Source organism: Actinomadura sp. NPDC023710 (assembly GCF_040639875.1).
Lineage (GTDB): Bacteria > Actinomycetota > Actinomycetes > Streptosporangiales > Streptosporangiaceae > Spirillospora > Spirillospora citrea.
The window spans coordinates 1-109,273 of the sequence record NZ_JBFAGB010000034.1; the positions used below are offsets into that span (position 1 = coordinate 1).

General features: G+C 73.4%; 99 protein-coding genes. 41 read left to right on the forward strand and 58 right to left on the reverse strand.

Going from position 1 to position 109,273, the window contains the following annotated elements:
* The 4 genes from glpK to AB0H37_RS32350 all read right to left on the reverse strand — a co-directional run.
* Positions 1 to 1,301: glycerol kinase GlpK (glpK, locus tag AB0H37_RS32335; RefSeq protein ID WP_360616700.1), on the reverse strand; the 1,301-nt coding region annotated here is incomplete at its 3' end.
* A gap of 34 nt (positions 1,302 to 1,335) precedes the next feature.
* The gene (locus tag AB0H37_RS32340) at positions 1,336 to 2,178 is read right to left on the reverse strand and encodes an MIP/aquaporin family protein (protein ID WP_329091044.1); all 843 of its coding nucleotides are present in this window, start codon (positions 2,176 to 2,178) and stop codon (positions 1,336 to 1,338) included.
* Positions 2,179 to 2,261: 83 nt separating this feature from the next.
* On the reverse strand, positions 2,262 to 3,941 hold the full coding sequence (locus AB0H37_RS32345) for a thiamine pyrophosphate-binding protein (protein ID WP_360616701.1): 1,680 nt from the start codon (positions 3,939 to 3,941) through the stop codon (positions 2,262 to 2,264).
* On the reverse strand, positions 3,938 to 4,711 hold the full coding sequence (locus tag AB0H37_RS32350; protein ID WP_329091048.1) for a cyclase family protein: 774 nt from the start codon (positions 4,709 to 4,711) through the stop codon (positions 3,938 to 3,940). Before AB0H37_RS32350 ends, AB0H37_RS32345 begins: the two co-directional genes overlap by 4 nt.
* A gap of 218 nt (positions 4,712 to 4,929) precedes the next feature.
* Here AB0H37_RS32350 and AB0H37_RS32355 point away from each other — a divergent pair, with 218 nt between their 5' ends.
* Both AB0H37_RS32355 and AB0H37_RS32360 read left to right on the forward strand, forming a co-directional pair.
* Positions 4,930 to 6,069 carry a serine hydrolase domain-containing protein gene (locus AB0H37_RS32355; protein ID WP_179834778.1) on the forward strand — a complete coding sequence of 380 codons (1,140 nt, stop codon included), beginning with the start codon at positions 4,930 to 4,932 and terminating at the stop codon, positions 6,067 to 6,069.
* An 87-nt stretch (positions 6,070 to 6,156) separates the two neighbouring features.
* The gene (locus AB0H37_RS32360; protein ID WP_360616702.1) at positions 6,157 to 7,002 is read left to right on the forward strand and encodes a siderophore-interacting protein; all 846 of its coding nucleotides are present in this window, start codon (positions 6,157 to 6,159) and stop codon (positions 7,000 to 7,002) included.
* 30 nt (positions 7,003 to 7,032) lie between these two features.
* Here the strand turns inward: AB0H37_RS32360 and AB0H37_RS32365 are convergent, their stop codons facing one another.
* Positions 7,033 to 8,409 (reverse strand): AarF/ABC1/UbiB kinase family protein, encoded by a 1,377-nt coding sequence (locus AB0H37_RS32365; protein ID WP_360616703.1) that lies wholly within the window; start codon positions 8,407 to 8,409, stop codon positions 7,033 to 7,035.
* A gap of 82 nt (positions 8,410 to 8,491) precedes the next feature.
* Complete coding sequence (locus AB0H37_RS32370) at positions 8,492 to 9,142, reverse strand: QsdR family transcriptional regulator (protein ID WP_360616704.1); 651 nt, start codon at positions 9,140 to 9,142, stop codon at positions 8,492 to 8,494.
* A gap of 90 nt (positions 9,143 to 9,232) precedes the next feature.
* On the opposite strand from AB0H37_RS32370, the gene AB0H37_RS32375 reads away from it, so the two are divergent.
* Together AB0H37_RS32375 and cphA are read left to right on the forward strand one after the other, a co-directional pair.
* Positions 9,233 to 10,066: a cyanophycinase gene (locus AB0H37_RS32375; RefSeq protein WP_179834775.1), complete on the forward strand. Its 834-nt coding sequence runs from the start codon at positions 9,233 to 9,235 to the stop codon at positions 10,064 to 10,066.
* Between the two features lie 2 nt (positions 10,067 to 10,068).
* Positions 10,069 to 12,708, forward strand: coding sequence for a cyanophycin synthetase (cphA, locus tag AB0H37_RS32380; protein WP_329091060.1), 2,640 nt, complete (start codon positions 10,069 to 10,071; stop codon positions 12,706 to 12,708).
* On the opposite strand, the gene AB0H37_RS32385 is transcribed toward cphA, so the two are convergent.
* The 12 genes from AB0H37_RS32385 to AB0H37_RS32440 form a co-directional block, all read right to left on the reverse strand.
* Positions 12,705 to 13,490 carry a phosphatase PAP2 family protein gene (locus AB0H37_RS32385; RefSeq protein WP_329091062.1) on the reverse strand — a complete coding sequence of 262 codons (786 nt, stop codon included), beginning with the start codon at positions 13,488 to 13,490 and terminating at the stop codon, positions 12,705 to 12,707. The two genes, cphA and AB0H37_RS32385, sit on opposite strands and share 4 nt — an antisense overlap.
* A 273-nt stretch (positions 13,491 to 13,763) precedes the next feature.
* Positions 13,764 to 14,921 carry a 4-hydroxybenzoate 3-monooxygenase gene (locus AB0H37_RS32390; RefSeq protein WP_360616705.1) on the reverse strand — a complete coding sequence of 386 codons (1,158 nt, stop codon included), beginning with the start codon at positions 14,919 to 14,921 and terminating at the stop codon, positions 13,764 to 13,766.
* A gap of 54 nt (positions 14,922 to 14,975) precedes the next feature.
* A complete protein-coding gene (locus tag AB0H37_RS32395; protein ID WP_229810675.1) occupies positions 14,976 to 15,803 on the reverse strand; it encodes an IclR family transcriptional regulator in 828 nt (275 codons plus the stop codon).
* 22 nt (positions 15,804 to 15,825) lie between these two features.
* A complete protein-coding gene (gene pcaC, locus AB0H37_RS32400) occupies positions 15,826 to 16,215 on the reverse strand; it encodes a 4-carboxymuconolactone decarboxylase (RefSeq protein WP_218935151.1) in 390 nt (129 codons plus the stop codon).
* On the reverse strand, positions 16,212 to 16,985 hold the full coding sequence (gene pcaD, locus AB0H37_RS32405) for a 3-oxoadipate enol-lactonase (RefSeq protein WP_360616706.1): 774 nt from the start codon (positions 16,983 to 16,985) through the stop codon (positions 16,212 to 16,214). Before pcaD ends, pcaC begins: the two co-directional genes overlap by 4 nt.
* Positions 16,982 to 18,202, reverse strand: a complete 1,221-nt coding sequence (pcaB, locus tag AB0H37_RS32410) for a 3-carboxy-cis,cis-muconate cycloisomerase (RefSeq protein ID WP_360616707.1) — start codon at positions 18,200 to 18,202, stop codon at positions 16,982 to 16,984. Before pcaB ends, pcaD begins: the two co-directional genes overlap by 4 nt.
* A complete protein-coding gene (gene pcaG / locus AB0H37_RS32415) occupies positions 18,192 to 18,755 on the reverse strand; it encodes a protocatechuate 3,4-dioxygenase subunit alpha (protein WP_329091072.1) in 564 nt (187 codons plus the stop codon). Before pcaG ends, pcaB begins: the two co-directional genes overlap by 11 nt.
* Positions 18,755 to 19,420: a protocatechuate 3,4-dioxygenase subunit beta gene (pcaH, locus tag AB0H37_RS32420; RefSeq protein ID WP_360616708.1), complete on the reverse strand. Its 666-nt coding sequence runs from the start codon at positions 19,418 to 19,420 to the stop codon at positions 18,755 to 18,757. Before pcaH ends, pcaG begins: the two co-directional genes overlap by 1 nt.
* Positions 19,417 to 19,755, reverse strand: a complete 339-nt coding sequence (locus AB0H37_RS32425) for a hypothetical protein (protein WP_360616709.1) — start codon at positions 19,753 to 19,755, stop codon at positions 19,417 to 19,419. The genes pcaH and AB0H37_RS32425 overlap by 4 nt, the downstream gene beginning before the upstream one ends.
* A 121-nt stretch (positions 19,756 to 19,876) precedes the next feature.
* Entirely contained in the window at positions 19,877 to 20,863 is a 987-nt protein-coding gene (locus tag AB0H37_RS32430; RefSeq protein ID WP_179834769.1) for a sigma-70 family RNA polymerase sigma factor, read from the reverse strand.
* Positions 20,864 to 20,974: 111 nt separating this feature from the next.
* A complete protein-coding gene (locus AB0H37_RS32435; protein ID WP_329091079.1) occupies positions 20,975 to 22,060 on the reverse strand; it encodes a zinc-dependent alcohol dehydrogenase family protein in 1,086 nt (361 codons plus the stop codon).
* Entirely contained in the window at positions 22,060 to 22,557 is a 498-nt protein-coding gene (locus tag AB0H37_RS32440; RefSeq protein ID WP_179834767.1) for an XdhC family protein, read from the reverse strand. Before AB0H37_RS32440 ends, AB0H37_RS32435 begins: the two co-directional genes overlap by 1 nt.
* A gap of 157 nt (positions 22,558 to 22,714) precedes the next feature.
* On the opposite strand from AB0H37_RS32440, the gene AB0H37_RS32445 reads away from it, so the two are divergent.
* From AB0H37_RS32445 to AB0H37_RS32455, 3 genes are read left to right on the forward strand one after another with little or no spacing between them, the layout of a single operon-like run.
* The gene (locus AB0H37_RS32445; protein WP_179834766.1) at positions 22,715 to 23,269 is read left to right on the forward strand and encodes a universal stress protein; all 555 of its coding nucleotides are present in this window, start codon (positions 22,715 to 22,717) and stop codon (positions 23,267 to 23,269) included.
* A gap of 28 nt (positions 23,270 to 23,297) precedes the next feature.
* A complete protein-coding gene (locus AB0H37_RS32450; protein WP_360616710.1) occupies positions 23,298 to 23,939 on the forward strand; it encodes a nucleoside monophosphate kinase in 642 nt (213 codons plus the stop codon).
* Positions 23,936 to 24,793 (forward strand): pyridoxal-phosphate dependent enzyme, encoded by an 858-nt coding sequence (locus tag AB0H37_RS32455; protein WP_360616711.1) that lies wholly within the window; start codon positions 23,936 to 23,938, stop codon positions 24,791 to 24,793. The genes AB0H37_RS32450 and AB0H37_RS32455 overlap by 4 nt, the downstream gene beginning before the upstream one ends.
* A 56-nt stretch (positions 24,794 to 24,849) precedes the next feature.
* Here AB0H37_RS32455 and AB0H37_RS32460 read toward each other — a convergent pair whose 3' ends face one another.
* The 4 genes from AB0H37_RS32460 to AB0H37_RS32475 form a co-directional block, all read right to left on the reverse strand.
* The gene (locus tag AB0H37_RS32460) at positions 24,850 to 25,923 is read right to left on the reverse strand and encodes an acyl-CoA dehydrogenase family protein (protein ID WP_360616712.1); all 1,074 of its coding nucleotides are present in this window, start codon (positions 25,921 to 25,923) and stop codon (positions 24,850 to 24,852) included.
* Entirely contained in the window at positions 25,920 to 27,113 is a 1,194-nt protein-coding gene (locus tag AB0H37_RS32465; protein ID WP_360616713.1) for an acyl-CoA dehydrogenase family protein, read from the reverse strand. The genes AB0H37_RS32460 and AB0H37_RS32465 overlap by 4 nt, the downstream gene beginning before the upstream one ends.
* 157 nt (positions 27,114 to 27,270) lie before the next feature.
* Positions 27,271 to 27,687: a nuclear transport factor 2 family protein gene (locus AB0H37_RS32470; RefSeq protein WP_329091089.1), complete on the reverse strand. Its 417-nt coding sequence runs from the start codon at positions 27,685 to 27,687 to the stop codon at positions 27,271 to 27,273.
* Positions 27,684 to 28,082, reverse strand: coding sequence for a nuclear transport factor 2 family protein (locus AB0H37_RS32475; protein ID WP_179834760.1), 399 nt, complete (start codon positions 28,080 to 28,082; stop codon positions 27,684 to 27,686). The genes AB0H37_RS32470 and AB0H37_RS32475 overlap by 4 nt, the downstream gene beginning before the upstream one ends.
* A gap of 81 nt (positions 28,083 to 28,163) precedes the next feature.
* Between AB0H37_RS32475 and AB0H37_RS32480 the strand changes: the two genes are divergently transcribed.
* Positions 28,164 to 28,757, forward strand: a complete 594-nt coding sequence (locus AB0H37_RS32480) for a TetR/AcrR family transcriptional regulator (RefSeq protein WP_179834759.1) — start codon at positions 28,164 to 28,166, stop codon at positions 28,755 to 28,757.
* On the opposite strand, the gene AB0H37_RS32485 is transcribed toward AB0H37_RS32480, so the two are convergent.
* A complete protein-coding gene (locus tag AB0H37_RS32485; RefSeq protein WP_360616714.1) occupies positions 28,754 to 30,781 on the reverse strand; it encodes an AAA family ATPase in 2,028 nt (675 codons plus the stop codon). The two genes, AB0H37_RS32480 and AB0H37_RS32485, sit on opposite strands and share 4 nt — an antisense overlap.
* A gap of 154 nt (positions 30,782 to 30,935) precedes the next feature.
* On the opposite strand from AB0H37_RS32485, the gene AB0H37_RS32490 reads away from it, so the two are divergent.
* Both AB0H37_RS32490 and AB0H37_RS32495 read left to right on the forward strand, forming a co-directional pair.
* A complete protein-coding gene (locus AB0H37_RS32490; protein WP_329091095.1) occupies positions 30,936 to 31,739 on the forward strand; it encodes an SDR family NAD(P)-dependent oxidoreductase in 804 nt (267 codons plus the stop codon).
* 105 nt (positions 31,740 to 31,844) lie between these two features.
* A complete protein-coding gene (locus AB0H37_RS32495; protein WP_360616715.1) occupies positions 31,845 to 32,690 on the forward strand; it encodes an ATP-binding cassette domain-containing protein in 846 nt (281 codons plus the stop codon).
* On the opposite strand, the gene AB0H37_RS32500 is transcribed toward AB0H37_RS32495, so the two are convergent.
* The 5 genes from AB0H37_RS32500 to AB0H37_RS32520 are packed head-to-tail and all read right to left on the reverse strand — an operon-like array spanning position 32,623 to position 40,489.
* On the reverse strand, positions 32,623 to 35,838 hold the full coding sequence (locus AB0H37_RS32500; protein ID WP_360616716.1) for a carboxyl transferase domain-containing protein: 3,216 nt from the start codon (positions 35,836 to 35,838) through the stop codon (positions 32,623 to 32,625). The two genes, AB0H37_RS32495 and AB0H37_RS32500, sit on opposite strands and share 68 nt — an antisense overlap.
* A gap of 34 nt (positions 35,839 to 35,872) precedes the next feature.
* Positions 35,873 to 37,252 carry a GH1 family beta-glucosidase gene (locus AB0H37_RS32505; RefSeq protein WP_360616717.1) on the reverse strand — a complete coding sequence of 460 codons (1,380 nt, stop codon included), beginning with the start codon at positions 37,250 to 37,252 and terminating at the stop codon, positions 35,873 to 35,875.
* A gap of 28 nt (positions 37,253 to 37,280) precedes the next feature.
* Positions 37,281 to 38,159 carry a carbohydrate ABC transporter permease gene (locus AB0H37_RS32510; RefSeq protein ID WP_179834754.1) on the reverse strand — a complete coding sequence of 293 codons (879 nt, stop codon included), beginning with the start codon at positions 38,157 to 38,159 and terminating at the stop codon, positions 37,281 to 37,283.
* On the reverse strand, positions 38,152 to 39,174 hold the full coding sequence (locus AB0H37_RS32515; RefSeq protein WP_360616718.1) for a sugar ABC transporter permease: 1,023 nt from the start codon (positions 39,172 to 39,174) through the stop codon (positions 38,152 to 38,154). The genes AB0H37_RS32510 and AB0H37_RS32515 overlap by 8 nt, the downstream gene beginning before the upstream one ends.
* 4 nt (positions 39,175 to 39,178) lie before the next feature.
* A complete protein-coding gene (locus AB0H37_RS32520) occupies positions 39,179 to 40,489 on the reverse strand; it encodes a sugar ABC transporter substrate-binding protein (protein ID WP_360616719.1) in 1,311 nt (436 codons plus the stop codon).
* Between the two features lie 156 nt (positions 40,490 to 40,645).
* Between AB0H37_RS32520 and AB0H37_RS32525 the strand changes: the two genes are divergently transcribed.
* Both AB0H37_RS32525 and AB0H37_RS32530 read left to right on the forward strand, forming a co-directional pair.
* On the forward strand, positions 40,646 to 41,878 hold the full coding sequence (locus tag AB0H37_RS32525; protein ID WP_329091108.1) for an ROK family transcriptional regulator: 1,233 nt from the start codon (positions 40,646 to 40,648) through the stop codon (positions 41,876 to 41,878).
* Positions 41,879 to 41,903: 25 nt separating this feature from the next.
* Positions 41,904 to 42,488, forward strand: coding sequence for a TetR family transcriptional regulator (locus AB0H37_RS32530; protein WP_360616720.1), 585 nt, complete (start codon positions 41,904 to 41,906; stop codon positions 42,486 to 42,488).
* Positions 42,489 to 42,491: 3 nt separating this feature from the next.
* Here AB0H37_RS32530 and AB0H37_RS32535 read toward each other — a convergent pair whose 3' ends face one another.
* Entirely contained in the window at positions 42,492 to 43,925 is a 1,434-nt protein-coding gene (locus AB0H37_RS32535; RefSeq protein ID WP_360616721.1) for an aldehyde dehydrogenase family protein, read from the reverse strand.
* A 162-nt stretch (positions 43,926 to 44,087) separates the two neighbouring features.
* On the opposite strand from AB0H37_RS32535, the gene AB0H37_RS32540 reads away from it, so the two are divergent.
* The gene (locus AB0H37_RS32540) at positions 44,088 to 45,269 is read left to right on the forward strand and encodes an acyl-CoA dehydrogenase family protein (RefSeq protein WP_179834749.1); all 1,182 of its coding nucleotides are present in this window, start codon (positions 44,088 to 44,090) and stop codon (positions 45,267 to 45,269) included.
* A 40-nt stretch (positions 45,270 to 45,309) separates the two neighbouring features.
* Here AB0H37_RS32540 and AB0H37_RS32545 read toward each other — a convergent pair whose 3' ends face one another.
* From AB0H37_RS32545 to AB0H37_RS32555, 3 genes are all read right to left on the reverse strand, one after another.
* A complete protein-coding gene (locus AB0H37_RS32545; RefSeq protein ID WP_179834748.1) occupies positions 45,310 to 46,101 on the reverse strand; it encodes an enoyl-CoA hydratase/isomerase family protein in 792 nt (263 codons plus the stop codon).
* Positions 46,098 to 47,063 carry an alpha/beta hydrolase gene (locus AB0H37_RS32550; protein ID WP_360616722.1) on the reverse strand — a complete coding sequence of 322 codons (966 nt, stop codon included), beginning with the start codon at positions 47,061 to 47,063 and terminating at the stop codon, positions 46,098 to 46,100. Before AB0H37_RS32550 ends, AB0H37_RS32545 begins: the two co-directional genes overlap by 4 nt.
* 93 nt (positions 47,064 to 47,156) lie before the next feature.
* A complete protein-coding gene (locus tag AB0H37_RS32555) occupies positions 47,157 to 47,906 on the reverse strand; it encodes a gamma-glutamyl-gamma-aminobutyrate hydrolase family protein (protein WP_329091118.1) in 750 nt (249 codons plus the stop codon).
* 613 nt (positions 47,907 to 48,519) lie between these two features.
* Here AB0H37_RS32555 and AB0H37_RS32560 point away from each other — a divergent pair.
* Positions 48,520 to 49,575, forward strand: coding sequence for a globin domain-containing protein (locus AB0H37_RS32560; protein ID WP_360616723.1), 1,056 nt, complete (start codon positions 48,520 to 48,522; stop codon positions 49,573 to 49,575).
* Positions 49,576 to 49,581: 6 nt separating this feature from the next.
* On the opposite strand, the gene AB0H37_RS32565 is transcribed toward AB0H37_RS32560, so the two are convergent.
* Positions 49,582 to 50,388 carry a helix-turn-helix transcriptional regulator gene (locus tag AB0H37_RS32565; protein ID WP_329091123.1) on the reverse strand — a complete coding sequence of 269 codons (807 nt, stop codon included), beginning with the start codon at positions 50,386 to 50,388 and terminating at the stop codon, positions 49,582 to 49,584.
* A 117-nt stretch (positions 50,389 to 50,505) separates the two neighbouring features.
* Between AB0H37_RS32565 and AB0H37_RS32570 the strand changes: the two genes are divergently transcribed.
* Positions 50,506 to 50,910, forward strand: coding sequence for a PaaI family thioesterase (locus AB0H37_RS32570; RefSeq protein ID WP_329091124.1), 405 nt, complete (start codon positions 50,506 to 50,508; stop codon positions 50,908 to 50,910).
* 25 nt (positions 50,911 to 50,935) lie between these two features.
* Here the strand turns inward: AB0H37_RS32570 and AB0H37_RS32575 are convergent, their stop codons facing one another.
* Both AB0H37_RS32575 and thyX read right to left on the reverse strand, forming a co-directional pair.
* Positions 50,936 to 51,658 (reverse strand): dienelactone hydrolase family protein, encoded by a 723-nt coding sequence (locus AB0H37_RS32575; RefSeq protein ID WP_360616724.1) that lies wholly within the window; start codon positions 51,656 to 51,658, stop codon positions 50,936 to 50,938.
* Between the two features lie 60 nt (positions 51,659 to 51,718).
* Entirely contained in the window at positions 51,719 to 52,516 is a 798-nt protein-coding gene (gene thyX / locus AB0H37_RS32580; RefSeq protein WP_179834741.1) for an FAD-dependent thymidylate synthase, read from the reverse strand.
* A gap of 161 nt (positions 52,517 to 52,677) precedes the next feature.
* Here thyX and AB0H37_RS32585 point away from each other — a divergent pair, with 161 nt between their 5' ends.
* The 3 genes from AB0H37_RS32585 (at position 52,678) to AB0H37_RS32595 (ending at position 57,259) form a co-directional block, all read left to right on the forward strand.
* Positions 52,678 to 54,789 carry a molybdopterin-dependent oxidoreductase gene (locus tag AB0H37_RS32585; protein WP_360616725.1) on the forward strand — a complete coding sequence of 704 codons (2,112 nt, stop codon included), beginning with the start codon at positions 52,678 to 52,680 and terminating at the stop codon, positions 54,787 to 54,789.
* A 519-nt stretch (positions 54,790 to 55,308) separates the two neighbouring features.
* Positions 55,309 to 55,827, forward strand: a complete 519-nt coding sequence (locus AB0H37_RS32590) for a DinB family protein (RefSeq protein ID WP_360616726.1) — start codon at positions 55,309 to 55,311, stop codon at positions 55,825 to 55,827.
* A 178-nt stretch (positions 55,828 to 56,005) separates the two neighbouring features.
* A complete protein-coding gene (locus AB0H37_RS32595; RefSeq protein WP_360616727.1) occupies positions 56,006 to 57,259 on the forward strand; it encodes a DUF1266 domain-containing protein in 1,254 nt (417 codons plus the stop codon).
* 9 nt (positions 57,260 to 57,268) lie between these two features.
* Here AB0H37_RS32595 and add read toward each other — a convergent pair whose 3' ends face one another.
* Entirely contained in the window at positions 57,269 to 58,291 is a 1,023-nt protein-coding gene (add, locus tag AB0H37_RS32600) for an adenosine deaminase (protein ID WP_329091135.1), read from the reverse strand.
* Between the two features lie 99 nt (positions 58,292 to 58,390).
* Here add and AB0H37_RS32605 point away from each other — a divergent pair, with 99 nt between their 5' ends.
* Complete coding sequence (locus AB0H37_RS32605; RefSeq protein WP_360616728.1) at positions 58,391 to 59,365, forward strand: YafY family protein; 975 nt, start codon at positions 58,391 to 58,393, stop codon at positions 59,363 to 59,365.
* A gap of 59 nt (positions 59,366 to 59,424) precedes the next feature.
* Here the strand turns inward: AB0H37_RS32605 and AB0H37_RS32610 are convergent, their stop codons facing one another.
* The 3 genes from AB0H37_RS32610 to AB0H37_RS32620 form a co-directional block, all read right to left on the reverse strand.
* The gene (locus AB0H37_RS32610; RefSeq protein ID WP_360616729.1) at positions 59,425 to 60,342 is read right to left on the reverse strand and encodes an SDR family oxidoreductase; all 918 of its coding nucleotides are present in this window, start codon (positions 60,340 to 60,342) and stop codon (positions 59,425 to 59,427) included.
* A 69-nt stretch (positions 60,343 to 60,411) separates the two neighbouring features.
* Positions 60,412 to 60,558 carry a GPGG-motif small membrane protein gene (locus AB0H37_RS32615; RefSeq protein ID WP_165959128.1) on the reverse strand — a complete coding sequence of 49 codons (147 nt, stop codon included), beginning with the start codon at positions 60,556 to 60,558 and terminating at the stop codon, positions 60,412 to 60,414.
* Positions 60,559 to 60,822: 264 nt separating this feature from the next.
* A complete protein-coding gene (locus AB0H37_RS32620) occupies positions 60,823 to 62,985 on the reverse strand; it encodes an anthranilate synthase component I (protein ID WP_360616730.1) in 2,163 nt (720 codons plus the stop codon).
* 535 nt (positions 62,986 to 63,520) lie between these two features.
* Between AB0H37_RS32620 and AB0H37_RS32625 the strand changes: the two genes are divergently transcribed.
* The 11 genes from AB0H37_RS32625 to AB0H37_RS32675 all read left to right on the forward strand — a co-directional run bounded on the left by AB0H37_RS32625 (position 63,521) and on the right by AB0H37_RS32675 (position 74,651).
* Positions 63,521 to 63,772 carry a DUF3311 domain-containing protein gene (locus AB0H37_RS32625; RefSeq protein WP_329091147.1) on the forward strand — a complete coding sequence of 84 codons (252 nt, stop codon included), beginning with the start codon at positions 63,521 to 63,523 and terminating at the stop codon, positions 63,770 to 63,772.
* A gap of 4 nt (positions 63,773 to 63,776) precedes the next feature.
* Positions 63,777 to 65,387 (forward strand): monocarboxylate uptake permease MctP, encoded by a 1,611-nt coding sequence (mctP, locus tag AB0H37_RS32630; RefSeq protein ID WP_329091149.1) that lies wholly within the window; start codon positions 63,777 to 63,779, stop codon positions 65,385 to 65,387.
* Between the two features lie 278 nt (positions 65,388 to 65,665).
* Complete coding sequence (locus AB0H37_RS32635; protein WP_329091152.1) at positions 65,666 to 66,766, forward strand: hypothetical protein; 1,101 nt, start codon at positions 65,666 to 65,668, stop codon at positions 66,764 to 66,766.
* Positions 66,763 to 67,713: a DUF6772 family protein gene (locus tag AB0H37_RS32640; RefSeq protein ID WP_179834731.1), complete on the forward strand. Its 951-nt coding sequence runs from the start codon at positions 66,763 to 66,765 to the stop codon at positions 67,711 to 67,713. The genes AB0H37_RS32635 and AB0H37_RS32640 overlap by 4 nt, the downstream gene beginning before the upstream one ends.
* Before the next feature lie 14 nt (positions 67,714 to 67,727).
* The gene (locus tag AB0H37_RS32645; protein WP_329091155.1) at positions 67,728 to 68,069 is read left to right on the forward strand and encodes a hypothetical protein; all 342 of its coding nucleotides are present in this window, start codon (positions 67,728 to 67,730) and stop codon (positions 68,067 to 68,069) included.
* A 13-nt stretch (positions 68,070 to 68,082) separates the two neighbouring features.
* Positions 68,083 to 69,597, forward strand: a complete 1,515-nt coding sequence (locus AB0H37_RS32650) for an ABC transporter substrate-binding protein (RefSeq protein ID WP_329091157.1) — start codon at positions 68,083 to 68,085, stop codon at positions 69,595 to 69,597.
* Positions 69,594 to 70,655: a LacI family DNA-binding transcriptional regulator gene (locus tag AB0H37_RS32655; RefSeq protein ID WP_329091159.1), complete on the forward strand. Its 1,062-nt coding sequence runs from the start codon at positions 69,594 to 69,596 to the stop codon at positions 70,653 to 70,655. The genes AB0H37_RS32650 and AB0H37_RS32655 overlap by 4 nt, the downstream gene beginning before the upstream one ends.
* The gene (locus tag AB0H37_RS32660) at positions 70,655 to 71,581 is read left to right on the forward strand and encodes an ABC transporter permease (protein WP_360616731.1); all 927 of its coding nucleotides are present in this window, start codon (positions 70,655 to 70,657) and stop codon (positions 71,579 to 71,581) included. Before AB0H37_RS32655 ends, AB0H37_RS32660 begins: the two co-directional genes overlap by 1 nt.
* A 49-nt stretch (positions 71,582 to 71,630) precedes the next feature.
* On the forward strand, positions 71,631 to 72,509 hold the full coding sequence (locus AB0H37_RS32665; RefSeq protein WP_360616732.1) for an ABC transporter permease: 879 nt from the start codon (positions 71,631 to 71,633) through the stop codon (positions 72,507 to 72,509).
* A 25-nt stretch (positions 72,510 to 72,534) separates the two neighbouring features.
* Positions 72,535 to 73,569, forward strand: a complete 1,035-nt coding sequence (locus tag AB0H37_RS32670; protein ID WP_360616733.1) for an ABC transporter ATP-binding protein — start codon at positions 72,535 to 72,537, stop codon at positions 73,567 to 73,569.
* Positions 73,566 to 74,651: an oligopeptide/dipeptide ABC transporter ATP-binding protein gene (locus AB0H37_RS32675; protein WP_360616734.1), complete on the forward strand. Its 1,086-nt coding sequence runs from the start codon at positions 73,566 to 73,568 to the stop codon at positions 74,649 to 74,651. Before AB0H37_RS32670 ends, AB0H37_RS32675 begins: the two co-directional genes overlap by 4 nt.
* A 43-nt stretch (positions 74,652 to 74,694) precedes the next feature.
* On the opposite strand, the gene AB0H37_RS32680 is transcribed toward AB0H37_RS32675, so the two are convergent.
* The 3 genes from AB0H37_RS32680 to AB0H37_RS32690 form a co-directional block, all read right to left on the reverse strand.
* On the reverse strand, positions 74,695 to 75,351 hold the full coding sequence (locus AB0H37_RS32680) for a TetR family transcriptional regulator (RefSeq protein ID WP_360616735.1): 657 nt from the start codon (positions 75,349 to 75,351) through the stop codon (positions 74,695 to 74,697).
* A 95-nt stretch (positions 75,352 to 75,446) separates the two neighbouring features.
* Positions 75,447 to 76,040, reverse strand: a complete 594-nt coding sequence (locus AB0H37_RS32685; protein ID WP_329091169.1) for a lytic polysaccharide monooxygenase — start codon at positions 76,038 to 76,040, stop codon at positions 75,447 to 75,449.
* A gap of 249 nt (positions 76,041 to 76,289) precedes the next feature.
* Complete coding sequence (locus AB0H37_RS32690; protein ID WP_360616736.1) at positions 76,290 to 79,181, reverse strand: M36 family metallopeptidase; 2,892 nt, start codon at positions 79,179 to 79,181, stop codon at positions 76,290 to 76,292.
* A 412-nt stretch (positions 79,182 to 79,593) separates the two neighbouring features.
* Between AB0H37_RS32690 and AB0H37_RS32695 the strand changes: the two genes are divergently transcribed.
* Positions 79,594 to 80,316: a hypothetical protein gene (locus AB0H37_RS32695; protein WP_329091172.1), complete on the forward strand. Its 723-nt coding sequence runs from the start codon at positions 79,594 to 79,596 to the stop codon at positions 80,314 to 80,316.
* A 31-nt stretch (positions 80,317 to 80,347) separates the two neighbouring features.
* Here the strand turns inward: AB0H37_RS32695 and AB0H37_RS32700 are convergent, their stop codons facing one another.
* From AB0H37_RS32700 to AB0H37_RS32725, 6 genes are read right to left on the reverse strand one after another with little or no spacing between them, the layout of a single operon-like run.
* Positions 80,348 to 81,220, reverse strand: coding sequence for a class I SAM-dependent methyltransferase (locus AB0H37_RS32700; protein ID WP_360616737.1), 873 nt, complete (start codon positions 81,218 to 81,220; stop codon positions 80,348 to 80,350).
* Positions 81,217 to 82,215, reverse strand: a complete 999-nt coding sequence (gene rfbB / locus AB0H37_RS32705) for a dTDP-glucose 4,6-dehydratase (protein WP_179834717.1) — start codon at positions 82,213 to 82,215, stop codon at positions 81,217 to 81,219. The genes AB0H37_RS32700 and rfbB overlap by 4 nt, the downstream gene beginning before the upstream one ends.
* Positions 82,216 to 82,252: 37 nt before the next feature.
* Positions 82,253 to 83,206: a homocysteine S-methyltransferase family protein gene (locus tag AB0H37_RS32710; protein ID WP_360616738.1), complete on the reverse strand. Its 954-nt coding sequence runs from the start codon at positions 83,204 to 83,206 to the stop codon at positions 82,253 to 82,255.
* Positions 83,207 to 83,225: 19 nt separating this feature from the next.
* Entirely contained in the window at positions 83,226 to 84,344 is a 1,119-nt protein-coding gene (locus tag AB0H37_RS32715; RefSeq protein WP_360616739.1) for an aminotransferase class I/II-fold pyridoxal phosphate-dependent enzyme, read from the reverse strand.
* A gap of 1 nt (position 84,345) precedes the next feature.
* The gene (locus tag AB0H37_RS32720) at positions 84,346 to 85,653 is read right to left on the reverse strand and encodes a cysteine desulfurase (RefSeq protein WP_360616740.1); all 1,308 of its coding nucleotides are present in this window, start codon (positions 85,651 to 85,653) and stop codon (positions 84,346 to 84,348) included.
* On the reverse strand, positions 85,646 to 86,443 hold the full coding sequence (locus AB0H37_RS32725; RefSeq protein WP_329091183.1) for a crotonobetainyl-CoA--carnitine CoA-transferase: 798 nt from the start codon (positions 86,441 to 86,443) through the stop codon (positions 85,646 to 85,648). The genes AB0H37_RS32720 and AB0H37_RS32725 overlap by 8 nt, the downstream gene beginning before the upstream one ends.
* Positions 86,444 to 86,721: 278 nt before the next feature.
* Between AB0H37_RS32725 and AB0H37_RS32730 the strand changes: the two genes are divergently transcribed.
* The 3 genes from AB0H37_RS32730 to AB0H37_RS32740 all read left to right on the forward strand — a co-directional run bounded on the left by AB0H37_RS32730 (position 86,722) and on the right by AB0H37_RS32740 (position 89,350).
* Positions 86,722 to 88,074: a nucleotide sugar dehydrogenase gene (locus tag AB0H37_RS32730; protein WP_360616741.1), complete on the forward strand. Its 1,353-nt coding sequence runs from the start codon at positions 86,722 to 86,724 to the stop codon at positions 88,072 to 88,074.
* 81 nt (positions 88,075 to 88,155) lie between these two features.
* A complete protein-coding gene (locus AB0H37_RS32735) occupies positions 88,156 to 89,064 on the forward strand; it encodes an SUMF1/EgtB/PvdO family nonheme iron enzyme (protein ID WP_329091187.1) in 909 nt (302 codons plus the stop codon).
* 10 nt (positions 89,065 to 89,074) lie between these two features.
* A complete protein-coding gene (locus AB0H37_RS32740) occupies positions 89,075 to 89,350 on the forward strand; it encodes a MoaD/ThiS family protein (protein WP_179834711.1) in 276 nt (91 codons plus the stop codon).
* Positions 89,351 to 89,383: 33 nt separating this feature from the next.
* Here AB0H37_RS32740 and AB0H37_RS32745 read toward each other — a convergent pair whose 3' ends face one another.
* The 3 genes from AB0H37_RS32745 to AB0H37_RS32755 all read right to left on the reverse strand — a co-directional run bounded on the left by AB0H37_RS32745 (position 89,384) and on the right by AB0H37_RS32755 (position 92,601).
* On the reverse strand, positions 89,384 to 90,532 hold the full coding sequence (locus tag AB0H37_RS32745; RefSeq protein ID WP_360616742.1) for a DegT/DnrJ/EryC1/StrS family aminotransferase: 1,149 nt from the start codon (positions 90,530 to 90,532) through the stop codon (positions 89,384 to 89,386).
* Between the two features lie 78 nt (positions 90,533 to 90,610).
* Positions 90,611 to 91,810: a macrolide family glycosyltransferase gene (locus AB0H37_RS32750; protein ID WP_360616743.1), complete on the reverse strand. Its 1,200-nt coding sequence runs from the start codon at positions 91,808 to 91,810 to the stop codon at positions 90,611 to 90,613.
* A 32-nt stretch (positions 91,811 to 91,842) separates the two neighbouring features.
* Positions 91,843 to 92,601, reverse strand: coding sequence for a class I SAM-dependent methyltransferase (locus tag AB0H37_RS32755; RefSeq protein WP_360616744.1), 759 nt, complete (start codon positions 92,599 to 92,601; stop codon positions 91,843 to 91,845).
* A 134-nt stretch (positions 92,602 to 92,735) separates the two neighbouring features.
* Between AB0H37_RS32755 and AB0H37_RS32760 the strand changes: the two genes are divergently transcribed.
* The gene (locus AB0H37_RS32760) at positions 92,736 to 93,740 is read left to right on the forward strand and encodes an ArsR family transcriptional regulator (RefSeq protein ID WP_360616745.1); all 1,005 of its coding nucleotides are present in this window, start codon (positions 92,736 to 92,738) and stop codon (positions 93,738 to 93,740) included.
* 15 nt (positions 93,741 to 93,755) lie between these two features.
* Here AB0H37_RS32760 and AB0H37_RS32765 read toward each other — a convergent pair whose 3' ends face one another.
* Entirely contained in the window at positions 93,756 to 95,450 is a 1,695-nt protein-coding gene (locus tag AB0H37_RS32765; protein ID WP_360616746.1) for an ABC transporter substrate-binding protein, read from the reverse strand.
* A gap of 344 nt (positions 95,451 to 95,794) precedes the next feature.
* On the opposite strand from AB0H37_RS32765, the gene AB0H37_RS32770 reads away from it, so the two are divergent.
* The 3 genes from AB0H37_RS32770 to AB0H37_RS32780 are packed head-to-tail and all read left to right on the forward strand — an operon-like array spanning position 95,795 to position 100,196.
* Entirely contained in the window at positions 95,795 to 97,132 is a 1,338-nt protein-coding gene (locus AB0H37_RS32770; RefSeq protein WP_218935144.1) for an aminotransferase class V-fold PLP-dependent enzyme, read from the forward strand.
* Positions 97,129 to 98,889, forward strand: coding sequence for an ABC transporter substrate-binding protein (locus AB0H37_RS32775; protein ID WP_360616747.1), 1,761 nt, complete (start codon positions 97,129 to 97,131; stop codon positions 98,887 to 98,889). Before AB0H37_RS32770 ends, AB0H37_RS32775 begins: the two co-directional genes overlap by 4 nt.
* Before the next feature lie 38 nt (positions 98,890 to 98,927).
* A complete protein-coding gene (locus AB0H37_RS32780) occupies positions 98,928 to 100,196 on the forward strand; it encodes a DUF885 domain-containing protein (RefSeq protein ID WP_360616748.1) in 1,269 nt (422 codons plus the stop codon).
* A gap of 73 nt (positions 100,197 to 100,269) precedes the next feature.
* Here AB0H37_RS32780 and AB0H37_RS32785 read toward each other — a convergent pair whose 3' ends face one another.
* The 3 genes from AB0H37_RS32785 to AB0H37_RS32795 all read right to left on the reverse strand — a co-directional run bounded on the left by AB0H37_RS32785 (position 100,270) and on the right by AB0H37_RS32795 (position 103,572).
* Positions 100,270 to 101,394: a nucleotide disphospho-sugar-binding domain-containing protein gene (locus tag AB0H37_RS32785; protein ID WP_360616749.1), complete on the reverse strand. Its 1,125-nt coding sequence runs from the start codon at positions 101,392 to 101,394 to the stop codon at positions 100,270 to 100,272.
* Between the two features lie 160 nt (positions 101,395 to 101,554).
* A complete protein-coding gene (locus AB0H37_RS32790; protein WP_360616750.1) occupies positions 101,555 to 102,778 on the reverse strand; it encodes a cytochrome P450 in 1,224 nt (407 codons plus the stop codon).
* Between the two features lie 92 nt (positions 102,779 to 102,870).
* A complete protein-coding gene (locus tag AB0H37_RS32795; protein WP_360616751.1) occupies positions 102,871 to 103,572 on the reverse strand; it encodes a DUF899 family protein in 702 nt (233 codons plus the stop codon).
* A gap of 341 nt (positions 103,573 to 103,913) precedes the next feature.
* On the opposite strand from AB0H37_RS32795, the gene AB0H37_RS32800 reads away from it, so the two are divergent.
* Entirely contained in the window at positions 103,914 to 104,585 is a 672-nt protein-coding gene (locus tag AB0H37_RS32800) for a DNA alkylation repair protein (protein ID WP_179834701.1), read from the forward strand.
* A 26-nt stretch (positions 104,586 to 104,611) separates the two neighbouring features.
* Here AB0H37_RS32800 and AB0H37_RS32805 read toward each other — a convergent pair whose 3' ends face one another.
* The 3 genes from AB0H37_RS32805 to AB0H37_RS32815 are packed head-to-tail and all read right to left on the reverse strand — an operon-like array spanning position 104,612 to position 107,601.
* On the reverse strand, positions 104,612 to 105,268 hold the full coding sequence (locus tag AB0H37_RS32805) for a hypothetical protein (protein ID WP_329091213.1): 657 nt from the start codon (positions 105,266 to 105,268) through the stop codon (positions 104,612 to 104,614).
* A complete protein-coding gene (locus AB0H37_RS32810; protein ID WP_360616752.1) occupies positions 105,255 to 106,307 on the reverse strand; it encodes an NAD-dependent epimerase/dehydratase family protein in 1,053 nt (350 codons plus the stop codon). Before AB0H37_RS32810 ends, AB0H37_RS32805 begins: the two co-directional genes overlap by 14 nt.
* A gap of 55 nt (positions 106,308 to 106,362) precedes the next feature.
* Entirely contained in the window at positions 106,363 to 107,601 is a 1,239-nt protein-coding gene (locus tag AB0H37_RS32815) for a macrolide family glycosyltransferase (RefSeq protein WP_329091217.1), read from the reverse strand.
* 248 nt (positions 107,602 to 107,849) lie between these two features.
* On the opposite strand from AB0H37_RS32815, the gene AB0H37_RS32820 reads away from it, so the two are divergent.
* Together AB0H37_RS32820 and AB0H37_RS32825 are read left to right on the forward strand one after the other, a co-directional pair.
* Entirely contained in the window at positions 107,850 to 108,857 is a 1,008-nt protein-coding gene (locus AB0H37_RS32820) for an ATP-binding cassette domain-containing protein (RefSeq protein ID WP_329091219.1), read from the forward strand.
* A 13-nt stretch (positions 108,858 to 108,870) separates the two neighbouring features.
* The coding region (locus AB0H37_RS32825; protein WP_360616753.1) for an ABC transporter permease at positions 108,871 to 109,273 on the forward strand (403 nt) is incomplete at its 3' end.

Below are 109,273 nucleotides of genomic sequence, written 5' to 3' on the forward strand. Positions count from 1 at the left end.
GGGACGCCGAGGATGTCGGCCTGGAGTTGCATGCACAGTTCGTTGGCGGTGACGCCGCCGTCGACCTTGAGGACGTCCAGGGAGACTCCGGAGTCCTCGCGCATGGCTTCGACGACGTCGCGGGACTGGTAGCAGATGGATTCCAGGGTGGCGCGGGCCAGGTGGGCGTTGGTGTTGAAGCGCGAGAGGCCGACGATGGCGCCGCGGGCGTCCGATCTCCAGTAGGGGGCGAACAGGCCGGAGAAGGCCGGGACGAAGTAGACCCCGCCGTTGTCGTCGACCTGCCGGGCCAGCGACTCGCTCTGCGCCGCGCCGGAGATGATGCCGAGCTGGTCGCGCAGCCACTGCACCGCCGACCCCGTCACCGCGATCGAACCCTCCAGCGCGTAGACGGGCGCGTCGTCGGCGAACTGGTAGCAGACCGTGGTGAGCATCCCCGCCTTGGAGCGGACGAGTTCCTCACCCGTGTTGAGCAGCAGGAAGTTGCCGGTGCCGTAGGTGTTCTTGGCCTCGCCGGGAGAGAAGCACACCTGCCCGACCGTCGCCGCCTGCTGGTCGCCGAGGATGCCGGTGAGCGGGACCTCGCCGCCGAGCGGGCCGTTCGCGCGGGTCGTCCCGTAGGCGTCGGGCGCCGAGGACGGTTTGATCTCCGGCAGCATGGAGCGCGGGATCCCGAAGAACGACAGGAGCTGGTCGTCCCAGGCGAGGGTCTCCAGGTCCATCAGCATGGTGCGGCTGGCGTTGGTCGGGTCGGTGACGTGCACGCCGCCGTCGATCCCGCCGGTGAGGTTCCACAGCACCCAGGTGTCGATGTTGCCGAAGACCGCGTCGCCGTTCTCGGCGGCCTCGCGGACGCCGTCGACGTTCTCCAGGATCCACTGGATCTTCCCGCCGGAGAAGTACGTCGCGGGCGGCAGCCCGGCGCGGTGCCGGATCGTCTCGCCCCGGCCGTCGCGTTCGAGCGCGGACGCGATGCGGTCGGTGCGGGTGTCCTGCCAGACGATCGCGTTGTAGTAGGGGCGCCCGGTGCGCCGGTTCCACACCACGGTCGTCTCGCGCTGGTTGGTGATCCCGAACGCGGCCAGGTCGCTGTGGGACAGGTTCGCCCTGTTCAGCGTGCTCTCGATGACGGAACGGGTGCGCTCCCAGATCTCGGTCGGGTTGTGCTCGACCCAGCCGGCCTGGGGCAGGATCTGCTCGTGTTCGAGCTGGTGGCGGGCGATCTCGTTGCCGCCGTGGTCGAAGATCATGAATCGGGTGCTGGTCGTGCCCTGGTCGAGGGCCCCGACGAAGTCGGCCATGGACTCTTCCTTTCCGCCCGCGGGAACGGGCCCGTCAGGTGACGTCGTATTCAGGCTCCGGCCCCGTGGGCAGGCCGCCCTCCTCCTCTGGAAGGTGGCGCCCGACGAGCACCAGGTACAGGCCGGCGCCGAGCGGGCCGCCGATCAGCGGCGCGACGATCGGCACCCAGAAGTACAGGTCGCCGTACTGGTCCCGCCAGGCGGTGTCGTAACCGGTGATGTACTGGGCGAGCCGCGGCCCGAAGTCGCGGGCCGGGTTGATCGCGTAGCCGGCGTCGGAGCCCCACGCCATCCCGATCGCCACCACCACGATGCCGATGATCAGCGGCGCCAGGTTGGCCAGCGGCGGCGCGTTGCGCAGGTCGGTGAGGGCCAGGACGAGGAAGAGCAGGATGGCGGTGCCGATCACCTGGTCGCGGAACGCGCCCCAGGTGCCGATCGGCAGCGAGCCGTTGCCCGGCAGGGTGGAGAACACGAACTGGGTCTTCAAGGTGTGGCCGGGGTCGAACTTGGCGAGGATCTCGCTGTAGTCCCATCGGACGATCAGCGCGGCCACGAAGGCGCCGAGCGTCTGCGCGAACCAGAACGGCAGGACCTTGCGCCAGGGGAACCCCTTGAACACCGCGAGCGCGAGCGTCACGGCGGGGTTGAGGTGCCCGCCGCTGGTCCGGGCCGCGACGTACACGCCGAGCGTGACGCCGAACCCCCAGGCCCAGGCGATGCTGTCGTGGTCGCCGAGGCTCTGCGGGTCGCCGAGCCCGCTCCCCGCCACGACCTGGGCGACGACGGCGACGCCGAACAGGATAAGGATCAGAGTGCCGGCGAACTCCGCCGACATCTCCTTGGCGAGTTCGGGCAGCCTCGGCCCTCGCGTCATGTCTCCTCCTCGGGCGTGTGAAGCAGGCCACGGCGGCCGTGTTCGTGATCGTTCCCAAGGAGAGCGCGGCTACACAGGGTCAGCTAATGACCACGGAACGCCTCCTCCAGCCACCATGAGGGACAACGGCGGGTGACCTTGGCGTCCACGACCATCGGCCGGTCGCGCGGCCCCGCCAGCCAGCGGGCCACCGCCGCGAGATCGTCCGCCGTCCGGACGGTCGCCGCCGCGCAGCCGAACCCGCGCCCGATCGCGGCCAGGTCCGCGGGCGGGAACGTCACGGCGTCGAGGGGGTGCCCGCCCGGACCGAAGTGGTGCACCTCCGCCCCGTAGGCCTCGTCGTCGTAGACGAGCACGAGCAGGCCGAGCCCGAGCCGGACGGCCGTCTCCAGCTCCGCGACCGACATCAGCGCGCCGCCGTCGCCGAGCGCGGCGACGGTGAGCCGGTCCGGGCGGGCCACGGCCGCGCCGATGGCGGACGCGAGGCCGAGCCCCACCGACTGGAACGCCTGCGTGAACACCAGGCCGTCGTCATCGGGGACGTCCAGGAACATCGCCGGGTAGCCCATGAAGTTGCCGGAGTCGACGGCCACCGTGCGCTCGCGGGGCAGCATCCCGTCCAGGGCGATCGTCAGCGTGCGCGGGTCGATGCGGGGGCCGTCGCCGCCGTCCTCGCCGGGGTGCTCGTCGTAGGGGACGTCCTGCCAGCGGCCCTCGCGGGCGAGCCGCTCCGCCACCTCGGGCGTGCGGTAGCCGATGGCCCGGTGCCCGCGCGCGCCGAGCTCGGCCGAGGCGGCCCGCGCGGTCTCGGCGGCGTCGCCGATCAGGCCGAGGTCGACGGGGCGGTGCGCGCCGAGCGCGTGCGCGTCCACGTCGACCTGCACGACCGCGGCGCCCCGGCCGATGAGGGCGCCGTGCCGCGTCGTCCACATGTTCAGCGAGCAGCCCCAGGCGACGACCAGGTCGGCGCCGCGGATCAGCTCCGCGGCGGCGGGGGTGGCGAAGCCTCCGCTGACGTCCAGGGCGAACGGGTCGCCCGCGAACAGCCCGCGCGCCACCGCCGACGTCGCGGGCAGCGCCCCGCAGCGTCCGGCGAGCTCGGCCAGGGCGTCGCGCGCACCCGACAGGCGCGCGCCGCGCCCCGCGACGAACACCGGCCGCCGCGCCGCCTGGAGCGCGTCGGCGAGGCCGGCGATCGCGGCGGGCGGCGGCACCGGCAGCGCCGGCACTCTCCCCGGCCGGGCGCGGGCGGACGTCCGCGCGGACGAGTCCGGCAGGTCGGCGGCCTGGACGTCCAGCGGCAGGCCGAGCAGCACCGTGCGGCGTTCGGCGACCGCCGTCCGGCACGCGCGCGCCACGTCGGCCAGGGCGGTCTGCGGGGAGTGGACCCGCTCGGGGACGGCGCCCACCGCCGCGGCGATCGCCGCCTGGTCGACGCGGAAGTTGGAGCGGACCGCGGCCGCGGCCACCTCGCCCGCGACCACCAGCAGCGGCGTACGGCTCTTGGCGGCCTCCGCCATGCCCGTGACCGCGTTGGTCAGGCCGGGCCCCTGGTGGACGGTCACGACGCCGAGGCCGCGGCTCACCCGCGCGTACGCGTCGGCCATCGTCACGGCGCCGCCCTCGTGGCGGGCGGCGACGAACCGGGCGCCGTTCGCCGCGAGGGCGTTCGTGACGTGGAAGTTGCCGCTGCCGACGACTCCGAAGACGGCGCCGGCGCCGAACCGCGCGAGGGTCTGCCCCACCGCCTCGGCGACGTTCATCGCTCGATCAGCGCGAGCACCCGGGCCGGGCTCCCCGAGCCGCCGACGATCGGCAGCGGCGAGGCGAGCAGCACGGCGCCGCGGGCCGGGAGCCGGCCGAGGTTCCGCAGCTGGGTGAGCCCGTACTTGCCGGCGCCGAGGAAGTAGGAGTGGCACGGGAAGGGCGGGTCGAAGCCGTGGGCGGCGCCCGCGTCGGTGCCGACGGTCTCGACGCCGAGGCCGAGCAGCGGCGTCTCCTCGGCCAGCCACCGGGCGCACTCGGCCGAGATCCCCGGGGTGTGCGGGCCGTTCTCGTCGGCGTTGAGGAAGGCGTCCTGGTCGGCGGCGCGGGCGTCCCAGCCCGTCCGGTAGAGGAGCCAGCCGCCGTCCGGGAGCGGGCCGTGCGCCCGCTCCCAGTCGCGGACGTGGTCGATCTCCAGCAGGAAGTCGGGGTCGGCGGCTGCGCGCCCGGAGGCGTCCAGCACCACGGCGGGGGCGACGAGCCGGGCGGGCGGGACCTGCGAGACGTCCTCGCCGTCGCGGCCGGTGGCCCAGTGCACCGGGGCGTCGAAGTGGGTGCCGACGTGCTCGCCGGTCTCGATGTCGTTCCAGTACCAGGCGGGTCCGCGGTCGTCGTAGCGGCTGATCTCCCTCAGCCGGAACGGGACGGTGTTGGCGAACGGCTCCGGCAATCGCAGGATCGGGGTCCGTTCCGACAGCGGTGCCGTCAGGTCGACGATCTCCACGGAGCCGTCGGCGACGGCGGCGAGCAGCTGGGCGAGCACGGACATCGTTCCTCCGGCGGCACGGGCGGCTGAGGGGACGCGGGGCCCGTCGAACGTACCGCAGAGGGCCCTGTTCGGAGGGTCACCGGCCCCGGGCCGCGGGCCTTTGTGCCGCAACGCCATGTCCGCCTCCGGATTTCGTCGCCCCGCACCATGGACGCGGCGGCGCGTCGCGATCACCATCGGTGAGGAACCCGGCCGATCCCGCCCCCCACGGAGGTCCGATGCGCCGCAGGCCCTGGACGCTCGCACTCGCCGCAGCCGCCGTCACCGTCGCCCTCGCCGCTCCCCCGGCGAACGCCGCTCCCCCGGCGCCCGCGCCGCCGCCCCCGCCGTCCGTCGGCGTCACCGAGGCCGCGCGCGGCTTCGACCCCCTGCTGCCCTCGTCCGATCCCGTCGCCCTGCGCGAGGCGTACCGGCCGCTCGCGGTCACCTACACCTACGAAGGCCAGAGGCACACCCTCGACGACTACCTCGCCCGTACCGGTACGCAGGGGTTCGTCGTCCTGGACCGAAGCGACGTCGTCTTCGAGCGGTACGTCACCACCAACCGCGACACCCTGTTCCAGTCGTGGTCGATGGCGAAGTCGTTCACCTCGGCCGCGGTCGGCATCGCGCTCGGCGAGGGCTTCATCGACTCGGTCGACGACCCGGTCACCCGGTACGTCCCGGAGCTGGCGGGCTCGGGCTACGACGGCGTCTCCCTGCGGGACCTGCTGCGGATGTCGTCGGGCATCCAGTGGACGGAGACCAACGACGTGCCGTTCGTGCACGTCGCCGCGAGCCTCGGGTATCCGCTGACCGAACTGGCCAAGCAGCGCAAGCGCGGATGGGAGCCGGGGACGAGGTTCGAGTACACGAGCATGAACTCGTTCGTCCTCTCCTGGGTCGTGGCCAAGGCGACCGGGGTCCCGTACCACGCCTACGTCCAGAAGAAGATCTGGGGACCGGCCGGGATGGCCGCCAAGGCGTACCTCGGCAACGACTCCAACGGCAACAACATGGGGTACTGCTGCTACTACGCCACCGACCGCGACTTCGCGCGGTTCGGCCTGCTGTACCTGAACGGCGGCAGGGCGAACGGGCGCCAGGTCGTTCCCGCCTCGTGGGTGACGGAGTCGACGCAGCCGTCCGCCACGTTCAACAGGGGGTACGGCCTGCAGTGGTGGCTCGGCGAGAACGGCGACTTCTCGGCCAACGGCCTCGGCGGCCAGCTCATCTGGGTCTCGCCCCGGTACGGCGTCGTCATCGTGAAGTCGACGCTGGCGACCGTCCTCGCCGGAGAGGAGACCGACGCCGCGTTCGCGGCGATCGCCGCCGAGGTCGCACGGACCCGCACGGCCCGCCTGGCCTCGGCTCACTGATCGCCGGACTCCATCGGGGAACATTCGGGATCCGGCAGTGGTTAGGCTTGCCTAAGCACTGTGATCCGGATCATCTGAGGGGACCCTATGGCGACGGAACCGGCACGCAAGGGACGCAGGCTCCACCGGGGGACGGTGCTGCGCACCGAGCGCCTCACACCGCACATGATCCGCGTGGTCCTCGGCGGTGACGGGCTCTCGGACTTCGGCGCGGGCGAGTTCACCGACCACTACGTGAAGCTGCTGTTCCCGCGGCCGGGCGTCGCCTACCCCGAGCCGTTCGACATGGAGCGGGTGCGCGCCGAGCTGCCGCGCGAGCAGTGGCCCAGCACCCGCACCTACACCGTCCGCGCGTGGGACGCCGGGGCCGGCGAGCTGACGATCGACTTCGTCCACCACGGCGACAAGGGCCTCGCCGGTCCGTGGGCGGCGAGCGCCCGGCCGGGCGAGGAGATCTTCTTCAACGGCCCGGGCGGCGGCTACGCGCCCCGCGCCGACGCCGGATGGCACCTGCTCGCCGGCGACGAGAGCGCCCTGCCCGCGATCGCGGCCTCCCTGGAACGCCTCCCGGACGGCGCCCCCGCCCGCGTGCTGATCGAGGTCGCGGGGCCCGAGGAGGAGCAGGACCTGCGCACGTCCGGCGACGCGGAGGTCGTCTGGCTGCACCGGGGCGGCGGCCAGGTCGGCGACCTGCTGGTCGAGGCCGTCCAGAAGCTCGACTTCCCCGACGGGGAGGTGCACGCCTTCGTGCACGGCGAGGCCAACCTCGTCAAGGCGCTCCGCCGCCACCTGCGCGTCGAGCGCGGCCTTCCCCTGGACCGGCTGTCGATCTCCGGCTACTGGCGGCGCGGCCGCGACGAGGACGGATGGCAGTCCGGAAAGCGCGAATGGAACCAGCGGGTGGAGCAGGAGGAGGCGCAGGCCCTGGCATGACCCGGCCGGGGGCATGACCGCCGGGCGGGCTCAGGCGGTGATCTGCGCCTTGTCGTCGAGGTCGGGATCGGTGTCGGTGTCCGTGTCGGTGTCGGTGGAGAAACCGGGGAGCCAGCGCTCGGCTTCGGCACGGTACTCGCCCTCGGCCTCCAGCTGGCACAGGACGCCCCCGCAGCCGGAGAGGGCGCGGCTGACGGCGAGGTACTGCGGCGGCAGGCGGAACGCGCGGGCGAGTGCGCCGGGCCGCAGGTCGGAGGCCAGACCGAGACCGCGGGCCGTCTGCTCGCGCAGCCATTCGCGGGAGTAGCGGAAGCGCTCCACGGCGAACGGGGCGGCGTGCGGGGCGACGAGCGCGGCGACCTCGTCGGGGTCCACTTCGGCGTCCCCGATCAGGAAGCCCTCCTCGAACAGCGCGTCCACGATGTCGTCGGGGTCGCCGAGGGTGCCGATGCGCAGCAGGCGCCCGATCGACCACTGGAGCTCGGCGGGGACGCGGGCGGCGCCGCCGAAGTCCATGACGCCGAGGCGGCCGTCGTCCAGCAGCCGGAAGTTGCCCGGGTGCGGGTCGATGTGGATCATCTCGCAGCGGGCCGGGCCGGACAGCAGGAAGCGGAACAGCAGCAGGCCGGCGCGGTTCCGGGCCTCCTGGTCGCCCTCGGCGATGACCTTGGCGAGCGGGGTGCCCTCCAGCCACTCGGTGACCAGCACGTTGCCCGACTGGGCGACGACGGCGGGGACGGTGAAGTCCGGGTCGCCGTCGTAGGCGTCATGGAAGGCGGTCTGGGCGCGGGCCTCGTCGACGTAGTCGAGCTCCTTCTCCAGGCGTCGCTTGAGGTCGGCGACGACCGGCTTGACCTCCACGCCCGGGAACAGCGGCGTGACGAGGCGGCTGAGGCGGGAGATCTGGTTGAAGTCGCTCATGAGGGCCTGGGCGGCGCCGGGGTACTGGACCTTGACCGCGACCGCGCGGCCGTCGTGCCAGACGGCCTTGTGGACCTGGCCGATGGACGCGGCGGCGGCCGGGCGGTCGTCGAACTCGGCGAACATCGCACGCCAGTCCTCGCCGAGACCCTCGGCGAGGACGCGGTGCGTCGTCGCGGCGGGCATGGGCGGCGCCGCCTCCTGCAGCCGGGTCAGGCTGGCGCGGAACGGGCCGGCGACCTCCTCGGGCAGCCCCGCCTCGAAGATCGACAGCAGCTGGCCGACCTTCATGGCGCCGCCCTTCAGCTCGCCGAGCACGGCGAACAGCTGCTCGGCGGTGCGGCGCTGGACCTCCAGCGCGACGGCCTCGGCGGGACGGCCGATGGTCCGCTTGCCGAAACCGAGGGCGGTGCGCCCGGCGAAGCCGAGCGGCAGGCTCGCCAGCTTGGCGGTCCGCGTCACCGCGCGGCGGGGGATGTCGCTCACGGCCCCTCTTTCGACGATGAGTCCAATGACTTTCAGCCTCTCACGGGGAGCAATGCCGCGAAACGGTCATGTCCCCACAGATTCAGCGTCCCGCCGCGCCCGGTGATTCCCCGCCGCCCGGGCAGGGCCGCAGCAGCAGCTCGACGACCTCCAGCGCCCGGTCGATCTCCGGCCGGTTCCCGCCCAGGTAATGGGCGTACATGAAGGAGTCGGCGATCCGGACGATGGCCTGCGCGAGCGTCCGGGTCGGCAGCCGGGTGCGCAGCGCGCCGCGGTCGATCTCCGCCTGGAGCTCGCCGGTCAGCAGCTCGGTGGCGCGGTCCTCGATGGTGCCGGGCATGGTGGCCAGCCTGATGAACAGCCGGGGCTCGCGCTCGGTGAACGCCTTCAGCGGCTCGGCGTCCACCACCGCGCGCATGAACCGGTCCAGCAGGGCGAGGATCCGCTCGGTGCCGGCGCCGCCGACGCCGCGCGCGGCGACGCGGTAGGTGCGCTCGGTCATCTCCCCGAGCAGGGCGGCCAGGAGCTGCTCGCGGCTGCCGACCCACCGGTAGAGGGTGGCGCGCCCGACGCCCAGTTCGGCGGCGAGCGCGGACATGTCGATCGGCTCGCCCCGCAGGTAGTGGGCGGACGCGGCGGCCAGCGCGGCGGCACGGCCGCCCTGGTGCGGCCATGGGCGGGCCGCGCCGGACGGCGGCCGCACGGCGTCGTCCGCGGGAACGGGGCCGCTCACCGGCACAGCATGTCACAGCACGACGCACCCCATCCCATGACTTGTCGCGTTCGCGCGACTACAGGCGGTTATCAGGGGTAGCTAGCACGTGTGAACCACAAACACGGAGGCGCCGGACGCAAGGGCCGGCTGCTGATCATCGGCGGTGCGGAGAACCGGATCTGCGGCTCCGGCCCGCTGGAGACGTTCGTCGAGCTGGCGGGCGAGGAGGACGCGCGGATCGTCGTCATCACCACGGCGACGGAGGTGCCCGAGGAGGTCGCCGACGAGTACACCGCGGTGTTCGGACGGCTCGGCGTGTCCTCGGTGCGCGAACTGCGGCTGCTCGGCCGGGCGGCGGCCGACGACGCGGCGACGCAGCGGGCGCTGGAGACCGCGACGGGGGTGCTGTTCAGCGGAGGCGACCAGTCGCGGATCCGCACCCTGGTCGGTTCGAGGACCAACGAGCTGCTCAAGCGCCGGCTCGACCAGGAGGGTCTGGTGATCGCCGGGACGAGCGCGGGCGCCACCGCCATGGGCCACTGGATGATCCTCGGCGGCCGCGGCCACGATGTGGCCGCCTCCACCGTGAAGGTCGGCCCCGGGCTCGCCCTGCTCGACAACGTGCTGATCGACATGCACTTCAACGAGCGGGGGCGGCTGCCGAGGCTGATGAGCGGGATAGCGCTGGACACCCGGCTGCTCGGCGTCGGGATCGACGAGGACACGGCGATCGTGGTCGGCGACGGGCGGTTCGACGTCGTCGGGACGGGCGTCGTCACGGTCGTGGACGCCGGGCAGGCCACGGTCGCCTACGCCGCCTCCGACGACGAGCCGATGGCCATGCTCGACGTGTCGCTGCACCTGCTGCCGGCCGGCTGCGCGTTCCAGATGAACGACCGGCTCCCGGCGATCGGCAACATGCGCGGCCCGGAGGAGGGATAGCGGTGCGACTCGACCATGTGCGCCGCCTCGGCGGCCCGAACATCTACCTGTCCCGCCCGGTCGCGATCGCGCGGCTGGACCTGCAGGGCCTGACCGGCCACGAGACCACCGACCATCCCGGCTTCGCCGAGCGGCTCGTCGACGCCCTGCCCGGACTGGCCGAACACCACTGCTCGGCGGGCCGCCCGGGCGGGCTGCTGGAGGCGATGGCGCGCGGCACCTACTTCGGCCACGTCACCGAGCACGTCACGCTGGAGCTGTCCGGGCTGATCGGGCGGGAGGTGTTCTTCGGCCGCACCGTGCGCGCGGGCGGGCCCGCCGAGTACGACGTGATCCTGGAGTGCCCGCCCGACGAGCCGTCCGCGAGCCCGGTGGTGGAGCGGCTGATCACCCTGGCGGTGCGGATCGTGAACGGGGCGCTCGCCGGGCTCGTCCCGGGCACCTCGGCCGACTTGGCCCGGATCGCCGCCGTCCACGAGGAGGAGCGGCTCGGGGTGAGCACGGCGGCGCTGGCGCGGGCGGCGCGCGAGCGGGGCGTGCCGGTGCGCCGGGTCGGCGGGCTCAACCTGCTGCGCCTGGGGTACGGGCGGTACCGCCGGACGGTGTGGGCGGCGATGACCGACGCCACCTCGGCGATCGGGATGGAGGTCGCGGGCGACAAGCGGCTCGCGCACCGCCTGCTCGCCGACGCCGGCCTGCCCGTGCCGGAGGGGCGCGTCGCGGCGTCCCCGGGCGAGGCGCTGGAGGCGCTGCGCGCCGTCGGGAGCCCGGTGGTCGTCAAGCCGCTGGCGGGCCACCAGGGCGAGGGCGTGCACATCGAGCTGACCACGCCGCCGGAGGTGGTGGCCGCGTTCGCGTCGGCGGCCGGGGACGGCGGCGAGGTCCTCGTCGAGAGCTACATCCCGGGCAAGGACTACCGGGTGCTGGTGGTCGGCGGCCGGGTCGCGGCGGCGGCCGAGCTGACCGCCGCGTGCGTGACCGGCGACGGCACGGCCGCGGTCGCGGCGCTGGTGGAGCGGGTCAACGCCGACCCTGCGCGCGGCCAGGGCCACGACCGGCCGCTGACCCGGCTCGTCCTCGGCCCCGCCGAGCTGGCGCTGCTGGAGCGGCAGGGGCACGGCCCGCGGTCGGTGCCCGCCGACGGGGAGCGGGTGTGGCTGCGCCGCAACGCGAACCTGTCCACCGGCGGCACCAGCCGGGACGTGACCGCGGACGTCCACCCCGCGGTCGCCGCGATGTGCGTGCGGGCCGCCGCGGCCGTCGGCATGGACGTGTGCGGCATCGACCTGCGGCTGCCCGACGCCGCCTCCCCGCCGCCCGCCGAGCGCGGCGCCGCCGGGATCCTGGAGGTCAACGCCGCGCCCGGCCTGCGGATGCACCTGGCGCCGCACCAGGGCGCGGGACGCGACGTCGCCGGCGACATCATCGGCCTGATGTACCCGGAGGGGACGCCCTCGCGGGTGCCGGTCGTGTCGGTCACCGGCACCAACGGCAAGACCACGACCGTCCGGATGATCGCGCACATGCTGGAGCTGGACGGGCGCCGGACCGGCATGACCAGCACCGAGGGCGTGTACGTCGGCGGGCAGCTGGTCCACCGGTCCGACGCGTCCGGGCCGCGCTCGGCGGAGATGGTGCTCGGCGACCGGTCGGTGGAGGCGGCCGTCCTGGAGACCGCGCGGGGCGGCATCGTGCGGCGCGGCCTCGGCTACGACCGCGCCGACGTCGCGGTCGTCACCAACGTCACCCGCGACCACCTCGGCGTCGACGACACCGAGACCGTGGACGACCTGGTCGACATCAAGTCCCTGGTCGCCGAGGAGATCCGGCAGGGCGGCCACGTGGTCCTCAACGCCGAGGACGCGGCGTCGGCGGGCCTCGCCGGGCGGCCGGGGGTCCGCGAGCGCGACCCGGTGCTGCGCTACTTCGCCCTGTCCCCCGACGCCCCCGTCCTCGCCGGGCACCTGCGCCGCGGCGGCGCCGGCTACAGCGTCAGGGACGGGTGGCTGACCGAGGCGCGCGGCGATCGCCGGACACCGATCCTGCCGGCCGCCGAGGTGGCGGGCTCGTTCGGCGGGCACGCCCGCCACGTGATCGCCAACGCGCTCGCCGCGGCGGCCGCCGCCCGCGCCCTCGGCGTGCCGGTGGAGGTGGTGGCGCGGGCGCTGCGCTCGTTCGACCCGCACACGCGCAACCCCGGACGGGGCTGCGTGTACCAGGTCGGCGCCAACCCCGTCCTGGTCGACTACGCCCACAACCCGGCGGCGGTCGGGGCGATGGGCGCGTTCGTCGAGCGGTGCTGGGGCGGCGTCGGGGTCGCGGCGGTCACGCTGCCGGGCGACCGCTCCGACGAGCTGGTGAGCGAGACCGCCCGGGCGCTGGCGGGCTCGTTCGGCCGCGTCGTCGTCTACGAGGACGAGGACCTGCGGGGGCGCCGCTCGGGCGAGATGACCCGGCTGATCGTCCAGGGGCTGCGGGAGGTCCGCCCGGACGTGCGCCACCACCCGGCCGGGGACCTGAAGGGCGCGCTGACCTCCGCGCTGGACATGGCGGCGCCGGGCGAGCCCGTCCTGCTTCTGTACGAGAAGCTGCAGCCGGTGACCGAGCTGCTCGAGACGCTGGGCGCCGAGCCCGCGGGCTAACCCGCGGGCTCGTCCGCCGGCGGCGGGCGCAGCAGCAGGACGGTGACCGACAGCAGCGCCAGCACCACGATCCCGTCCAGCCAGTAGTGGTTGGCGGTGCCGACGACGACCGCGATCGTCGCGATCGGGTGCAGGAGCCACATCCACCGCCACCGCGTCCGGGACGTGACGACCAGCCCGAGCGCGATGACGGCCGCCCAGCCGATGTGCAGGGACGGCATGGCCGCGTACTGGTTGGCGATCGTGTCGGTCTGCGGCGCCCCGTACACCGAGGGCCCGTACCGGGCGGCGGTGTCGATCAGCCCCGCCGCGGGCAGCATGCGCGGAGGCGCCAGCGGCACGAGCAGGTGCAGGACGAGCGCCGCGGCGGTGAGCGCCACGAGCACCCGGCGCACCCACCGGTAGTGGACGGGCCGCCGCAGGTAGATCCAGAGCAGGAACAGCACGGCGGCCGGGAAGTGCACGTAGGCGTAGTAGGAGTTGGCCGCGTGCACGAGGAACTGGCTGTGCAGCAGCCCGTGCTGGACGCCCGCCTCGCCCGGCAGGCCGAGAACGCGCTCCAGGCGCAGGACGCGGTGGGCGTTGTCGAACGCCTCGCTCACCCGCCCGTCCGCCAGCAGCCGACCGAGCTTGTAGGCGGCGAACAGCACGATGATCAGCAGGAGCTCGCGGACGGGCCGCGGCCGGCCGCCGGGGCGTCCCGCGGCCGCGCCGGCCCGTCCCGGCCTGCGCAGTCGTGATAACGCGCCGACCTGGCGGGGCGGCTTGTCGAGGAGGCTCACTGCGCTGTCCTTCGCATCGGGTTCTGCGCCGGTCAGGGCCGGGCGGGGGCGGGCTCGCGGCCGCCGCCGGGCGGGGCGGCGACGTCGAGCAGATGCCGAAGCCTTTCACCTTCCGCGTCCACGTGGGGCACGGCACGCGCCGACGGCCGCCGGGCCGGGGGCCGGCGGCGCCGCCACGCGTCTCACCGTAGACCGAACTTGCCTACGTGGCAAAATGTCAGGGGCTGCTAATTTCGGTGACGTGCATCTCACCCGGGCGCCGCGAGCGCGTGGCTAGGCGAGGGGAAGGCCGGTGTAGTTCTCGGCCAGGGAGGTCTTGGCCGCCTCGGAGGAGGCCACGTAGTCCAGGTGGGAGCGCTGGAGCCGGCGCTCGAAGCCGGTTGCGGCCGGGTCGGTGTGCAGCAGCGCGGTCATCCAGTACGAGAAGTGCTCGGCCCGCCACACCCGCCGCAGGCACGCGTCGGAGTAGCCGTCCAGCAGGGTGTGCGATCCGGAGGCGTACCGTTCGGCGAACGCCCGCGCCAGGACGGTCACGTCGGACACCGCCAGGTTGAGGCCCTTCGCCCCGGTCGGCGGGACGATGTGCCCCGCGTCGCCGGCGAGGAACAGCCGGTCGTGCCGCAGCGGCTCGGCCACGAAGCTGCGCATCGGCGTGATCGACCTGTCGGTGATCGGGCCCTCGCGCAGCTCCCAGCCGTCGTCGGTGGCGAACCGCGCCGCGAGCTCGTCCCAGATCCGGGCGTCGGGCCACGCGGCGATGTCCTCGTCCGGCGGCACCTGGAGGTAGAGGCGGCTGACCTGCGGGGAGCGCAGGCTGTGCAGCGCGAACCCGCGGTCGTGGTGGGCGTAGATCAGCTCGTCGGTGGAGGGCGGGACGTCGGCGAGGATCCCGAGCCAGGCGAACGGGTACTCGCGCTCGAACGTCCGCAGGCCCGGCACTGCGGGGCGGCCGACGCCGTGGAACCCGTCGCAGCCGGCGATGTAGTCGCAGTCCAGGGTGCGGTTCCGGTCACCGTCGCGGAAGGTCACGCTCGGCGCGGAGGCGTCCAGGGCGACGACCTCCGCCTCGAACCGCACGTCGCCGCCGTCGGCCAGCCGCCGGGCGACGAGGTCCTTGACGATCTCGGTCTGGGCGTAGACCGTCACGGTCCGGCCGGTGAGGTCGGTCAGCGGGACCCGGTGCCCGGCACCGCCGAACCGCAGCTCCAGCCCGTGGTGGACCAGGCCCTCCCGGTCCAGCCGCTCGCCCGCGCCGCTCTCGCGCAGGACGTCGGTCGTCCCCTGCTCCAGCATCCCGGCCCGCTGCCGGTGCTCCACATAGTCGCGGTCGCGGCTCTCCAGGACCACCGAGTCGATCCCCTGGAGATGGAGCAGATGCGACAGCAGCAGCCCCGCCGGTCCTCCGCCGATGATCGCGACCTGGGTCCGCATCGATCCTCCTCGTGATGGCTTCGCCCGCCGATGGTCGCGCGCGTCGCCGCAGGTTCAGGCGCCGGCGTTCCGCTCAGCGGAAAACAGGTCGGGGCCTCCGGGCCAGTGCGCCGCCACGTCCCGGGACAGGGCGCGCACCGCGGTCGTCAGCGGCGGCAGCAGCCGCCGCAGGTCGGCGCTGCGGGTGCTCGACACCAGCGACACCGCCGCGACCACGTCGCCCGCGCCGTCGCGCACGGGGGCGCCGACGGACGACGCGCCGAGCGTCATCTCGTCGCGGGTCACCGCGTAGCCGGAACGGCGGACCTGCTCGACGCAGCGCCGCAGCTCGCCGGGGTCGGTGATGGAGCGCGCCGCGTGCCGGGGCAGCTCGCCGGCCAGGACCTTCTCCAGCACCCGCGGCGGCGCGAACGCCAGCAGCACCTTCCCGACGCCGGTGGTGTGCAGCGGCAGGGTCGCGCCGACCTGGGTCACGACCGGCACCGACCGCGTCCCGCGCAGCCGCTCCACGATCAGCACCCGCTCGTCGCGGAGCACGCCGAGCTGGACGTTGTCGTGGGTGGCCTCGTACAGGTCCTCCATGTGCGGGAGGGCCAGCTCTCGCAGCCCGGTGACCGCCGGGGCCTGGCTTCCGATGCGCCACAGCCGGGTGCCGATGCGGTACGTGCCGTCCGGCACCCGCTCCAGGAACCCGCCGCCGACCAGCTCCCCGACGAGGCGGTGGCCGGTCGCCAGCGGCAGGCCGGCGCGGCGGCAGATCTCACTCAGGTTGAGGCGGACGCCGCCCTGCGCGAAGGCGTTCAGGATGGCCATGACCTTGCCCGTCACGCTGACCGGCCGCGCGCGTTCCGCCCTGTCCCCTCTCCTGGGGTCCGCTCCCACGTGGCTCCTCCGCCCGGGCCCGTCACTCCTGTTCGGTGAGTACCCGCTGGGCGACGGCGAACGCCGAGTTCGCGGCGGGCACCCCACAATAGATCGCCGTCTGCAGGAGCACCTCCCCGATCTCGTCGGGGGTCAGTCCGTTGCGGAGCGCGGCGCGCACGTGCATGGCCAGTTCGTCCAGGTGGCCGCCCGCGACCATGGCGGTCAGCGTGATGCAGCTGCGGGTCCTGCGGTCCAGGCCGGGACGGCTCCAGACCTCGCCCCACGCGTAGCGGGTGATCAGGTCCTGGAAGTCGGCGGTGAAGCCGTCCTTGCGTGCCTCGGCGCGGTCGACGTGGGCGTCGCCGAGCACCTCGCGCCGCGTCCTCATGCCCAGCGCGTGCCGTTCCCCGTCGGACATGCGCTCGCTCATCGGCGGGCTCCCTTCCACGTGCGGTCCAGGTGCGCGGTGATCGCCTCGGTGACCTCGGCCGGGCGTTCGGCGTTCGCCAGGTGCCCGGCGCCCTCGACCACCGTCAGCCGGGCGCCGGGGATGCCGGCCGCGAGCCGGTCGGCGTGGCCGCGCGGCGGGGTCGGGCCGTCCTGCGCACCGGCGACCACCAGGGCCGGCGCGCGGATCTCGGCCAGGCGCGCGGTCGCGTCGAACGCGGCCAGGGCGTCGCAGCAGCCGGCGTAGCCCTCGGCGTCGGTGGCGCGGAGCATCGCCACGTAGGGGTCCGCTCCGGTGAAGGACGGCGTGAACCAGCGTCCCGCCGCGCCGTCCGCGACCGGGCCGACCCCCTCGCGGCGGACGAGCGCGGCGCGTTCGCGCCAGGGCCCCGGGTCGCCGAAGCGCGGGGACGTGCAGCACAGGACCAGGCTGGCGACGCGCTCCGGGGCGCGCAGCGCGAGGGCCGTCCCGACCGCGCCTCCGAGCGACACCCCGGCGTAGGCGGCCCGCTCGACGCCGAGGCCGTCGAGCAGGGCGACGACCCCGCCGGCGAGGTCCTCGACGGTGAACGGGCCGCCGGGCACTGGCGTGCCGCCGTGGCCGGGCAGGTCGTAGCGCAGCACGCGCCAGGCACGCGTCAGCGCGGGCATCTGCGGCAGCCACAGGTCCATGGAGGTGCCGAGGGACGGTCCGAGGACGACGACGGGCGCGCCGTCCGGTCCGTCCAGACGGTGGTGCGGTGCGGCGGTCACGCGCGGCTCCTGCGGTACGCGTCGAGGGCCCGGCCGACGAGGGCGGCGGCGGCGCCGGTGCCGGGGTCGTCGCCGAGGAAGTCCAGGAGGTCGTCGAGGTCGGCGCGCATCAGCTCGGTTGACACCTCCAGGCCGTCCAGCAGCTCGGCGGCCGTCTCGGCGGCGCCGCCGGTCAGCCGAAGGCACTCGCGCAGCGGCTGCCACTCGGCGTGCCACTCCCCCGCCGGCCGCTCGTGCGGCGCGGCCTGCGCGGCGAGGATCACCTGGACCTGCGCCGGGACCTGCAGGGCGGCGGACCGGACCAGCGCGGACAGCGCCGGGTTGCGCTTGTGCGGCATCGACGACGAGCCGCCCCGGCCCGCGCCCGCGGCCTCCGCGACCTCGCCGACCTCGCTCTGCGCCAGCAGCCACACATCGGTGGCGATCTTGCCGAGGGCGCCGGCGGTCACCGCCAGCGCCGCCGCGAGACGGGCGACGGGCGTTCGGCGGGTGTGCCACGGCAGGACGGGGCACGCCAGCCCGGTCTCCTCCGCGTAGGCGGCGACGAGGTCGAGGCCCCGGTCGCCGAAGGCGTCCAGCGTCCCGGCGGGGCCGCCGAGCTGGGCGGGCAGCAGGACGGCGGCCAGGCCCTCCCGGGCCTCCAGGCAGCCCATGAGCCAGCCCGCGGCCTTGGCGCCGAACGTCGTCGGCAGCGCCTGCCGGCCGAGCGTGCGGGCGGGCATCGGCGTGTCGCGGTACCGCGCCGCGAGCCCGGCCAGCGCGTCCAGTGCCCGGTCGAGGTGGGCGAGGACGACGCGCCTGGCACGGGCCGCGACGAGCATGGCGCCGGTGTCGGCGATGTCCTGGCTCGTGGCGCCCTTGTGGACGTGCTCGCCCGCGGCGCCCGCGAGCGCGCGCAGATCGGCGACCAGCGGCACGACGGGGTTGCCGGAGCCGCGGGCCCGGCGGGCGATGCCGGGCAGGTCGAACCGGTCCGCGTCGGCGGCGGCGGTGATCGCCTCCGCGGCGGGGGCGGGGACGAGACCGAGCCGGGCCTGCGCGCGGGCGAGCGCCGCCTCCGCGTCGAGCATGGCGGTCAGGTAGGCGAGGTCGCTGGTGGCGGCCTCGGCCTCCGTCCCCGCCCGGACGGGCGACAGCAGTCCCGCGTCCGGCGCCGGGCGGCGCTCCTGCGCCGGCCCGCTCCCGCCGGGCGGCGGCCCGTGCTCGTCAGAAGGCAAGGAACACCGTCTCCCCGTCCCCCTGGAGACGGACGTCGAACCGGTACTCCCGCTCGCCCTCACGTTCGGCGACCAGGGTCGCGCGCCGCTCCTCCGGGACGGCGTCCAGCAGCGGGTCGGCCGCGCGGGCGGCCCCGTCCTCGGGGAAGTACAGCCGGGTGAAGACCGGCTTCAGCAGGCCGCGGGCGAACACCAGCACGGCGATGTAGGGCGCGCTCCCCCCGACCGCGCCGGGCTTGACGGTACTGAACCAGTAGCCGCCGTCGGCGTCGGTGCCGCACCGGCCGAAGCCGGAGAAGCCGTGCCCGGCGCGCACGATGCCGCCGGGGCGGTGCGGGACCTCGCCGTTGCCGTCGGCCTGCCAGATCTCCAGCAGCGCGTCCGGCACCGGCTGTCCCGCGCCGTCCAGGACGCGCCCGCGCACCCGGATCGCGTCGGGCCGCCACGGCGGGACCACCTGCGGGCCCGCCTCGTACGGCAGCGCGTAGCCGAAGAAGGGGCCGACCGTCTGGGAGGGCGTCACGGCCGAGGGCGTGGGGGAAGGCGTGCTCATCAGGCCTCCATCGGGGTGTCGCCGAGGACGATGTCCCACTGGTAGCCGAGCGCCCACTCCGGCGTGGTGGTGTCCATGTCGAACCGGGAGACCAGCTTCTCCCGGTCCCGCTCGTCCGGGATCGACTGGAAGATCGGGTCGTGGGCGAACAGCGGGTCGCCGGGGAAGTACATCTGGGTGACGAGCCGCTGGGTGAACGCGGTCCCGAACACCGAGAAGTGGATGTGGGCGGGCCGCCACGCGTTGTGGTGGTTGCCCCACGGGTAGGCGCCCGGCTTGATCGTGACGAACCGGTAGCGGCCGTCGCCGTCGGTCAGGCAGCGTCCGGCGCCGGTGAAGTTGGGGTCGAGCGGCGCCGGATGGACGTCGCCGAGGTGGTGGTACCGGCCCGACGCGTTGGCCTGCCAGACCTCCACCAGCGCGCCGCGCACCGGGCGGCCCGCGCCGTCGAGCACGCGGCCGGTCACGACGATCCGCTCGCCGAGCGGTTCCCCTGCGTGCTGGGCGGTGAGGTCGTGGTCCCTGCGTCCCAGTTCCTGGTGTCCGAAGACCGGGGAGGTCAGCTCGACGCTGTCCGGCCCCAGCTTCGGCATGAGCAGATCCTGCGACGGGGCGCGGAGCACGGTGCTCTTGTAGCCCGGGTACAGGTACGGCGGGTGCGTCATGCCCTCATCCCTTCCTGGTCGCCTTCCGCGGGAGCGCGCTCGATCGGCCGCGGCTCGGTCGACGCCCGGATCTGGTCGGTGGTGGCGCCCTCTTCCAGCACGTACTCCCGCCCGCCGAACTCGCGGACCTCTCTGGCGTGCGAGGCGCCCGCGAACGTGCCGTCGGACGCGTATCCGCAGGTCGGCCCGGTGGCGATGCCGGCCGTGCCCCGCTCGTGGAGGCCGGAGACGAGGACCGGCGGCGCCCCGCGGGGCCCGAAGCCGCCGGCGGCCGGGGACGATCGGTCACCGATGTCGGCGACGGCGTCCGCCACCGAGGCCACGACCTTGTCCATAAGCCTCCCCTTCCCGATCGGCGGGAGGCCGTCACGGCGTCCCCGCCCGGCCACCACCCTCGCAGCCGGCGCGGCGCGCGCCCCGCCCCCGTTTCCGCCCAGTGGAAGGGCGGGAGCGCGATCAGAGGCTCTCGGCCAGCCCGAACACCGGGAACAGGGTCGTGTCGAAGAACACCGAGACGTGGGCGACGCCGTCGCCGGTGACGCTCAGCACCTGGAGCTGGTACGCGCGGTGTACGCCCTCGTCGTCGCGCTTGTAGAGCCCGAAGGCCGGCTGCCCGTTCGCGGCGGCCGGGACCATCCGGATGTCGCCGGGGGTGGGACCGCACTGGGCCAGGATGAGCCGGACGACGTGGTCGGCGCCGACGAACCACTGCGGGAACGGCGGCATCTCCCAGACGATGTCCTGCTTGAACAACTCGATCAGGCTCGCGATGTCGGCGGACTCGAACGCCTTCGCGTAGCGCTCCAGGAGGTCGCGCTGGCCGGGGTCGGTCGGCTCGACCAGCTCGTCGCGCAGGGGGGCGTTCTCCTCCAGCTGCGCGCGCGCCCGCTGCAGCGCGCTGTTGACCGCGGCGGTGGAGGTGTCGAGGAGCTCGGCGACCTCGGCGGCCCGCCACTTCAGCACGTCCCGCAGGATCAGCACGACCCGCTGCTTGGCGGGCAGGTGCTGCAGGGCCGCCACGAACGCCAGGCGGGTGCTCTCGCGCGCGGTGACGATGGTCGCCGGGTCGGTGGCGTCGGCCCCGAGAACGGCGTCGGGGGCGGGCTCCAGCCACGGCACCTCGTCCGAGGCCACCACGGGCCGCTCCGGCTCCTCGCTCGGCGCCCCGAGACCGGACGGCATGGGCCGGTTGCCGCGCTGGTCGATGGCGGTCAGGCACACGTTCGTGGCGATGCGGTACAGCCACGTGCGCAGCGAGGAGCGGCCCTCGAAGCCGCCGTAGGAGCGCCATGCCCGCAGGTAGGTCTCCTGCACCAGGTCCTCGGCGTCGTGGATGGAGCCGAGCATCCGGTAGCAGTGCGCCAGCAGCTCCCGCCGGTACGGGTCGGCCAGCGACTGGAAGTCACGGTCTGTCTCGATGGTGTCGGGCATGGTGTCGGGCATGGTGGTCGTCACCTCTGCTGGGCGGCATCGCCAGGGCGGCGAGGGCGGCGGGCGCCGTCGCCTCCGACCGTAGACGAGCCCACTGACAGAACACGGTCGTCACCCCTGATCCTACGCCCGCGCCCCGTGGACGCCACCGGCGCCGTCGTCGGGGGGACGCCGGCGCCGAGGTTCGATCACCGTGATCCCGGCCCCGGACATCGCGGCGAGGGCGGCCGGGGCGTCGTCCAGGGTCAGGACGCGCCCCACCAGCAGGTCGGGGCGCAGCGCCCCGGAGCGGACCAGCTCCATCATCGGGCCGTAGGCGTGGGCGGCCATCCCGTGGCTGCCGACGATCTCCAGCTCCCATCCGATCACCCGCTCCATCGGCAGGTCGGCGCGGCCCGCGCCGGGCGGCAGCAGCCCGACCTGGACGTGCCGGCCGCGGCGGCGCAGGGACTCGACCGAGGCGCGGGCGGTGGCCGGGCTGCCGAGCGCGTCCAGCGAGACGTGGGCGCCGCCGTGGGCCGCCTCGCGCACGGCCTCGGCCACGTCGTCGTGGGCCGCGGCGTCGACGACGGCGGACGCGCCGCAGCGGCGCGCCAGCTCCAGCGCCTGCGGCGACACGTCGACCGCCACGACCCGCGCGCCGGCCGCCGCGGCGATCATGACGGCGGACAGCCCGACGCCGCCGCAGCCGTGCACCGCCGCCCACTCGCCCGCGCGGACGCGTCCCTGCGCGAGGACGGCGCGGAACGCGGTGGCGAACCGGCAGCCGAGCGCGGCCGCGGTCGTGCAGGCCATCTCGTCGGGCAGGCGCACCAGGTTCACCTCGGCGGCGTCGATCGCGACGTAGTGGGCGAACGAGCCCCAGTGCGTGAAACCGGGCTGGGTCTGGGCCTCGCAGACCTGCTGGTCGCCCGCCTGGCAGGACGGGCAGCGGCCGCAGGCGCACACGAACGGGACGGTCACCCGGTCGCCGGGCCGCAGGCCGGCGACGCCGGCGCCGGTCTCCTCGACCGTGCCCGCCAGTTCGTGGCCGGGGACGTGCGGGAAGGCGCGGATGTCGGGATCGTGGCCCTGCCAGCCGTGCCAGTCGCTGCGGCACACGCCCGTGGCCTCGACCCGGATCACCGCGCCGCCGGGCGGCACCCGCGGGTCGGGCAGCTCCCGGATCTCCAGCGGCCCGGCGAACGCGTCGTAGGCGACCGCCAGCACTAGAACTCGAAGCCGCCGGGGCGGCCGTTGCGGTCGGCGATCAGGCCGGCGAGGGTCGCCAGGGCGATCTCGGCCGGCGTCCTGGAGCCGATGTTGAGCCCGATCGGGCGGTGCACGCGCGCGATGTCGGCCGCGGGAACGCCGAGTTCGGTGAGGGCCGGGATGTGCGGGGCGGGGTGCCGCGGGTTGCCCATGACGCCGACCCACCGGACGGGCTGCGTCAGCACGTCGCGCAGGACCGGCCCGAGCTCGGGCCGGTGGTGGTCGGTGACGACGACGTCCGCGGTGGCGTCCAGGGGCGGCAGGTCGGACGTGCCGTCGCGGTCCTTGTCGGGGTCGACGAGGAACGTGCGGTAGCCGAGGCCGGCCGCGTAGCGCAGCAGGTGGTCGGCGACGGGGCCGGCGAACACCGCGACCAGCGTCCGCTCCCCCGTCTCGGGCTGGACGTCGCCGTGCGCGACGGCGCAGGAGGAGTCGTGCTCGTGCGGTGCGGCCATACCGGAAGTCTGCCCCGCGCGGCGCCGGAAGGTCCAGCGCCCACGCCCTCGCCGCGGGTTCGTCGCGAACCGGTGCCCCCGGAACCTGGAACTCTCGCGCCGGAACGGGTATGCCTTCTGTCTAGACTGCTGTCACCCGGCGGCCACAGGAGGGACCGTGATCGCGAGACCGGAGGGCGGGCCCCGCGTCGTGGTGGGGGTGGACGACTCCGCGGGTGCGCGCTGCGCCCTCTCCTGGGCGATCGGCGAGGCGCGGCTGCGCCGGCTGCCGCTGCTGGTCGCGCACGCCGCGCCGCTGCCCCCGCACGTGTCGGCCGCGGGCCAGCTCGGCTGCGGCATCACCGAGGCGCTGCGCGGTTCCGGGGCCGAGCTCATCGCCCGGTTGCTGGCGGAGGTGTGCGGGGGCCCGCCCGAGGGCGTGGAGATGACCGCGCTGGCGCTCGTCGGGGAGCCGGGCGCGACGCTGGTGCGGCTGGCGGGCGACGACGACATCCTGGTCGTCGGCCGCGGCACGCGGGGCCCGTTCTCGCGGCTGCTGCGTCCGTCGGTGCGGCTGCACTGCGCCCGCAGGGCCCGCGCGACGCTCGTGTGCGTCCGCCCGCCCGCGTTCGACACGCTGCTGGAGAACCTGATGGTGCGGGACGAGTCGCCCGAGAGCGCTCCCGACTCCCGGTTCCGGAGGCTGGGCCGCCGCCTGCGCCTCCCCCTCTGACGGGGACGGCGCGCATAGGCTCTCCCTCATGCGCAAGTACGTCATCATCGGCGCTGTCGGAAGCGGCAAGAGCACGCACTCCGAGTTGCTCGCGCGCGATCTGGACATCGTCCACATCAGCGTCGGCGACATCTTCCGCTGGCACGTCAAGAACCACACCAAGCTCGGGGCGCAGGTGCGGCGCACCATGGCGGCCGGCGAGCTGGTCGGGGACGATCTCGCGGAGAGCGTCGTGCGGGACCGGCTAACCCAGCACGACTGGAACTACGGGTTCGTCGTCGACGGCTTCCCCCGCAGCCGGCGGCAGACGGAGTTCTTCCTGGAGAGCTACGACATCGACGGCGTGATCCATCTGGACCTGCCGGACGAGGAGGTCCGCCGCCGGGTACTGGCCCGCCGGCTGTGCAACGGGTGCGGGATGGACTACAACCTGATCGCCGACCGCCCGACGCAGGAGGGCCGCTGCGACGTGTGCGGGGGCGAGCTGGTCTCCCGCGAGGACGATACGGAGCAGGCGCTCGCCGAGCGGCTGCGCGAGTACCACGAGAGGACCGACCCCATCCTGGAGCTGTTCGGCCGCAAGGAGTACGTGGTCACCATCGACGCGCGGCCGGGCATCGAGGAGGTGCAGCGTACGCTCCGCGAGAGGCTCGGCCTGCCGATGCCATGACGCCTTCCCCCGAGACGGCCTCACCCGTGGTGGAGCTGGCGGACGAGCGGGCGGCGCGCCGCGGGCTCCGGCTGTTCCTGAAGCGGGACGACCTGATCCACCCGGAGCTGCCGGGCAACAAGTGGCGCAAGCTCCGGCACAACCTCGGGCCCGCGCGCGAGCACGGGACGGTCCTGACGTTCGGCGGTGCCTATTCCAACCACATCCGGGCCGTGGCGGCGGCGGGCAGGATCCACGGGTTCGCGACCATCGGCGTGATCCGTGGCGAGGAGCGCCTGCCGTTGAACGACACGCTCGCGCACGCCGAGCACATGGGCATGCGCCTCACCTACCTGGACCGCGCGGCCTACCGGCGCAAGCACGAGCCCGACATCGTCGAGGCGCTGCGGGAGCGGTGGGGCGACTTCTACCTCCTGCCGGAAGGCGGAAGCAACGCGCCGGCCGTCCGGGGCTGCGCCGAGCTGGGCGCGGAGGTGCCGGATTTCGACGTGGTGTGCTGCCCCTGCGGGACGGGCGGGACGCTGGCCGGGCTCGCCGCCGGGCTCGCCCCGGGGCAGCGCGCCGTCGGGTTCTCCGTGCTGAAGGGCGGTTTCATGACCGGGGAGGTGGCGCGTCTCCAGCGCGAGACCTACGGTGGGCGGCGCGGGGACTGGAGCGTCCAGGACGGCTTCCACTTCGGCGGCTACGCGAGGAGCACCCCCGAGCTGGACGCGTTCGCCGACGACTTCGCCGGCCGGCACGGGATCGTCCTCGACCGGATCTACACGGCGAAGATGATGTTCGGCGTGCTGGCGCTGGCCGAGCGCGGCGCGTTCCCCGAGGGCGCCCGGATCCTGGCGGTCATCACCGGTTAGCCGGACGGCCCCGCGGTCGCGGGCCGGGGCCGTCCGCCCGCCGTCGGGTACCGCCGTCAGGCCGGAGGCAGGTTCACCAGTTCGGCGAGGAGCGCGCGGTGCCGGTCGGGCGTGCCGAGGGCGATGGAGTCGGCCTTGGCGCGCTTCAGGAACAGGTGCGCCGGGTGCTCCCAGGTGAAGCCGATGCCGCCGTGCATCTGCACGCACTCCTCGGCCGCCTTCAGGGCGACCGCCGAGCAGTGCGCCTGCGCGACGGCGACCGCGATCGGCGTGTCCTCGTCGCCCGCGGCCACGCAGGACGCGGCATGGCGGGCGACCGCGCGGGCCTGGGTGATCGAGGTCCACAGGTCGGCGAGCCGGTGCTTGAGGCCCTGGTAGGAGCCGACCGGGCGGCCGAACTGGTAGCGCGTCTTCACGTGGGCGACGGTGTCGTCCAGGCAGCGCTCGGCGAGCCCGAGCTGCTCGGACGCCAGCATCGCGGCGCCGGTGCGCAGCGCGGCCCGCACGGCGCCGGCCCCTTCGGCGACGCGCCGGGCCGGTGCGGCGGAGAAGGCGAGGTCGGCGAGCCGGCGCGTCATGTCGAGCGAGGTCGCGGCGGTGCGGCGGGCGTCGGCGGCGTCCACCGCGTACAGGCCGTCCCCGGCCGGGACGAGCAGCACCTCGGCGGCCATGCCGTCGGCGACGCTGGTGACCTCGCCGGTCAGCGTCCCGTCGGCGACTCGGACCGTCGCCGGGACGTCGCCCGGCGCGGCGCTGAACGGGACGGCCAGCACCGCGATCCGCTCCCCCGCGGCCAGCCGCGGAAGCAGCTCCCGCTCCCCGGCGGCCAGCAGCGCCGCCGTGGCGATCACGGCGCTGGCGAGGAACGGGACGGGCGCGGCGGACCGGCCCAGCTCCTCCATCACGACGGCGGTCTCGCGCCAGGTGGCGCCGGCGCCGCCGAGCTCCTCGGGGACCGGCAGGCCCGCGCAGCCGAGCTGGCCGGCGACCGCCCGCCACAGCGGCGCGTCGTAGGGCTCGTCCTTCTCGGTGCCGGCGAGGACGGAGGTCCAGGGCGCCTTGTCTCCCAGCACGTCGCGGACGCTCGCCCGCAGGTCGTTCTCGATCTCGCCGTACAGCAGGTCGCTCATCGGGGCAGGTCCTTCCACGCCACGTCTTTGTCGACGCGGATCTCGCCGGGCAGGCCGAGGACGCGCTCGGCGATGATGTTGCGCAGGATCTCCGAGGTGCCGCCCTCGATGGAGTTGCCCTTGGCGCGCAGGTAGCGGTAGCCGGGCGAGCGGCGGGTGAAGTCGACCTCGGTGGGGCGGCGCATCGTCCAGTCGTCGTAGCGCAGGCCCTCCTCGCCGAGCAGCTCCAGTTCCAGGCCGGACACCTCCTGGTTGAGCCTGGCGAAGGCCAGTTTGGCGCCCGACCCCTCGGGGCCGGGCTGCCCGGCCGTGAGCTGCTGGCGCAGCCGCGCCCCGGTGAGCCGGGCCGCCTCGGTGTCCACCCACGCGCGCAGCAGGGCGTCGTGCAGGCCGGGGGTGCGCAGCTCGGGGCGGTCCCGCCAGAGCGCGGCGACGACCCCGATCATGCCGCTCTCGCGCGGCACGGCGCTGCCGCCGATCGCGACCCGCTCGTTCATCAGCGTGGTGGTGGAGACCTGCCAGCCCTGCCCGACCTCGCCGAGCCGGTGCTCGTCGGGGATCCGCACGTCGGTGAGGAACACCTCGTTGAACTCGGCCTCGCCGGTGATCTGCCGCAGCGGGCGGACCTCGACGCCCGGCGCGGTCATGTCGCAGACGAAGTAGGTCATGCCGCGGTGCTTGGGGACGTCCGGGTCGGTGCGGGTGACGAGGATCGCCCAGCGCGCCTCGTGCGCCATGGACGTCCACACCTTCTGGCCGTCGACCGTCCAGGCGTCGCCGTCGCGGACGGCGCGGGTGGCGAGCGCGGCGAGGTCGGAGCCGGCGCCGGGCTCGCTGAACAGCTGGCACCACAGCTCCTCGCCGGTCCACAGCGGGCGCAGGAAGCGGCGCTTCTGCTCCTCGGTGCCGAAGGCGAGGATCGTCGGCGCGGCCATGCCGAGCCCGATGCCGTTGCGCTCGGGGTGGTTGGTCGGGGCGCCCGCCTCGGCGAACCGGCGGTCGACGGCGGTCTGCAGGTGCCGCGGGGCGCCGAGCCCGCCGAGTCCCTCGGGGTAGTGCACCCAGGCGAGCCCGGCGTCGAACCGGGCCCGCAGAAACTCCAGGGGCCCGGTCGCCGCGGGGTCGTGGCCGGCGAGGAACTCGCCGACCCGCCTGCTCAGTTCGTCGGCGTCGGGCGGTGCTGTGCTCACGGGGCCTCCGCGCGGGGCGTGGGTGGCGGCGGCCACCCGGAACGGGACATACCAACCGGTCGGTATGCCGACGTCCAGCCTAGGAACGGCCGGGACGGCCAGTCAACCGCCCGCGCCCGGCAGCCTCTGCGAGTCCTCCCCGCGCGGTCCTCCCCGTTCAGCCGTCCCGCATCGCCCGCGCGAAGCCCGGGTGGTCGTGGTAGTCGCGGGTCTCGGTGATCAGGCCGTCGCGCACCCGCAGCACCTGGACGTTGGCGACGCGGAACGCGCGGCCCGAGGTGGTCACGCGCCCGTCGTAGCCGAACTCCGCGATGATCACCTCCGGGTCTCCGGTCTCGTGCACCACCACGTCGCGGGCGCGCAGTTCGAGGGGCCCGCGCGCGGCGGCGCGGAAGTGCCGGTCGATCGCCGCGCGGCCCTCCAGGCGCGGCGGCGCGGGCGGGAGGGCGAAGGGCTGCTCGACGACCGCGTCCTCGGCGTAGAGGGCGGCGAGCTCGTGCCAGCGGCCGGCCGAGATGCCCGCGCTGAGCCGCGCGAACACCTCGCGGGGGGACGCGGCGGACGGGGGCGTCACGCCATCGCCTCGTCGAACGCGCGGTGGTGGGCGTAGTCGCGGGACTCCACGATGTGCCCGTCGCGGACCCGCAGGACGAAGATGTTGGGCACGACGAACTCCCGTCCGTTCTCGGTGTTGCGTCCCGCGTACTCGAACTCCGTGATGATCACCTCGGGGTCGGCGGTCTCGTGCACGACGACGTTGCGCGCCTTCAGCTCCACGGGCAGCGTCTCCAACTGCGCGAAGTGCCGGCGCAGCGCCTCGCGGCCCTCCAGGCGCGAGGCCGGGTGGGCGAACGGGTGCACGACCACCGCGTCCTCCGCGTAGAGCTGCGGCAGGCCCTCCGGCCGGAGCGCGGTTATCCCGTCGATCAGCCGCTGGAGGACGGCCCGGGGGCTGGCGAACTCTGACATGCGATCTCCCCTAGAATCGGAGTACGTGCTCCGTATGAGAAAATACGGAGCCAAGACTCCACTTGTCAACGGAAGGCCGCGATGACATCACCCGCCTCCGGCAGGCCGCTGCGCGCCGACGCCCTGCGCAACCGCGCCAAGGTCCTCGCCGCGGCCGAGGAGGTCTTCGCCGTCCAGGGGACCTCCGCCTCCACCGAGGAGGTCGCGCGCAAGGCGGGGGTCGGCATCGGGACGGTGTTCCGGCACTTCCCCACCAAGGAGTCGCTGCTGGAGGCCGTGCTCGTCGCCCTGCTGGAGCGGCTGGCGGCCGAGGCGCGGGACCTGCGGTCCGCGGACGACCCGGGCGCGGCGTTCTTCGGCTTCTTCACCCGGGTGGTCTCGCAGGCGGCGACCAAGCAGGCCGTCACCGAGGCGCTGGCCGAGGCCGGCATCGACGCCCGGAAGGCCACCGGGCGCGCCGGGCCGGGCCTGAAGGCCGCCCTCGGGGTCCTTCTCGAACGGGCGCAGGAGGCCGGCGCCGTCCGAGCCGACGTCGGGCCGGGCGAGGTCATGGCGCTGCTGGCGGGCATGTCCTACGCCGCCGGACGCGCCGGGGCCCGCGAGGACGTCCTGCGGATCGCCTTCGACGGGCTGCGCCCGCGGGTGCGCCCGGACCTGCCGGGCGCGCCCGGCTAGGGCCCCGGCTCCGCCAGCTCGGCGGGCAGGTCGTCCTCGTGCAGCACGGTCAGCGTGGTGACGGCCCGGGTCAGCACGACGTACAGGCGGGCGAGGCCGCGCGCCTCGGCCGCGGCGATGGCGGCGGGCTCGGCGACGATCACGTGGTCGTACTCCAGGCCCTTGGCGAGGGTCGCGGGGATCACGAGCAACCGTCCGGTGCCGGCCGACTCCGGCCCGAGGACCTCGTGCTCCAGCCCGGCGGCCTCCAGCGCGGCCGCGTGCTCGCCCGCCCGCGCGTCCGGGACGATCAGGCCGACCGAACCGGGGCGGGCGAGGGCGGCGCGGGCGGCCTCGACCGTCGCGGCGGCCAGGCCGGGGACGCGCCGCACGGTGAGCGCTCCGGCGCCGGGCCGCAGCGAGCGCGGCCGCTCCAGGCCGGGCGCGACGTGCGGGAGCAGGCGGGCGGCGAAGTCGAGGACGGTGCCCGGAACGCGGAACCCGAGGGTCAGCTCGGTGACCTCCCCGTCCTGCCCGAGATGGGCGAGAACCTCCTTCCACGTGCGGGCCGACCACGCGGTCGTGCCCTGCGCGAGGTCGCCGAGGACGGTCGCCGAGCCCGTCGCGCAGCGGCGGCCCAGCGCCCGCAGCTGCATCGCGGACAGGTCCTGCGCCTCGTCCACCACCAGGTGGCCGAGCGAGGTGGTGCGCTCGATGAGGTCGTTCAGCTCGTCCAGGAGGGCCCGGTCGGCGGCGGTCCACGCGGCGGAGCGGTGCGAGCGGGCGGGCCTCGACGGCCGGAGGGCGGCCTGCTCGTCCTCGTCGAGCACGCCCTTCGCGGCCCCGCGCAGCAGATCGGCGTCCGAGAGCAGCCGGTGCAGGACCTGCTCGGCGCTCACCTTCGGCCACACCGCGTCGAGGACCTGCTTGACCGGCCCGCTCCGCGCGACCTGGTCCTGGACGCGGTCGTCGGGGGCCTCGCCGCGCCGTTCCATCCGGACGAGGATCTGGTGCGCCAGCCGCTGCGCGAACGCCGCCCGGCCGCTGCCGTACCGGGTCGTCCCGCGCAGCGCGGCGGCGATCTCGCGGATCTCGTGGTCGGCGAGCCGGTAGCGCGCCGCGCCCCGCGTGACGACGAGCCCCTCCTCCGGTTTGCGGACGTGCAGCCACAGCGCCCTGCGCAGCACGTCGGCCATCCGGGCGTCGCCCTTGAGGGCGGCCACGTCCGCGGGCTCGTCGCGGAGCGGCGGGCCGAGCAGGTCGTCGATGGTGGCCTGCTCGACCCGGACCTCGCCGAGCGCGGGCAGCACCGCCGAGATGTAGGCGAGGAACGCGCGGTTCGGCCCGACGATGAGCACGCCGGACCGCGACAGCCGCTCCCGGTGCGTGAACAGCAGGTAGGCGGCGCGGTGCAGGCCGACGGCCGTCTTGCCGGTGCCGGGTGCGCCCTGGACGCAGACGCTCCGGGGCAGGTCGGCGCGGACGATCACGTCCTGCTCGGGCTGGATGGTGGCGACGATGTCGCGCATCGGGCCGGTCCGGGGGCGCTCGATCTCCTCGGTCAGGATCCGGGACGGGCCGATGTCCCCGCCGTCGAGGGGCTCGTCCTCGAACGCGGTCAGCTCGCCGGCCCGGAACCCGAAGCGCCGCCGCAACCGCCAGCCCATCGGGTCCGCGGGCCCGGCCTGGTAGAACGCCCGGGAGACGGGGGCGCGCCAGTCCAGCACGAGGGGGCGTCCCTCGTCGCCGTCGTGGACGTGCCGCCGCCCCACGTACATGACGGCGGGCAGGTCGGGGCCGGCCACGCCGGCGCGGTCCATGCGGCCGAAGAACAGCGGAGTGTCGGGGTGGTCGGCGAGGGCCTCGACCCGCTGGTCGAGCAGCGACTCCAGGAACTGCTTGGAGACCCAGTCGGCGGCGACGTCCGCGGAAAGGCCCGCGGCGTGCTCGCGCATCCGGCGCAGGGCGGCGCGGGACTCGGCGAGGTGGGCGCGTTCGGCAGCGAGGACCGCGGGTTCGGAAGGGGCGGCGGACTCGGCGGGCATGCGGACAGACCTCCGGCTGCGAGGGTGGTGGGGGGCCAAACCCACCACCTTACCGACATGGCGCGGGCGCCGCTGGACATTTCGACGGGCCGCTTTCCGGGGGCGGCGGCGCTGCGTCTTGCCGGTGGGGCCGGGGTGTGTGACGTTGGTCCGCATGGCGACTCTCACCGGACGGTCCGCTCTGGTCACGGGAGCCTCGTCGGGCATCGGCGCCGTGGTGGCGGAGGCGCTCGCCGCCGCCGGGGCGCGGGTCGGCCTGGTGGCGCGGCGCAAGGACAGGCTCGCGGAGGTGCTCTCCCGGTGCCGTGAGCACGCCCCGGACTCGGCGATGTGGGCGGCCGACCTCGCCGACCTGGACGCCGTCGCCGACCTCGCCGCCGAGGCCGAACGCGAGCTCGGCGGCGTCGACGTGCTGGTCAACAACGCGGGCATGCCGAAGCGGCGCCGCGTCCAGGACCTGTCCCCCGCCGAGGCCGACGAGGTGATGCGGCTCAACTACCTGTCCCCCGTGCGGCTCACGCTGGCGCTGCTGCCCGGCATGGTCGCGCGCGGGCGCGGGCACCTGGTGGCGATGGGGTCGGTCGCGGCGCGGCTGGGCCCGCCGCACGAGGCGGCCTACTCCGCGTCCAAGGCGGCGCTCACGGCGTTCTGGGAGAGCATGGCGGTCGATCTGGACGGCACCGGCGTGCAGGTCCACGTGATCCAGCCCGCGCTCATCGCCGGGACGGAGCTGTTCGCCCTTCCCGGCAACGAGCCGCCGCTCAGCGACGTGTCGGACGCGCTGCCGCCGCAGGAGGTGGCCGCGGCCGTGCTGGAGGTCCTGGAGAGCGGGCGGTTCGAGCGGTACGTGCCGGGCTGGTTCGGCGAGATGGCCTCCGGCAAGGCCGCCGACGTCGAGGCGTTCGTCGCCGGGGTCAAGGAGTGGACCCGCGGCCGGGTTGCACCCCCGGCGCCCTGACCGTCCCCCCGCCTTCTCCACGCTCCGTTGCCGCCGCCCGCGCGCCTCAGTAGGGTGTGGATCCGCCAGTGATCCACATCACACGAGGCGTTGGGGGCGGATGCCATGGCCGCTGCGGAGGGCCTGCGGGTGCGGGACGTGACGGTCCGCTTCGGCCCGCTGACGGCGGTCGACGGGGCGGGGCTGACCGCTCCGCCCGGCGCGGTCACCGGCCTGGTCGGCCCGAGCGGCGCCGGAAAGACGACGCTGTGCGACGTGATCACGGGATTGCGGCGCCCGGCGGCGGGCGCCGTCCTGCTGAACGACGCCGACCTGACGCGCAGCGCGGCGCGGGAGCGGGCCCGGCGCGGCATCGCGCGCACGTTCCAGCGGTCGGGCGCGGCCGGGGCGGCGACCGTCCGGGAGGCGGTCCAGGCCGCCGCGGCCAGGCACGCGATGACGCGGGAGCAGCCGGGGCGCACCGCGCGGGACCGGTGGCGGCGCCGCTTCGAGGCGCGGCGCGACGCGGGCGCCGTCGCCGAAGCGCTCCTCGCCCGGGTCGGCATCCGGGACCACGCGGACAGGCCCGTCCGGGACGCGCCGACCGGCGTCGCCGGGTTGGTGGACCTGGCGCGGGCCCTGGCCGCCGAACCGGCCGTGCTCGTGCTGGACGAGCCGTGGGCGGGCCTTCCGTTGCGGCACGCGCGGGCGCTGGAGGTCCTGCTGCGGGACCTGGCCGAGGAGGGGCTGGCGGTGCTGGTCGTCGAGGACGAGATCGAGCCGGTGCTCGGCGTCTGCGACGTCCTGCACGTCCTGGACGACGGCAAGGTGATCGCCGCCGGGCCCCCGGCGGAGGTGCGGGCCGATCCCCGCGTGCGCGACGCCTACCGCGCCGGCCCGCCCGTCACCACGTGTCGATCCACGGGCGGGGACGGTCGCCGGTCTGCGGGGCGGCGGCCAGCACGGCGGTGATCCAGCGCCGCGTCTCGGCGGGGTCGATGACGTCGTCCAGCTCGAACACGGTGGCCGCGTGGAGCGCCTTGCCGTGCTCGTAGGCCGCGGCGACCATCTGCTCGAACATCGCGCGCGGATCCTCGGCGGCCTCCAGTTCGGCGCGGAACCCGAGCCGGACGGCGCCCTCCAGCCCCATGCCGCCGATCTCGCCGGTGGGCCAGGCGAGGGTCGCGAGCGGCGCCGTGAACCCGCCGCCCGCCATGGCCTGCGCGCCGAGCCCGTAGCCCTTGCGCAGCACGATCGTGACGATCGGGACGCGCAGGTTGGCGCCGATGACGAACAGGCGGCTGAAATGCCGGACGGTGGCGGTCCGCTCGGCGTCCGGGCCGACCATGAAGCCGGGGGTGTCGCACAGGGACACCACCGGCAGGCCGTGCGCGTCGCACAGCTGCAGGAACCGGGCGGCCTTGTCCGCGGCGTCGCGGTCGATGGCGCCGCCGAGGTGCGCCGGGTTGCTGGCGATCAGGCCCATCGGGCGGCCCTCGACGCGGACCAGCGCGGTGATGATCCCGACCCCGAACGCGCGGCGCAGCTCCAGCACCGACCCGGTGTCGGCGAGGTGGGCGACGGCGCGGCGGACGTCGTAGGCGCGCAGCCGGTTCTCCGGGACGAGGTGCCGCAGGATCCGCTGGTCGTCGCAGGTCCAGCCGTCCGTCGGGCCCCGGAAGTAGGACAGGTAGCGGCGGGCCGCCCGGACCGCCTCGGCCTCGTCGTCCACCACGATGTCGATGACGCCGTTCGGTTCCTGGTCGCCGACCGGGCCGATCTCCTCGGGCGTGAAGACGCCGAGGCCGCCGCCCTCGATCATGGCGGGGCCGCCCATGCCGATGTTGGCGTCCCGGGTGGCGATGATGACGTCGCAGCAGCCGAGCAGGGCCGCGTTCCCGGCGAAGCAGCGCCCGCTCGCGACGCCGACGGACGGGACGGCGCCGCTGAGCCGCCCCATCGCGTGGAACGTCGTCACGTCCAGGGCCGAGACGGCGGTGGTGTCGGTGTCGCCGGGGCGTCCCCCGCCGCCCTCGGCGAACAGCACCAGCGGCAGGCGGCGGCGCAGGGCGATGTCGAGCATGCGGTCGGTCTTGCGGTGGTTCAGGTGGCCCTGCGTCCCGGCGAGGACGGTGTAGTCGTAGGACACGACGACGGCCTGCGCGCCGTCGACGTCGCCGATCCCGCAGACCATGCCGTCGCCGGGGGTGCGCTCGATGAGCTCGTCGAGGGAGCGGCGCCGCCGCTGCGCGGCGATGACGAGGGCGCCGTACTCGACGAACGTGCCCGCGTCGCACAGGTCGTCGATGTTCTCCCGCGCGGTGCGGCGACCGCGCGCGTGCCGCTTGGCCACCGCCTCCGGACGGGCCGCGTCGAGCCCGATCTCGTGCCGGCGCAGCGTCTCGGCGAGGTCGGCGCGGATCAGGTCGAGGTCGGCCGCCTCGTCCTCGGCGGCGTGGTCGCCGACTCCCTCGGCGGGCTCGGTGAACAGCAGCGGCGCGCCCTCGGCGACGGTGTCGCCGGGTGCGGCGGCCAGGGCCCGGACGATGCCCGGCTCACCCGCGCGGACGACGTGCTCCATCTTCATCGCTTCGAGGATCAGCACCGGCGCCCCCGCCCGGACGAGGTCGCCCTCGGCCACCTCGACGCTCACGACCGTCCCCTGCGTCGGCGCGGGGACCGCGACCGTGCCGGGCGGCGCGTCCGGGACGGCGGCGGGCTCGGGCCCGGCGGTGCTCCGGGCCGTCTCGACGTAGTACCGGCGGTGCTCGCTCTCCAGCAGCTCGGGCAGGTGGTCGGCGATGAACGACGTGCCCGCGCCGCCGGACGTGAAGCCGGGGTGGCGCAGCACGCCCTGCAGCAGCGGGATGCTCGTCGCCACGCCCGCGATCTCGAACTCGCCGAGGGCGCCGTGGGCGCGGGCGGCGGCGGACGGCAGGTCCTCCGCGCGGGCGATGACCTTGGCGAGCAGCGGGTCGTAGCGCGGGCTCGTGCGGTGGCCGGCGTACCCGTGGGTGTCGACGCGGACGCCGGGCCCGGACGGCGGCGCGAACGCGGTGAGCGTCCCGGCGCTCGGACGCGGCGCGCCGTCCGCACCGATCGTCTCGGCGTTGACCCGCACCTGGACGGCGCAGCCGGACGCCCGCGGCGGCGCGGCCAGGCCCACCCCGGCGAGATCCTCCCCCATCGCCAGCCTGATCTGCGCCTTCACCAGGTCGACGCCGGTGATCTCCTCGGTCACGGTGTGCTCGACCTGGAGCCGGGGGTTGGCCTCCAGGAACCAGAACCCCTCGCCGCCGACGAGGAACTCGAAGGTGCCGAGGCCCTCGTAGCGGATCCGGGCCGCCATGCGCAGGGCGGCGTCCAGCAGCGCGTCCCTGACGCCGCCGGGCAGCGCGGGCGCGGGGGCGATCTCGATCAGCTTCTGGTGGCGGCGCTGGACGCTGCAGTCGCGCTCCCACAGATGGGTGACGGCGCCGGAGCCGTCGCCCGCGACCTGGACCTCGATGTGGCGGGCCCGCGGCACGTACTTCTCGGCGTACAGCTCGCCGCCGCCGAAGGAGGCGAGCGCCTCCGACCGGCACCGCTCGTAGGCGTCCGCCACGGCGGCGGGCCCGGTGACGACGCGCATGCCGCGGCCGCCGCCGCCCGCGAGCGCCTTGATCACGACGGTGCCGTGCTCGCGGGCGAACGCCTCGGCCTCGGCCAGGCTCGCCGCGCCGGGCGTGCCGGGAGTCACGGGCACGCCCGCCTCCCGCGCCAGGCCGCGCGACCTGGTCTTGTCGCCGAACAGCTCCAGCAGCTCCGGGCGAGGGCCGACGAAGGCCAGCCCGGCCGCGGCGCAGCCGGCGGCGAAGCCCGCGTTCTCGCTCAGGAAGCCGTAGCCGGGGTGGACGGCCGTGGCGCCGGCGTCCGTCGCGGCGGCGATGAGCGCGTCGGCGTCGAGGTATCCGGCGACGCCTTCGCCGGGCAGGACGCGCGTCTCGTCGGCGCGCCGGGTGTGCGGCGCGGCGGCGTCGTCGCGGGTGTGCACGGCGACCGTCCGCAGGCCCAGCTCGGACGCGGCCCGGACGACCCGCAGCGCGATCTCTCCCCGGTTGGCCACAAGGATCCCGCCCACCCGGCCTCCTCACCTCGCCCGCTCCGGTCGGCCCTCACTCTAGGGAGCGGGACGCCAGGGGCCGCGCCCGGAGGTCCCGGTGCGCGCGGATGATCTCGGCGTAGCGGCGCCCGCTGTCCTTGACGCGGCGTTCCTGGGTGGCGAAATCGACGTGCACGAGACCGAACCGCTGCGCGTACCCGTAGGCCCACTCGAAGTTGTCCAGCAGCGACCAGGCGAAGTAGCCGTCCAGGGGGACGCCCGCGCGGATCGCCGACGCGCACGCCGACAGGTGCCCCTCCAGGTAGGCGGTGCGCTCGGCGTCGTGGACGGCCCCGCCGGGCGCCACGGTGTCGGCGTAGGCGGCGCCGTTCTCGGTGACCATGATGCTGCGCGGCGCGTAGTCCTCGGTGACGCGGAGGAGGATCTTCGCCAGCCGGTCCGGATGGATCTCCCAGTCCATGCCGGTGCGCGGCGTTCCCGCCGGGGTGATCTGCCGCGTGTGCGGCGGCGGGCCGCCGGGGTCGGCGACGGTGACGGACCGGCGGTAGTAGTTGACGCCGAGCCAGTCCAGCGGCGCGGCGATCGCCTCCAGGTCCCCGGTCCGCACCGGCGGCTCCACCCCGTACACCTCGATCATGTCGGCGGGGAACCCGCGGCCGTGGATCGGGTCGAGCCACCAGCGGTTGTGGTGGCCGTCCTCGCGCCGCGCCGCCGCCGCGTCCGCCTCGTCCTCGCCGCCCGGCTCGCAGTCGGTGAGCAGGTTGACGACGCCGACGCGGGCGCCGGGGGCCGCCGCGCGCACGGCCTGCGCACCGAGGCCGTGCGCCAGCAGCAGGTGGTAGGCGGCGGGCACGGCCGCGCGGATGTCGGCGACGCCGGGCGCCATGGTCCCCTGCAGGTGCCCGATCCAGGCCGCGCACACCGGCTCGTTCAGCGTCGCCCACGACGTGACGCGGTCGCCGAGCGCGGCGGCGACGACGGAGGCGTACTCGGCGAACCGCCCGGCGGTGTCGCGGGACGGCCAGCCGCCGCGGTCCTGCAGCGCCTGCGGCAGGTCCCAGTGGTACAGGGTCGGGTGGGGCTCGATCCCGGCCGCGAGCAGGGCGTCCACGAGCCGGTCGTAGAAGGCCAGGCCGGCCGCGTTGACCGGGCCGCCGCCGGCGGGCAGCACCCGCGGCCAGGCGATCGAGAACCGGTAGGCGCGCAGCCCGAGATCCGCCATCAGCGCCAGGTCCGCGGGCCAGCGGTGGTAGTGGTCGCAGGCGACGTCGCCGGTGTCGCCCCCGGCGATCGCGCCCGGGACGCGGCAGAACGCGTCCCAGATGGAGGGGGCGCGGCCGTCCTCAGCGACGGCCCCCTCGACCTGGTAGGCGGAGGTGGCCGCCCCCCAGGCGAAGTCGGGGCCGAACGCGGTCAGGTCGTCGATGGGCACGGGTCTCCCTCGGGGTCGTCGAGACGGGTCACTTGACGGAGCCGGCGGTCAGCCCGGCCACCAGGAAGCGCTGGAGCAGCAGGAACCCGGCGACGACGGGGACGCTCACCACGAGGGAGGCGGCCATCACCTGGTTCCAGTACACCTCGTGCTGCGTGGAGTAGCCCTGCAGCCCGATCGCGAGGGTGCGGGTCTGGTCGTTGGTCATGACCGAGGCGAACAGGACCTCGCCCCAGGCCGTCATGAACGCGTAGACGGTCACCGCGACGATGCCGGGCAGCGACGCCGGGACGATCACCCGCAGCAGCGCGCCGACCGGCCCGCAGCCGTCCACCCGGGCCGCCTCGTCCAGCTCCCGCGGGATCGACTCGAAGTAGCCGGCGAGCATCCAGATCGAGAACGGCAGCGAGAACGTCAGGTAGGTCAGGATGAGCGCGCCGCGGCTGCCGTAGAGGGCGACGCCGGTCGCGTTCCCCGCGTTCACGAAGATCAGGAACAGCGGGAGCAGGAACAGGATCCCCGGGAACATCTGCGTTGACAGCACCGTCACCGTGAACGCCCGGCGGCCGGCGAACCGGTACCGGCTGACGGCGTACGCCGCGCCGATCGCGATCGCCACGGACGCCAGCGTCGCGCCGCCCGCCACGATCACGCTGTTGGCGAAGTAGCGGGCCAGCGGCACGGTCGACCACATGTCGACGTAGGGGCGGATCGTCGGCTGCGACGGGATCCACCGGAACCGCCGCTGCACGTCCTCCAGCGGCTTCAGCGACGAGCTGACCATCGCGTAGACCGGGAGGAGGGTGAACGCGGCGAGCAGGGCCAGCACGATCCGCCGCGTCCAGACGAACGAGGCGGGCGGATCGGTCGGCGCCCGCCCCGTGCGGACGGGGCGCGTGTCAGCCATGCGCGGGCCTCCTCCTCGACGTGGCGAACAGGTACGCCACCGTGGCCAGCAGCAGGAACAGCAGGAGCAGCACCGACATCGCCGAGCCCGTCCCGAAGTTCCAGGTGACGAACGAGGCGTGGTAGATGTGCACCGAGACCAGGTCTCCGCCGTCCGGCGCGGCCTTGCCGAACAGGACGAACGGCGTGTTGAAGTCGTTGAACGTCCACAGGAACAGCACCAGGACGAGCACCTGGTTGACGGGCCGCAGCGCCGGCAGCGTGATGTGCCGGATCTGCCGCCACACGCCCGCGCCGTCCAGCGCCGAGGCCTCGTACAGGTCGCGGGAGATGCTCTGCATCCCGGCGGTCAGCACCAGGAAGGCGAACGGCCACGACCGCCACACGACGACGGTGACCAGGGCCCAGAAGCTGTTGCCGCCGATCAGCCAGAACGGCCGGTCCCCGCCGGTCAGGTGCAGCTGGTCGGCCAGCAGGTGGTTCACCAGCCCGTTGTCGCGCTGGAACATGAACGCCCAGGTCATCACGGCGGCGTAGACCGGCAGCGCGTACGGGACGAGGAAGAGCGCGCGCAGCGGCCCGCGCCCCCGGAAGCGGTCCTGCATGAGGATGGCCGCGGCGGTGCCGAACAGCCACGACAGCGCGACCGCCAGGAGCGTGACGGCGAGCGTGACCAGGAACGAGCGCAGCAGGTCCGCGCCGATCGCGCCGTCGGCGTCCACCGCGACGCGGTAGTTGCCGAGTCCCCTGCCGGGCGCCTTCGACCAGTCGCGGATGTAGAAGAGGGTGAGCTCCTTGAAGCTCATCCAGACCCCGACGGCGATCGGGACCACGTGGACGATCAGCTCGGCGACGACCGCGGGCGCGAGCAGCAGGTACGGCAGCGCGCCCGGCGGCAGCCGCGGCCGCCTCCCGCGCCGCGTCCCGGCGGGCCCCCGCCCGCCGGGCCCGCTCTCCCCCGGCCGCGCCGTCCCCCCGGCGGAGACGGCGGCGGCCGACACCTCGGCGGAGGTCATGCGGCTAGCCGCCCATCTGCTGCTGGGCGGCGGCGAGCCGCTCCCGCACCTTGGCCTCGGTGATCGGGCGGCCTGCCGCGGCGTCGGCGAACAGCTCCTTCATGGCGGTGCCGACGGCCGTCTCGAACTGGCTCTCCTGCGGCACCTGCGGCAGCGGCGCCGCGCTCGTGGCGAGAACGCCCTTGAAGACCTTGAGGTCGGCGGTGTCGAAGGCCGGGTCGCTCTGCGCGGAGACGACCGAGGGCAGCGAACCGTACGCCCTGTTGAGGATCTTCTGCTCCTCGTCGCCGGTCATGAACTTCACGAACTTCAGCGCGCCTTCGCGGTTGCCGGTGCTCTTGAAGACCGCGATGTTGATGCCGGCGACCATGGAGGTGATGTTCCGGCCGCCCGGCGGCGCGGGGGACGGCCTCGGGGTCGGCACGACGCCCCAGTCGCCGGGCTTCATGCCGAGGTTGGTGAGCCCGCTGGTGGTGGCCTGCCACAGCAGCATCGCGGCCTTGCCGGTGGCGAAGTCGTTCAGCGACTGGTTGGCCGAGTACTCGGCGTTGCCCGGCGCGGCGATCTTCTCCTTGCCGAGCAGGTCGACGTAGGACTTGACCGCCGCGACGGCCTGCGGGGTGGCGAACTGCGGCCTGCCGTCCGGGGTGAAGAAGTCGGCGCCGTACATCTGGCCGAGCGTGAACGCCTGGTGGACGTTCTCGGGGATGCTGGCGCCCTCGATCGCGATGCCGTACCTGCCGTCCTTGGTGAGCTCGCGGCCGGCGTCGATCAGTTCCCGCCACGTCCCGGGCGGTTCCAGGTTCGCGTCCGCGAACATCTTCTTGTTGTAGTAGAGGCCGTAGGCGAGGGAGTAGAGCGGGACGGCGGCCGGGTCCCTGCCCTTGGCGCCCGCGGCGGCGAGCGCGGCGGGCACGAACCGCTGCGCGCCGCCGACCTCGGCCATCGCGGCGGAGTCGAAGGGCAGCAGGCCGCCGGTCGCCTGCAGCGACGCCGACCAGGTGTTGCCGATGTTGAGCACGTCCGGTCCCTGGCCGGAGGTGGTGGCGGCGAGGATGCGGTTGAGCAGGTCGGTCCAGGGGACGACCTCCAGCTTCACCTTGATGCCGGTCTGCTTCTCGAACTTGGCCAGCTCGGGGTCCAGCACCTTCCGGTCGGCCGCGAGGTCGGTGCCCTGGTTGCTGGCCCAGTAGGTCAGCGTCTTCGGGTCGCCGTTCCCGCCGCCGGACGTGGTGCCGCCGCCGCAGCCCGCCGCGGCGGCGGCCAGGAGCCCGGCCGCGAGGACGGCGAGGGCCCGCGAGGGGGTAGGACGCATCGGCTCGGCCTTCCGATCAGGTGACGAGGGTCACTCGGAGAGTTAGATCACACCTTATTTCACGCCGTGATCTAAGCAGTGACATAATGGTGGGGTCAAGACCTGAGAACCTGCGGGGGACGCGGCCCGGCCAGGGCCGCGGGATGAGGGGGGCCGATGCCGGAACGGCGCCGGAGGACCGTGCGCGACCTGCGCCGCACCAACCGGTCGGTACTGCTGAGGCGGCTGTACTTCGACGGGCCGCTCAGCCGCCAGGACCTGGCCCGCGAGACCGGCCTCAGCCCCGCGTCGGTCAGCAACGTGGTCAGCGAGCTGATCGAGGCCGGGCTCGTGGTGGAGGCGGGCAGCGTCGAGTCCGACGGCGGGCGGCCGCGCGTGCTGCTGAAGACCGCGGCCGGTTACGGCCACCTCGTCGGCGTGGACGTCGGCGAGACGCGGGTGATGGTCGAGCTGTTCGACCTGGAGCTGACCCAGCTGGCCAAGGCCGACCTGCCCCTCGGCGACGGCGGCCACGACGAGCGCGCCGTCGTCCGGCACATCCTGGACGGCCTGCCGGCGGTCATCGAGGGCGCGTCGGTCGACCCGGCGTCCATCATCGGCGTCGGGGTCGGCGTCCCCGGCGTGATCGAGCACGGCCCGGAGGCGGTCGTGCACTGCCAGACCATCGGCTGGGACGGCGTGCCGCTGGAGCGGATGCTGCGCGAGGGCACACGCCTGCCGCTGTTCGTGGACAACGGCGCGACGGCGCTCGGCCAGGCGGAGATGTGGTTCGGCGCCGGGCGCGGGCATCGGGGCGCCGTCGTCGCCCTGATCGGATCCGGCGTCGGCGCGGCCGTGATGATCGACGGCTCGCCGTACCGGGGCGCGGCCGGCAGCGCGGGCGAGTGGGGCCACACGACGTCCCGGGTCGGCGGCGCGCCGTGCCGGTGCGGGTCCCGCGGGTGCCTGGAGTCCTATGTCGGCGCGACCGCCCTGCTGGAACGCTACAGGGCCGCGGGCGGCCCGGCCGGGACGGACGAGGAGGCGGCGCTCGCCGGGCTGCTGGCCGACCCGTCCGAGGCGGCGGCCGCCCTGCGCGAGGACATCGCCGAACACCTCGGCGCGGGCATCGCCGACCTGGTCAACCTGTTCAGCCCGGAGAAGATCATCATCGGCGGCTGGGCGGGGCTGCTGATCGGCGGCCGGATGCTGGACCGGATCGTCGCGGCCACCGCCGCCTACGCGCTGCGCCAGCCGTTCGCGCAGACCTCGATCGAGCTGTGCCACCTCGGGCCGGAGGCGGTGGCCGTGGGCGCGGCCACCCTCCCGCTCGCGCACCTGCTCGACGGCGGCGACCCGGCGGTCTCGCGATGGCCCGGCGGCGGCGCGCGGGGGATAATGGCGTACTGACCAGCATCCTGGAGGGCGACGACACATGGGCACCGCCGGCCGTTCCGTGCGCGAATCCCTGCTGGACGCCGCAGCGGACCTCCTCGTGGAGCGCGGCTACCGGGCCGTCCGGATGCGCGACGTCGCGTCCGCCGCCGGGGTGAGCCGGCAGACCGTCTACAACGAGTTCGGCGACAAGTGGAGCCTCGCGCAGGCGGTCGTGATCCGCGACAACGAGCGCTACCTCGACGGCATCGACGCGGTGCTGTCCGAGCACGCCGACCTGTACTCGGCGGTGGTCGCCGCGGTCATGTTCACGCTGGAGACCTCCGCCGACGACCAGCTGAAGAAGGCGGTGCTGACGGGCGCGGGCGGCGACGAGATGCTGCCGCTGCTCACCACGCAGGCCGAGCCGGTGCTGTTCTCCGCCAGCGCCCGCATCGCCGAGCACGCCCTGCGCCAGTGGCCGGATCTGGACCGCGCCGCGCTCACCGAGATCGCCGACGCGGCCGTGCGCCTGACGATGAGCCACATCATGCTCCCGTCCGGGCCTCCGGAGGTCTTCGCCCACTTCGTCGCCCGCATGGTGACCTGCTACATGGCCGCCCCCGCGGGGCCGGGCGCCGGATGACGCTCAGGGGGCGGCGGCCTGGATGTGGACGACCTTGACGGCCGTCATCTCGTCCAGGAGCTCGGGGCCGTACCCGAACCCGTGGCCGCTGGCGCGGCGCGGGGTCGCGGCGCCTCCCGGGGCGCCCCCGAACACCGCGTTGATCTTCACGATGCCGGCCTCCAGCGTGCGCCAGGCGGCCTGGGCGTGCGCCATGTCGCGGGTGAGGACGGTCGCGGCGAGGCCGTAGCGGGAGCGGTTCGCCGCCGCCAGCGCCTGCTCGAACCCGGTCACGGTGCGGACGGGGGCGACGGGGCCGAAGGTCTCCTCCGCCATGATCGCCATGTGGTCGGCGCAGCCCGCGAGGACGGTCGCCGGGTAGAAGCAGCCGGGGCCCTCCGGCAGGCGCGCGCCGGTCAGCACCCGCGCCCCCTCCGCGAGCGCCTTCTCGACCTGCTGGTGGACCTTGGTGCGGTGGCGCTCGTCGACGAGGGGCCCGAGCTCGGTGGACGGGTCGGCGCCGGGCCCCGGGCGCAGGTTCCGTGCGCGGGCGGCGAGCGCGTCCAGGAACGGCTCGGCCACGGCCTCGTGCACGTAGACGCGCTCGACCGAGGTGCAGATCTGCCCGGCGTTGGCGAAGCACCCGAGGGCGGCCTGCCCGGCGGCCCAGGACGGGTCGACCCCCGCGTCCACGATCAGCGGGTCGTCGCCCCCGTTCTGAAGGACGGTCCTCGCGCCGGTCCGTGCGGCCAGCTCGGCGACGCGGCGGCCGGCGCGGGTGGAGCCGACGTGCGCGACGACGTCCGCGCCCCCGTGCCCGGCGAGGGCCTCGCCGACCGCGCCGCCGCCGGTGACCATGTTCAGGACCCCGTCCGGCAGGCACCCGGCGACCAGCTCGGCGAGCATCGCGCCGGTGTGGGGCGTGCGCTCGGACGGCTTGTGCACGACGGCGTTGCCCGTCGCCACGGCCGCGCCGACCAGCCCGCAGGCGATCACGACCGGATCGTTCCACGGCGTGATGGCGGCGACGACGCCCCACGGCTCGCGGACCGTGAAGTCGGCGGCGTCCGGTCCGCCGGGGAGGCTGCGCCCCCCGTGCAGCGGCCCCAGCTCGGCGTACTGGCGCAGCGCGCCGATCCCGGCCTCCACGCCGCCGAGCGCGTCGCCGGTCGGCTTGCCCATCTCCACGGTCACCAGGGCGGCCAGCTCGTCCATGCGCTCCTCGACCGCGCGCGCGGCCGCGTGCAGGGCCGCGCCCCGTTCGGCCGCCGGGGCGGCCGCCCAGCCGGGTGCGGCGCCGCGGGCCGCGGCCACCGCCGTGTCCACGTCCGCCGCCGAGGAGGCGGCCACCACTCCCAGCGGCTCGCCGGTGGCCGGATCGGTCACCGTGAACGTCTCGTCCGCGGCGCCCTGGCTCCACCGTCCGCCGGCCAGCATCCACCTGTCGCGCGGCCGCATGGCCTCCCCCTCCCGTGTCGCCTCCCTCTGGCCGGGCCCCGTGCCGAGGTCCCCGTGTCGCCTACCCGGGGAGAGGCGCTTCAAAGGGCCCACCCCACGTCAGTGAGTACTTACTCGCGTCCGCTACCGTGAGCGCAGGCGAGAACGTGTGAGGGAGGCGCGATGGACTTCGACCTGCCGGAGGGCGCGGCCGCGGTGCGCGAGGGCGTGCTGGCCGTCGCCGGGAAGTACGACCAGGACTACTGGGGCCGGTGCGACACGGACAAACGCTGGCCGGAGGAGGTCTGGCGGGAGCTGGTCGACGGCGGCTGGCACAGCCTGGCGATCCCCGAGGAGTACGGCGGCGGGGGCCAGGGGCTGCTGGAGCTCGCGGTGGCCCTGGAGGCCCTCGCCGAGGGCGGGGCGGGTGGCGCCGCCTCCTTCATGTACCTGCTGACACCCGCCTTCGGCGGCCTCACCATCGCCCGGCACGGCACCGCCGAGCAGAGGCGCGAGCTCCTGCCGAAGATCGCCTCCGGCGAGGTCGAGACGTGCTTCGCCATCACCGAGCCGGACGCGGGCAGCAACGCGATCAACATCTCCACCCAGGCGCGCCGCGACGGCGACTCCTTCGTCGTCAGCGGCCAGAAGATCTGGATCTCCGGCGTCGAGCGCGCCGACTTCCTCGTCCTGGTCACCCGGACGATCCCGGCCGCCGAGGCCCGCCCCCGCACCGCCGGCTTCACCGTCCTGCTGGTGGACGTCAAGGAGGCCGTGGCCGCGGGAACGCTGACCTACCGGCCGATCCCGAAGCTCGGCACCAACACCGTCGCCTCCAGCATGGTCTTCCTGGACGGCGTGCGCGTGCCCGCCGACCGGGTCCTCGGCGAGCCCGACCAGGGCTTCGCCGTCCTGTGGGACATCCTCAACCCCGAGCGGATCCTGGCCGCGGCGGGCGGCGTCGGGTCCGGCGGCCTGGTGCTGAGGCTCGCCTGCGAGTACGCCGGCGAGCGCGCCCCGTTCGGCACGCCGATCGGGGCGAACCAGGCCGTCGCGTTCCCACTCGCGCGGATCAAGGCGCAGCTGGAGCTGGCCCGGCTGATGACCTACAAGGCCGCCTGGCTGTGGGACCGCGGCCGGCCCTGCGGCTCGGAGGCCAACATCGCCAAGCTCACCGCGGCGGACGCGGCCTGGCAGGCGGCCGACCGGGCGTTCCAGACCTACGGCGGCATGGCGTACTCCCTGGAGTACCCGATCGCCCGGATGTTCCGGGACGCCCGCATCGCCAAGAACATCCCGGTCGCCGAGGAACTCGTCCTCGCCCACATCGCCCAGCACGAACTGGGACTCCCCAAGTCGTACTGAGCCGGACCGCGCGGGGCGCGCGGGATGCGCCGGCGGCGCCTCAGCCGAACCGGGGCGGGCGCTTCTCCCGGACCGCCGCGACGCCCTCGCGCACGTCCGGCCCGGTGAACCCGAAGAACTCCATCGCCAGGGAGGCGTCGAACGTCGGCCCGGCGAGGCGCAGCCAGTTGTTCAGCGCGTGCTTGGTGAACGACAGCGCCTCGGCGGGCCCGGCGGCGAGCCGGCCGGCGATCTCCAGCGCGCGCTCGTGCACCTGCGCGTCGTCCACGCACAGCGAGACCAGGCCGATCCGCTCGGCCTCCTCGCCGGTGAGGACGTCGTTGAGCAGCAGGTAGTACTTGGCCTTCGCGAGCCCGCACAGCAGCGGCCACACGATCGCCGCGTGGTCGCCGGCCGCAACGCCCAGCCGCGTGTGACCATCGATGATCTTCGCGGTGCGGCCCGCGACGGAGACGTCGGCCAGCAGCGCGACCGCGAGCCCCGCCCCCACCGCCGGGCCCTGGACGGCGCTGACCACCGGCTTGGAGCAGTTCAGCACGTTCATCACGATGTCGCGGGCCTCGCGCATGATCCGGCGGCGGGCGGCGTGGTCGGTCATCATCTCCTCGATCATGGCGAGGTCTCCGCCGGCGGAGAACGCCGTCCCCTCCCCCCGCACGAGCACCACGCGCGCCTCGTCGTCGGCGTCGGCGTCGCGCCAGATCTCCGCCAGCTCGCGGTGCCCGGTGGTGTCGACCGCGTTCAGCTTGCCCGGCGTGCTGATGGTGACCCGCAGCACCCCGTCCGCCGCCCAGTCGATCTTCAGCCGCTCGTACGCGTCGTACCGCGTCATGCCGCACTCCCCTGCCGCGAGTGGTCGTCGAATGCCGCGCGCAATCGTCGCACAGCGAACTCCACCGCCTCGGCGCCGGCGTCGAAGATCTCGGGCAGCAGGAAGAAGGAGTGCACGACGCCGTCGTAGCGGCGCAGCTCGACCGGCACGCCGGCCGCGGCGAGGCGGCGCGCGTAGCCCTCGGCCTCGTCGCGAAGGATGTCGCACTCGGCGGTGATCACGGTGGCGGGCGCGGCGCCGGCCAGGTCCGGGGCGCGCAGCGGGGCGAGCCGGGGGTCGGACGGGTCGGCGCCGTCCCGGTAGAGGTCCATGAACCGGGCGAGCGACCCGGCGTCCAGCCCGTAGCCCGTCCCGTACTCCCGCCAGCTCGGGGTGTCCTTCGCCGTGTCGGTCACCGGGTAGACGAGCAGCTGGTGGGCGAGGGGGACCCCGGCGTCCCTGGCCAGCAGCGCGGCGACGGCGGCGAGGTTCCCGCCGGCGCTGTCGCCGGCGACCGCCACGGCCCCGCTCAGCACGCCGTACCGGCCGGGCTCGCGCGCCACCGAGGACACCACGGCCCAGGCGTCGTCCACCGCCGCGGGGAACGGGTGCTCCGGAGCCAGCCGGTAGCCGACGTTCAGCACGACGCACCCCGCCGAGGCCGCCAGGTCGCGGCAGAAGGCGTCCACGTTGTCGAGGCCACCGAGCACCCACCCCCCGCCGTGCAGGTACACGACGGCCGGCAGCGGCCCCCGCTCGGGCGGCGCCGGGCGGTACAGGCGCACCGGCACGGGCCCCCCTGAGCCGGGCACCTCGATGTCGCCGACCCACGGAAGCTCGCGCCGCACGACCGGGAAGGCCGCGCCGATCCGCTCCCGCATCTCCGCGATCGTGGGCTCGGCGGGCCCGTCCCGCCCCGATGGCGCGGCGGTCCACGAGGCGAGCTGCTCCAGAAAGCTCACGGTCTGCGGGTGCAGGGGCATGCGGCGGCCTCCGGTGGGGGGACAACGGCGGAAATCCACCCGTCGACTTGCCCGGTGACCCGGCCGCCAATCCCCTGCGTCGGCTCCCCCGCGTCAGCGTCCGGCGGCTGCGACGACGAGGGCCTCGAACAGCCGCCTGTCGTCGCCCTCCTCGGGATGCCACTGCACTCCGAGGCCGAAACGGTGGCCCTGCAGCTCCACCGCCTCCACCACCTGGTCCTCGGTCCACGCGACGGCGGTCAGGCCCTTGCCGAGGCGGCTCACCGCCTGGTGGTGGTAGGTGGGGACGTCGGACGAGGCGCCGAGGATCCCGCCGATCCGGCTCCCCTCGCCGATCCGCACGCGGTGCGAGCCGACGAGCCCGGCCTCCGGGGCGTGCCCCCTGTGGCCCACCGCCTCCGGCAGGTGCTGGACGAGGGCACCGCCGCGCGCGACGTTCAGCACCTGCATGCCCCTGCAGATCGCCAGGAACGGCAGGTCGGCGTCGACGGCGGCGCGGGCGAGGGCCAGCTCGAACCGGTCGCGCTGCGGCTGCGGCGGCCCGGTCTCGGGATGCCGGACGGCGCCGTACAGCTCCGGGTCGAGATCGCCGCCACCCGCCAGCACGACGCCGTCCAGCCGGGAGACCAGGGTGTCCAGTCCGCGCAGGGTCGCGGCCGGGGGCAGCAGGACCGGGACGCCGCCGGCCCGCTCGACCGAGCGCGCGTACGGCACGGGCAGCAGTGCCGCCTCGCGCACCCAGACCCCCCAGCGAGCCGGCTCCTGGTAGGTGGTGATGCCGATGAGCGGCGGCCCGCCCTCACCGGCCGCCGGATGCGGCGCTCCGCGCGCGGCTCCTGACATGCGTTTCTCCCCCCGTGCTGGACACCGGCCCCAGGGCGCCTGCCGGCACGGGTGATCTGCCTGCCGGCCGCACGTCACCGTGCGTCACCCGCCCCTGTGCCGTCCGCCCACGGCCCTCCTCCTGGGTCAGCTTGCCGCACGGCGCGGATCTCCGCCGCCGGAAGCGGCGAGATCGCCGCACCGCGATGCCGGGGGGCGGTGGCCGGGCTCCCGGGACGGCACGGAGCAGGAAACACCGAATAATTCTGAAATCTTCTTCCCTGATGCAGGTTCTTCCTCCCCTTCCGGACGGTTCTTCCCGAACATTCCCTCCCAGATCGGATACCGATCAGTATGCGTTGACCGTTTCACTTACCGTCTGTCACGCTGAATTGACGTGCCATTACGTTGAGTAGCGATCTTGTATCCCCGTGAGAGCGATCCATTGAACACCTGCGGAGATGAGTGAGAGAATCTCACCAACTCGGGCAGCACGCACGCCCGGATCGTCCGTCAGCCCTGCCGTCCGACCGCCGAAAACCGCCCGATGGGGAGGCGAGCCGACCGAATGTCACCGGAAACTCGCGTTATCAAAGAATGCTTCGCACGCCTTGAGGCCGACTCTGCGAGCGCCATGCGCTATTTCTACGGCCGCCTTTTCGCGGCGCGGCCGCGGCTGCGAACCCTGTTCCCGCCCGCGATGGGCGACCAGCACGACCGGTTCTTCCACGCGCTCAGCCGGATCGTGTGGAGCCAGGACAACCCCGAGGAACTCGCCCGTCACCTGGAGGGCCTCGGCCGCGGCCACCGCAAGTACGGAGTGCTGCGCGAGCACTATCCGGCCGTCGAGGAGGCCCTGACCGCGACGCTGCGCGCCTTCGCCTCCGACGTCTGGACGGCCGAGGCCGAGGCCGCCTGGCGCGCCGCCTACCGCTCCGCGGCCGACGCCATGGCCGGCGCGGCGGAGCGGGACGCCCTGGACGCCCCGCCGTGGTGGGTCGCCGAGGTCGTGCGGCACGAACGCCGCGCCTTCGACCTCGCCGTCCTCACGCTGCGCCCCGAGCGGCCCCTGCCGTTCACGCCCGGGCAGCACGTGAGCGTGCAGGCGGCCCGCTGGCCCCGGGTCTGGCGGCCGTACTCGATCGCGAACGCGCCCCGCCGGGACGGCACGATCTGCCTGCACGTCCGGGCCCGCCCCGCCGGGTGGGTGGGCGGCGCGCTGGTCCGGAACACCGGCCTGGGCGACAGCGTGCTGCTGGGCCCGCCGGACGGCACGATGACCCTCGACCCTGACTCGGGCCGCCCTCTCCTGCTGATCGGCGGCGGCACGGGCCTGGCCCCCGTGAAGGCGCTGGCCGAGCAGGCCCTCGCCTCGGATGCGGGCCGCGAGGTCCTGCTGGTCGTGGCGGCCCGCACCGAGGGCGGCCTCTACGACCTCCCCGCGCTGCGGCAGCTGGAGTCCGCCCACGCCCGGCTCCAGGTCGTGCCCGTGGTGTCCCGCGAACCCGCGGCCGGCGCCCTCGCCGGCCGCGTGCCCGACGTCCTGCCCCAACTCCTGGAAGGATCCGGCGGCCACGACGCCTACGTGGCCGGGCCCGCCCCGCTCGTCCGCGCGACGGTCACCGCCCTGCAGCGGCTCGGCGTGCCGCTGGCGCGCGTCCACCACGACCTGCTCACGGCCGGGGACTGACGCCCGTCACCAGCCGGCGCGCTCCCGCAGGAACTCGGTCGTCTTCGCGTCCGCCGGGTAGAACGACTCGATCGCCAGTTCCGCCACCGTGATGTCGACCGGCGTCCCGAAGGTCGCGATCGTGCTGAAGAACGACAGCTCCCGGCCCTCCACCCGCATCCGCAGCGGAACGAAGACCTCGTGGCTCGCGGGCGGGGCGATCGCCTCCCCCACGTCGCCGGGGAAGCTCCGCAGTTCCCTGTACAGCTGGGCGAGCGCCGCGTCCGCGGTCAGCGCCACATGCCGCCGCACGCGGTCGATCATGTGGGCCCGCCACTCCGCCAGGTTCAGGATGTTCTTCGCCATCCCGTCCGGGTGCATGCTGAGCCGCAGCACGTTCAGCGGCGGCTCCAGCAGCTCCGGCGGCGCGCCCTCCATGAAGAACGCCGCCGCGCCGTTGGCGTCGATCAGGTTCCAGAACCGGTCCACGACCACCGCCGGATAGGGCTCGTGACCCTCCAGAACCTGCCGGAGCGCCGCACGGACCGTGTCCATCTTCGGTTCCTCGATCGGCGTCTCGTCGAACACCGGCGCGTACCCGGCCGCCACGAGCAGCAGGTTGCGGTCGCGCAGCGGCACGTCCAGGTGCTCGGCCAGCCGCAGCACCATCTCCCGGCTCGGCGCCGAGCGCCCCGTCTCCACGAAGCTGAGGTGCCGCGTCGACACGTCCGCCTCCGACGCCAGCTCCAGCTGGCTCAGCCTGCGCCGCTGCCGCCAGGCCCGGAGCTGGTCCCCGATCGGGCGCACGTCGCTCAACCCCGTCGTCATCGTCATCACGTCTCGACGGTAGCCGCTTCCAGGTCAGGTCCACGATGACGTGCGAGGTAATGGACGCGGCGAGGCCGGGGCGACCAGGGTGGGGGGCCGACCACCCCCGCCGCAGGAGGCCTCATGACGACCGGGCTCACCCCCGACCAGCTGACCGACGCCATGCCGTTCGCCCGCGCGCTCGGCATGGAGATCGACACCGCGGGGCCCGAGGAGGTCACCGGCCACCTGGAATGGGCCCCCGACCGCTGCACCGCCGGCGGGCTCATGCACGGCGGCGCCCTCATGGCCATGGCCGACACGCTCGGCGCGGCGTGCGCGTTCCTCAACCTCCCGCCGGACACCTTCACCTCGACGCTGGAGTCCAAGACCAACTTCTTCCGCGGGGTCAGGGAGGGGCGCGTCCGGGGCGTCTCCCGCCCGCTGCACACCGGCCGGACCTCGATCGTCGTCCAGACCGACCTCTTCGACGCGACCGGGCGCCGTGTCGCCCAGGTGACCCAGACCCAGGCCGTGCTCCGTCCCTGATCTCGCCGGTCAACGGCCGGCGCCTTTACGTTGTAGATTTTTTGGTGACGTGCTCGGCGAAGAACGCGAGGATGCGCTCCCAGCCGTCCGGGGCGTTCTCGCGGCCCCTCCCGAACCCCATGACGATCTTCGCGATCGGGCCGAACGGGGGCGGCGGCGTGAGGTCGGTGAGGAACCCGTGCCCGGTCCCCGGGTACTCCTTCACGTCATGCGTCACGCCGGCGGCCGTGAGGGCGCTCTCCAGCCTGCCCGCGGCCCCCCGCAGCGACGGGTCGGCGGCGCCGTAACTGCCGACGATCGGGCACGCGCCCCGCAGGGACTCCTCCGGCCGGCGCGGCAGGATCCCGTAGTTGGCCGCGGCGGCCTGGAAGTCGTACTTCGCCGCCGCGACCAGCGCGAACCCGCCGCCCATGCAGAACCCGCACACCCCGACGCCACCGGTGCAGTCGTCCCGGCCGGCGAGCCATGCGCGGGCCGCCTCGATGTGGTCGTAGGTCGGCCCGCGCTGGGCGCGCATGTCGCGCATCGCCTTGGCGACGCAGCGCACCCAGGGCGCCCCGTCGTAGAGATCGGGCAGGACGGCGAGATACCCGTGGGCGGCGAACCGGTCGGCCTGGGCGCGCATGTCGTCGTTCGCGCCCATCGCCTCGAACACGATCACGACGCCCGGCCAGGGCCCCTCGCCCTCGGGGACGGCGAGGTAGCCGGGAAGCTCGGCGGCACCCACCGGAATAGAGATGTCAGACATAGCGTCCAATAATCCCTCAGGCGGACCGGTGCGCCTAGGCCCGACACGGACGGCGCGGGATCAGACCTTGCGCCACTGCGGCACCCAGGAGCCGTCCTCGACGACGTAGTCGCCGAACAGGTCCGGGGCCTCCGCCCGCATCACCTCGCCGATCTTGCTGAAGAGCAGCCGGATCTCCTCCTCGGCGCCGGGCGCGGTGCGGTTCTCCAGGGTGTGGCGCAGGGTGCGGACGTTGGCCGTCCAGACCAGGCCGGTGCCGACGCCCTCGGGGGCGAAGCGGCGCATGAACGAGGTCTTGTGCTTCTTCTCCTTGAACGGCACGCCCGCGTCGTCCAGGCCGAAGTGCGCGGCCATCCAGCCCTGGAACTCCTCCATCTGCTCCAGCATCGCGGTGGCGCGCTTCATCAGCTCGGGGTCCTCGCGGGCCCACTCCGGGAACCAGAAGGGGATGTCCTGCAGCCGGACGAACCGCAGCGACTCCTGCGAGATGGCCACGCCCGGACGGTGCCGGACGAGCTCGTGGGTCAGCACCCGGCTCACGTTGTGCAGGACGAAGCTGAAGCTGACGTGCTCCAGCACCGAGCCGTGCAGGCTGCGCAGGATGTTCTCCAGGTACTGGCCGGAGTCGGTGCGGATCTTGGTGACATTGGGATTGAGGCCCGGCTCCCAGGAGCGGTAGCAGAGCCGGCCCGCGAACTCGGCGAGGTTCTGCGGGTCGTTCAGCTCGTCGTCGAGCTCGCCCCGGTCGAGCCGCTCCAGCCAGCCCTCCCCGCCCACGTCCCGCAGGTACCGGGCGACCTCGTCGTAGTCCAGTTCGGGCCGCGCAACGAGGAACACCTCGGGCTCGACGCTCTTCACTCTCGTTCCCCCTACGGGTCGTTTCCGTCGCCCCTTAGGAAACCACCCCGGCACCCCGGCCGCGACCCGGGGCACGGCCATCGAGGGTAATGAACGTCCTGGATGACGCTCATGGTGTCATGCCGCACACTGGAGAGGTTCGTCCAGCTAGGGGAGGTTCTATGCCATCGGAGCTGACAGTGCTGGGGGCCTGCCCGCTGGACTGCCCCGACGGCTGCTCGTGGGTGGTCACCGTGCGGGACGGGGCGGCGGTCCGGCTGCGCGGCAATCCCGACCACCCCTACACGCGCGGGGCGCTGTGCGCGAAGGTGAACCGGTGGCTGGAGCGCGCCGCCCAGCCGGACCGCATCCTTCACCCGCTGCGCCGGGTGGGCGCCAAGGGCGAGGGGCGGTTCGAGCGCATCGGGTGGGACGAGGCGCTCGACGAGATCGCCGCGCGGCTGGAGGACGTCGCCCGGGAGCACGGCGGCGAGGCGATCTGGCCCTACTGGGGGACGGGCACGCTCGGCTACCTGCAGGGCCTCGAAGGGTACTCCGGCCGGCGGTTCTTCAACCTGCTCGGAGCCTCGGCCCACGACGCGAACATCTGCTCGGCGGCGGGCAGCGCCGGGATGACCGAGGCGGTCGGCTCACCGGGCGGCATGGACCCCGAGGACCTCGCGCACGCCCGGCTCGTCCTGCTGTGGGGCACGAACCCCCTGACCAGCGGCCACCACGTGTGGAAGTTCGTCCAGGACGCGCGGAAGGCGGGCGCGCACCTGGTGGCGATCGACCCCGTGCGGACGCGGACGGCGCGGCAGGCCGACGAGCACCTGGCGCCCCTGCCCGGAACGGACGGGGCGCTCGCGCTCGGCCTGCTCCACGTCATCGTGGGCCTCGGCGCGCAGGACGCGGGCTTCCTGGCCCGCAACACGCTCGGATGGGAGGAGTTCCGGGACCGGATCGCCGAGTACCCGCCGGACCGGGCCGCGCGGATCACCGGCGTCCCCGCGGACCGCATCGTCGCGCTCGGCGAGCGGATCGCCCGCACCCGCCCCACCGCGATCCGCGCGACGCAGGGGCTCCAGCGGCACTCCGGCGGCGGGGCCGCCCTGCGGCTGATCGCCGCCATCCCCGCCGTGACCGGCGACTGGGCGCGGCGCGGCGGCGGGCTCGCGTTCTCCACGTCCGGCCACGTGAGGCTGGACAAGGCCGCATTGTGGCGCGACGACCTGCGCCCCCACCCGGTGCGGACGCTGTCGATGAGCCGCCTCGGCGAGGGCCTGCTGGACGTCCAGGACCCGCCGGTCAAGGCCCTGTTCGTCATCGCGGCGAACCCCGCGGGCAGCACGCCGCACCAGAACAAGGTGCGCCGCGGCCTGGCCCGCGACGACCTGTTCACCGTGGTCCTGGAGCAGTTCCCGACCGACACCGTGGACTACGCCGACATCGTGCTGCCCGCGACGGCGCAGCACGAGCACACCGACCTGCACGAGGGCTACGGGCACCTGTACCTCACATGGAACGAGCCGGCGGTGGCGCCGCCCGGCGAGTGCCTGCCGACGACCGAGACCTTCCGCCGCCTGGCGCGCCGGATGGGCCTGCGGGAGCCGGCCCTGTACGACTCCGACGAGAGCCTCGCCGAACAACTGCTCGCGTCGGACCACCCGTGGATGGCGGGCGTCACGCTGGACCGGCTCCGCAAGGAGGGCTACGTGCGCATGTCGGTCCCGGACCCGTTCCTGCCGTACGCCGACGGCTTCCCCACCCCGTCGGGACGGTTCGAGTTCCGCTCCCCCGCCGCGGGGCTCGCCGGATACGTCCCACCCGCGGAGGTCGCCGACGAGAAGCGGGCCGAGAAGTACCCGCTCGCCCTGATCTCGGCGGCGTCGCACGAGTTCCTCAACACCCAGTTCGCCAACAACCCGGAACTGCGGCGCCGCTCGGGCGGCCTCACCGTCCGCCTCCACGAGGACGACGCGAGGGCGCGGGGGCTGAGCGACGGGCAGCGGGTCGCCGTCGGCAACGACCGGGGCGCCTTCGAGGCCGTCCTGAAGATCACCGACGAGGTCCGCCCCGGCGTCGCGGCGACCGACAAGGGCCACTGGGCCAAGCTCTCCGGCGGCTCCAACGCGAACGCCGTGGTCGACGAGCGCGACACCGACCTCGGTGCCGGCCCCGTCTTCCACGACACCCGCGTAGAGATCACCGCCCTACCGGCGCCACCGCGCCTGGCCGGGCCCCTTGCAGGTGTAGACCCGGCCGTTGGCGGTGCCGACCGCCCCGGCGGGTGAGCAGAACGCGCCCGGATGGACGGTGCGCGCCGGCGGGCGTGCGCTGGTCCGCCTCGGCCGAGGGGTCCTGTGCATCGACGGCTTCGGCCTGACCTTGCGAACGCCGGGCCGGCCGGTCGGGCGGGCACGGCGCTTGGGGGAAGCGGTCGAGGGGATCGGCGCCGGTGAGGACGACGCCCGGGAGGAGGGCGTCGCGCGACCGGACGCCAGCTTTCCGGTGGAGGCCACGGGAGACGGCGGAGCGGCCGGACCGGCGGCGCTGCCGATCCCCATGCCGACGGCGCATCCGCCGAGTCCGCCGAAGAGCAGGCACGCGCCGGCGATGACCACCACGACGGAACCTGACAAACCGCCGCGCGGCGCCGGTGGACGAGGAGATCGTGGCGGAACGGGCTGTGGGTACATCGGCGGCTCCTGGTCGATGATGTACCGGTGTGACGTGTCCCCCTCGGTGGGAGTTGACCGGCGGAAGCGATATCCCGTGGATCCCCGGGTGCCCGTAGGCAAGGATTCGCTCTCATGACATGGACTGCGCCCGCGGTGAATCGCGGCGACTTCCCTTTCGGAGACGATGAGCGTGCGTCTCTGGAGGCGTATCTGGACTTCCACCGCGCCACCTTGCTGCTCAAGTGCAGCGGACTGACCGGGGAACAACTCGCGTCAAGGCCGCTGCCGACCACGAGCCTGACGTTGCTCGGCCTTGTGCGGCACCTTGCGGAGAACGAGCGCTGGTGGTTCCGCCGCAATTTCGACAAGCAGGGCACACTGGGTGACCTGTACTGCTCGCAGGAGCATCCCGACGGGGACTTCGACCTCGGCGACGCGGAGAGCGCCCAAGAGGACTTCGCCGTCTACACCAGGGAGGTCGAACTGGCCCGGCAGACCGCGCGGGGCCGGTCACTGGAGGAGGAGTTCCCAGGGAGGAACCGCGCGCTGACACTGCGCTGGGTCTACCTCCACATGCTCGAGGAATACGCACGCCACAACGGCCACGCCGACCTCCTGCGCGAAGCCGTCGACGGCCGCACCGGAGAATGAAGGGCCGACGAGAACCTTCGGAACGCGGCGTGCGCGTCCGGCGCTCGGTCGCCCGCGGGACCTCTCGACCAGCGAGTCCGTCGCCGTCCAGGCGGCTCCGGCTGTCCGGGTCGGCGGCTTTCCGTACGGACGGGTGTCGAGATCATTGCGGGCGGTACGGTGTGGCCTGGAGGGATCGATGACGTTTCAGGCCGATACCGGCGCCGTGCTCGACCGCGCCAGGAAGTACGAGCGGCAGGGCCGGGCCGAGGAGGCCGCGGCCGCCTACGCGAACGCAGCCGAGGCCATGGAGGCGCGCGGCGACCTGGCGTCCGCCGCGGCGGCGCGGGCGCGGTACGCGCGGGCGCTCGCCGCCGCGGGCAGGACCGGCGAGGCGCAGCGCGTCCTCGACGTCCTCGACCGGGCGGCCGCCTCGATGCCGGCCGAGGTCCGGGCGGGGCTGGACGCGCAGGCGGCGCATGTCCTGGCCGCCGCGGGCCGGACGGGTGAGGCCGCGCGGCGCGCCTGGGCCGCGATGTCGGGGTTCGGGTCACTGCAGGATCCCAAGCGCGCCGGCGCCGCGGGCGTGCACGCCGCGCGGCTGATCCTGAAGGACGCGGGCCCGCGCGGCGCGCTGCGGCCGCTGCGCGAGCTGGTGGCGCAGATGCCGCCCGGCGGCGAGGCCCACCGGCAGGTCGCCGAGCTGCTCGCGGACGCCGAGCGGCGCCCCGACCGCGACCACGACATCCTCGTCACCGACCCCGGCAGCGCCGCGTGGGGACGGCTCGCAGCGGCCCTCGCCGTCGGCGCCCACCTGGCCGTTGGAAACGGCGTCGCATGGAACAGCCTCGCCGACCACGAGGGCGCCCGCGACGACCGGGTGCTGCTGGAGCGCGACTGGGGCATCACCGACTCCGAGGGCTGGCGCGAGCAGATGGACGCGCTGCTCGACGCCCGCAACAGCGACCCGGCGATCCAGATGGTGCTCGACCGGCGCGGCAGGGGCACCGACAAGCGGGCCTGGCAGGACGCGATCGTCGCCTGGTGCGGCGAGCGCGACATCTCCGAGCAGACCGTCCGGGAGGTCGTGGAGCTGTCCGAGGCGGTCCTGCGCTACGAGGCGCGGTTCCGGGCGGACGGCCTGCTCCCGCCCGACGGCCGGGTCGAGAGCGTCTACGGCTACGACTTCGGGCGCGCGGTGAACATGGCCCGCTGGGGCCTGAACGCCGGGTACTGCGACGCCGAGGAGGCCGAGAAGTGCGTTCTCACGGCGGGGCACCGCGCCCACCAGGTGTACGCGTCGTGGGAGGGGTTCTCGGCCGGGTACGTCCTCGGCCGGATGCTGCGGTTCGACGAGGGCGAGTTCGGCGAATGGTACGAACGCTCCCTCACCGGCCACCGCGTCCTCGCCGAGGACCCGGGCAGCCCGTGGCGGCGCATGGCCTGGGGCTGACCGTCCGGCTCAGCCCAGCGCGTCGATGTCGGCGATGATCGCCTTGCGTCCCTCCTCGTCCAGCGACGAGGCCGTCACGGCGTTGCGGGCCAGGGCGGCCAGCTCGGCGCGGCCGAGCCCGAACGCCTCGGCGGCGACGCGGTACTCGCCGGTGAGGGTCGTGTTGAACATCGGCGGGTCGTCGCTGTTCAGGGTGACGAACAGCCCTTCCTCCAGCATCCGCGGAAGGGGGTGGGCGGCGAGGTCCGCGACCTGGCCCGTGCAGACGTTGGAGGTCGGGCACACCTCCAGCGGCAGCTGCGTCTCGCGCAGGTGGGCGACGAGGCGCGGGTCGTCCAGGCAGTTGGTGCCGTGGCCGATGCGCTCGGCGCCGAGCCCCTCGATGGCCTCCCAGATCGTCTCCGGGCCGGTCATCTCTCCCGCGTGCGGAACGCTGCGCAGGCCGGCGGCGCGGGCGGCGGCGAAGGCGTCCCGGAACGCGTCCCGGAACGGCGGGCGGCACTGCTCGATGCCGCCGATCCCGAACCCGACGAGCGTCTCCGGCGGGTGGTGCAGCGCGTGGTCGAGGGTGCCGCGGGCGCCCTCGGCGCCGAACTCGCCGGGGATGTCGAAGATGTAGGAGAGGCGGATGCCGAGCCGGTCGCGGGCCTCGCGGGCGGCGAGGTCGAGCGCCTCGGTCACCGCGGGCATCGGCATCCCGGCCCGCTGGTGGGTGTACGGCGTGACGGTCAGCTCGACGTACCGGACGTTCTGCGCGGCGAGGTCGCGGGCGATGCCGGAGACGAGCGTGCCGACGTCCTCCGGCGCGCGGACGAGGCTGGAGACCGACTCGTACACCTCGGCGAAGTGCGGGAAGTCGCGGAACTCGTAGAAGGCGCGCAGCTCGCGCTCGTCGACGGGGACGGGCCCGTCCGGGTGGCGGCGGGCGAGTTCGAGGACGGTCGGGACGGAGGCGGAGCCCACGAGGTGGACGTGGAGCTCGACCTTCGGGAGGGCGTCGATGAACGCCGCGATGCTGGTGTCGGTAGGCACGCCGCGAAATTAACAGCCACCCGACCCGTCGGGACAGGCGAATGCGGCGAACCTCCCACGAAATTGTCAGGAACCCTCCCGTTCGGCAGGATGGTCACCGTGCGCGCCGCCCGACTGATCTCCGCCGTGCTGCTCCTGCAGTCGCGGGAGACGATGACCGCCGCCGAGCTGGCGTGCGAGCTGGAGGTGTCCGAGCGCACCGTCTACCGGGACATGGAGGCGCTGTCGGCGGCCGGGGTGCCGGTCTACGCCGACCAGGGGCGCGGCGGCGGGTACCGGCTGGTCGGCGGCTACCGGACGCGGCTCACCGGGCTCACCCGCGAGGAGGCCGAGGCGCTGTTCCTGTCCGGGCTGCCCGGCCCCGCCGGGGACATGGGCCGCGCCGACGCGCTCGCGGCCGCCGAGCTGAAGGTCCTCGCCGCGCTGCCGAGGGCGCTGCGGGACGCGCCCTCCCGCGCGAACCAGCGCTTCCATCTCGACGCGCCCGGCTGGTTCGGCGAGAGCGGGCCGCCGCCGCTGCTGCGCGACCTCGCCCGCGCCGTGTGGGACGACGAGACTGTGGAGCTGCGCTACCGCCGCAAGGACTCCGAGGTCACCCGGACGGCCGAGCCGTACGGGCTCGTCCTCAAGAACGGCACGTGGTACCTGGTCGCACGGACCGGCGGCGGGCACCGCACCTACCGGGTGGACCGCGTCGCCGCCGTCCGCCCCACCGGGGCGTTCTTCCGGCGCGACGAGGACTTCGACCTCGCCGGGCACTGGCGGGTGCAGGCCGCCGCCTTCGTGCGGTCGGTCCTGCGCGAGGAGGCCACGGTGCGCCTGTCCCCCACCGGCATGCGGATCCTGCGGTACGCCGTCGAGCCGTACGCGGCCCGGCAGGCGGCCGCGGCCGCCGGCGAGCCCGACGAGCGGGGGTGGGTGGTGACCACGCTGCCCGTGGAGTCGACGGCCGTCGCGGTGTCCGAGCTGATGCGGCTCGGACCCGAGGTCGAGATCCTCGCCCCGCCGGAGCTGCGGGAGTGGATGGCGGGCAACGCCGCCCGGCTCGCCGAGCTGTACCGGACGGCGGACTGACCCGCCCGGCGCCGGCCCGCGCGGCCGGTCCTGCCCGCCGCCGCGGTCCGGGGCGCCGGCTACCGGTAGCCGGTGACGTCGGCGGGACGGCCCGCCTGCTCCACCTCGACGATGTAGCGCCAGGCGTCGGGGCGGCTGCCGTCCGCGTCGGTGAACCCGTAGACCTGGGCGAGCCCGCCGCTGGACAGCGACGCCCCGTTCCAGCGCGCCCGGTCCGGGTCGGCGGCCAGGGCCGCGACGGCGCGCCCGACGAACGCCGGCGACTCGGAGATCGCGAAGTGCGGCGTCGCCTTCGTGGCGTCGCGCCAGGTGTCCTCGGTGACGCCGTAGTTGTCGAGCATCGCCTCCGAGCGCAGCCATCCCGGCGTCAGCGAGAGGGCCGTCGCGCCGTAGGGCGCGATCTCCTCCGACTGGGCGAGGGCCATCCGGATGACGGCGCTCTTGGCGAGGTCGTAGAAGTAGCCGCATTCCTTGCGGTACGCCGCGTTGTACTCGGCGGTCCCGTCCGTGATCTCCACGACCAGGCCGCCGGGCTCGCGGATCAGCAGCGGCAGGGCGCAGTGGCTGGTGATGGCGTGGGTGTCGACGGCCAGCCTGAGCATGCGCAGGCCGTCGGTCAGGGACTGCTCCCACAGCGGCCTGCCGAACTCGAAGAGCCGGTCCGCGCCCCAGACGTCGTTGACGAGGACGTCCAGGCGGCCGCGCTCCTCGTCGATGCGGCGGACGAGGGCGGCGACCCGCGCCGGGTCGAGGTGGTCGACCTGGACGGCGATGCCCTCGCCGCCCGCGGCCGTCACCTGCTCGGCGGTCTCCTCGATGGTCTCGGGACGGTCCATCTCCGACCGGTGGGTCCGGGTGGACCGTCCCGTCACGTAGACGGTCGCGCCCGCTGCGCCGAGCTGGACGGCGATTCCCCGTCCCGCTCCGCGCGTGGCGCCCGCGACCAGTGCGGTCTTTCCTCTCAGTGCACGGCTCATGGGAATGATGCTGGCACCGAAACCTGACAGTTCACGTCAGGGTTTCACCCCGGCCGGCCGTGTTTTCGGTCAGGTGAAGATGCTCACCCCGCCGGGGCCGACGAGGAGTCCGACGACGATGAGCACGATGCCCCAGAGCAGGTCGCGCCGCGCGAGGATCACGTAGATGCCGGCGATCACCAGGATGACCGCGATGAGCCACAGGATTGTCATCATGACCCCCGGCGTCCCCCCAGGGAAGGCCAAGAAACCACAATCTCGTTGCGGATGACCGAATTACCCGTTTTGTTGCGGAGGAGGGAGGACGGGCCTCCCCCCTCCGCGGGATAACGGCGATCACCCGCGCCGCGGAAGGGCGGCGCGCTGTGGCCGGGAACAAGTCTTCCGCCGCGACGGGGGCCGCGACAGGAACCTCAGGCCCATTTGCGGGCCCCGGTCCCTAGTGCTTCGGAACTACGGACGCCTCCACCCAGAGGACTGTCAGCCCCGGGAGCGGCACAGGCGCAGGACGTTGGCGACGATGCGGTGCCCGGCGCCCCCGGCGGCGGTGAGGATCGACTCCGGATGGAACTGCACCGCCCAGCGCCGCCGCACCGGGTCCTCGATGCCCATGACGACGTCCCCGGTCAGCGCCGTGATCTGGAACCCCTTCACCCGGTCGGGCGTGGCGTGCAGCGAGTGGTAGCGGGCGGCGGTGAACTCCTCCGGCAGGCCCTCGAACAGGTCGCCCCCCGTGACCTTCACCTGGCCGGGCTTGCCGTGGGACGGCTCGGGCAACAGGGCCAGCTCGCCGCCGGCGTGCTCGACCATCGCCTGCAGCCCGAGGCAGACGCCGAAGACCGGCAGCTCGCGTGCGCCCAACTCGTCCAGGAGGGCGCGGGCGCCGAAGTCCTCCGGGCGTCCGGGGCCGGGCGACAGCACGACCAGGTCGGGCGCGTGCTCGTCCAGCAGCCGCACCGGGAACCCGTGCCGCAGGGTCACCACGGAGGCGCCGTGCTGCCGGAAGTAGTCGGCGAGGGTGTTGACGAACGAGTCCTCGTGGTCGACGAGCAGCACCTTGACGCCCTCGCCCGGCTGCTCGGGGAGCGGCGCCTCCTTCGGCGCGGCCCCGCCGCCCGTCCGCGCGGCGGCGAGCGCGCTCAGCAGGGCGCTGGCCTTGAGGTGCGTCTCGCGCTCCTCCTCGTCGGGATCGGAGTCGTAGAGCAGCGTCGCCCCGGCCCGGACGGTCGCCACGCCGTCGCGGATCTGCGCGGTCCGCAGCGTCAGGCCGGTGTTCATCGAGCCGTCGAAGCCGACGCAGCCGACCGCGCCGCCGTACCAGCGGCGGGGCGAGTCCTCGTGGTCCTCGATGAACTGCATCGCCCACGTCTTGGGCGCGCCCGTGACGGTCACCGCCCACATGTGGGTGAGGAACGCGTCGAGCGCGTCGAAGCCAGGGCGCAGCCGCCCTTCGATGTGGTCGACGGTGTGGATGAGCCGGGAGTAGATCTCGATCTGCCGGCGGCCGAGGACGCGCACGCTGCCGGGCACGCAGATCCGGGACTTGTCGTTGCGGTCCACGTCGGTGCACATGGTCAGCTCGGACTCGTCCTTCGCCGAGGACAGGATCGTGCGGATCTGCTCGGCGTCCTCCAGCGGATCGGCGCCGCGCCTGATCGTCCCGGCGATCGGGCAGGTCTCGACGCGGTCGCCGCTGACCCGGACGAACATCTCGGGCGACGCGCCGACCAGGAACTCGCCCTCGCCGAGGTTGAACAGGAACTCGTACGGGGCCGGGTTGGACTCACGCAGCCGCTCGAAGAACGCGGCGGGCGCGTCGCAGCGCCCGTACATCGTGTGCCCCGGCGTGACCTCGAACAGGTCGCCCCTGACGAACTTCTCCTTGGCGTCCCGCACCATCTGCGCGTACACGCCGGGGACGGGCTGCGCCGGGATGCCGGCACGCCGCCGGACCGGCGTCGCCCCGGTGTCGCGCGGCAGCCCGGCGGTGCCCGACCCGTCCACCTCGAACTCGTAGGAGATCCGGTGCGAGGTCTCGCGCTTGCGGTCGACGACGACCATCTCGTCGGCCAGGTGCAGGACGAGGTCGCGCTGGTCGTCGGGCCGCTCCAGCCTGGTCCGCAGGGGCTCGAACTGCAGCGACAGGTCGTACCCGAACGCCCCGTAGAGGCCGAGGTGCGGGTCGTCGCAGCGGAACAGGTCGACGACGGCGCGCAGCGCGGTGAAGACGGTCGGCTGGCGGCTGCGCTCCTCCTCGGTGAAGAAGCCCTCGGCCGCCGGGACGAAGAGCTCGAACAGGCCGGGCTCGTCCGTCCGCACCTCGCCGACGGCGCGCAGCGCGCCCGCCAGCGCGGGCAGGACGACCCGGCCGCGCCCGTTCAGGGGGTGGACGGCGACGGTCCGGCCGCGCGCGACGATCTCCAGGCAGGGATCGACGTAGGCCATGTGCCAGCGGCTGTAGCGGCCCGGGTACTCCATGCCGGAGCTGAGCACGCCGCCGCGCCGCTCCCCCACGGCGGCGACGAGGACGTTCAGCGCGTCGGACTTGCGCTCGGAGTCGACCGGGACGGCGGTACGGGTCACCCGTACGCCCCCGGCCGTGACGAAGTCGCTGGTCAGCGGCTGTCGTGAGACGGTCTCCACCGCGGTGGCCCCTCATGTCGGGCCCCCACCGGGCGTCGTGAAGACGAAACGACCGCCGGGTGAGGGCGGTCGCCTGGTTAGAACATGCGCGAACCGGCACCGCCTCAGCGGCGCCACCACCACCGGGAGGCTGCGGTTCGCATGCGGGGAGATTACCACGGACGTACTCGCAGGATCCCCCGCACGCGGAGAGCAGCACCCATGACCAGGAAGAACACCGAGGTCGTGCTGGGCGGGGCCGACCATCTCGCGCTCGTGGGCGGCGGCATGGGGCAGAGGGGCGACCGAGCTCCACCGGCGACCCGCGGCACGAGCCGGACACGGCGGCCGGGCGTCCCGCCCGACCGCCCCTTGACCCGGTGCCGGCCGGTTCCCCACCTGGCCCTTCCCAGGGTGGAGCGATCCATCGAAGTCGTGCCGCGGCCGATATCCGGCTGTGACCAGGGGGTGTGTAGGCTCGCCCGGCCGCACCCCCGGCACGGTCCCGTCCCGCGACCCGGGCGGACCGTGCGCGGGCAAGACGAGGAGGACCCCCATGACTCCCGACGACTCCCGGGAACCGACTCCGACCCAGCCCCCGCCGCCGGACGCCGACCGCACCGACCGGAGCCCCTGGAACTGGCTCCTGATCCTGCCCGTCGCGCTCCCGCTGCTCACCTTCCTCTACAACAGCGACAAGCCCCGCCTCGCGGGCTTCCCCGCCTTCTACTGGATCCAGCTGGCCTTCATCCCGCTGGGCGTCGCCTGCACGGTCCTCGTGTACCAGATGACGAAGAAGCGGGGCTGAGCCGATGGCACGCGACCACCTCACCGAGATCATCGTCTTCGCGGTCCTGTTCCTGCTGGTCAGCGGGATGGGATTCGTCGCCGCCCGATGGCGGCGGCCCGACTCCATGCACAGCCTGGACGAGTGGGGCCTCGGCGGCCGCAGCTTCGGCAGCTGGATCACCTGGTTCCTGATCGGCGGCGACCTCTACACCGCCTACACGTTCGTCGCCGTCCCGGCCCTGGTGTTCGGCGCGGGCGCGGCGGGCTTCTTCGCCGTCCCGTACACGATCGTCGTGTACCCGCTGGTGTTCCTGGTACTGATCAAACTCTGGTCGGTGTCGCACGTGCACGGCTTCGTGACGCCGGCCGACTTCGTCCGGGCCCGGTTCGGCTCCCCGACGCTGGCGCTCGTCATCGCGATCACCGGCATCGTCGCCACGATGCCCTACATCGCGCTGCAACTGGTCGGCATCGAGGCGGTGCTGAAGGCGATGGGCGTGAACGGGCACTGGCCGATCATCATCGCGTTCGTGATCCTCGCCGCCTACACCTACCAGTCCGGGCTGCGCGCCCCCGCGCTGATCGCCTTCGTCAAGGACGTGCTGATCTACCTGGTCATCATCGTCGCGGTGCTCTACATCCCGGCGAAGCTCGGCGGCTGGGGCGACATCTTCGACGCGGCCAAGGCCAAGTTCGACAAGACGCCCGCGCCCGGCGACGGCGTCACGATCGCCGGCAGCGGCCAGCTGAACTACGCGATGCTGGCGCTCGGCTCGGCGATGGCGCTGTTCCTCTACCCGCACAGCATCACCGGCGTGCTGGCCGGCAAGAACCGCAACGTGATCAAGCGGAACATGGCGGCGCTGCCCGCCTACAGCTTCGTGCTCGGCCTGATCGCGCTGCTCGGCTACATGGCCATCGCGGCGGGCGTGAAGCCGGTCAGCACCGACGGCAAGCCCGACACCAACACCGTGGTCCCGCTCCTGTTCGACCACATGTTCCCGGACTGGTTCGCCGGCGTGGCGTTCGCCGCCGTCGGCATCGGCGCGCTGGTCCCGGCGGCGATCATGTCGATCGCGGCGGCCAACCTGTTCACCCGCAACATCTACAAGGAGTACATCCGCCGCGACGCCGACGCCAAGGAGGAGGCGACCGTCAGCAAGCTGGTCTCGCTGATCGTCAAGGCCGGCGCGGTCGTGTGCATCCTCGCGCTCGACCCGGAGTTCTCCATCGACCTGCAGCTCATCGGCGGCGTCATCATCCTGCAGACGCTGCCGGCGGTGGGGCTCGGCCTCCTCACCCGCTGGTTCCACCGCGGCGCCCTCATCGCGGGCTGGGCCGCCGGCATGGCGGCGGGCCTGTGGATGCTGTACCGGATCCCGAACCCGGTGAAGGGCAAGGAGCACTTCGGCGGCTCGGCCTACCCGCTGAGCGACCTCGGCCTGGACACCAAGACCACGGTGTACGTCGGCATGCTGGCGCTCGCCGTCAACGTGGTGGTCGCGGTCGCCGGAACCCTGGTGTGCAGGGCCGCCAAGCTCGCGGACGGCAAGGACGCGACGCGCGCGGCGGACTACCTCGCCGACGAGGGCGACCCGAAGATCAATGATCTGGAGCTCAGCTCCAGCACCTGATCCGGCCCGGCCGACCAATGGCGGCGCCGCCGCGTCACGCTCCCGGACCCACCGGGAGCGGACGGGCGGCGCCGCCTTCGCGTTCCGGTCGCCCAACCCTGCTCCGGTAACACCGTCCTCCCCTCGACCAGCACGCCGACGGCCCGGCTGTCCGCTCACGCGGACGGCCGGGTCGTTTGCTTTTCGGCTCTTGACAGGCGGATGGGTGAACATCCATGGTGTGTGAACGATCACGTTAACGTTAATGTGACACTCCCGACAACGGAAGGCCTCCTCGTATGAGGACACCGCGTCCCCCCGCCCGTCCCCTCGCGACCCTGACCGCCGCCCTCGCCGCCGCGGCGCTGCTCGTCCCCGCCGCGAGCGCGCAGGCCGCGCAGGGCCCGCACCGCAGGCTCGACCTGCGGATCGCGACCTACAACACCTGCGGGCACGGATGCCTGCCGACCACGCAGGCCTGCGTCGACACCATCGGGCGCGACTGCGCCACCAAGCTCGAGCCCTGGGCCGACGGGCGCGCCGCGCGGGTCGCCGACGACATCGTCCGGGCGCGCGCCGGGGTCGTCGTCACCCAGGAGATCGGCAACAACCCCACGCCGACGCAGCCCGGCGTGGACGTGGAGTCGTTCCGCGCCCCGCTGACGAAGGCGATGCGCGCCCGCGGCTACGCCGAGGCGCCCGCCGACTACGCCGGGACCAGGCACCCGCAGGCGGGCTACCCGCTGAAGTCCGGCGCCGGCCGCTTCACCTACTACGACGCCCGCAGGTTCTCCCACCTGGACGAACGCGGCCGCGCGCTCCCCCACGACCTGCTGTGGCTGCCGGACTCCACCGAGATCTACGGCAAGACGATGACCTGGAACACCCTGCGCGACCTGCGCTCCGGGATGCGGTTCGTGGTCGTCGACATGCACCTGGAGTACCGCAAGAACGGCGCGACCGACCCCAACGGCTGGACCAAGAACTGGGACGAGGTCCGCTACCTCGACGCGCGCCGGACGGCCGAGTACCTCACCCGGGACAACCCCTACACCCGGCGGCTGCCGATCGTGTTCGCCGGCGACATGAACTCGGCGTCGAAGGAGGACGGCCACAGCGCCTACGACGCCTTCTCCGACGTCGGCTACGCCGACTCGTTCGAGTCCGCGCCCGCGAACCGCCGCACCGGCGCCGAGTACGCCTCGTTCAACGGCGGCAAGATCCCGCTGCCGAGGGCCGAGGACAAGATCGACCACATCTTCGTCCGCAACGGCACGCGCGTCCTGCAGTGGACGCTCGTCCCGCAGACCGCCGCACAGGCCGGCGAGCCGCGCGACCTGCTGCGGTCCGACCACAACCTGGTGCACGCCACCGTCAGGATTCAGGAGCCCACCCGATGAGCACCCCCGCGAGCGAGCAGTCGCTGGCCGCGCAACTGCGCAGGGCCGACCCCGCCCTGTCCCGCTTCAACCCGCTGGACCGGATCCTCGTCCACGACGAGTTCAACACCGGCACGCACGGCTGGATCGAACTGCTCGGCAACTACGACGGGCACGGCGACCTCGACACCGTCGACGACCACATGCGCGACTTCCGGCCGCCGCAGCTCAGCTCCTGCAACTTCTTCGACGTCGGCACGCACGGCGCGATGTCCGGGACGTACGCGCTGAAGGTGGCGACGCGCCCGGTGGCCGGGCACACCGGCGTCGCGATCCGGCGGCTCACGATGGCCGGACGGGGGCGCGTGCAGTTCGAGGCCTACCTGACCTTCAAGACCGAGGCCGCCTCGGAGGAGAACCAGGCGGCGCACAAGGCGGGCGCCGGCGAGTGGGACGCGAACCTGCACCCCTCCGAGCAGCAGTTCGGCGCGTTCACCATCGCGACCGACATCTGCGACGGCGTCCGCTACCACTGCGTCGCCCGCTACCTGAACACCGACGTGGAGAACCGGCTGCGGCGCGAGTGGGTGTACCCGACGGTGCCCGAGCCGACCCCGCGCGAGCACTTCGAAGGCAAGATCAAGCTGCCGCCGACCGCCGACTTCACCGCCCCGGAACCGGACGACTGGAAGCCGTTCGGCGGCCCGCAGGAACTCTGCTACAACGAAGTGCCGACCAAGGTGAACTGGCACTACGTGCGCTGGGTGATCGACACCAGCACGCGATCGAACATCGAACTGCAGGTCAACGACACCGTCTACGACATGCGCGACGTGCCGGTGCCGCCGTACGAGGAGGAGTACGGCTCCCTGCAGAACCTCCTGAACTTCTACGTCTCGGTCAGGACGCACACCGACGTGCGCAACTTCCTGTACCTGGACTCCGTCCTGATCTCGGTCGACTGGTGAGGAGCCCCCGGAACATGCGCGAGTCGTTCACGGCGGTCCTGGAACGCAACCGCACCCTCGCGGGCGGTTTCGCGACGGAACCGTACGAGGTGGCGTGGGCCGCGGAGGCCCGCTGGTTCGTCCGGACGCTGGAGCGGGCCGGGACCGGCACCCTGATGCGGGTCACCACGCAGGTCTCCCCCGACGGCCTGCACTGGTGCGACCTCGACCCCGAGCGGGAGGTGACCGGCGACCTCGTCACCTGGGAGTCGTCCGGCTTCGGCGGCTGGCTGCGGCTGAAGGGCGCCGTCGAGGGCGACGCCGACGGCGGCGAGGCGTCGGCGAAGGTCATGATCTACCTCGCGCTGAAGAGCTGAGAGAGGAGCCGTCATGGACGTGCGCAGGCGCGAGTTCCTCGCCCTGACCGGCCTGGCCGCCTCCGCGGTGGCGCTCGGCGGCTGCGCGACGCCGGGGGCGGCGGCCGCGCCGGACGGCTCGCTGCGCGCCGCGTTCGGGCAGCCGGTCACCGACCTCGACCCCTACAACGCGGGGACGGCGGTCGACGAGGCGTCGCTGATCGTCAAGCGGCTGGTGTTCGACACGCTCGTCCGCTACGAGGGCGGGCGGCTCGCGCCCGGCCTGGCGACGTCGTGGCGGCGGACGGACGACACGACGTGGGTGTTCGACCTGCGTCCCGGCGTCCGCTTCCACGACGGGAGCCCGCTGACCGCGCGGGACGTCGTCGCCTGCGTGGAGCGCACCAAGGCCGTGAAGTCGGCGCAGTCCGCGCTGTGGGCCACGGTGAAGTCCGCGCGGGCGGACGGCGACCACCGGGTCACGTTCGTGACGGACGGTCCGATGGGCACCCTGCCGGTGAACCTGACGCTGCTGTTCATCGTGCCGGCCCGGCGCGTCGCCGACCCGGCGCAGAAGCGCCGCCCGGTGGGCTCGGGCCCGTTCCGCGTGACGGGGTTCACCCCGTCGACCAACGTGGAGCTGGCCCGGTTCGACGGGTACTGGGGAGGCCGCGCCGGGCTGCCCGGCATCTCGATGCCCTTCATCGCCGAGACCTCCAGCGCCATCACGGCGCTGCGGAACGGGGACGTCGACCTGCTGTGGCCCGTCCCGTCCGACCAGCTCGGCGAGGTGCGGGGCCGGCGCGGGGTCAGGGTCGAGACCGTGCCGAGCTGGACCTACTACCTCACCTGGTTCAACTGCGGCCGCAAGCCGTTCACCGATCCGCGGGTACGGCGGGCGATGTGGCAGGCCCTCGACATGGAGGAGATCGTCGGGAAGCTGTTCGGCGCGGGCGCCGAACAGATGCGCGCGCCGATCCCCTCCACCGTCTTCGGCTACGCCGAGCAGCAGCCGTACCGGCACGACCCGGCCGCGGCCCGCGCGGCGCTGCGCGCCGCGGGCCTCGGGGACGGCTTCGAGACCACGATGATGTGGTTCGACGCCACCGGTCCCCTCGCCCGGGAGCTGGCCCAGTCGATGATCTCGGCGTGGGCCCGGATCGGGGTGGAGGTCAGGCCGCAGAGCATCGAGAAGGCCCAGTGGCTGCAGCGCCTCAACTCCCTCGACTGGGACATGGAGCTGCAGACCAACACCGTGACGACCGGCGACGCCGCGTTCACCCTCGGCCGGCTCTACACCTCCAAGGCCGACCGGATGGGCTACCGCAACCCCGGACTGGACGCGGTGCTCGCCGAGGCCGGGCAGGCCGCCGACCCCGAGCGGCGCGAGGAGCTGTACGCGCGGGCCTGCAAGACGATCTGGGACGACGCGGTCGGGATCTTCCCCGCCGCGCTCACCACCGCCTACGGGCTGCGGACCGGGCTCACCGGCTTCACCCCGGCGGCGAACAACCAGCCGGACCTGTCCACGGTCAGGAGGAACCCATGACACCCCGCCGCAGGGCCACCCTGCGGGACATCGCGACCGCCCTCGACCTGTCGGTCAACACCGTGTCCCGCGCCCTGGCAGGCAAGGACGCGGTCAGCCCCGAGACCCGCGAGCGGGTGCGGGCCGAGGCCGAACGCCTCGGCTACGTCCCGAACACGATGGCGCGGTCCCTCGTGCAGGGCAACGCGATGACCCTCGGGCTGGTCATCACCAACCCGTCCAACCCCTTCTACACGCGTCTGATCAGCGCGATCGAGGAGCGCGGCCGGGTCCGCGGCTACTCGCTGATGCTGATGGTCACCGAGGACAGCGTGGACAACGAGCGGCGCGTCGTGGACGAGCTGATGCGCTGGGGCGTGGACGGCGTCCTCGCGGTGCCCGTCCAGCACGGGATCGAGCACTGGGACCGGCTCCGCAAGTCCGGGACACCCGTCGTCCTGGTCAACCGCGACCTGCCGGGGCTCGACACCGACCTCGTCGGCGTCGACTACTACGACAGCGCGCGGCGCGCCACCGAGCACCTCGTCGCCGAGGGCGCCCGCGACCTGTACCTGGTCGAGGAGGACCTGGACATCTCGCCCGTGGCGGAGCGCGTCCGGGGGTTCCGGGCCGTGCTCGACGAGCACGGCATCGCGGTCCGCGACGACCACATGGTGAAGGTGCCGACCCGGCGCCGCGAGGCCAGCTCCCAGCCGTGGGACCCGGTGGACTCCTACGAGATCGGCCGCGGCCTCGCCGCCCGCGTCGGGCCTGGCGCCGCCGTACTGGCCGGCAACGACTACTTCGCGCTCGGCGTGTACCGGGCGCTCACCGAGCACGGGCTGAGCATCCCCGGCGACGTCCGCGTCGCCGGGCACGGCGACCACCCGTTCGCCGCCTACCTCGCGCCACCGCTCACCACGGTCCGGCTGCCGGCCGCCGGCGTCGGCGCCGCCGCGGTGGACCGGCTCCTCGAACGGATGTCGGGCGAGTCCGGCGCGGGCTCCCCGCGGCAGACCCTGCTGCCCGCGGAACTGGTCGTCCGCGCCTCGTCGCGGACCGCGAACGGAGGCGGCTGATGGGACGGTTCCTGCTGAGGCGCGCCGGTCAGGCCCTCATCGTGGCCTGGGGCGCCGTCACGGTCGTGTTCCTCGTCGTGCGCGTCGTCCCCGGCGACCCCGCGACGCTGATCCTCGGGCCGGACGCCAGCCCCGCGCAGCTGGCCTCCGTCCGCGCCGACTTCGGGCTGGACGAGCCGCTCTGGCGGCAGTACATCGCGCACATGGGCGAGATACTGCGCGGCGACTTCGGCGACTCGTGGCGGCTCGGCGGCGGCGCGATGGGCGCCGTCCTCGACCGGTTCCCCGCCACCCTGACGCTGGCCGCGCTCGCCCTGGTCATCACCCTCGCCGTCGGCTACCCGCTCGGCATGCTGTGCGCGCGGCGGCCCGGCAAGATCCTCGACCTGCTGGTCTCCACGGGCTCGCTGGTCGGGCAGGCGGTGCCGTCGTTCTGGCTCGGCATCGTGCTGATCCTGCTGTTCGCCCGGCAGCTGAACTGGCTGCCGAGCACGGCGGGCGGCGGCCCGGAGGCGGTGATCCTGCCCTCGGTCACGCTGGCGCTGCCGTTCGTCGGATGGCTGGCCCGGCTCGTCCGCAACGGCGCCCTGGAGGAGAGCGGCAAGGACTACGTCCGCACCGCCCGCGCGAAGGGGACCGGTGAGGGCGCCGTGATGTACGTGCACGTGGCGCGCAACATCGCGCTGCCCGTCGTCACCGTCCTCGGGCTGCTGATGGGCAACTTCATCGCCAACGCGGTGATCATCGAGGTCGTGTTCTCCTGGCCGGGCATCGGCTCGCTGATGGTGGACGCGATCACCAACCGCGACTACGCCGTCGTCGAGGCCGCGATCGTCACGATCACGGTCTCCTACATCGCGCTGAACCTCCTCGTGGACGTCCTGTGCGTCGCCCTCGATCCACGACTGACTCCGGAGAACGCATGAGCGCAGCGAACCAGGGGGCGTGGGGGACCGTCCCTCACAAGGAGGAAGCATGAGTGCCATCGCTCCCGCCGTGATCCCGGTCCCGGCGGCCCGGCGGCGCAGGAGGCTGCCCGCGCGCGCGTGGGCGGGCCTCGGGATCGTCGGGCTGTTCGTCCTGGCGGCCGTGTTCGGGCCGATGCTGATGCCCTACGACCCGGCCGCGACCGACCTGCCGCACCGGCTGCTGGCGCCGGGGTCCCGTCTCGGGGACGGGTCGGTCGCGTGGCTCGGCACCGACCAGGTCGGGCGCGACATGCTGACCGCGCTGCTCGCCGGCAGCCGCGTGTCGCTGCTGGTCGGCGCCGCCACCGTGCTCATCGGCGGCGCCGTGGGCCTGGTGGCGGGGCTCGTGTCCGGCTACTTCGGCGGCTGGACCGACGGCGTCCTGTCCCGGTTCGGGGACGTGCAACTGGCGTTCCCGTCGATCCTGCTGGCCATCCTCATCGCGGGCGTCCTCGGCCCGAGCGTCACCAACATCGTCATCACGCTGGCGGTGACCCGCTGGGTGATCTTCGCGCGGGTGGTGCGGGCGTCCGCGCTCGCGACCCGGGACCTGGAGTTCGTCGACTCGGCGCGGGTGCTCGGCGCGGGGCACGCGCGGATCCTGCTCCGGCACGTGCTGCCGTCGTGCTGGCAGCCGCTGCTGGTCGCGGCGACCGTGCAGATCGGCCTGGTCATGGTGGCGGAGGCGTCGCTGAGCTTCCTCGGCCTCGGCATCCCGCCGGACCAGGCGTCGTGGGGCGCGACCGTCTCGGCGGGCCGCGACTACCTCGGCTCGGCCTGGTGGATCTCCACGATGCCGGCGATCGCGCTGGCCGCCGTCGTCACCGGCGTCGGCCTCGTGGGCGACGCCTTCCGCGACCTCACCGACCCGCGCTCGCAGATCTGATGGCGCACATCCCATGGAGGCGCACATGACCGTTCCAGCCGTCGATCACGCGCACGCCCCGGCCTCCGGGGACGTGGCCGCGGAGCTGCGCGACGTGCACATCGGGTTCCGCTCCGGCCGGCAGGTCACGCCGGTCGTGCGGGGCGTCGACCTGCGGCTGCGGCGCGGCCGCGTCCTCGCCCTGGTCGGCGAGTCGGGCAGCGGCAAGAGCCTGACCTCGCTCGCGCTCATCGGGCTGCTGCCGCCCGGCGCGCAGGTCACCTCCGGCTCCGTCGTCCTGGACGGCGAGGACACGGGCGGGTTCTCGGCCCGGCGCTGGCGCGAGACCCGCGGCAGCCGCGTCGCGATGATCTTCCAGGATCCGATGGCGGCGCTGAACCCCGGCTTCGCCGTCGGCCCGCAGATCGCCGAGCCCTTCCGGCGGCGCCTCGGCCTCGGCCGGCGGGAGGCCCGGGAACGGGCGGTCGCGCTGATGCGCGAGGTCGGCATCGCCGGCGCCGAGTCCCGCTACCGCGACCACCCGCACGAGTTCTCCGGCGGCATGCGGCAGCGCGCGGTGATCGCGATGGCGCTGGCGCTCGGCCCGTCGGTGCTGCTCGCCGACGAGCCCACCACCGCGCTCGACGTCACCGTGCAGGCGCAGATCCTGCGGCTGCTGGCGCGCCGGCAGCGCGAGGCCGACCTCGCGACGCTGCTGGTCTCGCACGACCTCGGGGTGGTGGCGCGGGTCGCGCAGGACGTCGCGGTCATGTACGCCGGGCGGATCGTGGAGCGCGGCCCGCTGGACGCCGTCTACACGCGTCCCGCCCACCCGTACACGCTCGGCCTGCTGGAGGCCATGCCGGACTCCGGGTCCGGCGGGCGCCTCAAGCCGATCGACGGCGTCCCGCCGGACCCGCGGCACCGTCCCGGCGGCTGCGCGTTCCACCCGCGCTGCCCGTTCGCGACCGAGAGGTGCCGCACCGAGGACCCGCCGCTCACCGAGGACGGCGACCGCGCCATCGCCTGCCACCACTCCGCGGAGGTCGTCGCCTCCCAGCACAGCGAGGAGCCCCGATGACGGCCACCGCGCAGGACACCGAGGTCGTGCTCAAGGTCAGCGGCCTGGAGGCGGGGTACGAGCGCCCCGGCCGCCACGGGTTCGGGCGGCGGCGGGTCCCCGTCGTCGCCGGGCTCGACCTGACCGTGCGGGCCGGGCGGACGCTCGGCGTCGTCGGCGAGTCGGGCTGCGGCAAGTCGACGCTGGCGCGGGCCGTGGTGGGGCTGCGTCCCGCGTTCGCCGGCTCGATCGAGTTCGCGGGCGCCGACCTGGCGTCCGTCCCGCCCCGGCGGCGGCGCCGCATGAGCCGCGACCTGCAGATGGTGTTCCAGGACCCCTACACGTCGCTGAATCCGAGGATGACCGTCGCCGACGTCATCGCCGAGGGCTGGCGCGTCCATTCCGGGATCGTGCCGCGCGACCGTGCGGACGCCGAGGTCGCCCGGCTCCTCGATCTCGTGGGCCTGAGCCCCGAGCACGGCCCCCGGCACCTGCACCAGCTGTCGGGCGGCCAGTGCCAGCGCGTCGCGATCGCCCGCGCCCTGGCGCTGCGGCCGAAGCTCCTGGTGTGCGACGAGGCGGTGTCCGCCCTGGACGTGTCGGTCCGCGCCCAGATCCTCAACCTGCTGGCCGACCTGCAGTCCGAACTGGGCGTGGCGTACCTGTTCATCTCCCACGACCTGGACGTCGTCCGGCACATCGCCCACGACGTCGCCGTCATGTACCTCGGGACGATCGTGGAGCAGGGTCCGGCCGACGAGGTGTTCGGCGACCCGCAGCACCCCTACACGCGGGCGCTGCTGTCGGCGGCGCCGTCCGTCCACGACCGGCCGGACGACGACGCCGGTGAGATCGTGCTGCGCGGGGAGGTGCCGTCGCCGGCCGAGCCGCCCAGCGGGTGTCGGTTCCGGACACGCTGCTACATGGCCGCCGACGTCTGCGAGCGGGAGACGCCCGCGCTCGTCCCGCGGGGCGGGCCGCCCCAGGCGGTGGCCTGCCACTTCGCCGACGGCGCCGGCACGACGGCCCCGCCCGCGCAGGAACGGGCGCCGGAGGAACGGGCGCCGGAGGGCGGGGCGCGCGAGGGTCAGGCGCGGCCGTAGGCGTCGTCGATCTGCGCTTCGCTCTGCGCGTCGGTCTGGACGGTCAGCTCGGGGATCGCGGATCGTCGGCCGGCCGGGGGCCGCGGGCCTCGGACGCGGCGGCGGGCAGCCCGCCGAGGACGAGGTCGACGAGACCGTCCACGACGGCCTCGCGCGGCACGTCGTCGGCGTGGTCGAGCCACCAGTCGCCGACCGTCTGCACCATGCCGACGATCGCGTGCCCCCACACGTAGGCGCGGGTCCGGTCCGCCATCTCCCCCTCGGCGATCATCACCTCGGCCAGCTCCCGGCTCACGTCCCGGATCATGGTGCTCATCGCGCTGTGCGTGGCCGTGTCCTCGGCGCTCGCCCGGTGCATGAGGAACCGGTAGAGGTTGAGGTTCTTGGAGATCGTCGCCAGGTAGGTGTCGATGGTGGAGCGGGTGCGGTCGCGGATCGGGTCGCCGCGGGAGAACTCGTCCCGGATCCCCTCGATCAGCTTGCGCGTGTGCCGCTCGGCGAGCGCCTGGTAGAGACCGCTCTTGTCGCCGAAGTGGCGGTACAGGATCGGCTTGCTGATCCCCGCCTCGGCGGCGATCGCGGCCATGGACGCCTCGGGGCCCTCCCGCTGGATGACCCGGTCGGCGGCCTCCAGCAGGGCACGGCGGCGACCGGGATCACGCCGTGGTCCGGGCCCCGGCGGGCCCGCCGCACTCGTCATGACAGCACGGTATCCGGGGGTGTTACCCGGTGACAACACCGGCCCGCCCGCGGCGGGGAGGCGTGCCCGCCGCGGGCCTGCCCTCTTCCCGCGGATCAGCCGAAGTCGAGGTCAGAGCACTGGTAGAAGGCGTTGCCGGTGTCGGCGATGTCCCACACGGCGAGCAGGATGTGCCGCCCGTGCCGCTGCGGGAGCGTCCCGGTGTGGGTGGTCTGGCCGGACGGCGGCCGCCCGTTGTAGTTCTGCTGGAGGAACGGCGTGAGGTCCAGCGCGTCCCGGGTCAGCGGCCTGGTGGCGTCCCAGCCGTCCTTGGTGAGGAAGTACCGGAAGGACGTGGTGGCGTGCGCGGCGGTGAACTGCCAGCTGATGCCGAACGACCCGCCGGCCGGCACCTTCGTCGCGGGCCACCCGGTGCCGCCGCGCTGGTCGTCGAGCGGCGCCCAGCGTCCGTCGGCGCCCGCGCAGATCTTTCCGTCGCCCGGTCCGCGCTGCGGGAACCCCTTCGGGCCCTCGACGCCGTCGGGGTCCCACTGCACCTGGCCGCAGTTGCGGACCTGGTGCGTTCCGCACAGGTAGCTGCGGCTCGGGGGCGAGGTGGTGTACCCGTGCGACCACGCCGGCACGGCGAGCGCCAGCGGCAGCCCGGCGGTCACGGCGGCGGCCACGGCGAGGCTGGTCTTCCTTGGCATCCTGTTTCTCCTTGGCGGGGGGTACGGCGTACCCGGGAGCGGAGGGGGAGCCGGCCCGAGGGCCAACTCTAAGGAAACTTTCCTTTTAGAAAGTCGCGTCGCCGTGCCGCCCCGTCAACACGACCGGCCGGGGTCGGGCACGCGGAGACAACGCCCTGGCAGGCATTGCCAAGCGTCCGGCCGATCGGCGCCGGCCGCGCAGGCGAAGCGGGGGGCGGATGTTTCCGCCCCCCGCCTGGCCTGTGCCGCCTACCGGGCGAACGCCTGGATCTCGGCGGTCCGGACGATGCCCGCGCCCGGGCTCGCTGTGCCGCAGTCGGTGCCCGACCGCGGGTCGCGGTCCTGCTCACCCGCGTAGGCCGGCGCGCCGGTGCACTGGCTGGACACCACGTCGAGCCGCAGGTGAGTCGCGGTGGCGTCCCGCAGGTCGAACGAGCGCATGATCAGATCGGGCGCCGTGGGCCGCGGCCGGTCGGCCGGGAAGGCGTCGGAGGGGCTGGTGTAGACGGTGCGGTACGAGGCCGTCTGCGCGCAGTCGGCCTTGGAGGCGTCGCAGGCCAGCAGCCGGAAGGCGCGCAGCGCCGTGAACCGGTTCTGCGTGCCGCCCGAGCCCTCCGGGTCGCCCGCCGCCGACGGCCGCAGCATCGCGCTGACCTGCACCCGGCCGATCCTGACAGGGCGGTCGCCGGCCAGGTCGACGGTCACCTGCCGACCGGTCACCGGGGCCGTCACCGACTGCCAGTTGGTCGCCTCCGTCTCGTCCAGCAGCGCGGCCTGGGACGCGCCGTCGCCGGTCGCCGTCGCCCCGTTGGCGCTCGCGGCCTCGTTGCGGGACATCGCGACCGGCAGTGTCCGCTGCGACGCGCCGATCACGGCGGTGAACCTCCGGTGCCCGAAGCCCGCGCCCACCGCGACGAAGGAGTACCGGCCCGGGGTGAGCGCGACGGTGTCGCCGAGCGGGGTCGCGGGGTCGGTGTCGGCGACGGGGACCGCGCGGGCCTCGTAGTCGCCCACGTACAGCCGCACCTTGCCGCCCCTGGCGTCCCCGAGGGGCGTCAGCCGGACGCGGGCGTCGCGCGACAGGGGCGAGGCGAAGCTCGGCGTCGGGTCGGCGTCGGCGGGGCCGTTGCTGGCGGCGTCCTCCCCCAGGCCGTGCTCGGCGAAGACCTTCCACATCATCTCGTGGTCCCTGCCGCCGAAGCGGATGGCGTCGGCGGCCAGCAGGGCGTCGCGGTGGTCGACGTAGCTGACCGCGCCGCCGGCCATGAGCAGCAGCGCGTCGAACGACACCTGCGCCCACCGCCGGTTGCCCGGGCACTGGGCCACCGGCACCGTCCCGTCGGCGCACTTGCGCTGCGCCGCGGCGCCGCCGTCGCCGTACCGCCGGACGAACGCCTCACGCAGGTCGAACTGGGTGGCGGTCCAGATCTCGCCGTCGGCGTGGACCTGGGTGCCGACCAGGTCGTACCCGAGGTCGGCGTAGTTCAGCGGGCTCCGGCTCATGTCGTAGTTGCGGATACCGGCGAGCCGGTCGCCGGTGACGTACCCGCCGATGACGTACGGTGTGCGGCCGGGCTGGCGCAGCCCGTACTCGTTGAGGTACTCCATGGCGAACAGGTCGGAGGTGCTCTCGTTCATGGCGCCCGCCTGCGGCCCGCTCCACCCGGCGTCCGGTCCCGCGATCATGCGGCCGGAGATGGCGTGGGTGTACTCGTGCCCGATGACGCTCATGTCGAAGTCGCCGTCGACGCACGGCGGGTAGAACGAGCCCGCGATCGGCTGCCACAGGTACATGTTGGTGATGGCGGGGATCCCGTCCGGCGGGGTGATCTGGTTGGCGTTGTCGCGGACGGTCGGGAAGCGCGCCCCGGCCTGCGCGTTGCCCTGCTCGGGGTCGCCGCCCAGCCCGCCGCGCTCACCGTTGTCGGCCTGCATGTTCCAGGCCGACTCGGTGAAGCCGAGCCGGTAGGACCAGTCGTGCATCCTGTTGTGCTGGACGAACAGGTTGGACATGGCCGGTTCCAGATCCGCTTCCTGCGGGCTGTCCATCGTCGCGGGATCGCACTTGCCGGTGTACCACTGGTTGGTCCACGGATACGTGTAGTTGCGGTCGGGCTTCGGCGCGCTGGTGCGGGTCCCGACCGTGAAGGGGTCGCTGCTCGCGCGGTTCTCGTGCGTCCTCGCCGCGTTGCCCACGGTCGTCGTGCTCGGCGCGCCGGTCGCCGGGTCGACGTCCCAGGGCCGTCCGCCGGAGGGGTCGCCGCCGATGGCGCGGCAACCCGCGGCGGGCGCGAAGCACCAGGTCTCCCGGGTGTCTCGGGAGGAGTAGTCGCCGGGCGGGGTCGCCGGGAACACCGCCCAGCGCGGGTTGTCGCCGTCGTGGTCGACGAGGTTCTCCCGCACGAGCACCGAGCCGGTCCGGGCGTCGACGTGGGACGTGACCGCCTTAGGCTCGGCCCCGGAGGCGTCCATGAGCGTGACCTGGTAGGCGCTGCGGACGCCCGCGGCCGTGGGCACCGCGACGAGCCGCACCCTGCGGGGGTCGCCGGCCGACGCGGAGATGCCCGCGTCCCGCCCGGCGGCGACCATCGCGTCCTTCGGGGAGAGCGTGGCGGGCGCCGGGGCGGCGCCGTCCCGGGAGAGGGTCGAGGTGACCGAGACGACCTTGCCGCCGGTCACGCCGACGGCCACCAGCCCGTCGTGTCCGGCGGGCAGGCCGCCGAACCGCTGGCGCAGCAGCACGGCCGCGCCGTCGCCGATCGGGTTGACGGCGACCTTCTCCAGGGCGCCGACCGCGGCGGCGTCGAGGCCGAACAGGTCCCGGTGCCCGGCCAGGTACGCGCGGGCGGCCTTCTCCGGGTCCGCGGGCAGCCCGCCTGCGAGGGGCCCGGCACCGGTCACCGAGGCGGGGGTGCCGAGCTTGTTCCACCGCACGGTCACGCCGCGGGCGGCGCCCATCTGGCGGCTCGTCGGGGCCAGACGCCCCGGTCGCGCGTCCTTGTCGGCCGGTTCGGTGTGCTCTCCCGGCGGCCGCGGGCGGGGAGGTCGCGGCTCGGCCCGTCCGGGGACTGCGAGGCCGACGGTGAGGAGTGTTCCGGTGGCCGCCAGAGCGGTCACGGTGGTCCAGCGTGTCCTGGGCACCTTTGCCTCCTGGAGGCGGGCCCGAGGGCCCGGTCTCGGGGGGATCGACCGGAGGGGACGCCCGGCCGATCTAGAGACAAGCAGCGCTCACGTACCTCAACTATGGCGAATAGCGACATTTAGGAAGTGCCGCCGGGCGGCGGTCTTCGCCCTTGACACCGCCGTTTCCCCCGGGGCCCCACGTCAGGCGCCCCGCCGCCCCGCGTTGGCCGGCTCCCGTGACCGCCCGGCCGGATGACCGGGCCCGGCCACCGGCGCGCCGCACCGCGGTCCGAAGCCTCACCGGCACGAGAACAGACCCTGACCTGCCTGTGGTCTTCGGTCTTCCGGCGCCGGGGAGGGAGCAGGATGATCGCCGCGTTCGACATGCCGCGCCGGAACCCGCGCGCGACGCGGCGGCGGGGAGAGCAGCATGAACTGGACAGGCTCACGCCGGGCGGCCGCTTCTGGGGCGCTCGCCGGATTGATCGTCGTGGTCCCGGTGACTCTGGAGCCGGCGCATGCCAGCCCTCCGACCGGGCCCCGGCCGTCAGGAGACGCCACGGCCGCGCAACAGACCGGCCCGCGCACGCCACGGCCGCCTCAGCTCCCGCGGGACTTCCACGGGACCGGCACATGGATCGTCCGGGACCTCGGCATCACGGTCCCGTTCACCTGGACGGGGAGAGACGGGGACAGCCAGATGGTCGCGGGCGGCCCGCAGTACCCGATCTGGTTCACGAACCTCATCTACAAGAATTCCCTCTACACCCTGACTTACAAATGGCCCGGTCTCAATGACCACCAGTGCTCGCGAATCCCGGGGTTCGACCTCGACCTTCTGAACCGGAAACTCAGGACGGCGCGGTTCGTCGGGCGGGAGATCCTGCAGCGAAGTCCGCAGCGCCACGTGAACCACTGGCGGGTCGGTGTCGTCGCTCCGCAACTGCCCCCGGGGAAATACCTCAGGTTCCCGCTCGCCCTCGGCGACATCTATGTCGACCAGCAGGATCCGACGACCTTCTGGCAGGTGCTGCAGTTCGGTCTCCAGAACCTCTACGACCCCGAACTGGACGAGTGGCTGGTGATGTCGACGTTCGAACACGGTCCCGGCAGGGTCACACTCCCCCGCCGGTGCCCGCCGCCCGCACCGTGACATCACCAGCCCATGCGCAGAGCCTCGCGAACTACTCCCGGGCGGGCGCGACGGCCCGGATGATCAGCGCCGTCGACGGCAGCGTGAACGCCCCACCGTTGGAACGGTAGGGCCCGGTGGCGTCGGCGAAGGCCCGCCACGTGCCGGGGTCGTCCGCGGACCCGAAGCGCTCCGCGACCTTCCGCAGCAGCATCGGCGGCGTCACGGCCTTGGTGAACGCGACGCACTGCTCGACGGAGTCGAACGGGAACCGCACGACGAACTCGGTCACCGACACGTCGGTGAACCCCGCCGCGGTGACCTCGGCGGCGAGCCGCTCCGGGTCGGCCATGCTGAACGGGCCCGGCATGCCCGGCGGCGGGGGCGGCAGTTCGAGCCGCTCGCTCAGCACCCGGAAGCCCAGCGAGATCGTCGGCGCGCTGGGCGCCTCGCTCCAGACCGCCGCGGCGAGCACGCCGCCCGGGACCAGGAGCCGGGCGAGTCCGCGGAAGGCGGCGACCCGGTCCACCGCGAACATCAGCCCCCAGCGGCTGAGCACGACGTCGAACGAGGCCGCCGGCAGGTCGATGGACTCCACGTCGGCCTCGGCGAACTCGACGTTGGGCGTGCCCTCGGCCCGGCGCCTGGCCAGGTCGAGCATCGCCGGGGAGATGTCCACGCCGGTCACCCGCCCGGTGGGCCCCACCCGCCGGGCCGCCGTCAGGGCGGGCTCCCCGTGGCCGGTCCCGACGTCGAGGACCGTGTGGCCCGCCCGCACGCCGCCGAGGTCGAGCAGCCGCTCCGTCACCGCGGCCGCTCCCAGCTCGAACCTCTCCTGCGCCCCCTCCCAGTTCGAACTGAGGGCGTCCCAGGAGGCCCGCTGCCCCTGCTTGACGGCGGCCGGGTCGATGTTCGCAGCCGTCACGAGTTCACCTCCACGTCCCGCGACACGTGCAACGTGAGCGGCTCCCACCACTCGCGGTTGTCCCGGTACCAGGCGACGGTCTCCGCGAGGCCGGCCACGAGGTCCCGGCGCGGCCGGAACCCGAGCTCGGTCGCGGTCTTCGTGCAGTCCATCGCGTACCGGCGGTCGTGCCCCTTGCGGTCCTCCACGTACGACACCGTGTCCCAGCCCGCGCCGCACTGGGCGAGCAGCCGGCCGGTCAGCTCGCGGTTGGTCAGCGGAACGCCGCCGATGTTGTAGACCTCGCCCGCCCGGCCCCTGGTCAGCGCCAGGTGCACGGCGCGGCAGTGGTCGTCGACGTGGAGCCACTCGCGGACGTGCAGCCCGTCGCCGTACAGCGGCACCTTCCCCCCGTCGAGCAGCTCGGTGACGAACAGCGGGACGATCTTCTCGGGGAACTGGTACGGGCCGTAGGTGTTGGAGCCCCGGGTGATCCGGACGTCCATCCCGAAGGTCCTGTGGCAGGCGAGCACGATGAGGTCGGCCGCGGCCTTGGACGCCGCGTACGGGTTGCTGGGCGCCAGCGGGTCCCGCTCGCTCCACCGCCCCGTCCCGATCGGCCCGTACACCTCGTCGGTCGACACGTGCACGAACGGGGCGGTGCCGTGGCGGCGCGCCGCCTCCAGCAGCGTCTGCGTGCCGAGGACGTTGGTGACGACGAAGTCCTGCGCGCACCGGATCGACCGGTCGACGTGCGATTCCGCGGCGAAGTGGACGATCGCGTCGTGGCCGGCGACGAGTTCGTCGACCACCGCGGCGTCCGCGACGTCCCCGTGGACGAAGGCGAAGCCGTGCGCGCGGCGCACCGGGTCGAGGTTGGCCAGGTTGCCGGCGTAGGTGAGCTTGTCCAGAACGGTGACCTGGTGCGCGCCGCCTCCGGCCCGCTCCGGGTCGAGGAGCCTGCGCACGTAGTGGGACCCGACGAATCCGGCGCCGCCGGTCACGAGGATCCTCATGAGCCGATCCGCGCTCGGCGGGGGACGCCGCGGACCCTCATCGCCCGCTCCGGAGCAGCCGCTCGTGGGCGGCGGCCAGATGGTCCGGTGTCGTGCCGCAGCAGCCGCCGACCACGTCGAGGGAGAACTCCGCGTCCCAGCGGGCGATCAGATCGGCGAACTCGTCGGGCCCCAGCGCGGCGGGGACGTGCCGGTCGACGTGCGCCGAACGGGGGATGCCGTTGCGGTCCTCGATGTTGGGATAGGCGCCGATGGGGCCCGAGCAGGCGTCCCGCAGCGCCCGCAGCGCCGTCTCGCTGTCGGCGGGAGCGGTGCAGTTGACGAGCACGGCCTCGGCGCCCTCCCGTTCGACGGCGCCGGCCGCCTCGGTCAGCTTCTCCCCCGACAGCAGCCGGGCGTCGGCGTCGCACACGAAGCCGACCCAGGCGCGGGCGCCCGCCCGCAGCGCCTCTTCCAGCGCGATGCGCGCCTCGCGCTCGGAGTTCATCGTCTCGATCACGACGAGGTCCACGCCCACCCGCATCAGTTCCGTCACCAGCCAGCGGTGCTCGGCCCGCAGTTCGTCGTCGGGCGGAACCAGGTCGGGCCGGTAGCAGTCCTCGACGGGCCCCACCGAGCCCGCGATCAGCGTGCGGTCCGCGTCCCCCCGTCCGTCCGCCCGCCCCTCCTCGCCGGCGCGCACCGCCGACTGGGCCACGCCGACGGCGGCGTGCACCATCCACGCCAGGCCGGCGTCGAAGAGGCCCAGACGGCTGAGCGCCCGCAGGTTGCACCGGAAGGTGTTGGCGGTGATCACCTGCGCTCCGGCGCCCAGGTAGCCCTGGTGGATCCCCCGCAACCGCGTGCGGTCGGCCTCGGAGTTCATGGCCCGGTTGGTCCACCACGGCCCGTCGACGCTCATACCGGCGCGCTGCAGTTCGGTCGCGGTCCCGCCGTCCAGCCGCAGGGGTCCCTCGCCTCCGGACCGACGGCCCCCAGATAGGTCGTTCATGTGTCCATCCCTCCGCAGTTCAGAGCGCGTCCATCAGGTCCCGCACCAGGTCGGCCGGGTCCTCGATGCCCGCCGATACCCGAATGAGGTCGTCCGAGATGCCCAGCCGCCCCCGGACCTCGCGAGGGACGGAGGCGTGGGTCATCATGGCGGGGCACTCGATGAGCGAGCGCACGCCGCCGAGGCTGACCGCGCACGCGTACAGCCGCACCCGGTCCAGGAGCTTCTCCGGATCGCCGAGGTACTCGAAGCTCAGGATCGACCCGGGCGCCGACATCTGCCGGGCCGCCACCTCGTGCTGCGGATGCTCGGGCAGCCCCGGATAGTGGACGGCGCCCACCCGCTCGCACCCGCGCAGCGCGGCGGCGATCGCCTCCGCATTGCCGACCTGCCGCGCCACGCGCAACGAGAGCGTCTTGAGCCCGCGATGCACCAGGAAGCAGTCGAGGCCGCCGGGCACGCCCCCCGTGGTGGTGCGGTGGGACGCCAGCTCGCGGTGCAGGTCCTCGTCGTCGTAGACCAGGGCGCCGCCGATGACGTCGGAGTGGCCGGCGATCGACTTGGTGGTGCTGTACAGGGTGATGTCGGCGCCGAACCGCAGCGGCTGCTGCAGCGCCGGGCCGGCGAGGGTGTTGTCCACCACGACGCGGGCGCCGGCCCGCCTGGCCCGCTCGCACACCACCGAGAGGTCGGCGACCTTCAGCAGCGGGTTGGTCGGCGCCTCCACCCAGATCATGTCCACGTCGTCGCCGAGCGCGGCGTCGAGCGCGCCCGCGTCGGTGAGGTCGACGTGGTCCACGGTGACCCCGTACCGGCCGAGGAGCGCGAACAGCGACCGGGTGCCGCCGTACACGTCGTCCGAGGCGATCAGCCTGCGGCCGGCGCGGAGCAGGGACAGCGCCGTCGTCCCCGCCGCCTGCCCGGAGCTGAAGGCGAGCGCGAAGCGCGCGTCCTCCAGCCCCGCCAGGCAGCGTTCGAGGGCCTCGCGCGTCGGGTTCTCGCCGCGCGAGTAGAAGTAGCGCAACGGGTCCTGCACCCGCCGCTCGAACGTCGCCGCGACATGGACGGGCGGCACCACGTCTCCGGTGACGCCGTCGGATTCCTGGCCGAGGTGGACCAGCCTTGTGTCGAAGCGCATGTCACAGGAAACGCGTCGTCGGGTGGTCGGTGGTCCACGAGCCCGGCCGCACCGAGCGCAGGGCGTCGGCCACGACGTCGATCTCGTCGGCGGTGTTGTAGACGGCGAACGACATCCGCACGGTCCCGAGCAGGCCCATCTCGTCCAGGAAGGTGCTGGCGCAGTGCACGCCGCTGCGCACGGCCACGCCGTGGCGGTCCAGATGCCCGCCGACGTCGTAGGGGTGGATGCCGTCGACGACGAAGGACACGATCCCGCTGGGCGCTGCGGCGGGGTCGCCGACGACCCGCACGCCGTCGATCCGCCGCAGCGACTCGACCGCGTGCCGCACCAGCGCCTCGTCATGCCGCCGCACGGCGTCCCAGCCGAGGTCGCGGACGTACCGCAGCGCGGCGGCCAGGCCGACGGCCCCCGCGACGTTCGGGGTGCCCGCCTCGAACCTGGCGGGTACGGGAACGTAGCGGACGGGCTCGGTGTGGCTCACCCCCTTCACCGTCCCCCCGCCGACCTGGTAGGGCGGCAGCTCCGCGAGCAGGTCCCGCTTGCCGTACAGCACCCCGGTGCCCATCGGGCCGTAGGCCTTGTGCCCCGAGAAGCAGTAGAGGTCGGCGTCGAGCTCGCGCACGTCCACCGGCGCGTGCGGCACCGCCTGGGCGCCGTCCACGACGACCGGGACACCGCGCCGGTGCGCCTCGGCGATCATCTCGCGCACCGGGTTGACGGTGCCCAGCACGTTGGACACGTGGGCGACGGCGGCGATCCGGACGCGGGGGCCGAGGACGGCGGCGAAGGCCGCGGCGTCGACGGCGCCCCGCTCGTCGACGGGGGCGACCACCAGCTCCGCGCCCGCCCGCTCGCAGAGCCGCCGCCACGGCAGCAGGTTGGAGTTGTGCTCCATGCCGGTGACGACGACCTGGTCCCCTTCGCCGACCAGCCGGGCGCCCAGGCCGTCCGCGATCAGGTTCACGGCGTCCGTGGTGCCCCGGGTGAACACGATCTCGTCGGCGTGCTCGGCGCCGAGCGCCTGCCGCACGGTCTCGCGCGCCTCCTCGTAGCGGTCGGTGGAGGCCATGCTCAGCCGGTAGTACCCGCGGCCCACGTTGCTGTTCGCCGTGGAGTAGTAGTCGACGAGGGCGTCCAGGACCGCCTGCGGCTTCTGCGCCGTCGCGGCGTTGTCGAGGTAGACGAGCGGCTCGCCGCCTTGCGCGGTCGCCAGGATCGGGAAGTCGTCCCTGATGGATCTGGGAAGGAACGCCTGGTCCGCGAGCCGTACCGGAGATCCCCCTCCTTGCGGCATCACGTCAGTCATCCGGACTCCTCTCGGGCTGGAACAGGCTCGTGAACGCGTCGAGGAATCGCACCGGGAACGCGAAGACCTTCTGCTCCGGGTACGGACGGCGGGCCGGCGGCAGGTAGCCGGGGTCCCCGGGCCCCGGCAGCCCGCCCGCGCCGTCCAGGAGGTGCGGGCCGTAGAAGAACCAGCAGATCTGGCCGATCTGCTCGGTGAACAGGATCGGATGCACGTCCCGCGAGTACGTGTGCATGTGGCAGAAGGCCGCGAGGAACTCCCCCTTCGGGCCGAAGCCGTTGCCGAGCATCACGTGCCCGAAGATGTCGTGCACGGCCCGGAACAGGTCGTTGTGGCAGAACTCCACGCCGTCGACCACGACGCCCGACGGCCCGGACAGCGGATGGTCCCCGGCGGCCGGCGAGGGCCCGTGGCCCGAGCTGGTCAGGTAGACGTGGAGCCGTCCGGTCCGGTGCACGCTCTCGCGCAGGTGCCGCGATCCCTTGTACGGCTGCCCCTCTCCGAGCCACGGGGCGATCTCGATGCCGGCCTCGACGATCGACCGGAACTGCCGCAGGTTCTGGCGCTTCAACCGGTCGTAGCGCCGGCGCAGCCCCGCGTCGCCGCCGCGCCTGGGCGCGCGGTCGTAGTACGCCGCCACGGCCCGGCAGTAGTCCTCGTCCAGCCGGACGGCGGTACGGGCCAGCCGGGCGATCGACGGGCCGCGCCCGCCCGCGGGGGCCCACTGGTCGACATGGCGCTGCGCCAGCGAGGACAGGTCGACGCCGGCAGGGCGTTCCTCGGTCACCATCTCCCGTTCCGGAGGTCACGAGCGCGAGGTCACTCACTTAACTATCATATAGCAAGTGATCGGACGACTCCAATGACCATGTCCGGAAGATCCCCGAGGACGAGCAGCAGGGCCCGCTGCGGACCGGTGGACTCGCAGGCCAGCCCAGGCCATCATCACTTCAGTAATATATTGCAACTAGGCCCGACGGCGCCAAGCCGATCGGCGGCGTCCGGCGGCCGCGCGCACGCCCGACCCGGCCACCGCCGCAGGCGCGGAGAACGACGAGGAAGGCGACCATGGAATTCTTGTCAGATTCTCCCAGCCCGCGGATCGCGATCCTGGGGTTCGGCTACATCGGCTCGTGCATCGGGGTGGCGCTGGCCGAGCGCGGCATGAGCGTCGTCGGCATCGACAGCGACGCATCGATGATCGCCGGGCTGCGGGCGGGCCGCTGCGCGATCCCCGAGCCCGGCCTGGCCGAGGCGCTGGCCCCGCTGGTCGCGAGCGCGCGGCTGGCGTGCACCACCGACTACGACGCCCTGCGCGAGGCCGACGTCGTGCTCATCACGGTCGGCACGCCCGTCGACGGGAACGGCGCCCTGCTGACCGCGCAACTGGAGGAGGTGTGCCGGCAGCTCGCACCCCGGCTGCGCGCCGGCCAGCTGGTCATCCTGAAGAGCACCGTCGCCCCGGGGACCACGCGCACGCTGGTCGTTCCGCTGCTGGAGAGCGGCGGCCTGGTCGAGGGGCGGGACTTCGGCCTCGCCTACTGCCCGGAACGGCTGGCCGAGGGGGACGCGCTGGCCCAGGTGCGCGAGCTGACGGTCATCGTCGGCGGGTGCGGCCCCGGCAGCACGGCGGCGGCGGCCCGGTTCTGGAAGGCGGCGCTGGACGTACCCGTCCGGATCGTGCCCACGGCCGACATCGCCGAGATCGTCAAGCTGGCCAACAACTGGTGGATCGACGCGAACGTCGCGATGGCCAACGAACTGGCCCGGTTCTGCGCGCTGTTCGAGGTCGACGTGATGGAGGTCATCGCCGCGGCGAACTCGCTGCCCAAGGGGGACGGGCGCGTCAACATCCTGCGGCCCGGCGCGGGCGTCGGCGGGCCGTGCCTGACCAAGGACCCGTGGATGACCTGGCGCACGGCCCGCGACCGCGGCGTCCGGCTGCGGACGGTGGAGACGGCGCGGCACGTCAACGACGCCATGCCCGAGTACGCCTACGAGGTCATCAGGGACGGCCTCGCCAAGCTGGGCAAGGACCTGGCGTCGGCGCGGATCGCCGTTCTCGGCGCCGCCTTCAAGAACGACACCGGCGACCTGCGCAACACCCCCGTCAAGGGCGTGGTCCAGGCCCTCCAGGCGGCAGGCGCGGAGGTACGGGTCTTCGATCCCCTCGCCGACAAGGAGCGGATCCGGTCGGAGGTGGGCGGCTCCCCCGTCGGCGACCTCGAACAGGCGGTGCGGGGCGCCGACTCCGTCGCCTTCCTCGCCGGGCACCGGCAGTTCCGCCACATCGACCTGGAACGGCTGCGGCGGCAGGTCGCGATGCCGTGCCTGATCTTCGACGGGCGCATGCACTACCGGGCGGAGACGATCCGGCGGCTGCGCGACCTCGGTTTCGGCTACCGCGGGATCGGGCGGTGAGCCGTGGCGCGAACGGCACCCGAATGCTATATATTTATATAGTTTCTGTTCGATGAGAACCATCATCTACAGGATGGCGCTGTGGCAGACCACGAGACGGCGACGCGCGGCGGCGTGGAGGCCGAGGACTCGGTCCTCATCGAAGGGGCGGCGTTCCGGCTCGGATCGCCGGAGTGGGTGCTCGACTGGCTGGCGGAACAGGACCAGCCCTTCCCCACGCCCTGGTTCCGCGACGAGACCCCGCAGACGCTCGTGGAGGTCGCGCCGTTCGTGATCGACCGCTATCCGGTCACCTCCGGCCGGTACGCGGCCTTCGCGGAGGCCACCGGGTACCGGACGGTCGCCGAACGCCGCGGCTGGAGCCTGGTCTACGGCGCCGACTACTGGCAGGGGACTCCCGGCGCGTCCTGGCGCCGTCCGGGCGGGCAGGACACCGGCTACGTCCCGCCGGACGACCATCCCGCCGTCCACATCGCGGTCGAGGACGCCGAGGCCTTCGCCGCGTGGGCGGGCGGGCGGCTGCCGACGGAGGCGGAGTGGGAGCTGGCCGCGCGCGGCCCCGAGTACCGGCTGTGGCCGTGGGGCGACGAGTGGTCCCGCGAGCTGACCAACACCACCGAGCTGCGGCTGGGCGACGCCACCCGCACCGCCACCGAGTGGCGCGCGTGGTGGAAGGAGCTCCAGAGCGACCAGGGCCCGATCCCGCTGACCACCCCGGTCGGCAGTTTCAGCCCGCACGGCGACAGCCCGTACGGGGTGTCGGACATGGCGGGCAACGTCTACGAGTGGACGGCCTCGCCGAGCCGCCTCTACGGCCCGTCGCCCGACTGCGACGAGTCGCTGCTGACCGTGATGGACCGCTTCCGCGTCATCCGCGGCGGCTCCTGGATGAACCTGCGTTTCCAGGCCCGGACCAGCGAGCGCCTGCACGGCGACCCCACCGGCTGGGCCTGCTTCGCCAGTGGTTTCCGATGCGTCCGCGACCCGTGAGGATGCCCCCATGCCCCACCTCATCGTCCCCGGCAGCTGGCACAACGTGACCTCCGGCAAGGTGCGCTCGGAGCTGCCCGCGGCCAACCTGCGCGAGCTCCTGGAGACGTTCGTGAGCTCGCACCCGGAGGCCGGCTACCGGCTCTACTCCCCGGCCGGCGACCTGCTCCCCTACCACCTGTTCCTCGTGGACGGCGAGCAGGTGCCCCGCGCGACGCCGCCGGGCGACGTCGCGCTCGCGCCCGGCAGCCGCGTCGAGATCATCCCGCCGCTGGCGGGAGGCTAGGCGTCCCGCCCGGCCCGGCCGCCGCCGCGGAGGTCACCAGCCCGACCTGATGGTGTCCGCGATGTGGCCGCGCTCCTCCTCGGACAGCCACCAGCCGACGGGCACGTAGACCACGCGGTCGTGCACGCCGTCCAGACCCGGCAGCCCTTCCCGCGCGACGGCGACGCAGCTGTGGGCGTCGTTGCGCCGGGAGATCATGCTCGTCATGATCCCGGCGTCGGCCATCTTCCGCATGAAGGACGTGCGGTCCGCCACCTTCAGCGGGTACGCCCAGAACGAGGGCTCCCGGTCGTCCGCCCGCTCGGTGTGCTCGACGCCCGCGATCCCCGACAGCTCCTTGTCGTAGAAGGCGGCGTTCTTCCGCGTCCGGGCGAGCAGGCCGTCGACGATCTCCAGATTGGACAGTCCTATCGCCGCGGAGATGTCGTTCATCGGGAAGCGGTAGCCCCACTCGGCGACGTCGTAGTCGCCGTGCACCCGGTCGGCCTGCCGCTCGATACCGAGCCAGCGGCGCAGCCGGGCCCGCCGGTGCAGGTCCTCGTCGGGGAGCACGATCAGCCCGCCGCTTCCGCATGTGAGGATCTTGATGGCGCCGAAGCTGTACACGCAGATGTTCCCGTGGTTGCCCAGCGGCGCCCCCCGGTAGGTCGCGCCCCACGCCTGCGCGCAGTCCTCGATCACCACGGGACGGAATCCGTAGGCCTCCTCGGCCCGGTCGACGATCTCGCGCAGCCGGTTCAGGTCCACCGGATAGCCCAGCCAGTGGACGACGACGATCGCGCGGGTGGCCGGCGAGATCTTCGCGGCGAGGTCGTCGAGGTCGATCGTCAGCGTGGCCGGATCGACGTCGACCCAGCGCACGCGCAGCCCGTGGGCGAGGATCGGCCAGTTCGTGGCCTCGAAGGTCAGCGGCGTGCTCAGCACCTCGCCCGGACCGCCGGCGTCACCGGAGGGCTGGGCCGTCGCGGGGAAGCGATCGGGATCGGCCACCATGCTGAGCGCGAGGTGGAGACCGGAGGTGCCGCAGTTGACCGCGAGGACCCGCGGGTTGCCGAGGCGCAGCGCCAGGGCCTTCTCGAACTCGACCATCTTGGGCCCGTGCTCCAGGCGGCCGCTGTCGAGCACCTCGGAGATCCGGCCGAGCGCGTCCGGCGCCATCGCGACCTTGAACAGCGGAATCATCGCGGACTCCCTCTCGTTGGGACGATGCCCGACCGTTTAGTATCGTTTTTTAAAGTTACGGCGCGGTCTTCGACCCGGTCAACGTCTCCGTGCGAGATAGCCCTCGATCACGTCGGCGGCGCGGGCCGCGCCGCCGGCCCGGGCCGTGTGCTCGCGCATGCGGCGCACCCGTTCCAGCGTGGCCCGGTCATCCGCCAGTTCCTCCACCGCCTCGCGCAGCCGCACGCCGGTGAACTCCGCCGCGGGGATCACCGTCCCCAGCCCGAGCTCGCCCACCCGCCGGGCCATCGGCTTGACGTCGAACGTGAACGGCACGACGACCATGGGCCGGCCCACGACCAGGGCGTCCATCACGGCACCGATGCCGCCGTGGGTGACGAGCAGGCGCGCGTGTTCGAGCACGGCGGGGAGGGAGACCCACCGGTGCGCCTCGACGTTCGGGGGCAGGGGGCCGAGATCGCCCGCTCCGACCCGGTCCCCCAGGGCCATCACCACGTGCCAGGGCGTGCTCTCGAACGCCTCCGCGCACTGCCGGTAGAAGTCGGGATGGTCGTTGAAGGTCGTCCCCAGCGAGATCAGCACCACCGGCGAGCCGTCTTCCGGGGGCCGCCACGTGCCAGGCCGCTCCTCATGCGCGGCCGAGCGCCCGACGAACGCGAACCGCTCGTCGAAGGTGTCCGCCGCGATCTGGAACTCGCGGGGGACGAAGACCAGGTTGAGGTCCTCGACGCGGTCGGCGAACTCCCCGGCCCGGTCCCGCAGGCCGTACTCGGCGAGCAGGGCGCCCAGCCTCGCGTCGACGACGCCCTGCGTGCGCTCGTCGACGCCGCCGGTCTCCTCGATCATCTCCCGCGAGTAGGAGTACGCGTGGTTGGAGGCGAAGCCCGGATTGATCCGGCAGGCGGGGCGCTTCCAGGCGGCCGCCAGCACCTGGCCGGCGATGATCGGCACTTCTCCGTACAGCACCAGGTCCGGCGCGTCCTCGGCGTAGTGCGCATGCGCCGCCCGCAGGATCGCCTCGTTCTCGGCGAGGTACAGCAGGTGCGGCCGGGCCGGGTCGTCGTCCGCGAACGCCTCGGCCGCACCCGCGGCCCCCGATGCGTACGGGACCACCTTCGCGCCCGTCCGCTCGACCAGTCCGGCGTACTCCGGCGACGTCACGTAACCGACGTCGTGCCCGCGCCGGACCAGCTCCGACACCACCGGAAGGGTGGGGAGCACGCTGCCGTGGTTGGCGACATTGACAAGGGCGATTCGGTGGGCCGCTGCGCTCCGCATGGCGTTAGCATCGAGCGCGAACTATATTAAAGTCAAGCAACTTCGGTTCGGTCGGCGCCGCCGGCGCGGACGCCGACGAGGAGCCCGGGGCTGTTCGGGCGACCGTCGGCCAGCGAGAAACCGGGCACGAACTCGACGGTGCAGCCGGCCCGCTCGAAGGCGGCCTCGTACCGTTCCCGGGGAAGCAGGTACTTGACGATCACCTCGGTGAACTCCCGGAACCCGGACGAGTCCACGATCACGAACCTGATCTCCACGCGGCTCGTGTCCCCGTGCCTCGCCGAATGCGTCATCCGCGAGATCACCTGGCCGTTCTCCCGGAACAGGTGCCCCGCGGCATGCCCGTCGAGGAAGTTGTCGGGGAAGTACCACGGTTCGACGATGAGGACCCCGCCCGGAGCGACGTGCGCCGACATCCTGGCGACCGAGTCGGCCATCTGCTCGGGCGACTCCGCCTCGGCGAGCCCGCTGCCCATGCAGATGACCACGTCGAAGGTCCGGTGGAGCTCGAAGTCCCGCATGTCGCCGGAGTGCACCGCGACGCCGGGCAGGCGCCCGCGTGCGACGTCCCGCATGGCGGGCGAGTGGTCGATCCCTTCGACGTGGTCGAAGTACCTGGCGAGGTTCTCCAGGTGGGCGCCCGTGCCGCACGCGACGTCGAGCAGCGAGCGCGCTTTCGGGGATCTGGACCGGACCAGGCGGTTCAGCCCCTCGGCCTCCGCCTCGAAATCCTTCCCGCGGCTGCGGAACACGGGATCGTAGAGTTCGGCGTGCGCCGCTCCGTAGCTCATCGGGCGTCCTTCACGATGGATCGAGGCGAGGGCCGCTCACCGTTGCTTGTGACCCCAGATACTTTATATTCATAGAGTAACTCTCTGGCCGGGTCGGACCACGGCGGGCTGCCGCCGGGAGGGAGCAGGGGCCCATGGACGCGCAGCAGTCCGCGCTCTTCCTCTTCGAGGAGGCGATGGCCTTCGCCTACTCGGCCGCGCTGCGCGCGGCGGCCGAACTCGGCGTGGCCGACCACCTGGCCGATGGCCCGCGCACGACGGCCGAGCTCGCCGCCGCCACCGGGACGGGGCAGGGTGCGCTGTACCGGATCCTGCGGCTGCTCGCGGCACGGGGCGTGGTCCACGAGGACGGGCCGGGACGGTTCCGGCTGACCGCCAGGGGCGACGCGCTGCGCGCCGACGCGCCGATGTCCGCCCGCGCGGGGATCCTGATGTTCACCGACCGGATGTTCTGGACCGTCACCCACGAGGCCGCGACCGTCGCCCGGGACGAGGCGACGACGTTCGAGCAGCTCTTCGGCACGACGATCGGCGGCTACTTCGCGGAGAACGCCGACATCGAGGCGCTCTTCTACGACGGCATGGCCACGGTCTCCGAGGCCGAGAACGCCCTCGTCGCCGGGAGCTATGCGTTCCCGTCGTCCGGCACGGTCGTCGACGTCGGCGGAGGCAAGGGCGGATTCCTCCGTGCCGTGCTGCGGAGGAACCCCGGGCTGCACGGCGTCCTCCTCGACCAGGAGGAGCACGTGCTCGGCCACCACCTGCTGGGCGGCGACGACATCGCCGGCCGCTGGCAGATCACCGACGGGGACTTCTTCGCCTCCGTCCCCCCGGGGGACGTGTACCTGATCAAGCGCATCCTGCACAACTGGGACGACGAGAAGTGCGTGGCGATCCTGCGCAACTGCCGGCGGGCGATGAAGCCGGACGGGCGGGTCCTCGCCGTCGACGCGATCATCCCGGCCGGCAACGCGGCCCACCAGAGCAAGCCGATGGACTTCATGATGCTCGCGGCGCGCACCGGGCAGGAGCGCACCGAGGCGGAACTGCACCCGCTGTTCGAGGCCGCCGGCCTGCGGCTGGCGCGCGTCCTGCCCACCGCCTCGGTCATGTCGATCGCCGAGGGCGTGCCGCGCTGACCGCCGCCCGCGGCGTCAGTCGGGCGGGTCGAGCCAGATGCAGGCCGCGTCGAGCCAGCGGTCCACCTGGGGCAGCGGCAGGCCGTTGCGCACGCGGGCGCTGGTCATGTGGGGGATGGTCGGCTCGCAGGCCAGGACGGGCACGATCGCGACGTCCTCGATGACCTGCCGGTCGATCCGGTGCCACAGTTCCTCCGCCCGCGCCGGATCCGGTTCGGACAGGGCCTCCTCGATGAGGCGGTCCACCTCCGGGTTGCGGTACCCGCCGTAGTTGCTGGTGCCGGCGGCGAAGTTGGACTGGAACATCGGCTGGACGTAGGCGCGGCCGTTGTTGCCGAACCAGTCGGGCGTCCACGCCGCCGCCGTGATGTCCCACTCGCCGGCCTCGGCCATGGCCGGGTTCTGCAGGAACCGGTAGTACTCGTCGGGCTGGCTGATCAGCCGCAGTTCGACCGTGAACCCCGCCTTCTCCAGGTCGGCGGCGTAGTACCGCGCGATGTCGGCGTGGGGCGCGTCGGCACGGTACAGGACCCTGAGGGTGAACCCGTCGGGGTGCCCGGCCTCGGCGAGCAGTGCCCGCGCCTTCGCCGGATCGCCGTGGTCCCCCGGCGTCGGATAGCGGTCGTACTCGCGGTGCCCGAAGTTGCCCGGAGGGATCGCCGTGTGCGCGGTCTGGGTCACCGTCCCCAGGTCCATGTCGTCGAGCAGCCTGACCATGGAGGCCTTGTCGACGGCGTACGCGACGGCTCTGCGCACCCTGACGTCGCGCAGCGCCCCGCCCTCGTTCGGGGTCTTCAGGTTGAACACCAGGTAGGGGTTCATCGCGTAGCCGAGATGCCGGTCCGCGTCCGGGGGACGGCGGTCCTCGCTGATGACCGGCGCGCCCCAGGAGAGATCCGCCTCCCCGCTCCGGATCGCCTCCCGGACCCGGTCGTCGTCGACGCGCGCCATCCGCACGTCCAGGCCGTCGACGTACTGGTGGCGCAGAGGATCGGTGTCCTGCCGCCACACCGGGTTCCGCTCCATCGTCAGGTAACGGCCGTTCTCGTAGCCGGTGAGGCGGTACGGGCCGTTGGAACGGATATTGGCGATGAACTCGGCACTGTCCGGGACGAACGCGTCGTACTCGCGCGGCGCCGCGGACGCGAACATCATCGACAGGAGGTTCAGCAGGTCGTTGGCGGGCCGCACGAGCTCGACGACCAGGGTGCGGTCGCCGTCGGCCCGCAGCCCGGAGATCTCGTGCGCGTTCTGGTAACCGGCCAGGCCGGCGGCCGACGGGGCCCGTCCGGCGAACTCCCGCCGGTAGCCCTCGGCGAACTCGGCCATCCCCTTGATGGTGCTCGTGTAGTAGGCGATCGCCCCGGCGCCGGCCACCGGATTGCACATCCGCTTGAAGCCGCGCACGAAGTCCTCCGCCGTCACCTCGCGCGGCGGGTCGGTGTCCCACATGACGCCCGGGCGCAGCCGGATCCGGTACACGAGCCCGTCCGGGCTCATCCCGCCGTTGGCGACCGTCGGAGACTCCGCGGCGACATCGGGGACCGGGGTCAGGGCGGTCTCGTCCACGGCCGTCGGGTAGCCGAACAACTGCCGCGCGAACAGCCTGATGATCTGATGCGAAAAGGCGTAATAGGCGCACGCGGGATCGACGTGGTCCATTCCGCCAGGTCCGAAGTAGCGGAGTGTTCCACCGTAACGAGGTTCCACACCGATCACCTTCCCTGCACGCCGCCGGGCCCCGCGGCCGCCGTCGGCGACCCGCCCGTCCCACGCCGGAGATTACCATCGTTTCTTAAAGCACCATAGGCACATCAGACCTGACTGGAGTCTCTCGCGATCCTCCTCCAGCGGGCCAGGGTCTCCCTCCACGGCCCACCCCGACCTCGCGCGACTCCCCATCCGTCAAGGTCATCGCCCGTACGGCGGGGCGCGGCGCACGGTACCGGCGTCGGCGCGCGGAATGCCCTCATCCGGGGTCCATTGGCCAAGTAACTTCAAAAACATATTGTATTGTGAGGAGACTGGTCATCCGTACGTGGAGGGGGTCACTCGTGACACAGTCCGTGAAGCCCGACGAGCGCAGCGTCCCGGACCCGGCCGGGCCGGCGAACGGCGGATCACCGCGGCGGCTCCGCGACGCGCCATGGGAGAGCATCCGCGAACTGTTCGCCCTGGATCCGACCACGACCCACCTCAACACCGGCACCGTCGGCGCGATGCCCTACGAGGTGCTCGACACGATCGACCGGGTGACCCGCGAGTGGACCGGCGGGCTGGCCGACGTCTACAAGCCGTCCGGCTACTACGAGCACCGCGCCGCCATCGGCAGGGCGTTCGGCGTCGACCAGGACGAGATCGTGATCTGCCACAACGCCACCGAGGGCGTCGCCCGCATCATCCAGGGGCTCGACCTGCACGAGGGCGACGAGGTGGTCACCACGAGCCACGAGTGCTACTCGGTGCTCTCCAACTTCAACCTCGTCCGGAACCGGTACGGCCTGACGATCAAGACACTGACCATGCCGACCGGCTACGACGTCACGGCCGACGAGATCGTCGACCTCTTCGAGGCGGCCATCACCCCCCGCACCAAGGTGCTCGCGTTCGCCGGGATCACGCTGTTCACCGGCACGATGATGCCGATGCGCAGGCTGTGCGAACTGGCGCAGCGGCACGGCCTGACCACCGTGATCGACGGCGCGCTGCTGCCCGGACTCGTGAACCTGGACATGCGGGCGCTCGGCGCCGACTTCATCGCGTGCTCGGGATCGAAGTTCCAGTGCGGGCCGCTGGGAACCGGCATCCTCTACCTGCGCAACAAGGTCTTCCCCGAGTACAACCCGCTGCCGCTGCCGACGTTCTGGCCGGTGATCTCCACCTGGTATCCGATGATCGGCAGTCCCCCGCCGCGGACGAGGACGTCGGTCGAGAGCGACGACACCGCCCTGTACGTGCAGAGCGCCGGCAGCGCGAGCATCGCCAGGGGCGCCGCGCTGGCGCGGGCCTGCGAGATCTGGGACGAGATCGGCCGGGACCGCATCGAGAGGCGCGCGATGGAGCTCGGCGACCACGCCCGGCGGCGCCTCGTGGAGGCCTTCGGCAAGGAGTCGATCTTCTCGCCCGGTGAGGACCCGCTGCTGAAGTCCCCCCTCATCGCCTTCAACCCGTTCCGCGACCCCGAGGCCGCCTGGAACATCAAGAAGTTCACCGCGTTCACCGACCGCCTGGAGCGGGAGCACCGCATCTGGATCCGGTGGACCGAGTTCGACGTCCCGGGCTCGCCGCACCAGCACTACGCGGCGCGGGTCTGCACCCACCTGTTCAACACCCGCGAAGAGATCGACCGGGCGATCGGCATCATGGCCCGCCTCGGCGAGGAGATGTCATGACCGTCTCCGACCGCCCCCAGGCCGTTCTGTGGAGCGAGGACCTGCCGCGGCCCGGTGGGACGCTCCGCCTCCACGGCCCGGCCCCCGTCCACCACCTCGACCCGTCGGCCTCCCACCAGGCGCCCGCCGACCAGCTCATCAGGCTGTTCGCCCGGCAGCTGTTCGGCTACGCCCCCGCACCGGACCTGCGCGACTGGCGGGCCGTCGCCCCGGCGCCCGACCTCGCGACCGACGTCCCGTCCACCTACAACACCGGAATGGGCGCGCGGCACACCAACTACGTGGTGCACCTGCGCCGCGGCGTGTTCTGGGACACCGCGCCCGCGCGGGAGGTCACGGCGCACGACGTCGTGCGCGGGCTGAAGCGGCTGGCGAACCCGCTCACGAGGCCCGCCGCCCTGCCCTACTTCACCAGCACGATCAGGGGCATGGCGCAGTACTGCGAGGACTACGCCGCGGCGATCCGCCGCGACGACCCGGCCGCCGAGGAACTGGCCGCCTTCCAGAACTCCCACGACATCCCCGGCGTCCTCGTCCTGGACGACGAGTCGCTGGTCATCGAGCTCATCCGGCCGGCCATCGACTTCGCCGCCATCATGGCGCTGCCGTGCGCGTCGCCCGCCCCGGTCGAGTACGACGCGTTCCTGCCCGGCAGCCCGGAACTGCACCGCAACCTCCGGAGCAACGGGCCGTACCGTCCCGTCCATCTCGTGCCGGGCCGCCAACTGCGGCTCGAACCCAATCCCGCCTGGCGGCAGGAGTCCGATCCGCTCCGGCACCGGTACCTCGACGGCGTCGAGGTCACGGTCGAGGACGCGGCGCCCGAACACGTCGCCGCGCGGGTCGCGTCGGGCGCGGCCGACCTGCCGTGGGGGGTGCGGGTCGCCGAGCCGCACGACGCCGAGCCGGCCGATCCGGGCGACGGCCTCGGCCTCGCCCTCGACCCTTACCTCGTCTTCAACGTCCAGAGTCCCACCGCGGGCGGCGCGCTGGCCGATGCCAGGGTGCGCCGGGCGCTCTCGTACGCGATCGACAAGGCGGCGATCGCCGACCTCCACCGGCGGTCCGGCGGCGGTGCGCTGGTGCGGATCGCCGGTTCCGTCGTGCCGCCGGGCAACGACGCGCACCAGGAGCTCGACCTCTACGCGACCCCGGGGGGCCGGGGAGACGCGCGGAAGTGCCGGGCGCTGCTCGCCGAGGCGGGCCACGGGAGCGGTCTGGCGCTCACCGCGGTCCATCTCGACACCGACCTGGACGCGGCGGTCGCGCGCTCGTACGCGGCCGACCTGGAGAAGGCGGGCGTCACCGTCCGGCTGGTGGCGCTCGGCCACGACGCCCGGGACGCCCTCCTCGGTGATCCGGGGCGCGCGGCGGAGGGAGCGTGGGACGTCGCGGCCGCGTCGTGGTCGCCGGACTGGCACCCGAACAACGGCCGGGTCTTCCTGCAGCCGCTGTTCCAGTCGAGCGACTCCCGCAACTCCGCGAACCACGGCCGCTACCGGCGCCCGGAGGTCGACCGCCTGATCGAGCGGGCGCTCACCACGATCGAGGAGCCGGCGCGGTCGACCGCGGCGTGGAACCTGGCCGAGCGGACGGTGCTGGAGGACGCCGCGGTCGTGCCGATCCTGTTCCAGCGGCCGGCGGTCCCGCGCCTGCGCGGCCCGCGGGTGCGGGGCGCGATCCCGATGCCCGCGCTCGGCCATGCGTACGACCTCGCCGGCGTCTGGCTCGACCCGCCGGACGACCCTGCGGGGTGACGGCGGCGGACCACCCGGTGGCGATCCAGGGAGCGCTGGTGCATGAAGAGGTGGTGACCGAGTACCTCAGCCTCGGGCTGCGGTTCGGCCGGCTCGCCGACGGGTTCGTCGACTCCTGGTACGGCGACCCGGAGCTGGCCCGCCGGGTGGACGCCGAGCCGCGGCCCGACGCCTCCGGGCTGGCCGCCCGGTCGGCCCGGCTGCTGGCCGCGCTCCCCGACAGCGGGCTGGCCGAGCCGCGGCGCCGGTTCCTGTCCGCGCAGCTCGCCGCGCTGAACTGCGCGGCCCGCCGGATGGCCGGGGAGGAGATCCCGTTCGGGGACGAGGTCCGGACGTACTTCGAGGTCGACATCGAACTCGGCGAGCCCGACCGCTACGCGGAGATCCACGACGCGATCGGCGCGCTCCTGCCGGGCTCCGGGGACCTGCGTGCCCGGACCGCGGCGTTCTACGAGCGCAACGCCGTCCCCCCGGACCGGCTGGCGCGCGCCGTGCAGGCGGTGTCCGGCGAACTGCGGGCCATGACCCGCACGGTGTTCGACCTGCCGGAGCAGGAGAGCGTCGAGTACGTGGTGGTGCGCGACAAGCCCTGGAACGCCTACAACCGCTACCTCGGCGGGTTCCGCTCCAGGGTGGAGCTCAACGCGGAGGCGGGCCGCACCATCGCCGCCCTGCCGCTGCTGGCGATCCATGAGTCCTATCCCGGGCACCACACCGAGCACTGCCGCAAGGAGGCCGGCCTCGTCGACGGAGCCGGCCACGGCGAGCACCTGATCTCGCTGGTCAACACCCCGCAGTGCGTCATGGCCGAGGGCACCGCCGAGATGGCCGACGCGGCGGTGCCGGGTCCGGGCTGGGGCCGCTGGACCGCCGACATCCTGGCCGACGCGGGAGTGCGGGTCGAGGGCGAGCTGGTGGAGGAGGTCCTGCGGCTGATCCGGCTGCTGATGCCCGCGCGCCAGGACGCGGCCATCATGCTCCACGACCGCGGGGCCGACCCGGACCAGGTCACCGCGTACCTGGAACGCTGGCTCCTGGTGCCTCCCGACCATGCCCGGCGGATGACGAGGTTCCTCACCGACCCGCTCTGGCGCGCCTACTCGGTGACCTACATCGAAGGCCCGCGGCTGGTGGGCGCGTGGCTGAACGCCGGTCCGGGCCGGACGTCCCTGGTCGAGCGGTACCAGAGGCTTCTCGACGAGCCGCTGCTGCCGTCCGATCTGCGCGCGGACCTGGAAGCCGCGGGCCGGGAGGAGCCGCGGCCGGAGCCGGAAACGGTACCCGCGGACACGGCCGCCGAAGCCTGACGGACCTGCCCCCTCCCCCGCCCCCGCGACCGGGCGCGGGGGCAGGGGGTCGCCCCGCAGGGCCCCCGGGGCCTCAGAACAGGTGCTCGACGAGGCGCTGGACGGTGGCGGCGGGCGTGGGCAGCGTCGCCATCTCCCGCTGGACCTCCGCTGTGGCGGCGCGTACGCCCTCGTCGGTCATGAGCCGGGTGAGCAGTCCGGCGTCGACGTCCTCGCGTTCGCTCACGAACCCGATGCCCCGCTTGCGCACCGCCTCCAGCGTCGTGTGCTGGAACAGGTCCCTGGGGTCGGGTGTGATCAGTTGCGGAATGCCGGCGTCGATCGCGGTCAGGGCGGTCCCCCCGCCGCCGTGGTGGACGATGGCGGTGCACGTGCCCAGCAGGAAGTGCAGCGGGATCCAGCCGACGGAGCTGACGTTGGCCGGCAGCGGGCCGAGCGAGCCGATGTCGACTCCGCCGAGCGCCAGCACGAACTCGGCGTCGACGTCGGCGGCCGCGTCGATGATCGTGCGCATGGTCCCGGTGCCCAGCATCTGCAGCTCGACCGTGCCCATGCTCACCGCGATGCGCGGCCGCTCGGGGGGCCGCGGCAGCCTGTCTCCGATGACCGATCCCCCGCTGTGCGGCAGCCAGCGCATGAACCAGCCCTCCGGCTGCTCGCCCGCGAGCATGCTGGGCGGGAACTCCTCGATGGTGACGGCCGGCTTGGAGATGGACACGCCGTACCGCTCGCAGACGTCGGGCAGGTGGGCCGCGGCCGCCTCGTGCATGCCCCGGGTGCGCCAGGCGCTCACGTTCCGCTGGACGGCGGGCGCCCCGGCGCGCGCCGCCGCGAACAGGCCGGCGGTGGTCCCCTGGTCGTACACCACCAGGTCCGGGCCCCAGTCGTCGGCCAACGCCACGAGCCCGTCGATCAGGGGCCGGTTGATCGCGGCGAACCCGGGGCCCCACTCGTCGAGGTTGATCGCCGGCTTGGTCGCGACCGTCTGGACGAACTCCGGGTACTCGCGGGCCAGCCGCTCGTTGACGGCCTCCATGCTGAAACCGGGCGCGGCGTCGACGATCTCCACCCCGGAGCCCGCCGCGCCCTCGGTGGGCCCCGCGATCGTGGCGATCACCTCATGGCCCGCCGTGCGGAACGCCCAGGCGAGGTGAACGAGCGGGAAGAAGTGGCCAAGACCTGGGTGAGAACAGAACATCACACGCATATCCGGAAGATCCCTTCTTCCCCGCACCCTCGCCGCGACGGAACCGGACGGCACCTCGGTTCGGGTATCGCGGCATACGGACGTTACTATATGAACTTAAACTATGATCTTCCCCCGTTCAATATCCGGGCAGTGCGGAGGCGGTGGCGCCTCACCAGGTGACCGGGAGCTCGCGCACCCCGTAGATGTTCGCCTTCTCCTTGAACGACAGCGCGCCGAACGGGACCGCCAGCCGCAGGCCCGGGAAGCGGCGGAAGAGGGCGTCGAACACGATCTGCAACTCCATCCTCGCGAGGCGGTGCCCGAGGCACCGGTGCCGGCCGACGCCGAACGCCAGGTGCCGCCCGCCGCCGCGCCCGACGTCGAACTCGTCCGGGCGCTCGAACACCTCCGGGTCGCGGTTGGCGGCCGGGCCCAGCACGACCACGCCCTCCCCCGCGCGCACCGTGACGCCGCCCACCTCGACGTCCGCCAGCGCCGTCCGCGCGGTCGAGGCGTTGACGACCGTCAGGTACCGCAGCAGCTCGTCGACGGCGAGCGGCGTCCTGGCGGGGTCGGCGACCATCGACGCGAGCTGGTCCGGATGTTCGAGCAGGGTCAGGACGCCGAGCGCGATCATGTCGGCGGTGGTGGAGTGCCCGGCGACGAGCAGCACGAACGCCATGCTCACGACCGCCTCGCGATCGGCCGCGCCCTCCCGCCGCCCCCGGACGATGAGGCGGCCGAGGAGGTCGTCGGGAGGCTCGCGCTCCTTGTCGGCCACCAGTTCGGCCAGCAGGGACCGGATCTCGTGCGCCGCCCGGGTGCGCTCCGCGGCCGGGGTGGCGTGGCTGAACATCCGCCCGGTGCGCTCCTCGAAGTGGCCGTGCACGGAGTAGGGCACGCCGAGGAGCTCGCAGATCACCAGTGACGGCACCGGGGCCGCGAGTTCGCGCACCAGGTCGACCGGGCGCGGGGCGTCCGCCATCAGGTCCAGCCGCCGGTCGACGATCTCCTGGACGCGCGGGCGCAGCGCCTCCGTCCGCCCGGGTGAGAACTCGGCGCGGACGGACCGCCGGGCGGCCGTGTGCTCGGGCGGGTCCATCCAGTTCATCGGCGGCCGGAAGGCGCGGAAGGACGCCTGCCGCTCCTCCTCGGTGACGGGGGCGAACCGGGGGAACCCCTCGCGACGGCGATCGACGCTCATCCTCGGATCGCTGAGGACCTTCCGCGCGTCCTCGTGCCGCGCGACCAGCCACGCCGAGTTCCCCCCGGCCATGCGGGCGCGGACCGCGCGCCCGCCCGTTCGCAGGCGCTCGTACTCCGGAGGCAGGCTGAACGGGCACGCGCGCGGAACGGGGAAGGCGCCGGCGGCGGCCGCGGGTTGCGTCGTCATCGTGACCCCCGTGTCAGCTCGGTACTATAAAAATATATACCGAACTGACCCGGGGTGGCGCGTGTCGGATCGCCCTGCGGACGGCCGGGGCCTCAGTCGCGCCCGGCGTACGCGTTTCCGGCGTACCAGTCGCCGCGGCCGCCGGGCAGCAGGTCGAGCACGTTCCAGACCGGGGAGAGCAGGTCGATGCCGCGCTGGGCGCCGTCGAGGAAGTCGGCCGGCAGCGTGTAGAAGTGGCGTACCCGCCCGTCCTCGCGGGCCAGGACGCTGATCATGGGCCGCTGCGCTCCGTCCGGGCGCTCGGCGTGCATGTCGGCGTTGAAGGCCGTGCCGTGACTGGACAGGATGCGCACCTCGTCCCACCCCCTTCGCCGCGCCCAGGCGCGCAGCATCGGCAGTGGCGCCTTGCCGATCACCGCGAAGGCGGTGTGCTGCGCCAGGTGCGCGGCGACCCCGTTGAAGCCGTCCACCCACATCGAGCACATCGGGCAGGCCGCCTGGTCGTCGGGGTGGTACATGAGGTGGTAGACGACCAGGGTCTCGTGGTCGCCGAACAGGTCGCGGAGGGAGACCGACCCGGTCGGCTCGTCCTTCTCCAGGTCCGCCGGGCCCTCGGTGAGGGTGTAGTCACCGAGCACCGCGCCCCCGGGCATCCGGCGCCGCGCCGCCGCGACCTCCTCGACCCGGTCGCGCAGCAGCCTTTCGGCCTTCGCCAGTTCTATCCGCGCGTCGATGTACTCCTGGCTCGTCCCCACCGGCCACATCGGCGGGATCTCCGGCTCGTCGTCGCTCATCACTGGCCCCTTCGAGTCCGTCGGCGGCAAGGGTCAATTCGACATCGGACTCTACGATAATGAACCCGCCGACGTGCCGGGTTCGCCCTGTCCGGCGGCGTGGCGGCCAGGGAGGACGGTCGGCTTCGACGATCTCGGCGCCCTCGAATACAGGACGAGATCGGCCGATACGCCGCCATCCGCAGCATAGCCACTGGTTCGCATAAACAAGGCGAAAGCCCTCCCGGCGAAGACCGGGAGAGTTGAATGGAAACGCGCCTCATGTTAAGCTCGATATTGCGACAATTGTCAACTAAGCCTATATTCTCAGACCCTCGTAATGCGAGGCACAGGAGGCTGAGATGGCCGAGACGGCGGTGGCCGAGGTGATGGCCGAGCTGGCCGAACTGGAGGACCCCAAGGCACGCGAGGTGAACGAGAAGCGCGGTGACGACCACGGCGTGAACCTCAGCAAGCTGCGGGCGCTCGCGAAACGGCTGAAGACGCAGCAGGACCTCGCGCGCGAGCTGTGGAAGACCGATGACAGTTCGGCGAGGCTGCTGGCGACGCTGATCTGCCGCCCGAAGGCGTTCGAGCGCGACGAACTGGACGCCATGCTGCGCGGGGCGCGCACCCCCAAGGTGCAGAACTGGCTCGTGAACTACGTGGTGAAGAAGAGCCCCCACTCCGAAGAACTGCGCCTGGCGTGGCTCGACGACGCGGATCCGGCGATCGCCGGCGCCGGCTGGGCGCTGACCACCGAGCGCGTGATGCGCAAGCCCGACGGCCTCGACCTCGACAAGCTGCTCGACATCATCGAGGCGGAGATGAAGGCCGCGCCGGAGCGCCTGCAGTGGGCGATGAACGACTGCCTGGGCAACATCGGGATCAAACACGAGGAGCACCGCGCCCGCGCGATCGAGATCGGCGAGCGCCTTGAGGTGCTCAAGGACTACCCCACTCCCCCGAACTGCACGTCTCCGTTCGTGCCGATCTGGATCAACGAAGTGGTGGGCCGGAAGAAGAGCAAGTAGGAGGTCCCCGCGCGACGGGACCTCGCTCAGGCGGAGAGGACCGCCGACAGTTCCAGAGGGCGGATGGCGCGCGCGGGGAAGTCGCAGTACCAGAGGCGACGGCCGTCCCACGTCAGCCCGGTGGGGCGGCCCGGGACGGGCAGGGCCCCCAGGTGCTCCCCGGTCCTCGGATCCATCGCACGGAGCACGGCGTCGTCGAAGTCGCCGTAGACGACGACGCCGTCGGCGTAGGTGAGCCCGGAGGGCGACTCGCCCTCCGCCGGGAACTCCCGCAGAACGGTCATCGTGTCGTAGTCCCGGAGCTGCACCACGGTCGGACCGCGCAGGCACATGTACATGCCCTCCGGCCCGAGCTCGATCCCGGTCAGCCGGCCGCTCGCGGGGAGCACCTCCTTCTCCCCGGTGATCCGGCCGTCGTCGGGATCGATCAGGACGATCCGCTTCGGGCGGCCGCCGACCTGGCACAGGCGGGCGCCGTCGTAGGCCAGGTCCGCCCGCACCCTGTCGCAGGCGAGCGTCCTGCTCACCCCGCCGGTCGCCGGGTCGATCGCGAAGATCTTCTCCGCGTCCTGGTCCGAATGCCACAAACGGGCGCCATCCCAGGTCAGGCCGCACATGTAGGCGGCCGGGGCGGGCAGGGCGCCGGTGCCGGCGGCCGTCGCCGCCGTCTCACCCGATGTCATGTCCCCTCACTTTCCGGCCGTCCGCGGCCGTCGTGACGCCTGTGGGTACCAGCGACCGCTCGGACGCGCCCGCGACGGCGTCCAGCCACCACGGGCTCCGCTTCGCCCACGCGATCGTCCTGGCGAGTCCGGCTTGCAGCGGGGTACGGCTGCGCCAGCCGAGCAGTTCCCTGGCCTTCCCGACATCCGGGACGCGCCGGGGAATGTCCTCGTAAGCACTGCCCAGCGCCGAGTCCGTGCTCACGCGGATCGGGGCGAACTCCGCCCCGGCCAGCCGGGTGACCAGCCGGACCGCGTCGCCCACGGAGGTCTCCCGGTCGCTTCCGACGTTGAAGCACTGGCCGTCGGCGATCTCACCGGCGCCCACCCGCAACGTGGCGTCCACCGCGTCCTCGACGAAGGTGAAGCAGCGCGTCTGGGTGCCGTCGTCGTAGAGCAGCGGGGGCAGCCCGCGCAGCACCCGGTGAACGGTCTTGCTGATCACGTACGCCGGGCGCTGCCGCGGCCCGTAGACGTTGAAGTAGCGCACGACCGAGGCGCGCAGGCCCCGATGGCGGGCGTAGGCGACGACCATGTGCTCGGCGACGGCCTTGCTCGCGGAGTAGGACCACCGGTCGGCGGTGACGCTGCCCAGCACCCGGTCCGCGTCCTCCGACCAGGGGACGTCGGGGTTCTTGCCGTAGATCTCGCTGGTGCTGGAGACCACGACCTTCACGCCGGCGGCGGACGCCGCGCGCAGCACGTTGCGGGTGCCGGAGACCGCGACGTCGATCACTTCGAGCGGGTCGTCGAGGTACTGGTCGACCCCGACCAGCGCGCAGAGGTGGTAGACGGTGTGCACGTCCGGGCCGATGGCGCCGGCCAGCGCCCGCTCGTCGCGGATGTCGGCCCTGACGTGGCGGACGGCGGTCCCACCGCAGTCCAGGTCGGGCGGCGGCGCCGCGGGATCGTAGACGATGACGTCCTCGCCCTGGCGCGCGAGGCGTTCCACGAGGTGGCTGCCGATGAAGCCGCAACCGCCGGTGACCACGACCGCCATCGGTTACCCGCCCTTCCCCGCCATGGCCTTCTTCAACGAGGCGACCATCGCCCTGTCAGCGGACGGCGCCGAACGCGCCGCCCGGCCGGGACACGACCCGCCGCGCGTACGAATCGATCACTTCCGCCGCCCTGGCGGCGCCGCCGGCGTCGCGGGCCTCCGTGCGCATCCGGGAGATCCGCCGGTGGACGGCGCCGTCGGCGACCAGGTTCTCCACCGCCGCAACGAGGCCTCCCCCCTCGACCTGCTCGGGCCGGAGCACATGGCCCAGGCCGAGTTCGACGGACCGCTCCGCGAACGGCCTGGCCTCGACCGCGTACTCGGTGAAGTAGAGCATCGGGCAGCCCCAGTGGACGGCCTCCATGGTGGCGCCGAGAGTGCCCTGGAGGATGAACGCCTTCGCGTGGCGGAGGACCTCCATGAACGAGATGTACTGGTGAGCCTCGACGTTGGGCGGCAACGGCTCGAGTGCTTTCGGGTCGGTGCCGTTCCCCGTCACTATGACGACATGCCAGCGCGTGCCCGCGAATGCCTGCGCGCAGCTGCGGAAGAATTCCGGATGCCCGTTGAACGTCGATCCCAGGGAAACGAGAAGCACGTCGCGGTCCTCGTCGGGTGGGCGCCATCCCGGCTGGAGCCGCCCTTGCGAGAAGCTCGGCCCGACGAACACGAAACGGTCGTCGAAGGTGTCGCTTTCCACCTGGAATGATCGCGGCAGGAAGATGACGTTGAGGTCCTCGATCGCGTTCCAGAACTCCGTCGGGGACCGGTCGATGCCATACTCCGGGAGAAGCTCGGAGATCATCCGCTGGAAGGTCCCGGTCTCGACTATCGGCCGGTGCCCGTGCACCGCGCTCAGCGCCTCCCACACCGAATAGTGCTCGTTCGACGCGAAGCCTCCGTTGATGCACACGGCGGGCCGCTGCCACCTGGCGGCCAGCAGGCGTCCGGCGATCAAGGGGAAGATGTCGTAGACGACCAGGTCCGGCGGGTTCTCGTCCAGAGCGCTCTCCGCCGCCCTGAGCATCGCGAGGTTCTCGTTGATGAACGCGCTCACCGTCAGCGCCTCGGCGTCCTCCTGCTCGACCATCTCCGGCAGGTCGACACCGTCCTCGAATATCGATCGGTGGCGGATCTGCCGGGCCCCGACCTCCGCGAGGTCGTCGAAATAGTCGCCGGAAGTCACGAAACTGATTTCGTATCCCCGGGCGGAGAGTTCGTCGAGGACGCCGAAGGTCGGGCGGATATGACCGGTCCCGCCGGTGACGGCGAAAAGAATGTGGCGTGGTCGCATCACGATTCCCCGAACCAAGCGAGATGAGCCATGAAAACGGACACTACTATGGTTTTTTCAAGTTAGCAAGAGAGTGATCATCGACATCTCCCGCCGCCCGCCGCGCGGCGGGGAGGTCCCGGACAGGGGAGCCGGGCGGGCATGCCGGCCGGACGGCACGCCGCCCGCCGAACTTCTTAGACGTTGACTTATATAAGCTGCTACTTTAGGATGAGCTTGATCTTCTGGTGGCGACGGGAGGCACAACCGTGGGATCGAATTCGACCCTGGCCGTCGAGACGTCCGGGCTGGTCAGGACCTTCGGCGAGACCCGGGCGGTGAACGGCGTCGATCTGGCCGTCCCCACCGGCATCGTTCACAGCCTGCTGGGGCCGAACGGCGCCGGCAAGACCACGTTCCTCCGGATCCTGACGACGCTGCTGCGCCCGACGGAGGGCACGGCCAGAGTGCTCGGCCACGATGTGGTGCGGGAGGCCGACGCGGTGCGGTCGCGCGTGAGCGTCACGGGGCAGTCCACCTCGATCGACGAGGACCTCACCGGGAGGGAGAACCTCGCGATGGTGGGGCGGCTGCTCGGGCATCGGGGGGCCGCGGCGCGGCGGCGGGCCGACGACCTGGTCGACGCCTTCGAGCTGTCGGAGGTGGCGGACCGCCCGGTGAAGACCTGCTCCGGCGGCGAGCGGCGCCGGATCGACATCGCCGCCAGCATCATCATCACCCCGGACCTGCTCTTCCTGGACGAGCCGACCACGGGCCTCGACCCGCGGGCCCGCAACCAGGTGTGGGACATCATCCGCACCCTGGTCGCCGGGGGAACGACCGTGCTGCTCACGACGCAGTACCTCGACGAGGCCGACCGGCTCTCCGACCGGGTCGCGGTCCTGGACCACGGCAAGGTCATCGCCGAGGACGCGCCCGGGAAGCTGAAGTCCCAGGTCGGCACGGGCGCGCTGAAGCTGCGGCTCCAGGATCCCGGCCAGCGCGCGCAGGCGGAGGAGATGCTCTCCCGCATGCTGAGCGCGGAGCCCGGCGCGGACACCGATCCGCACAGGCTGTCGGTGCGGATCGCCGACGCCCGGCAAGCGGCACGGGCGGTCACGGCACTGGGCGACGCGGGGATCGCCCTCGACGACTTCTCGATGGCCCAGTCGAGCTTGGACGACGTCTTCCTCGCCCTGACCGGTCACCCGGTCGCCGACGACGGGCGAGCGGAGAAGGACGAGGCCAAGGACGACGACACGCAGACGGCGAAGTGAGGAGGTGGGCGAGATGACGACGTCCCAGCCGATGACGCGTGCGCGGGAGCCGCTGGCGGCGCGCGGCGAGCGGCCGCCGAGGGCCGGCGCGCTCTCGGCGTCGATGACGTTCGGGTGGCGCGCGCTGCTGAAGATCAAGCACTCACCGAACCAGCTCGCGGACGCCCTCATGCTCCCGGTCATCTTCACGCTCTCGTTCACCTACCTGGTGGGCGGGGCGATCGCCGGGTCGCCCGGCCGCTACCTGCACTTCTTCCTGCCCGGCGTCATGGTCATGGCGGTGGCCCTGACGACGGCGTACACCGGGATCGTGCTGAACCAGGACATCGACCAGGGGGTCTTCGACCGGGTGCGGTCGCTGCCGGTGTGGCAGTCGTCGGTGCTGGTCGGGGCGATGCTGGGGGATGTGGTCCGGT

Coding starts and splice junctions, on each gene's coding strand:
- AB0H37_RS32800 (WP_179834701.1), top strand. CDS start 103,914: ATGGCCGAGACGGCGGTGGCCGAGGTGATGGCCGAGCTGGCCGAACTG.
- AB0H37_RS32715 (WP_360616739.1), bottom strand. CDS start 84,344: ATGCGCTTCGACACAAGGCTGGTCCACCTCGGCCAGGAATCCGACGGC.
- AB0H37_RS32730 (WP_360616741.1), top strand. CDS start 86,722: ATGGAATTCTTGTCAGATTCTCCCAGCCCGCGGATCGCGATCCTGGGG.
- AB0H37_RS32485 (WP_360616714.1), bottom strand. CDS start 30,781: ATGCCCGCCGAGTCCGCCGCCCCTTCCGAACCCGCGGTCCTCGCTGCC.
- AB0H37_RS32720 (WP_360616740.1), bottom strand. CDS start 85,653: ATGACTGACGTGATGCCGCAAGGAGGGGGATCTCCGGTACGGCTCGCG.
- AB0H37_RS32775 (WP_360616747.1), top strand. CDS start 97,129: ATGACCGTCTCCGACCGCCCCCAGGCCGTTCTGTGGAGCGAGGACCTG.
- AB0H37_RS32350 (WP_329091048.1), bottom strand. CDS start 4,711: ATGTCCGTGCTCGCCCAGCTGCTCGCCGCCGTCGCCGACGGCTCCGTG.
- AB0H37_RS32745 (WP_360616742.1), bottom strand. CDS start 90,532: ATGATTCCGCTGTTCAAGGTCGCGATGGCGCCGGACGCGCTCGGCCGG.
- AB0H37_RS32675 (WP_360616734.1), top strand. CDS start 73,566: ATGACGGCCACCGCGCAGGACACCGAGGTCGTGCTCAAGGTCAGCGGC.
- mctP (WP_329091149.1), top strand. CDS start 63,777: ATGGCACGCGACCACCTCACCGAGATCATCGTCTTCGCGGTCCTGTTC.
- AB0H37_RS32795 (WP_360616751.1), bottom strand. CDS start 103,572: ATGAGCGACGACGAGCCGGAGATCCCGCCGATGTGGCCGGTGGGGACG.
- AB0H37_RS32755 (WP_360616744.1), bottom strand. CDS start 92,601: ATGAGCTACGGAGCGGCGCACGCCGAACTCTACGATCCCGTGTTCCGC.
- AB0H37_RS32450 (WP_360616710.1), top strand. CDS start 23,298: ATGCGCAAGTACGTCATCATCGGCGCTGTCGGAAGCGGCAAGAGCACG.
- AB0H37_RS32785 (WP_360616749.1), bottom strand. CDS start 101,394: ATGTTCTGTTCTCACCCAGGTCTTGGCCACTTCTTCCCGCTCGTTCAC.
- AB0H37_RS32635 (WP_329091152.1), top strand. CDS start 65,666: ATGAGGACACCGCGTCCCCCCGCCCGTCCCCTCGCGACCCTGACCGCC.
- AB0H37_RS32520 (WP_360616719.1), bottom strand. CDS start 40,489: ATGCGTCCTACCCCCTCGCGGGCCCTCGCCGTCCTCGCGGCCGGGCTC.
- AB0H37_RS32645 (WP_329091155.1), top strand. CDS start 67,728: ATGCGCGAGTCGTTCACGGCGGTCCTGGAACGCAACCGCACCCTCGCG.
- AB0H37_RS32530 (WP_360616720.1), top strand. CDS start 41,904: ATGGGCACCGCCGGCCGTTCCGTGCGCGAATCCCTGCTGGACGCCGCA.
- rfbB (WP_179834717.1), bottom strand. CDS start 82,215: ATGAGGATCCTCGTGACCGGCGGCGCCGGATTCGTCGGGTCCCACTAC.
- AB0H37_RS32575 (WP_360616724.1), bottom strand. CDS start 51,658: ATGTCTGACATCTCTATTCCGGTGGGTGCCGCCGAGCTTCCCGGCTAC.
- AB0H37_RS32725 (WP_329091183.1), bottom strand. CDS start 86,443: ATGGTGACCGAGGAACGCCCTGCCGGCGTCGACCTGTCCTCGCTGGCG.
- pcaG (WP_329091072.1), bottom strand. CDS start 18,755: ATGAGCACGCCTTCCCCCACGCCCTCGGCCGTGACGCCCTCCCAGACG.
- AB0H37_RS32685 (WP_329091169.1), bottom strand. CDS start 76,040: ATGCCAAGGAAGACCAGCCTCGCCGTGGCCGCCGCCGTGACCGCCGGG.
- AB0H37_RS32495 (WP_360616715.1), top strand. CDS start 31,845: ATGGCCGCTGCGGAGGGCCTGCGGGTGCGGGACGTGACGGTCCGCTTC.
- AB0H37_RS32670 (WP_360616733.1), top strand. CDS start 72,535: ATGACCGTTCCAGCCGTCGATCACGCGCACGCCCCGGCCTCCGGGGAC.
- AB0H37_RS32475 (WP_179834760.1), bottom strand. CDS start 28,082: ATGTCAGAGTTCGCCAGCCCCCGGGCCGTCCTCCAGCGGCTGATCGAC.
- AB0H37_RS32750 (WP_360616743.1), bottom strand. CDS start 91,810: ATGCGGAGCGCAGCGGCCCACCGAATCGCCCTTGTCAATGTCGCCAAC.
- AB0H37_RS32590 (WP_360616726.1), top strand. CDS start 55,309: ATGACATGGACTGCGCCCGCGGTGAATCGCGGCGACTTCCCTTTCGGA.
- AB0H37_RS32490 (WP_329091095.1), top strand. CDS start 30,936: ATGGCGACTCTCACCGGACGGTCCGCTCTGGTCACGGGAGCCTCGTCG.
- AB0H37_RS32660 (WP_360616731.1), top strand. CDS start 70,655: ATGGGACGGTTCCTGCTGAGGCGCGCCGGTCAGGCCCTCATCGTGGCC.
- AB0H37_RS32545 (WP_179834748.1), bottom strand. CDS start 46,101: ATGACGCGGTACGACGCGTACGAGCGGCTGAAGATCGACTGGGCGGCG.
- AB0H37_RS32525 (WP_329091108.1), top strand. CDS start 40,646: ATGCCGGAACGGCGCCGGAGGACCGTGCGCGACCTGCGCCGCACCAAC.
- AB0H37_RS32760 (WP_360616745.1), top strand. CDS start 92,736: ATGGACGCGCAGCAGTCCGCGCTCTTCCTCTTCGAGGAGGCGATGGCC.
- AB0H37_RS32570 (WP_329091124.1), top strand. CDS start 50,506: ATGACGACCGGGCTCACCCCCGACCAGCTGACCGACGCCATGCCGTTC.
- AB0H37_RS32550 (WP_360616722.1), bottom strand. CDS start 47,063: ATGCCCCTGCACCCGCAGACCGTGAGCTTTCTGGAGCAGCTCGCCTCG.
- AB0H37_RS32655 (WP_329091159.1), top strand. CDS start 69,594: ATGACACCCCGCCGCAGGGCCACCCTGCGGGACATCGCGACCGCCCTC.
- AB0H37_RS32340 (WP_329091044.1), bottom strand. CDS start 2,178: ATGACGCGAGGGCCGAGGCTGCCCGAACTCGCCAAGGAGATGTCGGCG.
- AB0H37_RS32555 (WP_329091118.1), bottom strand. CDS start 47,906: ATGTCAGGAGCCGCGCGCGGAGCGCCGCATCCGGCGGCCGGTGAGGGC.
- AB0H37_RS32610 (WP_360616729.1), bottom strand. CDS start 60,342: ATGAGCCGTGCACTGAGAGGAAAGACCGCACTGGTCGCGGGCGCCACG.
- pcaC (WP_218935151.1), bottom strand. CDS start 16,215: ATGAGCGAGCGCATGTCCGACGGGGAACGGCACGCGCTGGGCATGAGG.
- AB0H37_RS32455 (WP_360616711.1), top strand. CDS start 23,936: ATGACGCCTTCCCCCGAGACGGCCTCACCCGTGGTGGAGCTGGCGGAC.
- AB0H37_RS32815 (WP_329091217.1), bottom strand. CDS start 107,601: ATGCGACCACGCCACATTCTTTTCGCCGTCACCGGCGGGACCGGTCAT.
- AB0H37_RS32740 (WP_179834711.1), top strand. CDS start 89,075: ATGCCCCACCTCATCGTCCCCGGCAGCTGGCACAACGTGACCTCCGGC.
- AB0H37_RS32585 (WP_360616725.1), top strand. CDS start 52,678: ATGCCATCGGAGCTGACAGTGCTGGGGGCCTGCCCGCTGGACTGCCCC.
- AB0H37_RS32665 (WP_360616732.1), top strand. CDS start 71,631: ATGAGTGCCATCGCTCCCGCCGTGATCCCGGTCCCGGCGGCCCGGCGG.
- AB0H37_RS32640 (WP_179834731.1), top strand. CDS start 66,763: ATGAGCACCCCCGCGAGCGAGCAGTCGCTGGCCGCGCAACTGCGCAGG.
- AB0H37_RS32680 (WP_360616735.1), bottom strand. CDS start 75,351: ATGACGAGTGCGGCGGGCCCGCCGGGGCCCGGACCACGGCGTGATCCC.
- AB0H37_RS32460 (WP_360616712.1), bottom strand. CDS start 25,923: ATGAGCGACCTGCTGTACGGCGAGATCGAGAACGACCTGCGGGCGAGC.
- AB0H37_RS32565 (WP_329091123.1), bottom strand. CDS start 50,388: ATGACGATGACGACGGGGTTGAGCGACGTGCGCCCGATCGGGGACCAG.
- AB0H37_RS32615 (WP_165959128.1), bottom strand. CDS start 60,558: ATGATGACAATCCTGTGGCTCATCGCGGTCATCCTGGTGATCGCCGGC.
- AB0H37_RS32510 (WP_179834754.1), bottom strand. CDS start 38,159: ATGGCTGACACGCGCCCCGTCCGCACGGGGCGGGCGCCGACCGATCCG.
- AB0H37_RS32515 (WP_360616718.1), bottom strand. CDS start 39,174: ATGACCTCCGCCGAGGTGTCGGCCGCCGCCGTCTCCGCCGGGGGGACG.
- AB0H37_RS32345 (WP_360616701.1), bottom strand. CDS start 3,941: ATGAACGTCGCCGAGGCGGTGGGGCAGACCCTCGCGCGGTTCGGCGCC.
- AB0H37_RS32390 (WP_360616705.1), bottom strand. CDS start 14,921: ATGCGGACCCAGGTCGCGATCATCGGCGGAGGACCGGCGGGGCTGCTG.
- pcaH (WP_360616708.1), bottom strand. CDS start 19,420: ATGACGCACCCGCCGTACCTGTACCCGGGCTACAAGAGCACCGTGCTC.
- AB0H37_RS32540 (WP_179834749.1), top strand. CDS start 44,088: ATGGACTTCGACCTGCCGGAGGGCGCGGCCGCGGTGCGCGAGGGCGTG.
- AB0H37_RS32695 (WP_329091172.1), top strand. CDS start 79,594: ATGAACTGGACAGGCTCACGCCGGGCGGCCGCTTCTGGGGCGCTCGCC.
- AB0H37_RS32425 (WP_360616709.1), bottom strand. CDS start 19,755: ATGGACAAGGTCGTGGCCTCGGTGGCGGACGCCGTCGCCGACATCGGT.
- AB0H37_RS32595 (WP_360616727.1), top strand. CDS start 56,006: ATGACGTTTCAGGCCGATACCGGCGCCGTGCTCGACCGCGCCAGGAAG.
- AB0H37_RS32710 (WP_360616738.1), bottom strand. CDS start 83,206: ATGAACGACCTATCTGGGGGCCGTCGGTCCGGAGGCGAGGGACCCCTG.
- AB0H37_RS32535 (WP_360616721.1), bottom strand. CDS start 43,925: ATGCGGCCGCGCGACAGGTGGATGCTGGCCGGCGGACGGTGGAGCCAG.
- AB0H37_RS32805 (WP_329091213.1), bottom strand. CDS start 105,268: ATGACATCGGGTGAGACGGCGGCGACGGCCGCCGGCACCGGCGCCCTG.
- AB0H37_RS32790 (WP_360616750.1), bottom strand. CDS start 102,778: ATGACGACGCAACCCGCGGCCGCCGCCGGCGCCTTCCCCGTTCCGCGC.
- AB0H37_RS32430 (WP_179834769.1), bottom strand. CDS start 20,863: ATGCCCGACACCATGCCCGACACCATCGAGACAGACCGTGACTTCCAG.
- AB0H37_RS32560 (WP_360616723.1), top strand. CDS start 48,520: ATGCGCTATTTCTACGGCCGCCTTTTCGCGGCGCGGCCGCGGCTGCGA.
- AB0H37_RS32810 (WP_360616752.1), bottom strand. CDS start 106,307: ATGGCGGTCGTGGTCACCGGCGGTTGCGGCTTCATCGGCAGCCACCTC.
- AB0H37_RS32625 (WP_329091147.1), top strand. CDS start 63,521: ATGACTCCCGACGACTCCCGGGAACCGACTCCGACCCAGCCCCCGCCG.
- AB0H37_RS32440 (WP_179834767.1), bottom strand. CDS start 22,557: ATGGCCGCACCGCACGAGCACGACTCCTCCTGCGCCGTCGCGCACGGC.
- AB0H37_RS32360 (WP_360616702.1), top strand. CDS start 6,157: ATGGCGACGGAACCGGCACGCAAGGGACGCAGGCTCCACCGGGGGACG.
- AB0H37_RS32355 (WP_179834778.1), top strand. CDS start 4,930: ATGCGCCGCAGGCCCTGGACGCTCGCACTCGCCGCAGCCGCCGTCACC.
- AB0H37_RS32480 (WP_179834759.1), top strand. CDS start 28,164: ATGACATCACCCGCCTCCGGCAGGCCGCTGCGCGCCGACGCCCTGCGC.
- AB0H37_RS32650 (WP_329091157.1), top strand. CDS start 68,083: ATGGACGTGCGCAGGCGCGAGTTCCTCGCCCTGACCGGCCTGGCCGCC.